Source organism: Pyxidicoccus sp. MSG2 (assembly GCF_026626705.1).
GTDB lineage: Bacteria > Myxococcota > Myxococcia > Myxococcales > Myxococcaceae > Myxococcus.
The window spans coordinates 7,951,824-8,065,423 of record NZ_JAPNKC010000001.1; the positions used below are offsets into that span (position 1 = coordinate 7,951,824).

97 protein-coding genes and 1 tRNA gene (2 of these 98 cut by a window edge) are annotated in these 113,600 nt (G+C 70.5%); 36 read left to right on the forward strand and 62 right to left on the reverse strand.

The window, feature by feature from the left end; all coding sequences use genetic code 11:
• Nucleotides 1-226 carry the 5' portion of a nucleotidyltransferase family protein gene (locus OV427_RS31190; protein WP_267859849.1) on the reverse strand. Its footprint begins 362 nt before the window's first position, so the window shows 226 of its 588 coding nt (coding positions 1-226); it begins with the start codon at nt 224-226; its stop codon lies beyond the left edge, outside the window.
• The gene (locus tag OV427_RS31195) at nt 223-1,335 is read right to left on the reverse strand and encodes an XdhC family protein (RefSeq protein ID WP_267859850.1); all 1,113 of its coding nucleotides are present in this window, start codon (nt 1,333-1,335) and stop codon (nt 223-225) included. Before OV427_RS31195 ends, OV427_RS31190 begins: the two co-directional genes overlap by 4 nt.
• A 279-nt stretch (nt 1,336-1,614) precedes the next feature.
• Between OV427_RS31195 and OV427_RS31200 the strand changes: the two genes are divergently transcribed.
• Nucleotides 1,615-2,850 carry a hypothetical protein gene (locus OV427_RS31200; protein ID WP_267859851.1) on the forward strand — a complete coding sequence of 412 codons (1,236 nt, stop codon included), beginning with the start codon at nt 1,615-1,617 and terminating at the stop codon, nt 2,848-2,850.
• A gap of 58 nt (nt 2,851-2,908) precedes the next feature.
• On the forward strand, nt 2,909-3,319 hold the full coding sequence (locus tag OV427_RS31205; protein WP_267859852.1) for a hypothetical protein: 411 nt from the start codon (nt 2,909-2,911) through the stop codon (nt 3,317-3,319).
• Between the two features lie 10 nt (nt 3,320-3,329).
• Here OV427_RS31205 and OV427_RS31210 read toward each other — a convergent pair whose 3' ends face one another.
• From OV427_RS31210 to OV427_RS31220, 3 genes are all read right to left on the reverse strand, one after another.
• A complete protein-coding gene (locus OV427_RS31210) occupies nt 3,330-4,508 on the reverse strand; it encodes a DNA glycosylase AlkZ-like family protein (RefSeq protein ID WP_267859853.1) in 1,179 nt (392 codons plus the stop codon).
• Nucleotides 4,509-4,565: 57 nt separating this feature from the next.
• A complete protein-coding gene (locus OV427_RS31215) occupies nt 4,566-4,883 on the reverse strand; it encodes a hypothetical protein (RefSeq protein ID WP_267859854.1) in 318 nt (105 codons plus the stop codon).
• A gap of 116 nt (nt 4,884-4,999) precedes the next feature.
• A complete protein-coding gene (locus tag OV427_RS31220; RefSeq protein ID WP_267859855.1) occupies nt 5,000-5,971 on the reverse strand; it encodes an NADPH:quinone oxidoreductase family protein in 972 nt (323 codons plus the stop codon).
• Nucleotides 5,972-6,210: 239 nt separating this feature from the next.
• On the opposite strand from OV427_RS31220, the gene OV427_RS31225 reads away from it, so the two are divergent.
• Nucleotides 6,211-6,373, forward strand: a tRNA-Met gene (locus OV427_RS31225).
• 420 nt (nt 6,374-6,793) lie between these two features.
• Nucleotides 6,794-9,025, forward strand: coding sequence for a M4 family metallopeptidase (locus OV427_RS31230; protein WP_267859856.1), 2,232 nt, complete (start codon nt 6,794-6,796; stop codon nt 9,023-9,025).
• A 104-nt stretch (nt 9,026-9,129) separates the two neighbouring features.
• Here OV427_RS31230 and OV427_RS31235 read toward each other — a convergent pair whose 3' ends face one another.
• Together OV427_RS31235 and OV427_RS31240 are read right to left on the reverse strand one after the other, a co-directional pair.
• Nucleotides 9,130-9,969, reverse strand: coding sequence for a metallophosphoesterase family protein (locus OV427_RS31235; RefSeq protein WP_164002723.1), 840 nt, complete (start codon nt 9,967-9,969; stop codon nt 9,130-9,132).
• Nucleotides 9,970-10,179: 210 nt separating this feature from the next.
• On the reverse strand, nt 10,180-10,542 hold the full coding sequence (locus tag OV427_RS31240; protein ID WP_267859857.1) for a response regulator: 363 nt from the start codon (nt 10,540-10,542) through the stop codon (nt 10,180-10,182).
• A 140-nt stretch (nt 10,543-10,682) separates the two neighbouring features.
• Here OV427_RS31240 and OV427_RS31245 point away from each other — a divergent pair, with 140 nt between their 5' ends.
• Nucleotides 10,683-11,051: a helix-turn-helix transcriptional regulator gene (locus tag OV427_RS31245; RefSeq protein WP_267859858.1), complete on the forward strand. Its 369-nt coding sequence runs from the start codon at nt 10,683-10,685 to the stop codon at nt 11,049-11,051.
• 5 nt (nt 11,052-11,056) lie between these two features.
• On the opposite strand, the gene OV427_RS31250 is transcribed toward OV427_RS31245, so the two are convergent.
• Nucleotides 11,057-12,271, reverse strand: coding sequence for a DUF790 family protein (locus OV427_RS31250; RefSeq protein ID WP_267859859.1), 1,215 nt, complete (start codon nt 12,269-12,271; stop codon nt 11,057-11,059).
• Between the two features lies 1 nt (nt 12,272).
• Nucleotides 12,273-13,652, reverse strand: a complete 1,380-nt coding sequence (locus OV427_RS31255) for a DEAD/DEAH box helicase (RefSeq protein WP_267859860.1) — start codon at nt 13,650-13,652, stop codon at nt 12,273-12,275.
• A gap of 149 nt (nt 13,653-13,801) precedes the next feature.
• Between OV427_RS31255 and OV427_RS31260 the strand changes: the two genes are divergently transcribed.
• The 3 genes from OV427_RS31260 to OV427_RS31270 all read left to right on the forward strand — a co-directional run bounded on the left by OV427_RS31260 (nt 13,802) and on the right by OV427_RS31270 (nt 15,588).
• On the forward strand, nt 13,802-14,260 hold the full coding sequence (locus OV427_RS31260; RefSeq protein ID WP_267859861.1) for a DMT family transporter: 459 nt from the start codon (nt 13,802-13,804) through the stop codon (nt 14,258-14,260).
• Nucleotides 14,261-14,272: 12 nt separating this feature from the next.
• Entirely contained in the window at nt 14,273-14,680 is a 408-nt protein-coding gene (locus OV427_RS31265; protein ID WP_267859862.1) for a response regulator, read from the forward strand.
• A 68-nt stretch (nt 14,681-14,748) separates the two neighbouring features.
• Complete coding sequence (locus OV427_RS31270) at nt 14,749-15,588, forward strand: hypothetical protein (RefSeq protein ID WP_267859863.1); 840 nt, start codon at nt 14,749-14,751, stop codon at nt 15,586-15,588.
• A 16-nt stretch (nt 15,589-15,604) separates the two neighbouring features.
• Here OV427_RS31270 and OV427_RS31275 read toward each other — a convergent pair whose 3' ends face one another.
• The gene (locus OV427_RS31275; RefSeq protein ID WP_267859864.1) at nt 15,605-16,240 is read right to left on the reverse strand and encodes a hypothetical protein; all 636 of its coding nucleotides are present in this window, start codon (nt 16,238-16,240) and stop codon (nt 15,605-15,607) included.
• Nucleotides 16,237-17,403: an IPT/TIG domain-containing protein gene (locus OV427_RS31280; RefSeq protein ID WP_267859865.1), complete on the reverse strand. Its 1,167-nt coding sequence runs from the start codon at nt 17,401-17,403 to the stop codon at nt 16,237-16,239. Before OV427_RS31280 ends, OV427_RS31275 begins: the two co-directional genes overlap by 4 nt.
• 733 nt (nt 17,404-18,136) lie before the next feature.
• Here OV427_RS31280 and OV427_RS31285 point away from each other — a divergent pair.
• Nucleotides 18,137-18,775 carry a hypothetical protein gene (locus OV427_RS31285; RefSeq protein ID WP_267859866.1) on the forward strand — a complete coding sequence of 213 codons (639 nt, stop codon included), beginning with the start codon at nt 18,137-18,139 and terminating at the stop codon, nt 18,773-18,775.
• Here the strand turns inward: OV427_RS31285 and OV427_RS31290 are convergent.
• From OV427_RS31290 to OV427_RS31310, 5 genes are all read right to left on the reverse strand, one after another.
• Nucleotides 18,772-19,743 (reverse strand): hydrolase, encoded by a 972-nt coding sequence (locus OV427_RS31290; RefSeq protein ID WP_267859867.1) that lies wholly within the window; start codon nt 19,741-19,743, stop codon nt 18,772-18,774. The two genes, OV427_RS31285 and OV427_RS31290, sit on opposite strands and share 4 nt — an antisense overlap.
• Before the next feature lie 56 nt (nt 19,744-19,799).
• Nucleotides 19,800-20,138, reverse strand: a complete 339-nt coding sequence (locus tag OV427_RS31295) for a YkgJ family cysteine cluster protein (RefSeq protein ID WP_267859868.1) — start codon at nt 20,136-20,138, stop codon at nt 19,800-19,802.
• 20 nt (nt 20,139-20,158) lie between these two features.
• Nucleotides 20,159-21,304: a hypothetical protein gene (locus tag OV427_RS31300; protein WP_267859869.1), complete on the reverse strand. Its 1,146-nt coding sequence runs from the start codon at nt 21,302-21,304 to the stop codon at nt 20,159-20,161.
• A 22-nt stretch (nt 21,305-21,326) separates the two neighbouring features.
• Entirely contained in the window at nt 21,327-22,283 is a 957-nt protein-coding gene (locus tag OV427_RS31305; RefSeq protein ID WP_267859870.1) for an N-acetyltransferase, read from the reverse strand.
• 75 nt (nt 22,284-22,358) lie between these two features.
• Nucleotides 22,359-22,976 (reverse strand): hypothetical protein, encoded by a 618-nt coding sequence (locus tag OV427_RS31310; protein WP_267863510.1) that lies wholly within the window; start codon nt 22,974-22,976, stop codon nt 22,359-22,361.
• Between the two features lie 151 nt (nt 22,977-23,127).
• Here OV427_RS31310 and OV427_RS31315 point away from each other — a divergent pair, with 151 nt between their 5' ends.
• Nucleotides 23,128-24,150, forward strand: a complete 1,023-nt coding sequence (locus OV427_RS31315) for a DUF481 domain-containing protein (RefSeq protein WP_267859871.1) — start codon at nt 23,128-23,130, stop codon at nt 24,148-24,150.
• 83 nt (nt 24,151-24,233) lie between these two features.
• Here OV427_RS31315 and OV427_RS31320 read toward each other — a convergent pair whose 3' ends face one another.
• From OV427_RS31320 to OV427_RS31400, 17 genes are all read right to left on the reverse strand, one after another.
• Complete coding sequence (locus tag OV427_RS31320) at nt 24,234-24,677, reverse strand: cytochrome C oxidase subunit IV family protein (RefSeq protein ID WP_164002892.1); 444 nt, start codon at nt 24,675-24,677, stop codon at nt 24,234-24,236.
• 14 nt (nt 24,678-24,691) lie between these two features.
• Entirely contained in the window at nt 24,692-25,360 is a 669-nt protein-coding gene (locus OV427_RS31325; protein ID WP_267859872.1) for a cytochrome c oxidase subunit 3 family protein, read from the reverse strand.
• Nucleotides 25,350-27,020, reverse strand: a complete 1,671-nt coding sequence (gene ctaD, locus OV427_RS31330) for a cytochrome c oxidase subunit I (protein WP_267859873.1) — start codon at nt 27,018-27,020, stop codon at nt 25,350-25,352. The genes OV427_RS31325 and ctaD overlap by 11 nt, the downstream gene beginning before the upstream one ends.
• Complete coding sequence (gene coxB, locus OV427_RS31335) at nt 27,004-28,050, reverse strand: cytochrome c oxidase subunit II (protein WP_267859874.1); 1,047 nt, start codon at nt 28,048-28,050, stop codon at nt 27,004-27,006. The genes ctaD and coxB overlap by 17 nt, the downstream gene beginning before the upstream one ends.
• Nucleotides 28,047-28,925 (reverse strand): SCO family protein, encoded by an 879-nt coding sequence (locus OV427_RS31340; RefSeq protein WP_267859875.1) that lies wholly within the window; start codon nt 28,923-28,925, stop codon nt 28,047-28,049. Before OV427_RS31340 ends, coxB begins: the two co-directional genes overlap by 4 nt.
• Nucleotides 28,926-28,961: 36 nt before the next feature.
• A complete protein-coding gene (locus tag OV427_RS31345) occupies nt 28,962-29,441 on the reverse strand; it encodes a hypothetical protein (protein ID WP_267859876.1) in 480 nt (159 codons plus the stop codon).
• Nucleotides 29,438-30,670 carry a hypothetical protein gene (locus tag OV427_RS31350; protein ID WP_267859877.1) on the reverse strand — a complete coding sequence of 411 codons (1,233 nt, stop codon included), beginning with the start codon at nt 30,668-30,670 and terminating at the stop codon, nt 29,438-29,440. The genes OV427_RS31345 and OV427_RS31350 overlap by 4 nt, the downstream gene beginning before the upstream one ends.
• Nucleotides 30,667-31,233 (reverse strand): c-type cytochrome, encoded by a 567-nt coding sequence (locus tag OV427_RS31355; RefSeq protein WP_267859878.1) that lies wholly within the window; start codon nt 31,231-31,233, stop codon nt 30,667-30,669. Before OV427_RS31355 ends, OV427_RS31350 begins: the two co-directional genes overlap by 4 nt.
• Complete coding sequence (locus OV427_RS31360; RefSeq protein WP_267859879.1) at nt 31,230-31,775, reverse strand: DUF3341 domain-containing protein; 546 nt, start codon at nt 31,773-31,775, stop codon at nt 31,230-31,232. Before OV427_RS31360 ends, OV427_RS31355 begins: the two co-directional genes overlap by 4 nt.
• Before the next feature lie 4 nt (nt 31,776-31,779).
• Nucleotides 31,780-33,192 carry an NrfD/PsrC family molybdoenzyme membrane anchor subunit gene (nrfD, locus tag OV427_RS31365; protein ID WP_267859880.1) on the reverse strand — a complete coding sequence of 471 codons (1,413 nt, stop codon included), beginning with the start codon at nt 33,190-33,192 and terminating at the stop codon, nt 31,780-31,782.
• Nucleotides 33,193-33,194: 2 nt separating this feature from the next.
• Complete coding sequence (locus OV427_RS31370) at nt 33,195-36,395, reverse strand: TAT-variant-translocated molybdopterin oxidoreductase (RefSeq protein WP_267863511.1); 3,201 nt, start codon at nt 36,393-36,395, stop codon at nt 33,195-33,197.
• The gene (locus OV427_RS31375) at nt 36,392-37,054 is read right to left on the reverse strand and encodes a cytochrome c3 family protein (RefSeq protein ID WP_267859881.1); all 663 of its coding nucleotides are present in this window, start codon (nt 37,052-37,054) and stop codon (nt 36,392-36,394) included. Before OV427_RS31375 ends, OV427_RS31370 begins: the two co-directional genes overlap by 4 nt.
• 523 nt (nt 37,055-37,577) lie before the next feature.
• Nucleotides 37,578-37,940 carry an HNH endonuclease gene (locus OV427_RS31380; protein ID WP_267859882.1) on the reverse strand — a complete coding sequence of 121 codons (363 nt, stop codon included), beginning with the start codon at nt 37,938-37,940 and terminating at the stop codon, nt 37,578-37,580.
• Nucleotide 37,941: 1 nt separating this feature from the next.
• Nucleotides 37,942-38,595 (reverse strand): ligase-associated DNA damage response endonuclease PdeM, encoded by a 654-nt coding sequence (gene pdeM / locus OV427_RS31385; RefSeq protein WP_267859883.1) that lies wholly within the window; start codon nt 38,593-38,595, stop codon nt 37,942-37,944.
• Nucleotides 38,565-40,988, reverse strand: coding sequence for a ligase-associated DNA damage response DEXH box helicase (locus tag OV427_RS31390; protein ID WP_420718373.1), 2,424 nt, complete (start codon nt 40,986-40,988; stop codon nt 38,565-38,567). Before OV427_RS31390 ends, pdeM begins: the two co-directional genes overlap by 31 nt.
• A gap of 178 nt (nt 40,989-41,166) precedes the next feature.
• Nucleotides 41,167-42,762 (reverse strand): ATP-dependent DNA ligase, encoded by a 1,596-nt coding sequence (locus tag OV427_RS31395; protein ID WP_267859885.1) that lies wholly within the window; start codon nt 42,760-42,762, stop codon nt 41,167-41,169.
• A gap of 3 nt (nt 42,763-42,765) precedes the next feature.
• Nucleotides 42,766-43,779, reverse strand: coding sequence for a ligase-associated DNA damage response exonuclease (locus OV427_RS31400; protein ID WP_267859886.1), 1,014 nt, complete (start codon nt 43,777-43,779; stop codon nt 42,766-42,768).
• Between the two features lie 204 nt (nt 43,780-43,983).
• On the opposite strand from OV427_RS31400, the gene OV427_RS31405 reads away from it, so the two are divergent.
• From OV427_RS31405 to OV427_RS31415, 3 genes are read left to right on the forward strand one after another with little or no spacing between them, the layout of a single operon-like run.
• Entirely contained in the window at nt 43,984-44,916 is a 933-nt protein-coding gene (locus OV427_RS31405) for an SH3 domain-containing protein (protein WP_267859887.1), read from the forward strand.
• Nucleotides 44,917-44,938: 22 nt separating this feature from the next.
• Nucleotides 44,939-46,432, forward strand: coding sequence for an anthranilate synthase component I family protein (locus tag OV427_RS31410; RefSeq protein WP_267863512.1), 1,494 nt, complete (start codon nt 44,939-44,941; stop codon nt 46,430-46,432).
• Nucleotides 46,429-46,992 (forward strand): anthranilate synthase component II, encoded by a 564-nt coding sequence (locus OV427_RS31415; RefSeq protein WP_267859888.1) that lies wholly within the window; start codon nt 46,429-46,431, stop codon nt 46,990-46,992. Before OV427_RS31410 ends, OV427_RS31415 begins: the two co-directional genes overlap by 4 nt.
• Before the next feature lie 3 nt (nt 46,993-46,995).
• Here the strand turns inward: OV427_RS31415 and OV427_RS31420 are convergent, their stop codons facing one another.
• Nucleotides 46,996-47,622 carry a histidine phosphatase family protein gene (locus OV427_RS31420; protein WP_267859889.1) on the reverse strand — a complete coding sequence of 209 codons (627 nt, stop codon included), beginning with the start codon at nt 47,620-47,622 and terminating at the stop codon, nt 46,996-46,998.
• Between the two features lie 189 nt (nt 47,623-47,811).
• Nucleotides 47,812-49,239: a serine/threonine protein kinase gene (locus OV427_RS31425; RefSeq protein WP_267859890.1), complete on the reverse strand. Its 1,428-nt coding sequence runs from the start codon at nt 49,237-49,239 to the stop codon at nt 47,812-47,814.
• Nucleotides 49,240-49,496: 257 nt separating this feature from the next.
• On the opposite strand from OV427_RS31425, the gene OV427_RS31430 reads away from it, so the two are divergent.
• From OV427_RS31430 to OV427_RS31440, 3 genes are all read left to right on the forward strand, one after another.
• Entirely contained in the window at nt 49,497-51,479 is a 1,983-nt protein-coding gene (locus OV427_RS31430) for an OPT family oligopeptide transporter (protein ID WP_267859891.1), read from the forward strand.
• 17 nt (nt 51,480-51,496) lie between these two features.
• Nucleotides 51,497-52,756 carry a hypothetical protein gene (locus tag OV427_RS31435; RefSeq protein WP_267859892.1) on the forward strand — a complete coding sequence of 420 codons (1,260 nt, stop codon included), beginning with the start codon at nt 51,497-51,499 and terminating at the stop codon, nt 52,754-52,756.
• A 345-nt stretch (nt 52,757-53,101) separates the two neighbouring features.
• The gene (locus OV427_RS31440) at nt 53,102-53,269 is read left to right on the forward strand and encodes a hypothetical protein (RefSeq protein ID WP_267859893.1); all 168 of its coding nucleotides are present in this window, start codon (nt 53,102-53,104) and stop codon (nt 53,267-53,269) included.
• Between the two features lie 367 nt (nt 53,270-53,636).
• Here OV427_RS31440 and OV427_RS31445 read toward each other — a convergent pair whose 3' ends face one another.
• The 7 genes from OV427_RS31445 to aroF form a co-directional block, all read right to left on the reverse strand.
• Nucleotides 53,637-54,158, reverse strand: coding sequence for a hypothetical protein (locus OV427_RS31445; protein ID WP_267859894.1), 522 nt, complete (start codon nt 54,156-54,158; stop codon nt 53,637-53,639).
• A gap of 586 nt (nt 54,159-54,744) precedes the next feature.
• Complete coding sequence (gene trpA, locus OV427_RS31450; protein WP_267859895.1) at nt 54,745-55,536, reverse strand: tryptophan synthase subunit alpha; 792 nt, start codon at nt 55,534-55,536, stop codon at nt 54,745-54,747.
• Nucleotides 55,533-56,738, reverse strand: coding sequence for a tryptophan synthase subunit beta (trpB, locus tag OV427_RS31455; protein ID WP_267859896.1), 1,206 nt, complete (start codon nt 56,736-56,738; stop codon nt 55,533-55,535). The genes trpA and trpB overlap by 4 nt, the downstream gene beginning before the upstream one ends.
• Nucleotides 56,739-56,741: 3 nt before the next feature.
• Complete coding sequence (locus OV427_RS31460) at nt 56,742-57,380, reverse strand: phosphoribosylanthranilate isomerase (RefSeq protein WP_267859897.1); 639 nt, start codon at nt 57,378-57,380, stop codon at nt 56,742-56,744.
• Complete coding sequence (locus OV427_RS31465; protein ID WP_267859898.1) at nt 57,377-58,132, reverse strand: indole-3-glycerol phosphate synthase TrpC; 756 nt, start codon at nt 58,130-58,132, stop codon at nt 57,377-57,379. Before OV427_RS31465 ends, OV427_RS31460 begins: the two co-directional genes overlap by 4 nt.
• Before the next feature lie 50 nt (nt 58,133-58,182).
• The gene (gene trpD / locus OV427_RS31470; RefSeq protein WP_267859899.1) at nt 58,183-59,199 is read right to left on the reverse strand and encodes an anthranilate phosphoribosyltransferase; all 1,017 of its coding nucleotides are present in this window, start codon (nt 59,197-59,199) and stop codon (nt 58,183-58,185) included.
• Nucleotides 59,200-59,202: 3 nt separating this feature from the next.
• Complete coding sequence (gene aroF / locus OV427_RS31475) at nt 59,203-60,228, reverse strand: 3-deoxy-7-phosphoheptulonate synthase (RefSeq protein WP_267859900.1); 1,026 nt, start codon at nt 60,226-60,228, stop codon at nt 59,203-59,205.
• 194 nt (nt 60,229-60,422) lie between these two features.
• Here aroF and OV427_RS31480 point away from each other — a divergent pair, with 194 nt between their 5' ends.
• The 3 genes from OV427_RS31480 to OV427_RS31490 all read left to right on the forward strand — a co-directional run bounded on the left by OV427_RS31480 (nt 60,423) and on the right by OV427_RS31490 (nt 64,620).
• Nucleotides 60,423-61,670, forward strand: coding sequence for an NAD(P)/FAD-dependent oxidoreductase (locus tag OV427_RS31480; RefSeq protein ID WP_267859901.1), 1,248 nt, complete (start codon nt 60,423-60,425; stop codon nt 61,668-61,670).
• Nucleotides 61,671-61,682: 12 nt separating this feature from the next.
• Nucleotides 61,683-62,282 (forward strand): macro domain-containing protein, encoded by a 600-nt coding sequence (locus OV427_RS31485; RefSeq protein ID WP_267859902.1) that lies wholly within the window; start codon nt 61,683-61,685, stop codon nt 62,280-62,282.
• 145 nt (nt 62,283-62,427) lie between these two features.
• Complete coding sequence (locus OV427_RS31490) at nt 62,428-64,620, forward strand: M4 family metallopeptidase (RefSeq protein WP_267859903.1); 2,193 nt, start codon at nt 62,428-62,430, stop codon at nt 64,618-64,620.
• A 56-nt stretch (nt 64,621-64,676) separates the two neighbouring features.
• Here OV427_RS31490 and OV427_RS31495 read toward each other — a convergent pair whose 3' ends face one another.
• Nucleotides 64,677-66,134 (reverse strand): hypothetical protein, encoded by a 1,458-nt coding sequence (locus OV427_RS31495; protein ID WP_267859904.1) that lies wholly within the window; start codon nt 66,132-66,134, stop codon nt 64,677-64,679.
• Nucleotides 66,135-66,427: 293 nt separating this feature from the next.
• Between OV427_RS31495 and OV427_RS31500 the strand changes: the two genes are divergently transcribed.
• Together OV427_RS31500 and OV427_RS31505 are read left to right on the forward strand one after the other, a co-directional pair.
• Nucleotides 66,428-67,054, forward strand: a complete 627-nt coding sequence (locus OV427_RS31500; protein ID WP_267859905.1) for an RNA polymerase sigma factor — start codon at nt 66,428-66,430, stop codon at nt 67,052-67,054.
• Between the two features lie 96 nt (nt 67,055-67,150).
• On the forward strand, nt 67,151-70,993 hold the full coding sequence (locus OV427_RS31505) for a serine/threonine-protein kinase PknK (RefSeq protein WP_267859906.1): 3,843 nt from the start codon (nt 67,151-67,153) through the stop codon (nt 70,991-70,993).
• A 7-nt stretch (nt 70,994-71,000) separates the two neighbouring features.
• Here OV427_RS31505 and OV427_RS31510 read toward each other — a convergent pair whose 3' ends face one another.
• From OV427_RS31510 to OV427_RS31540, 7 genes are all read right to left on the reverse strand, one after another.
• On the reverse strand, nt 71,001-73,682 hold the full coding sequence (locus OV427_RS31510; RefSeq protein WP_267859907.1) for an NAD(P)-binding protein: 2,682 nt from the start codon (nt 73,680-73,682) through the stop codon (nt 71,001-71,003).
• A gap of 71 nt (nt 73,683-73,753) precedes the next feature.
• The gene (locus tag OV427_RS31515) at nt 73,754-76,435 is read right to left on the reverse strand and encodes an NAD(P)-binding protein (RefSeq protein WP_267859908.1); all 2,682 of its coding nucleotides are present in this window, start codon (nt 76,433-76,435) and stop codon (nt 73,754-73,756) included.
• Nucleotides 76,419-76,892, reverse strand: coding sequence for a sterol-binding-like protein (locus OV427_RS31520; RefSeq protein ID WP_267859909.1), 474 nt, complete (start codon nt 76,890-76,892; stop codon nt 76,419-76,421). Before OV427_RS31520 ends, OV427_RS31515 begins: the two co-directional genes overlap by 17 nt.
• Entirely contained in the window at nt 76,873-77,940 is a 1,068-nt protein-coding gene (locus tag OV427_RS31525) for a hypothetical protein (protein ID WP_267859910.1), read from the reverse strand. The genes OV427_RS31520 and OV427_RS31525 overlap by 20 nt, the downstream gene beginning before the upstream one ends.
• A 2-nt stretch (nt 77,941-77,942) precedes the next feature.
• Complete coding sequence (locus tag OV427_RS31530; protein ID WP_267859911.1) at nt 77,943-78,272, reverse strand: hypothetical protein; 330 nt, start codon at nt 78,270-78,272, stop codon at nt 77,943-77,945.
• Nucleotides 78,256-78,798: a hypothetical protein gene (locus OV427_RS31535; protein WP_267859912.1), complete on the reverse strand. Its 543-nt coding sequence runs from the start codon at nt 78,796-78,798 to the stop codon at nt 78,256-78,258. The genes OV427_RS31530 and OV427_RS31535 overlap by 17 nt, the downstream gene beginning before the upstream one ends.
• Before the next feature lie 13 nt (nt 78,799-78,811).
• Nucleotides 78,812-79,987 carry a polyprenyl synthetase family protein gene (locus OV427_RS31540; RefSeq protein ID WP_267859913.1) on the reverse strand — a complete coding sequence of 392 codons (1,176 nt, stop codon included), beginning with the start codon at nt 79,985-79,987 and terminating at the stop codon, nt 78,812-78,814.
• 195 nt (nt 79,988-80,182) lie between these two features.
• On the opposite strand from OV427_RS31540, the gene OV427_RS31545 reads away from it, so the two are divergent.
• Nucleotides 80,183-81,352, forward strand: coding sequence for an acyltransferase family protein (locus OV427_RS31545; protein WP_267859914.1), 1,170 nt, complete (start codon nt 80,183-80,185; stop codon nt 81,350-81,352).
• Between the two features lie 126 nt (nt 81,353-81,478).
• Here the strand turns inward: OV427_RS31545 and htpG are convergent, their stop codons facing one another.
• The 4 genes from htpG to OV427_RS31565 all read right to left on the reverse strand — a co-directional run bounded on the left by htpG (nt 81,479) and on the right by OV427_RS31565 (nt 85,651).
• The gene (htpG, locus tag OV427_RS31550) at nt 81,479-83,479 is read right to left on the reverse strand and encodes a molecular chaperone HtpG (RefSeq protein ID WP_267859915.1); all 2,001 of its coding nucleotides are present in this window, start codon (nt 83,477-83,479) and stop codon (nt 81,479-81,481) included.
• Between the two features lie 141 nt (nt 83,480-83,620).
• Nucleotides 83,621-84,421 carry a carbohydrate-binding protein gene (locus OV427_RS31555; RefSeq protein WP_267859916.1) on the reverse strand — a complete coding sequence of 267 codons (801 nt, stop codon included), beginning with the start codon at nt 84,419-84,421 and terminating at the stop codon, nt 83,621-83,623.
• Nucleotides 84,422-84,530: 109 nt separating this feature from the next.
• The gene (locus tag OV427_RS31560) at nt 84,531-85,121 is read right to left on the reverse strand and encodes a hypothetical protein (protein ID WP_267859917.1); all 591 of its coding nucleotides are present in this window, start codon (nt 85,119-85,121) and stop codon (nt 84,531-84,533) included.
• The gene (locus tag OV427_RS31565; protein ID WP_267859918.1) at nt 85,118-85,651 is read right to left on the reverse strand and encodes a restriction endonuclease; all 534 of its coding nucleotides are present in this window, start codon (nt 85,649-85,651) and stop codon (nt 85,118-85,120) included. Before OV427_RS31565 ends, OV427_RS31560 begins: the two co-directional genes overlap by 4 nt.
• Nucleotides 85,652-85,819: 168 nt before the next feature.
• On the opposite strand from OV427_RS31565, the gene OV427_RS31570 reads away from it, so the two are divergent.
• The 4 genes from OV427_RS31570 (at nt 85,820) to OV427_RS31585 (ending at nt 90,083) form a co-directional block, all read left to right on the forward strand.
• Nucleotides 85,820-87,535, forward strand: coding sequence for a dipeptidyl-peptidase 3 family protein (locus OV427_RS31570; protein ID WP_267859919.1), 1,716 nt, complete (start codon nt 85,820-85,822; stop codon nt 87,533-87,535).
• Between the two features lie 77 nt (nt 87,536-87,612).
• Nucleotides 87,613-88,407: a fatty acid desaturase gene (locus tag OV427_RS31575; protein WP_267859920.1), complete on the forward strand. Its 795-nt coding sequence runs from the start codon at nt 87,613-87,615 to the stop codon at nt 88,405-88,407.
• Nucleotides 88,408-88,440: 33 nt separating this feature from the next.
• Entirely contained in the window at nt 88,441-89,433 is a 993-nt protein-coding gene (gene msrP, locus OV427_RS31580; protein WP_267859921.1) for a protein-methionine-sulfoxide reductase catalytic subunit MsrP, read from the forward strand.
• 20 nt (nt 89,434-89,453) lie between these two features.
• Nucleotides 89,454-90,083 carry a sulfite oxidase heme-binding subunit YedZ gene (locus OV427_RS31585; protein ID WP_267859922.1) on the forward strand — a complete coding sequence of 210 codons (630 nt, stop codon included), beginning with the start codon at nt 89,454-89,456 and terminating at the stop codon, nt 90,081-90,083.
• A 169-nt stretch (nt 90,084-90,252) separates the two neighbouring features.
• On the opposite strand, the gene OV427_RS31590 is transcribed toward OV427_RS31585, so the two are convergent.
• The 4 genes from OV427_RS31590 to OV427_RS31605 all read right to left on the reverse strand — a co-directional run bounded on the left by OV427_RS31590 (nt 90,253) and on the right by OV427_RS31605 (nt 96,170).
• Nucleotides 90,253-90,735 carry a response regulator gene (locus OV427_RS31590; protein WP_163997988.1) on the reverse strand — a complete coding sequence of 161 codons (483 nt, stop codon included), beginning with the start codon at nt 90,733-90,735 and terminating at the stop codon, nt 90,253-90,255.
• An 85-nt stretch (nt 90,736-90,820) separates the two neighbouring features.
• Nucleotides 90,821-92,068 carry a hypothetical protein gene (locus tag OV427_RS31595; RefSeq protein WP_267859923.1) on the reverse strand — a complete coding sequence of 416 codons (1,248 nt, stop codon included), beginning with the start codon at nt 92,066-92,068 and terminating at the stop codon, nt 90,821-90,823.
• Nucleotides 92,065-94,593: a TonB-dependent receptor domain-containing protein gene (locus OV427_RS31600; RefSeq protein ID WP_267859924.1), complete on the reverse strand. Its 2,529-nt coding sequence runs from the start codon at nt 94,591-94,593 to the stop codon at nt 92,065-92,067. The genes OV427_RS31595 and OV427_RS31600 overlap by 4 nt, the downstream gene beginning before the upstream one ends.
• Nucleotides 94,590-96,170 (reverse strand): serine/threonine protein kinase, encoded by a 1,581-nt coding sequence (locus tag OV427_RS31605; RefSeq protein WP_267859925.1) that lies wholly within the window; start codon nt 96,168-96,170, stop codon nt 94,590-94,592. The genes OV427_RS31600 and OV427_RS31605 overlap by 4 nt, the downstream gene beginning before the upstream one ends.
• A 264-nt stretch (nt 96,171-96,434) precedes the next feature.
• Between OV427_RS31605 and OV427_RS31610 the strand changes: the two genes are divergently transcribed.
• Entirely contained in the window at nt 96,435-97,301 is an 867-nt protein-coding gene (locus OV427_RS31610; RefSeq protein WP_267859926.1) for a cobalamin-binding protein, read from the forward strand.
• A gap of 55 nt (nt 97,302-97,356) precedes the next feature.
• Entirely contained in the window at nt 97,357-99,111 is a 1,755-nt protein-coding gene (locus OV427_RS31615) for a BamA/TamA family outer membrane protein (RefSeq protein WP_267859927.1), read from the forward strand.
• Nucleotides 99,112-99,118: 7 nt separating this feature from the next.
• On the opposite strand, the gene OV427_RS31620 is transcribed toward OV427_RS31615, so the two are convergent.
• Nucleotides 99,119-99,895: a hypothetical protein gene (locus OV427_RS31620; RefSeq protein WP_267859928.1), complete on the reverse strand. Its 777-nt coding sequence runs from the start codon at nt 99,893-99,895 to the stop codon at nt 99,119-99,121.
• A 118-nt stretch (nt 99,896-100,013) separates the two neighbouring features.
• Here OV427_RS31620 and OV427_RS31625 point away from each other — a divergent pair, with 118 nt between their 5' ends.
• Nucleotides 100,014-102,230: a S9 family peptidase gene (locus OV427_RS31625; protein WP_267859929.1), complete on the forward strand. Its 2,217-nt coding sequence runs from the start codon at nt 100,014-100,016 to the stop codon at nt 102,228-102,230.
• Nucleotides 102,231-102,370: 140 nt separating this feature from the next.
• Here the strand turns inward: OV427_RS31625 and OV427_RS31630 are convergent, their stop codons facing one another.
• The 3 genes from OV427_RS31630 to OV427_RS31640 all read right to left on the reverse strand — a co-directional run bounded on the left by OV427_RS31630 (nt 102,371) and on the right by OV427_RS31640 (nt 106,854).
• The gene (locus OV427_RS31630) at nt 102,371-102,577 is read right to left on the reverse strand and encodes a cold-shock protein (protein WP_120526528.1); all 207 of its coding nucleotides are present in this window, start codon (nt 102,575-102,577) and stop codon (nt 102,371-102,373) included.
• Between the two features lie 202 nt (nt 102,578-102,779).
• The gene (gene odhB, locus OV427_RS31635; RefSeq protein WP_267859930.1) at nt 102,780-103,976 is read right to left on the reverse strand and encodes a 2-oxoglutarate dehydrogenase complex dihydrolipoyllysine-residue succinyltransferase; all 1,197 of its coding nucleotides are present in this window, start codon (nt 103,974-103,976) and stop codon (nt 102,780-102,782) included.
• The gene (locus tag OV427_RS31640; protein WP_267859931.1) at nt 103,966-106,854 is read right to left on the reverse strand and encodes a 2-oxoglutarate dehydrogenase E1 component; all 2,889 of its coding nucleotides are present in this window, start codon (nt 106,852-106,854) and stop codon (nt 103,966-103,968) included. Before OV427_RS31640 ends, odhB begins: the two co-directional genes overlap by 11 nt.
• Nucleotides 106,855-107,180: 326 nt before the next feature.
• On the opposite strand from OV427_RS31640, the gene fabI reads away from it, so the two are divergent.
• The 7 genes from fabI to OV427_RS31675 all read left to right on the forward strand — a co-directional run.
• Nucleotides 107,181-108,014: an enoyl-ACP reductase FabI gene (gene fabI, locus OV427_RS31645; protein ID WP_267859932.1), complete on the forward strand. Its 834-nt coding sequence runs from the start codon at nt 107,181-107,183 to the stop codon at nt 108,012-108,014.
• A gap of 179 nt (nt 108,015-108,193) precedes the next feature.
• On the forward strand, nt 108,194-108,580 hold the full coding sequence (locus OV427_RS31650) for a response regulator (RefSeq protein WP_163998002.1): 387 nt from the start codon (nt 108,194-108,196) through the stop codon (nt 108,578-108,580).
• A gap of 4 nt (nt 108,581-108,584) precedes the next feature.
• Entirely contained in the window at nt 108,585-109,451 is an 867-nt protein-coding gene (locus OV427_RS31655) for a response regulator (RefSeq protein ID WP_267859933.1), read from the forward strand.
• Nucleotides 109,448-110,680: a CheR family methyltransferase gene (locus OV427_RS31660; protein WP_267859934.1), complete on the forward strand. Its 1,233-nt coding sequence runs from the start codon at nt 109,448-109,450 to the stop codon at nt 110,678-110,680. Before OV427_RS31655 ends, OV427_RS31660 begins: the two co-directional genes overlap by 4 nt.
• Nucleotides 110,677-111,222 (forward strand): chemotaxis protein CheW, encoded by a 546-nt coding sequence (locus OV427_RS31665; protein WP_267859935.1) that lies wholly within the window; start codon nt 110,677-110,679, stop codon nt 111,220-111,222. The genes OV427_RS31660 and OV427_RS31665 overlap by 4 nt, the downstream gene beginning before the upstream one ends.
• Nucleotides 111,212-113,386: a hybrid sensor histidine kinase/response regulator gene (locus tag OV427_RS31670; protein WP_267859936.1), complete on the forward strand. Its 2,175-nt coding sequence runs from the start codon at nt 111,212-111,214 to the stop codon at nt 113,384-113,386. The genes OV427_RS31665 and OV427_RS31670 overlap by 11 nt, the downstream gene beginning before the upstream one ends.
• Nucleotides 113,383-113,600, forward strand: the 5' portion of a protein-coding gene (locus OV427_RS31675) for a chemotaxis protein CheB (RefSeq protein ID WP_267859937.1). 835 nt of this gene lie beyond the right edge of the window; 218 of the gene's 1,053 nt are visible here — the first part of the coding sequence; the start codon lies at nt 113,383-113,385; its stop codon lies off the right edge, out of view. The genes OV427_RS31670 and OV427_RS31675 overlap by 4 nt, the downstream gene beginning before the upstream one ends.

The following is a 113,600-nucleotide window of genomic DNA, read 5'->3' on the forward strand; positions in this document are numbered from 1 at the left end:
CTGCCCATTCCGCATGCTCGACGACGTGTACCGGCAGCCCGAGCAGCTCCGCGGCCACGGCCTCATGGTGCGCGCCGAGCACCACCACCACGGGGCCACACTCCGCCGCGATGGCCGCTTCCGCGGCCCGGCGCACCAGCGTCTTTCCGTGATGGACGACGAGTTGCTTCGGACGCCCCAGTCGCGACGAGCCTCCGGCGGCCAGCAGCACGACGCCCACCGTCACGCCAGCTTCCGAGCCGGCGGCGTCGCCGCCGAATGGATGGGGGCCTGTCGCTCGCGCAGCTTGCCGCCGTCGCGGTCCGCCACCACCGACTGGAGCTCCGCGACGATGGACAGGGCAATCTCCTCCGCGCCTTCCGCGCCCAGGTCCAGTCCCACGGGCGCGTGCAGCTTCTCCAACTGCGCGGGCGTGGGCGCGGCGGACAGCTCCGTGAGCAACCGCTCCGTGCGCGAGCGGGGCCCCAGCACGCCCAGGTAGCGCAGCTCCCGGGGAAGCAGGCGCGGCAGCAGCTCGCGGTCCTGGGGCAGGCTGTGCGTCATCAGCACCGCGAGCGTGCGCGGCGACAGCGTCAGTGCGTCGACCGCGTCACGGGCCTTCGCGGACACCACCGCATGCGCCAGGGGGAACCGGCGCCGCAACGTCTCCGAGGGCCGGTCCGCGACGACGGTGACCTGCCAGCCCAGGCTCGCGGCCTGGGTCACCACGGGTGCTACGTCGAAGCCGCTGCCGAAGAGCACCAGCGGGTGCGGCGGGTCCACCACCTCCACGAGCACGTCCGCGCCACCGCACGGGCCGCTCCACGTCCTTCCCGCCTCCAGGGCCTCGCGAGCGGCCTCGCGCACGGCCTCGCGCAGCGCCCCGGACAGGTCTCCCGCTTCCATGCCGTCCGCGCGCACCAATAGCCGCGAGCCCACGGCATTCGCGGGGCCCCGGTACACCGTGGCCACCACCGCGCGGCGTTCCGCGCGCCGGGCCTCGGCGGCGAAGGCGAGCGCCTCCCCGGGGCCGGGCTCGAAGCGCTCCAGCAGCACGTCCACCACGCCGTTGCACCCGAGCGCGAAGGACAGGCTGCCCTCCTCCTCGGCGTTGTCGCCGGTGGAGTCGTAGCGCAGCAGGCGGGGGCCGGTGCTCGTCCAGAAGAAGGCCTTGCGGACGATGTCGGCCTCCAGGCAGCCGCCGCTCACGCCACCGGCCAGCCACCCGTCCTCGCCCATCAGCATGCGAGCACCGGGCTTGCGGTACGACGAGCCGGACACGGCGACGACGGTGGCCAGCACCAGCGGACCCCGGGCGCGCTGCCGGGCCCGGAGGATGGCGTCGAGGTCTTTCATGGCGGGAAGGAGGCGGTGCGCATGGAGCGGTTACGGGCCCTAGATTATCACCGCACCCCCTGGGGACGCCGCCCGCACGACGAGTTGTCGTCATGCGGACGATGCGTTCCGGCGGGCCTGCGTCCCAGCACCACCGCGAACCCGCACGCGGATTGTGGGCGTGCGACATGGCGCGCCTCCTCGCGTGCGAGTGTGGCGCAATCTGCTTTCCTCCGCGGAGGCCCGAGAGGATGCTTCGTGCGACAGGGCCCGTCGCAAGGGGGCCTCGGAGGGCAGAGGATGGGAGTCGAGTCCCGCCGAACCGTCGAGCTGACGTCCGGCGCGAAGCAGCACGAGGCTGAGTCGCATCGTCCCCCTCGAATCCGTCAGCAGTGGGCCGCGTTCCATCGCGCGCGCTCCACCCGGCTGCCGGTGCCCGGTCCGGAGCAATGGCGCCCCGAGCACGCGGAGGCCCTGCGCGAGCAGCGCCTGCGGCAGGCCGAGGCCGAAGCGCGGGAGGCACGGGGGACGGGTAGGAATGTCCTCACGTGCTGGCGCCAGATGCCGGACCTCCCGGAGGACGCCTCCGTGCTGGCCGGCGAGTGGGCCTTCGAGGGGCCCGTGCCCCGGGCGACGCACGAGGTCGATGACGAGGTGGCCTTCCGGAAGGCCGTGGACGCGCAGGTCGGGCGGGAGCGGCGCTGGGGGATGTGGAAGCGCATCCTCTTCGCCTTGCTGATGTTCCCCTGTGTGTTCGGCGGCGTCGGAACGTCACTCCAGGGCCCTCTCGGGGACGGGTCGGTGCCAGGCGCGCTGCTCGCGTATGCCGGCTTCACCGCGCTGTGTACGGTTCCCTGGAGCCGGGAGACCCGCCGCCTCGCGGCGCGGCGGTTCGCGGAGCAGTGGCCGGAGTACTGGCGCGAGGCCCTCGCCGCCCACACGGCGCACGCGACGTGGCCGGAGCGGGAGCGCGAGCGGGTGGCGTGGACCCGGAGGGTCCTGGCCGGCGAGCACGAGGCCGTCCTGGAGTCCGTGCAGCGCGAGCTGGAGGCCCTGGAGCTCCCCTTCGCGTCCCGGTGCGAGGTCCACCTCGACGGCGCAGCGCGCGCCTTCCTCGCGGTGGACCTTCCCGAAATCGACGACGTCGCCCCCGAGGTGAAGCAGCGCATGCGGTGGGACGGGACGATGGAGGAGACCGGACACAGGACGAAGGTGGAGCGCCACGAGGACTACCTCCGGCTGGTCGCCGGGCTGGGACTGCTGCTGGCCCGGACCACCTTCATGGCCGCGCCCACCATGCGCCATGTTTCGGTGGCGGGCTTCACGCCGCGGCGCCAGGGAGGCAGTGGCGCCCTCGCGCCCGAGTGCGTCTACGAGGCCACTTTCAGCCGTGAGGCCGCCGCCTCCTGGCACCCGGCGACGGTCGACTCCGTGCGAGTGCTCGACGCGCCCGCGAACCGCTTCCACCTGGGGCCCGACAAGAAGCTGTGGCGAATCGACCCGCCCGGCTGGTGGGCGGCGCCTCCGGACGTGTGACGTGCGGGGCGTGTGGGGCTGGATGAATCTCCGGACCTGAGGTGTAGTTCCCATCCGCATGCCCGTTTTGCGCTACGTCTTCACGCTGAATGCCGTGCGTGAGCTCGGCCGCCTGGCTCCGGACATCGCTCGTGCGAGAGCGGAGGCTTCCTGGGAAGAGTGTCTCCAGGGCATCCGCGAGGCGTGCACGCTGTCGCTCGGCATGGAGTTCGACACGCTGGTGTGCTTCGACGCGCGCTCCGTGGTCCGCCTGTTCGCGCACGCGGAGCAGGCGCGCATCCTCGCCCGGCTGGTGGACGAGCGGGCGCGGGCCTTCGCGGAGCGGGGCCAGTTCCAGCAGGCGCTGGAGGACACCGTCTACGCGGGGCAGTTGCTGGCCTGCTCGCGCCAGCGCTTCGGCGTGGCGCGCGACGCGCATGCCGCCCAGACGCTGGAGCGCGAGCTGCCCGCATTGACCGAGCAGGGCTGAGCCGCGCCCCTCACGCGGCGACGCGGGCCCGGGGACGGCGGACGCGCTCCACGCCGCACGCCACCGCATGGCGCGCGAGCGCCGCGTCGAGCGCCGCGTCGTCCAGCTTCACGCCCTTCTCGCGCCAGAGGTTGTCCACGTGCAGCGTGTCCTCGCGCACGCGCGCCTCCAGCCGGCCCACCAGCGCTCCCTTGTGCAGCAGCGGGCACACGTACCAGCCCCACTGCCGCTGCGCGGCGGGCTTGTACACCTCCCACACGTAGTCGAAGCCGAATGCCAGTCGCACCAGCCCGCGGTCCCACAGCACCGGGTCCAACGGCCCGAGGATGCGCATCCGCTCATCCGGCTCCGGGAAGTCGCGCGCGCGAAAGCCCCGGGGCGCCAGGTACCGCCGGGGCGAGCCCGGCACCATCACCTCCTCCAGCACGCCCTCCTTCACCAGCGTGTCCGGCAGGGGCGAGGTGCGCACGTCGGTCAGCGTGGACCAGTGCGGCCCGGTGACGCGGCTGAGCAGGCCCGCGGCCTCCACGCGCTCCACGAGGGCCCAGCGCCCGAAGGTCTCGTCCACCGGCGCGTCCGCGAGGCGGGGCAGGGCGCGGCGGGGCACGTCGTACACCTTGCCGCCCGGAGCGCGCCCGCACACCACCACCTGACAGCGCGTCCACAGCACCTCCAGGGCCATGGCGGTGGCGCGGCCGGTGCCCTTCCAGCCACTCCAGTCCAGCGGCACCACGGGCCCGTGGTCCGTCAGCGTCTTCGCGGAGGCCGGGCCCAGTTCCTCCACTTCCTTCAGCACCGCGTCGAGCACCGCCTCCGGCACGCGCTTGAGCCGCTCCTCCAACCGCCACCAGGGCGCCTGGGCAGCGCGCTCGCGGTAGTAGGGGAAGGCGCTGACGGGCAGCAGGCAGCGCTCCTTGGCGAAGTGCTCGAACGCATGGCCCGGCATCAGGTGGCGGTACACGTCGCCGCGGACGAGGCCGTCCACGCGCGCCAGCGCCACGAGGTCCGCGTTGGTGCCGATGACGTCGAGCGGGTCCAACTGGATGCAGCGCAGCGCCTTCAGCAGGGCGCGCACGCCGCGCGCGCCCGGGGGCAGCGCCGGCCGGGTCAGCCCGAGCTGACCCACGAGGTAGCGCCGCGCTTCGTCAGGGGGCAGCGTCGCGGCGGGAGGAAGGGAAGAACGAGGCACGGAGCGGAACGTTAACAGCGCCCCGCCTTGGTGCCTCGCCTTCCGAGCGACGGATGGCTACTCCCGCTGCGACACCGGCTCCTCGCCGCGCCTGCGGGCCTCTTCGTCCTCCTCGGGGCTGCGGGACTCGGGCTCCGGCTCCAGCCGGGCCTGGCGCTCGCTGGCCTCCCAGGACTCGTCTGCGTCACGGGCATGCACGCGGGCGGCGGCCTCGTCGTCCTGAGCGCCCGTCCACGTGGTGTGTCCGCCGGCATAACCCTCCAGCGGGCGGGGGCCCCGGTGGGACTCCACGTCCAGGTCCTTCCGCTCCTCCTCGCGCAGCCGCTCCCGCTCCTGCTCCCGCTGGTGCTGCTTGTCGCTGGGGTTGTCCGCCATGGTGCTGTCACCTCCAGCCCCAAGGTGCGGCCCGCCCTGGAGGACGGCAGCGGGGGAGCGGGCGCTCGTGCCTGGCAGCATGCCCGGCGGACACCCGGGCAGCTGCCGCGCGTGGCTCAGCGCATGCGCAGCACGACCTTGCCCGTCGCCCGCCGGGCCTCCAGCTCGCGCAGTGCCTGGGCCCCCTGCTCCAGCGGGAAGACGCTGCCCACCACCGGCTCCAGCACGCCCTGGTCCGCCATCGCCTCCAAATCCTTGGCGATGGTGGGCGTCAGCGACGGCTCGTGCAGGAGGAAGCCGCCCCAGGCCACGCCCACCAGGTCGATGTTGCGCAGCAGCAGCCGGTTCACCTGCACCTCGGGGATGCGGCCGCCCGCGAAGCCCACCACGAGCAGCCGGCCCTCGGGCGCCAGGCACTTCAGACTCTTGTCGAAGATGTCGCCGCCCACGGGGTCCAGCACCACGTTGGCCCCCAGGCCGCCCGTCTTCTCGCGCACCTGGGCCACCCAGTCCCCGGTGGACAGCAGCACCTCGTGCGCCCCGGCCTTCCTCGCGACTTCGGCCTTGCGCTCGTCGCTCACGACGGCGAGCACGCGCGCGCCCGCGCCCCGGGCCACCTGCACCGCCGCCGTCCCCACGCCGCCCGCCGCGCCGTGGACCACCACCGCGTCCCCCGACTTCACCCGGCCGCGCCGGTGCAGCGCGAAGTGGGCCGTGTGGTAGTTCATCACCACGCCCGCCGCCGCCTCGAAGCTCCAGCGCGCGGGGATGGGGAACACCATCTCCGGCGGTATCGCCGCGACTTCCGCGAAGCCGCCCAGCCCGAAGCTGAACGCCATCACCCGCTGCCCCGGCTTCAACGCCGAGCGCTCCGGCGCGCTGCGCACCACGCCCGCCACCTCCACGCCCGGCACGAAGGGCAGCGCGGGCTTCATCTGGTACTGCCCGCGCGTGAGCAGCAGGTCCGGGAAGCTCACGCCCGCCGCCGCCACGTCGATGAGCACCACGTCATTGGACTCGGGCTCTGGGATGTCCACGAGCTGGAGTCCGTCCGGTCCGTCCAGCCGCTGCAGTTGCAGTGCGCGCATTGCCTGTCTACCTCCAGGGTGGGCCCCTAGCGTAGCGGCCCCACCGGGACGCGGTGCGAGAGGATTCGCGGAAAATGAAGTCTCCGCGTCAGGGCCCGCGCGTCGCGCGCGTCCTTCTCCTCGCAGGCAAGGTCGACGGTGGTAACGCCCGATACCGAGCCACCTCTTTTGAAGCGCCCGGCTGGTGAGGCCCTACACGCACTCATTGTTGGTTCGAATCCAACTTCCGCCACCAATGGCGGAATAGCCAAATGGTAAAGGCACTCGATTCATATTCGAGCTTCACCCGATGGCTTCACTCCTCGGGCGCTTCAATACCTCTCACACGTTTCGACGTCCGGCCGGAGTGGCCCTACACGCCCTGGGTGCTTGTTGTCGCCGGTTCGAATCCGGCTCTCCCGACTGCTGCCGGGAGATAGCTCAGTGGTAGAGCGCGAGCCTGAAAACACACGGCTACTCCACTCGGACGTCATCTTCCTTCCCGACAGCTCCCGTCCCGGCCGCGCGATGCGGGTGCCAATGGCACCCCGTCGACGTGGCCCGGGCGCGTTTGCTGCCGTGGCTTCGCGCGCGGACCCCGCAAATGTTTTTCCGGCCACGGGTTTCTTCGAGAAAATGCGCCGATCTCGATCTGACCTGTCACGTTCTGCCTTGGTCCGCACGGACTCGGCCGGGTACTTCTAAGCCCATGGAACTTTTAAGTTTCCATGACAAAGCTTGATTTCTGAGAAGAGGTGACAACGTGAAATAATCGCGCAACCTTGAAATCCCCGTCACCTTCATGCGACCATGCTTCCTAATCTTTCCACTTAGGAGGATTACATGGTGCAGAGCAAGAGAGTGCGCGGAGCGCTCGGAATCGCGGCGATTTCCGTTGTTGTCGGCTGCAACGAGTCCACCCCTGCTCCCGAGGCCAACAAGCCCGCGGAGGCTGCCCACACGGCGGCGTTGGAGAATGGGCAGAACGTAGTATCCAAGGACGGGGCGGGAATCGCCACGTTCATCACGGGCAACCTGGCCCCGGCGCCGGAGATTCCGGCCGAGGGCGCTGCGTCCCTGCAGCGTGATGCGCTGGCCCCGGTGGTCGAGGCCCTGGCCCCGGCGTTCCACCTGGCCCCGGCCAACCTGGTCTTCACGAAGGGCTACACGGATCCGCAGGGCGACAGCCACTTCCGGTACGCCGTGCGTCACAACGACATCCCCGTGTTCGGCGGTGAGTTCCGCCTGCACGTGCGTGCCGGGCAGGTCATCGCGGCGAACACCAACGTTCGCAGCGACCTGAAGGCGGACGCCAAGCCCGCCATCGCCGCCGAGGAGGCGCTGTCCTCTGCCGCGTCGGACCGCGAGACGGTCGCGGGCGCCGTCACCAGCCCCGAGACGGAGCTGGTGTACTTCCGTGACGGCGATGAGCTGCGCCTGATGTACAAGCTCGTGCAGACGGGCGAGAAGGCGGACGGCACCCCCGTGCGCGACATCCTGCTGGTCGACGCGAAGAGCGGCGACGTGCAGCTGCGCATCCCGCAGATCAAGGAGGCGCTCAACCGCCGCCTGCACAACCTCAACCACGGCACCTCGCTGCCGGGCCCCGTGGCCCGCACCGAGGGTCAGGCCCCCGTGGCCGACGCGGTGGTCAACACCAACTACGACCACCTGGGCACCGTCTACAACTGCTACCAGACGCTGTTCGGCCGCGACTCGCTCAACAACGCGGGTGGCATGCTCATCAGCTCGGTGCACTACAGCAACAACTACGTGAACGCCTTCTGGGACGGTACCCAGATGGTGTACGGCGATGGCGACGGGGTGAATGCCTCGAACCTGGCCAACTCGCTGGACGTGACGGCGCACGAGCTGACGCACGCCGTGACGGAGTACGAGTCGGACCTCATCTACTCGGGTGAGTCCGGTGGTCTGAACGAGTCCATGTCGGACATCTTCGGCGCGGTCTGCGAGTGGTACGGCGACGGCTCCGGTCCTGTGTCTCCCCGCCACTGGCTGGTGGGCGACGACGTGTGGACGCCGAGCATCCCGAACGACGCGCTCCGCTACATGAACGACCCCGTGCTGGACGGGGACTCGCTGGACTACTACCCGAACTACGGCTCGGGCGTGGACGTGCACTACAGCTCCGGCATCTCCAACCTGGCGTTCTACCTGCTGTCGCAGGGTGGCACGCACCCGCGCGGCAAGACCACCCAGGTCGTCGCGGGCATCGGCATCGAGAAGGCCGGCCAGATCTTCTACAGGGCCAACCGGGACCTGCTCCTGCCCTCGTCCAACTTCGAGGCCGCGAAGACGGCCACGGAGCAGGCGGCGGCGCAGCTGGGCTACGACGCGGCGACCATCGCCTCGGTGAGCAACGCGTGGAAGGCCGTCGGCGTCGGCGTGCCGATTCCTCCTCCGCCGACGGACCCGCTCGAGAAGGACCTGCCGATCACGGGCATCTCCGGCTCCAGCGGTTCGCTGAAGTACTACAAGGTGACCATCCCCGAGGGTGCGTACGACCTGACCTTCACGCTGTCCGGTGGCACGGGTGACGCGGACCTGTACGTTCGCTACAACAACGCGCCGACGACCACCTCGTACGACTGCCGTCCGTACCGCTCGGGCAACGAAGAGACCTGCGCCTTCGCGGCTCCTTCGCACGGCACCTGGTACGTGATGCTGCGCGGCTTCAGCGCCTACGCCAACACCTCTCTGAAGGTGACCTGGAAGGGCGGCTACATCCCGGTGGTGAGCGGCGTGCCGTACAAGTACTTCAGCGGCGCGGCGGGCTCGTCCACGGTGTTCACCATCACCATGCCGGAGCGCAAGCCGGGCACGGGCAAGAACAGCCTGTACATCTCGACGGGCGAGGGCTACGGCAACCCCGACGTGTACGTGAAGCTCGGCTCTGCCCCGACGAAGTCCGACTACGACTGCCGCAGCGTGAAGGAGCACATGTCCGAGACGTGCAACCTCCTGAACGTGCCGGCGGGCAAGTACTACATCGAGGTCTTCGGCGCGAAGGGTGGCTACGAGGACATCGCCTTCATCGCCTCGTACCTCCAGTAGTCAGCCGTCTGAAGTGACGGCGCGGCGAAAGCCGCGCCGTTGAGGCCCCGGGTCGTCCGCTCAGGCGGGCACCCGGGGCTTCGGCTTTTCTGGGAAGGGGTGCTTCAGAGCGGCCGTACGGCCGGGCCGGGGAGGATTTCCCGCATGAAACGCTCCAGGCTGCCGCCGCCCCGGTGCTTCCACTGCATGGGGTAGCCGAGCGACACCTCCTCGAAGCGCACGCCGTCCCGCCACAGCGTGGCGGGCATGTGGAGGTGCCCGGAGACGACCACCTCCGCGCGGAAGCGCGTGTGCCAGTCCTCCGTGCGCTTGGTGCCGCACCAGATGGAGAAGCGGGGGATGCGCGGCAGCCGCACGTGCTCGTAGCGCAGCGGGTAGTGGTTGATGAGCACCGTGGAGCAGTCCGCGGGCAGCGCCTGCAGGCGCGCCAGGGTGGACTCCACGCGCGCGGCGCACCAGGCGGAACGGCTGAGGTAGGGCTCCGGGTGCAGGAGCACCTCGTCCGTGCACAGCAGGTCCTCCTCCCACGCCCACTCGAGCGCCTTTTCCGCGGGCACGTGGTCCGGGCGGAAGGAGTAGTCGTAGCCCAGGAACATGGGCACCAGGACCCGGGGAGGCCCCTCGCCGGGCCAGCGCGGGTAGGGGTCCTCCGGCGTGAGCGCGCCGTAGCTGCGGCACAGCGCCACCAGCCGCTGGTAGCGCGCCTCGCCGCGCAGGGGCGGCTGCTCTGACGGCATCGTCCACAGCTCGTGGTTGCCCGGCACCCAGAGCACCTGCCGGAAGCGCTCGGTGAGGGTGCGCAGCATCAGCTCCATCTCTGCCAGCGTCTCCCCCACGTCGCCCGCGACGATGAGCCAGTCCTCCGGATGTGCGGGGATGGACTGAAGGGCCTGCTTGTTGTCGGGGTGGCGCAGGTGCAAATCACTGATGGCGTAGAGCTTCATGGCGCGAGAGCGGGACCTTACCGCGTGCCCCGGGCGGCCGTCGTCCCCGGTGTGTCCGTCGGGTTGCCGCCAGAGCGGGTCATCCTCCCCGCGCACGGGAGGCCGCCTCGCGGGCCGGCCCCACCTGCCGCGTCCTCCGTGGGCAGGACTCCGTGGTCATCGGGGACGCGAGGGATGACGTGTGGGGTCCTCCGTGTTCCTGCTGACGCCTCACGCCGGACTGCCGACCACCCCCGCGCCCAGCGCGCGCAGCAGCGCATACAGCTCAGAGGGCGGCGCGGCGCGGTCCATCCAGGTGATGCCCCGCGCTCGCGGAGTCCGCGGCGGCAATGCCGTGTGGAGCGCGCAGGCGGTGCGCGGGTAGCGCGCGCGCACCTGCTCGAGCAGGCACAGCCCGTCACCATCCGGCAACAACTCACTGCTCACCACCACCGCGGGAGGCTCCTCCCGCACGAGGGCGAGCGCCTCCGCCACCCCGCGCGCGAAGCGCTTGCAGCCGGGCAGGTCCCTCACCAGACGCCGCAGTGCCGCGAGTGAGCGCGGGTCTTCGTCCACGAACAGGAAGGTCAACATGGTCTTCGCGTCCACTGCGCAGGACCCGTGAGGTGGGTGTGATGCACGGGGTCACCAGCCGACAAGACTACCCAGGAAGTTCTTGGATGCCAACCTCTCAAGTCATATCGACATAGGCGGACCCGGTAGGTTAACGACCCATGGAAAAGACCCTCGCATCCCGCCTTGGAGGAGCCGCGCGCCTCGCCAGGACCCGCCTCAACCTGACCCAGGCGGACGTCGCGGAGCGCATCGGCATCGCGAGCGAAGTCTATGGGCGACTGGAGCGCGGCCACATGCTGCCCAGCATCCAGACCTTCCGCCGGCTGTGCGTGGTGCTCTCCATCTCCGCGGACGAGGCGCTGGGCCTCAAGCCGTCGCAGGAAGTGAAGTGGGCCGCGGAGCCTCCGAGCGACTACGGCGAATCCGCCGAGCTGCGCCGCCTCATGCGTCGCGCCCGCCAGCTGGACCGCACCGCCATCCGCATCCTCAGCGTGCTCGCCGCGCAGTTCAAACCGAAGGGCAACTGACCCGCTCATCGCCCGGACGCCTCCGCTCCCAACTTCGAGAGTCGCTCGCGCAGCTTCTTCGCCGAGGGAAAACCGTTGAAGAGCACCACCTGCGGGTGGGCCTCCAGCGCCTCGCGCTCCACCGCCGCCTTCGCCAGCGCCCGGTCCACGCCCAGCAGCAGCCCGCCGTCCGGGCGCGAGCGCAGCTCCGCCAGCCTCCGCGCCAGCGGCCCCGCGTGCCAGGCGTGGAAGAGCTCCAGCGCCACCTCGCGCCGCGACTCGCGGTGGCGGAAGGTCAGGTCCGGCACGCACAGCCCCGAGGCGCCCATGTGCCGGGGCAGCGGCGTGAGGTCCAGCTCCCAGGCTTCGTCCTGGAAGCCCTCCGCCAGCGAGGCCACCTCCGCCGGCACGTGGCCCAGCGCGGCTGGTAGCGGCGACACCAGCGGGTCCTTGTCGCTGAGCGAAAGGGTGGCCTGCTTGCGCGCCGTCTCCACCGTGGCCGTGAGCTCCCAACGCCCCAACACCGGCACCACCGACAGGAAGGACGCCAGCTGCAGGCCGTACTTCTTCTGCAGGGCCAGCATCGCCCCCGGGCCCTCCACCTCAAGCGACCAGTCCTCGCCGACGTGCCGCACTTCGGCCACCAGCCGGCAGAACTTCAGCCACCGGAGCACCTTGCGCACGCGCAGCAACTCCGGCGCGAGCGCCCGCAGCGTGAGGCGCCGCGCCGTCAGCAGCGGGCCCTGCGCCAATGCGAGGTTGTAGCGGTCCACCAGGGCCTGCGGGGTGAGGGGCTCGCCGTCCCAGCCCACCAGCCGCCGGTGACCGGGCAGGTCCGAGTACAGCGCCTCGCGCACCTCGGACAGTGGCGCGGGCAGGACTTGCGAGAGCCGCGCTTCGTATGCCTCCACCGTCGTGTCCGGCGGCAGCGTGCGCAGCACTCCGGCGGCCCCCTTCAGTCGCTCCCAGCGCGCCTCGCTCACGCCCGGGGAGGCTTCGTCGAAGCACAGCCGGTCCATCGACAGCTTTACCAGCCCGCGCGCCACCTTCGGCCGCGTGAAGGCTCCGGCCTTCAGCCCGAAGGACTCCTCCACGTCGTCCAACATCACTCCGCGCGAGGCCTCCACCTCGGCCAGCAACTCCTGGGCGAAGGCCAGCAGCGCCTCGTCGTCGCGCTTCACGTAGGCGGGGCGCAGCACGCCCTGGCGGACGCGGTAGGTGAGCAGGTCGCGGGTCAGCACCTCACGCCTCTTCCTGGTACGCGTCGTGCTGACGCCGCCGCTCGCTGATGCCGCTCTCCGCCGTCTGCGCCGAGCACACCTCGTACAGCAGCGCCCGCTTTCCGGGGCGCTTGCGGAGGATGCGCCCCAGGCGCTGCACGTGCTCGCGCACGCTGCCACTCCCGCTGAGCACCACGCCCACGCGTGCGTCGGGCACGTCCACGCCTTCATTCAGCACGCGCGAGGTGAGCAGCACCGGCAACTCTCCGCTCGAGAACGCAGCCAGCAGCGCCTTGCGCTCCGGCACCGGCGTGTGGTGCGTGAGCGCGGGAAGCAGCAGCCGCCGCGCCAGCGTATAGACAGTCTCGTTGTCATCGGTGAAGACGATGACGCGGTCCTCGCGGTGCTCCAGGAGGATGCGCCACAGCACCTCCTGCTTGGCGCTGGAGGTCAGGGCGATGCGGCGCTGCTCGCGGTACGCCCGGTACGCGGCACGGCCCTCGTCGCTGCGCTGGCTCTGCGCCAGGAAGCGCGCCCACCCTTCCGGTGCGGAGAGCTGCACGCCCAGCCTGCGCACGAAGCCCACGTACAGCGCCCTCGCCGCGTCGTAGCGCGCCTTCTCGTCCGGCGGCAGCGGCACCTCCACCCGCTTCACCTCGTAGGGCGCAAGGTACTCGCCCTGCAGCTCGCGGATGTCCGTGCGGTGCACGCGCGGGCCCAGCAACTCCTCGCACACGCGCTCGCCGCCGTCCGTGCGCTCCAACGTCGCCGTCAGTCCCAGCCGGTACGGCGCCAGCGAGCCCTCCGCCACGAAGCGGTAGCTGGGCGCTGGCAGGTGGTGGCACTCGTCGCAGATGAGGAGGCCGAAGCGGTTGCCGTGGAACTCCGTCTGCAACGTGGCCGAGTCGTATGTCGTCACCGTCAGCGGCTGCCTGTCACTCACCCCGCCGCCCAGCAGCCCCACCGGCACGGAGAAGTGGCGGGCCAGCACGCCTTGCCACTGCGTCATCAAATCCAGCGTGGGCACCACCACCAGGGTGGGCCGCTTCACCTGCGCGATGGCCAGCACCGCCATCAGCGTCTTGCCCGCGCCCGTGGGCAGCTCCACCAGACCCCGGCCTCCCGCCTTCGTCCACGCGTCCAGCGCCGCGCGCTGGTGGGGGAAGGGGGTGATGGGCGTGGTGAGCTCCAACTCCAGCGGCTCGAAGCGCCTGGCCCGGTCCTCGTACGGCAGCCCCAGCTCGCGCAGCCGCAGCACCGCGTCGCGGTAGTGCCACGCGGGCGCGCGGTACACCCCCGTGCGGGAGTCCCTTTGAAACAGGGCAAGCAGGCGGGCGTCGTCCGGCAGCACCGGGGCCACCAGGGTGCCGCAGTCGAAGTGGAGCTCGGTGGGGGTGGCCATGCGCCTGACGGGAAGTAGCCCGTCAACCCGCGTTTCGCCACCATCAAGAAAGACCTGGAGAGTAGGACCACCGCCTGACCTCCTGGTTCCCCTCCGGCCGTCGTCCTGACTTGCGGAGGTGGGAGGGTTCACGGTACCCAGCGCGCGGCATGCGTCTCATCTCGCTCGTTCCCCTGCTGTGCGGCCTGGCCGTGGTGGCCCAGGCCGGTCTCAACCGTCGCTTCGCGGGCCAGTGGGGGCTGCTGAGCGCCGTCCTCATGAACATGGTGGTGGCAACGGTGGCCACCTTCGCCGTCTACGTGGTGGCGCGCTCGGTGCCGGGCTTCTGGCCCGAGGCCGCCGCTCCCGGTGGCTCCGGCCGCTTCTTCGACGGCTTCACCGTGTGGCACCTGCTGCCGGGCCTGTGTGGAGTGCTCATCGTCGTCGGCATGCCGTGGGCCATGGGCCGGCTGGGCGCGGTGCAGTCCGCGCTCCTGCTGATGGCCGCGCAGCTCCTCACCAGCCTCGTGTGGGATGCCATGGTGGAAGGGCGTCCGGCCACGCTCGCCCGGGTGGTGGGCTCGGCGCTCGCCTTCGCGGGGGCCGCCATCGCGGTGTGGAAGGGCTAGATTCAACGGGTGATGCGCCGCGTCCTCATCGTCAGTCCCCACACTCCCTCACGCGAGTTGCTGCGGCGCATGCTCGAGGAGCCGGGGCTGTCGGTGTCCGCGACGGGCGACACGGATGATGCGTTCGCCGCCATCTCCTCCACGCCGCCGGTGCTCGTGGTGGTGGACCTGCGCAGGCCGGACGAGGACCACCCGCTGTTCCTCGGACTGCTGCGCAAGCGTCACCCCGCGCTGCCCGTCATCGCGCTGGTGCCCGGACGGTTGCGCATCTTCGACGGCCGCCACGAGCGCGTGCGCGAGGCCCATGGAGAGACGACCGAGGCGCTCCAGCACCTGCTCGGCGCGCTGAGGCAGGCCATGCACGACGTGCTCGCGCAGGAATTGCTCCGCGTGCTGCGCACCCCGGTGGGACAGGCCTGACGCGCGGAGACATGCGGGCCCGGGAGGGGGCATGGGCGAGGAGCCCTGCTCGCGGCTACGCTGGGGACATGCGTGCTGTCCGCCTCGCGCCGCTCCTGCTGCTCCTCGTGCTCGCTCCCCGCGTTGGAAGGGCGCAGGCGGCGGAGACTCCCTCGGAAGACGGTTCGTGGAATGCGTTTCCGGAGGGCGCGGCTCCCACACCTGTCGTCGAAGAGCCGTTCGAGCCCATCGACTTCCCCGGCCAGACGGCCGCGCCCGACACGGCCATGGATGCGGCACCCGCCCGCGACATCGGCCCTGCTTCGGAGCCTCCCGCTCCAGAGGGAGACTTCTCACGGGAGGCTTCCTCACCGCTGAGCCTCATCCCCTCGCCGTCCGCTTCCGGCCCCTCGCCGCGCCTGACGCCGGAGCCGCTGGCGGTGCCACTGGTGCGCTCGCTCCTGGACCTGGCGGGGGCGAGCGCCCTGACGTTGAGCAGCGCCGTCGCGATGGATGCGCTCGTCGGCACGCGCTGCTTCCGCGACACCGAGCGCATGTGCATCCTCACGTCCTTCCTCGTCACGATGCTGAGCGTCTCGGCCACCGCGCCCGTGGGGGCGTGGGCCGTCGGCAGCCTCCTGGGCGGTGAGGGGAAGCTCTGGGCGGCCTACCTGGGCGCGGCGATGGGGATGGGCCTGGGCGTCATCGGCACCATGCCCACCATCGCCTTCGGGAGCGGCGTCATCCTCGCGGTCGCCGGCCCCATCGGCGCGGCGGTCGGCGCGGTCATCGGCTACGAGGTCTCCCACCGGAGCGTGGTGCGCGGCGCCTCGCGGTTCGCGCAGCGGCCCGCGGGCTTGAGGGTGTCCCCCCTGGTCGCCACCACCCAGGGCGGCAGCCTGCTGGGTGGGATGATGGGGACCTTCTGAGCGGAAGCGCCACGCTTCAGAGGCGCAGGCGGTAGCCCAGGCTCGCGAGGAGGCCGCCCACGTTGGCGTCCCCCGTGATGACGAGGTCCACCGGGGCGAAGTGGTAGTGCGCCTCCACGAAGAGCCCGCCCGGACCGAGCGGCAACTCCAGCCCGGCCAGCGCCTGCAGGCCCAGGCCGCCGTCGCTCTCCGAGGACACGGCGCCGAAGATGTCCGCTGTCGCGCGGTGCAGGTAGAGGCCGACGCCGCCGCCCACGTACGGCGTGAGCGTGCCGAGCGTGTGCTCGAAGCGGTACACGGCCGACAGCTGGAAGGCCACCTCGCGCACGGCGACCGAGTAGGTGCCATCCGGCGGAGGGGCGCCGAAGCCACCGAGCTGCGGGTCCGTCAGCGTGCCCGACAGCTTCGGCCGGTGGTAGTTCACCTCCACCACCACCGCGAGCCGCCGCTCCAGCAGCGGCGTGATGTAGCCCACCTCCGCGGCCAGGTAGAGGTCGCCGCTCAGCGGCGTGGTGGTCTTGAAGAAGCCCACCTTCGGGGCGAGCAGGACGCTGCCCTCGCGATGGGCGGTGTCCGTCTCGGCCGCGAGCGGCGTGGCGGGCTCGGCGGCGGCGAGCGTGGTGAGCGCGGCGAGCAGGGCAAGGGCGTTCATGGTGCAGGCGCTCCGCAGGGCTGGGAAGCCAGGGCACACTCCCCGAGGTCCGACATCAGGCCCACCGCCCCGTCCGCGGTGACGGTGAAGCCCTGGATGGCCGGCACCTCGCCGATGGCGCCCCCCGGGTCCGCGACCTCGAGAGCGTAGGGGCCGCCGGGCACGATGCCGCCCGGACACCGCGGGTCGGTGATGGGCGGCGCGTCGAGGCCGGAGCAGGTGGGCACCACCGCCCTCACGGTGCCGGGCGCGTCGTAGGTGACGTCGCGCAGCGGGATGCGCACCACCTCCGACGGATTCGTCTTCAGGGGCGCCACGAGGACGATGTCCGGCGGCCCCGAGAACGGGCGCTGATCTCCGGTGGGCGTGTTGGTGAGGGTGATGGCCTGGTCGCTCAGCTCGCTGCCGGTGCGCGGCGCCAGGGTGAGCGTGCCCAAGCGCTCGTAGGTGATGTCCAGCGCGCGGGACACCGTGGTGCCACAGCCCTCCGGGTTGGTGAGCACCAGGTCGTAGACGCCTTCGGACATCCCGGGGGGAATCTCCGACTCGATGCGCGTGGGCGAGATGACGTTGATGACGAACAGCGACTGGCGAGACCCGTCGGCGCTGACCAGGACGATGTACGGGAAGGTGTCGAGCCGGAAGCCCGTCCCCTCGATGACGATGGGGCTCGAGCCCGCGAACGTATAGCCATCCGGCGGCGGCTCCACCCGGGTGATGGTCGGCGGCGGCACGACGATGACCGCGTCCGCCAGCGAGGCGCTGCCGCCCACCGGGTTGCTCACCTCCAGCGTGTAGCTGCCCTCGGGCAGATCCACCGGCGGCGTCGAGTCCCGCGTGGGCACGTCCACCAGCAGCAGCTCCGGGCGGATGTAGAAGACGTGCTCCCGGGGCAGCGTGAGCGTCGTGGGCCCGCGCAGCGTCACCTCCGGCAGCGCCGCCACGGGCGTCTCTTCGAGCACGTCCCCGGGCACGGGGGCGAAGCCGTCACCGGCAATCTCGAGCCGCCAGCCGTGCTCCGCGCCCTGGGCATTGCAGATGCGCGGGGGCGTGACGTTGCGGGTGAGCGGGTTGATGGCTCCCTGGATGCGGGGCGTGGGGCCTTCCGTCGTCCGGGAGCAGGCGACAAGTGCGAGCAGGGCTGCGGCGACCGGCAGGCGCAAAGCGGTTCTCCTCCACCTCAACAGGCGCGCGGCACGTTAGGACGGCCACCCCCGAGGGCCGGAGTTTTTTCCGGTTTCCCGCTGGCACCATGCCCGCCCTGGCAGGAGAGGGTTCCGTAACGCATTGAAATCACCGGGCTTGTTGCCTTCGTCAGCGGCTGGCACGGCCGATGCTATTGCTCCAGGCAGCTGGGAACGGCGAGGTACGGCGGACGAGGGGGTCGGGGGGCGTGGGGGGACGCCGTACGCGCCAGGTGGTGGGGGGCAGGGGCGAAAGTCGAGGCAGTGCCTGGAGTGGGGAGGCAGGCCTCGCGGGGTGGGCCGGAGCAGCAGGCCGGCAAGGGTGGGTGGCGGCGGGCGCAGCGGCACTTCGGGGTTTGGAAGGACTGCGGGCACGGGGATGGGTGGGGCGGGGAAGGGGACGGACTCCGGCGAGGTGGGGGCCTCGTCGGAGTCCGGTTCACTTCGGATGGGCGGGCGGCGGGTCGGGGGGCGGTCGACGTTCGCGGGTGAGGAGACACCTCCTCCTGGCGAGCGGTCCTGTCGGAGTGGGTCGGTGGGGCGGGACGGTCGGGCACTGCGGGGACATGGGGTGGGCGGCTCCGGTGGGGAGGCAACTCCCGCCGGAGCCTGTCCGTCCGGTTCGAGCGGTGGAGGCGGAGGAGGGTGGACGCGAAGGCGCGAGCCACCAGGGTGCGGCAGGTCGGCGGCGGTGGGGAGTTGGAGGCGGTTCATGGGGGCGGTATCAGCGCTCACATTGCTGGGTTTGTTGCTGACGGCGCGGGTGGCGCTGGCGGCGGGGGCGGCGCCCTCGGCGCGGCTGACTCCTCCGGCGGAGGTGCAGGGCCGGGTCCAGGACCCGGAGCGACTCGCGCCTTTCGGGCTGATGCTGGACGCGGGCATCCCCGAGGGGGCGGGGCTCTCGGTGTCCTTCCGGCCCAGGCATGAGGTGCGGCTGCACCTGGGCGCCACGCACAACGGCATCCGCGCAGGCGCGCGGGCGGGGCTCACGCTGCTGCCCATGAGCGGATGGGTGACGCCGGCGCTGACGCTCGAGCTGGGCCATGCGCAACCCGCGTCCGAGCGCGGCCTGGAGCGGCGGCTGGCGGATAGGACGCTCTTGCCCAGCCCCTCGTTCGAGCGGGTGGGCTACACGTACGCGAGCGCGCTGCTGGGCCTCGAGGTGCAGGCGCCCGGAGGCCTGACGTTCTTCATCCGGGGTGGCTTCAGCGTCATGGAGCTGTACGGCCCCGGCATGGAGCACCTGGACGAACCCTTCCGCGGCGCACTGGCTCCCGAGGAGGCCCGGCCCTGGCGGGTGCGCAGCACGCGGCCCACGGCGAAGCTGGGAATCCTGCTGTCCTTCGGTTAGCGCAACCGCGCGGCGAAGAACTCCAGCACCTGGGCCTCGGCCCAGAAGTGCGGGCGGTGCGCGCGGCCCGCGACGAAGCCCACGTGTCCACCGCGCTCGGTGAGCACCACGCTCAGGAGCGGATTGTCGCTGGCGCTCGGGGGAATGACCGGTGCCTCCAGCATCGGGTCGTCCGCGGCGCTCAGGAGCAGCGTGGGCCGGCGGATGGCGTGCAGCCGGGGACCGGAGGACGCCTCGGCGTAGTAGTGCGTCGCGTCCCGGAAGCCGTGCAGCGGAGCGGTGACGGCATCGTCGAAGGCGCGGATGGAGCGCGCGGCCTCCATGGCCCGGCCGTCGAAGGCGCCGGGAAAGCGCCGCAGCTTCTCGCGCGCCTTCCCCTTCAGCGTGCGCAGGAAGCGCTCCCGGTACAGCCGGTGGAAGGCACCGGGGCCATCGAGCTTCCGGCAGCAGGCGTCCAAGTCGTACGGCGCGCTGATGGATGCGGCCGCGTCCACGGGCGCGCTTTCACCCTGCTCCTCCAGCAGCCGGCACAACACGTTGGCGCCCAGCGAGAAGCCCACGGCGAAGAGGGGCCCGGTGACGCGCGCACGCACCTCGTTGAGCACGAGCAGGGCGTCGTGGATGTCGCCCGAGTGGTATGAGCGCGCCAGGCGGTTGGGCTCGCCGCTGCACGAGCGGAAGTTGAGCGCGGTGGCGCCCCAGCCGCGCTCGGCCGCGCCGCGGAGGATGGCGGTGACGTAGCCCGCGCGGGACGAGCCCTCCAGGCCGTGAAGCGCCACCACGTGCGGTGCGCCGCGCGGGCCGTCGAAGGTGTCCACGTCGACGAAGTCCCCGTCGGGCAATTCGCGGCGCTCGCGGCGCGCCGTGGGCGCATGGGTGGGGCGCACGAGCGAGGCGTAGATGGTCTGCGCATGCTCGTTCGCCAATCCGGGCGCGGGGACGAAGGGCTGGGTGGGCTGGAATCGCACGGCCGGGGGATTAACGCCCAGGGGCCGTGCGGACAAGGGACAACCCCGCGGCGTGTCTATTCGTCGCGGCGTCCGGGAGGCAGCCCGGCGGAGGGGCGACCGGCGGCCAGGCGGCGGGCGCTGCGCATGGTGGGGCAGCCCTGCTCGCGCACCTCGCGGGCCTCTTCCGCGAGGCCGAAGAGGTCCAGGTACTTCTTCACGCGCTCGTCCAGCGTGGGTGCCTCGATGAGACGGCAGACCTCGTCCGCGGCGTAGTCGCGGCAGACGGCCGGCCGCTGCTCGTACACGCGGCAGAGGTTGTCCTCGCCGAGGTGCGGGCAGCGCAGGCCCAGCGGCTTGTCCAGCGCGGCGATGTCCGGCGCCACACAGCAGGCGCCACAACAGGTGCACTCCATGGACGGTTGACCTCGGTGACTCAACGCGGGACGACCTGCTCCACCTTCCCCAGGTTCGTCACCGTGAGGCGGGCGTCCTGGCCCTTCTTCCACGCCACGAACTCCTGCTCGCTCTTCGGCTCGAGCACGTGCTCCTTCGTCCCGTCGTCCTCGTACCGGAGGTGGACGGAGTAGTGCTCCTCGCGGCGCAGGCGGTCCACGCCGCTCACGGACAATTCGGGCCAGCGCGGCCGGTCATCCGTGCCAGACGTCTCGCGGCGGTCCACCTGCTTCCACTCGTAGGTGTCGTAGGTGCACTCCTGTGCGTAGACGGGCTCGGTGCGGTAGCGCGTCTCGTTCTGACAGTCCTCGTAGCTCTCGTTGCAGTACTTCGTCACGTCCTCGCACACCTCTTCGACGAAGCCGTTGCCCTTGTCGCGGCGGCGGCACTTCTCCTCGGTGCCGCAGGCCACGCGGCGCGACTTCGTCCGGCACACCCGCTCCGTGCCGTCCGCCACCCGGCGCGTGCCACGCTGGCGCGACACGCAGCCGCGGACGTTGGCCACGCCCGCCACCTCGCCCGCGCCGTTGACGGGCATGCGCGGGGAGGTGGTGCGCAGTTCGTCGCGCCAGCCCGTCTTCGCCACCGGGGTGAAGCGCTCCTGCACCACCGCGCGCTTCCACTCCGTCCCCGTCACCTCCCCGGGGTACTCGTGCGTGCGGCTGCCCCAGAAGCCGAACACGCCCGAGCCGAAGCAGCAGGAGAACAGCACGCCCAGCACGAGCCAGCCCGTCTTCCCCATGCGCTTCTTCGGCTGCGCTACGGGCTGGGGGGCGACCACGGGGGAGTCCAGGTCCTTGCTCGTGGCCGCCTTCGCGTCGTCGGTACGCTCCGCGCTGCACTGCTTGCAGCGGGGGGCGTCACCCCGGTTGGCGGCGCCGCAGTACGCGCAGAACCAGTCCTCCCCGGCGGCGGCCACTTCCAGCGTCTCGGAGTCCGTGACGCCCTCGCGCAGGGACTTGCCGCTCTTCGCGTCCACCCCGCCGAAGTCGAACTCCGACTCCTTGCCCGTCAGCTCGCGGGGGTTGTTGCAGGTGGGGCAGAGCTTGTGGCGCGCGGGGATGCCCTTCGTGTCACAGGACGTGCAGTTCCAGGTCCCTTCGATGATGCGGGTGCGCTTGGCCATGGGTTCCCATCCTATCCGGCGCTCACACCCAGAGCGCGCGAGGGAAGGGGATGGCCGCCGCCGGAGGCAGGCCCGGCCGCAGGGGGCGCACCATGGGCAGCGAGCCTTCCCTCGCCACGCGGGTGGCCCCGGGGACTCGCGCCAGCAGCTCGGCGGTGCCGGGCTCCTCCCACAGCACCACCTTCGCCAGCTTCGCCCGGTGTGCCACGGCGCTCGCCATCTCCAGCAGCGTGGCGGCGTCCTCCCCGGAGCGCGCGTCCAGCATCAGCACCACCAGCTCGCCGTAGCGGGCCATCATCGCCCACAGGGCGGTGGAGTCGCCCACCACCGCGCCACACGCCTCGGGCTGGGGCCGGCTCAGCAGCTCCGCGTAGATGCGCTCGCGCTCCAGGTGCCAGTCCACCTGCGCCGGGCTCGGCCAGAGGTAGAAGGGCGCTTCCGGCCGCCGCATCCGCTCCAGCGCGGCCGCCACGTCCCCGTCTCCGAGCAGTGCGTCCACGCGGCGCGGGGATGGCTCCTCACGGGCCGGCAGGTTCCAGTCCCAGGCGGGGACCTCCTCGTAGCCGGAGCGGCGGTAGAGGGGGGCGCCCACGTCGGAGAAGAGGACGGCGGCGTGGCCCCGCGGCGAGGCGCGCTCCAGCTCCGCGGCCACGAGGTCCATCATCCGCGTGGCGTGGCCGTGGCCGCGCAGGTGCTCCTCGGTGAAGACGCTGGCGATGGAGAAGCTGTCGCCATGCGCGAGCTGTCCGTCCGGGCCGCGCAGCCAGCTGTCGTTGTGGAACGTCTCGCACGAGACGAGCACCCGGCCGTCGTCCTCGCACAAAAGCCACGTGTTCATTCCCTCGGCGCACCAGGGGCGGGCGCGCAGCCGCAGCTCCCGCTGGTGGAACTGCTCCACCGTCAGCGGCGAGCCCCAGGCGGCGTGGGTGACGCGGTCTCTCTCGGCCTTCTGTGCTTCGGTGGCAAGGACCAGGTGCATGACGCCCAGGCTAGCCGTGCCCGTCTCCGCGCGCAGCAGGCGGCGCGTATGTCCGGCGCCCCTCCGCCCTCCAGCTCACAGCCGGGTGGTGTAAGGGAAGCGGAAGTGGAGCTGCAGGTAGGCCTGGCCGACGTGGAAGATGCCGTCGCGCAGGTGGTCCGGCAGCCCGAGCCCGCCCAGTTCCTGCGGCACGTAGAGGGCGGACTCCCAGCCCACGCTGACGAGGAAGCGCTTGGAGAACTGCAGCTCCAGGTCCACGCCCAGCTCCGCGCCGGGCCGCAGGAAGTGCGTGTCCGCCAGCGTGTCCGAGTACAGGTACGCGTACGTCAGCAGCAGCCCGGCCCCCACGGACAGGCGCACCGGGCTGCTGGACAGCGGCAGGCCCAGCGACAGCGGCTTCCACGTGGCGCCGTACATGCCGGTGTCGCGCACCTTCGGGGAGATGATGAGCGTGTCCGGGATGAGGATGGACGGGGAGATGCGAATCTCGTCCAGGCTCTGCGCCTGCTTGCGGTAGCGCTTGGGGATGAGGCGCTGGTTCTTCTTCAGCCACTCGCGGTCCAGCACCGCGTCCACCGAGATTTTCAACCCGGTGTGGATGGGCTGGTCGTCGAAGACGGGACCGAAGAAGAGGAACGCGGCGGGTCCCACGCCCACATCCACCGGGACGGTGACGCGCTGGGCGGCGGCCATCGCGGGCAACAGCAGGGTGGACAGCAGCAGGAGTCGGGCGGGGTTCAAAGGGCCTCCTCGGGGCTCCGAGAAGGCCAGAATTAATCACGGAGGCATTGAATCACGGCCCTCCTTTGGAGCAGGAAGGGTCGCCTCAGAACTGGAGACCCCGATGCTTTCCGCCGCGCTGTTGATTGCCACCTCCCTGCAGGCCCAGGTGCCTGCCCCCACCACTCCCGCACCCACCGCTCCCCGGGCCGCCCCGGTGTCCGAGCCCGCTCCCGCGCCAGCCAGCGCGGAGGAGCGCGCGGCCGCCGCCGCCGAGCGCGCCGCCGCCGCCGCCGAGCGCGCCGCCGAGGCCAGCGCCCGTGCCGCGGAGGCCGCCGAGCGCGCGGCCACCGCCGCCGCGGGCCAGCCGGCCGCCGCGCCTGTCGCCGCCGCACCTGCTCCCGAGGCCGCACCCGCGCCCGCCGCGAAGGCGGACGTGTGGGACGTCACCCTGGGCGCGGGGCTCATCTCCATCACGGGCAACGCCTCCACCTTCACCTTCAGCGGCCTGGCCAGCGCGCAGCGCAAGACGGAGCACTGGATCTACGCCGTCAAGGCGTACAGCTCCTACGGCCGCAGCCGCCCGCCCGAGCTGGAGGGTGAGGAGGCCGTCTCGCAGGTGGTGGCGCTCAACGCGGGCGCGGAGTTGCGCGGCGACCGGCGCTTCACCCAGGTGCTCAGTGGCTATGCGCTGATTGGCGCGGAGACGGACCACGTGAAGAGCGTGGAGTCGCGCACCTTCGGCGAGGGCGGTCTCGGCATCCTCTGGTGGGACGAGAAGTCGAAGGAGGGCAAGGAGTCCTACCTCCGCACCGACGCCGCCTTCCGGTACGCCTACGAGACGCGCTTCCAGTACTACCCCGAGCGCCTGGATTTGGAGGACGTGGACCTGGGCGGCCCCCGCTTCGGCGCGGCGTTCCGCTACAGCGTCAACGAGCATGTCCTCTTCAAGGAGGACGTGGAGGTGCTCATCAGCGTCATCGGCGACTCGCGCGTGCTGGCCAGCAGCCAGACGCAGCTGTCGGTGGGACTGACGGACGCGCTCTCTCTGGCTGCCGGCTTCCTCGTGAAGACGGACAGCGAGCCGCCCGCCGGCAAGGTGTCCACCGACACGGCGCTGTCCCTCAACCTCGAGGTGAAGCTGTAGCCCGCAAAAGCAACGCGGCGCCGGGGAAGTCCCTCGGCGCCGCGCGGGGTGGGGCGGTGAGCCCCGAAGTCCTCGGAGGCCGGTCAGTGGCCTTCGGACTGCTCGTGGGAGCCGTGGCTCCGCACGCCGCCGCCGAAGCGGCCTTCCTTCACGTTGGCGCCGATGTCCGGCGGCTGCAGGTCGCTGTACTGCGAGCCCGGGGGGTTGGAGCCCCGGAAGCGCGTGCCCAGGTCCAGCAGCGGCACTGCCAGCATCAGCAGCACGAAGAGGATGGACACGCTGAACACCAGGCGGTTGGCGCCCCGGTGGTCGATGAGGTGCATGAAGTACAGCGTCACCAGCGTGCCCTTCACCGTGGCGATGACGAGCGCCAGCACCAGGCCGAAGCTGGGCAGGTGCATGCGGCCGGTGATGACGGTGACGAGCGTCAGCACCAGGAGCACGCCCCAGATGAGCCAGTAGCGGCCCGCCCCGTGGTGCTCCTCCATGTTGTGCGCTTCCTGACGGGATTCGTTGGCGATGGCCATGGTCTATGAATCCTTCAGACGAGGTACAGCATCGGGAACAGGAAGATCCACACCAGGTCGACGAGGTGCCAGTACATGCTGCCCAGCTCGACCATGGTGTAGTTGTTGGGGCCGAAGTCGGCCCGCCGCATCGCGCGCACCATGGAGAACGTCAGCACCACCATGCCGATGATGACGTGGAGGCCGTGCAGCGCCGTCGCGCAGAAGTACACCGTGAAGTACATCGGCGCGCCCGGCAGCTGGATGCCCTCGTAGAAGTAGTACCGGCCCGGCAGCGTCCCGATGTGGAACTTGTGCGAGTACTCGAAGTACTTGATGACGAGGAAGCCCACGGCCATCAGCAGCGTGAGGAAGATCTGGATGGCCACCATCTTGTTCTTCCCCTCCTTCGCGTAGTGCACCGCGAGCGCCGCGGTGAGCGAGGAGGTGATGAGGACGATGGTGTTCACCGTGCCCATCGTCAGGTCCAGGCTCCGGCTGCTGGCCGCCCACGCTTCCGGGAAGAGGAAGCGGTAGCAGCCGTAGCAGATGAAGAGGCCTGCGAAGAGCAGGATTTCCGTCGCCAGGAACAGCCACATGCCCAGCCGGGCCGCGTGGTTCTGCACCTCGAGCGACGCGAAGTGCATGGCGAGCCGGGGGACGGGGGCCACCGTCCCGTCGGCGGTGGAAGCACTAGACTGCATCGGGCACCTCGGCCTTCTTCGGATCCACGTAGAAGTGGGGCTCCTCGGGGTAGGTCGGCTGCGGACCCACGAAGTTGTGGGTCGGCGGCGGGGACTCGGTCAGCCACTCGTAGCCCTTGCTGCGCCACGGGTTCTTTCCGGCCGCCCGCCCGTAGAACAGGGCGTACGTCAGGTAGCAGGCGATGATGACGAAGCCGAACGCCAGCAGGGACGCGCCCGCCGTGGAGGCCACGTTGAGCGCCTGGAAGCGCTCCGGGTACTCGTAGTAGCGGCGCGGCATGCCGTTGTTGCCCAGGAGGAACTGGGGGATGAACGTGGCGTTGAACCCGAGGATGATGAGCGCCGCGGACACCAGGCCCCAGCCCTCGTGGTACGTGCGCCCGAACATCTTCGGGAACCAGTAGTGGAGCGAGGCCAGGAAGGCCATGATGGTCGCTCCCACCATGATGAAGTGGAAGTGCGCCACCACGAAGTAGGTGTCGTGCCAGGGGACGTCCAGCGACACCGTGCCCAGGGCGATGCCCGTCATGCCACCGAACACGGTGAAGAACAGGAAGCCGCAGAAGTAGGCGAAGGGCGTCTTGAAGTCGACGGCGCCCTTGTAGACGGTGCCCACCCAGTTGAAGACCTTGATGGCGGTGAACACGCCCACCAACATGGTCAGCACGCCGAACAGACCACCGACGAAGGTGGACTGGCCGGACACGAACATGTGGTGGCCCCAGGCGAAGAAGCCGACGAAGGCGATGCCGAGGCTGGAGTACGCCACCGCGCGGTAGCCGAAGATGTTCTTCCGGCTGAAGGCGGCCACGATTTCACTCATCACGCCGAAGGCCGGCAGCACCATGATGTACACGGCCGGGTGGCTGTAGAACCAGAACAGGTGCTGGAAGAGCACCGGGTCGCCGCCGCGGGCCGGGTCGAACATGCCGAACCCGAACAGGTTCTCCACCGTCACCAGCACCAGCAGCAGGCCAATCACCGGCGTGGCCAGCACCTGGATGCAGCTGGTGGCGTAGATGGCCCACACGAACAGGGGCATCTTGAACCAGGTGATGCCCGGCGCCCGCATGGTGTGGACGGTGACGATGAAGTTGATGCCCGTGACGATGGAGCTGAACCCGATGATGAAGGCGCCGAAGAGCACGGGCGCCACCGTCGTCGTCGTGTGCGTGCTGTAGGGCGCGTAGAACGTCCACCCGGTGTCGAGGCCGCCGTTGAGCATGCCCCACAGCGCCAGCATGGCGCCGGCCAGGTAGATGTAGAGCGACAGCAGGTTCAGCCGGGGGAAGGCCACGTCCTTGGCGCCCAGCATCAGCGGCAGCATGAAGTTGCCGAAGACGGCCGGAATCGCCGGAATCATGAAGAGGAAGATCATGACCAGGCCGTGGAGCGTGAACGTACGGTTGTACGTCATCGCGTCCATGATGGTCGGACCGGGCGTGAGCAGCTCCACCCGGATGAGCAGCGCGAAGATGCCGCCCACCAGGAAGAAGAGCAGGACCCAGAACAGGAACATGAGCCCGATGCGCTTGTGGTCCACCGTCAGCAGCCACGACTTGATGGTGGTGCCGTCGACCAGGTAGTTCGGGTGGTGGTCGTGGTGCTCGTCGTGCGCGGGAGCCGCGCCCGGGGAGGCGATGCTACTGGATGGCGTCATAGGCGGGTCCCTCGGAAGCGCCCTCGCGAACGTTCGGAGTGCGCAGCGACTTGATGTACTCGACGATGGCGGCCGTCTCCGGGCCCTGCAGCTTGCCCTGGTAGGTCGGCATCACGTTCTGGTAGCCCGCCACCAGGTGGGCGCCCGGGTCCATCATCGACTGGGTGATGTAGGCCTCGTCCACGCGGATGTCCTGCCCGTCGTCGAGCTTCTCCACGCGGTCATACATGCCGAGGAAGGTGGGGCCGATGTGCTTCGAGCCGTCCACCGAGTGGCACTTGAGGCAGCCCTCGCTGCCCGCGAGCACCTGCCCCTGCTCCACCATGCGGGCCACCGGCGGCACCAGCGAGGTATCCGCAAGCGCGTCCTGACGGTCCTGCAGGCGGCCGCGGCGCTGGTCCTTGATCCACACGTCGTACTCCTCCTGGGGGAGGACCACGACCTCGGCCAGCATCTTCGAGTGCGACAGGCCGCAGTACTCGGTGCACAGCACCTGGTACGTGCCCGGCTTGGTCGCCTCGAACCAGATCTGCGTGTAGCGACCCGGCAGCGCGTCCTGCTTGATGCGGAACGACGGCACGTAGAAGGAGTGCAGCACGTCCCGGGACGTGATGAGCAGGCGCACCGGACGGTTGGCCGGGACGTGAAGGACATTCACGCCGTTGGGGCCCTCCGGGTACGCGAACTTCCACATCCACTGCTTGCCCATGACGTAGACGTCCATCGCGTCCTTGGGCGGCGTGGTGACCCAGGTGAAGTCCCGGAAGCCGATGCCGAACCAGGCCAGGAAGAACACCAGCGGCACGGAGACGAAGAGGAACTCCGTCTTCAGCGTGGGAACGACGTACTCCGTCGCCTGGGCCGGGAGGCGGCGACGGTACCGGAAGAACATGAACAGGGCCGCCAGGCCGACGCCCGCCGACATCACCATCGTCGTACCGACGACGAAGTGATGCAGCATGTCGACCCGTTCCGCGAACGTGGATGCGGCCTCCGGGAGGAACAGGATGTTGTTGAGAAGCTCGCTCATGCCGCCGCGCCTTTCTTCAGCTCGCGCCTCCAGAAATAGATCAGCATCGTCGCCAGGGCGCAGAACACCAGCGTGCCGCCCAGGCGGATGAACCCGAAGATGTAGAATCCGTACCGCTTGCTGGCGGTGTCATACTTGAAGCAGGACATGACGACGCGGTCGAAGCTGGTACCCACGCGGCCCCCGGCCGCCTCCAGCAACGCGAGCTTCATGTCCTTGGGAGGAAAGGTCACTCCGTAGAGGTACCGGGAGATGCTTCCCTCGGGGGTGATGACCTGCACCACCGCGGGGTGGCCGTACTGCTTGGTGCCTGTGTCGTACGTGTACTTGAAGCCCACCGCGTCCGCGAGCCGGTGGACTTCCGCGTCCGTCCCGATGAGGAAGTGCCAGGGCGCGCGCTCCGGCTTGCCCATGGACTGGAGGTGACGCCGGCGGCGGTTGAGGCTCTCCGCCGGGGTGTCCTCGGGGTCGATGCTGACCGTCACCGCCTCGTAGTCCTCGCCCAGCTCCAGCCCCAGTTCCTGCATGGCCTTCACCTGGCCATTGAGCACCAGGTTACAGAGCATGGGGCAGTTGTAATACACGAGCGTCAGCAGGGTGGGCTTCGTCTTGGACAGCACCTCACCCAGCTTCACCTCGCGCCCGTCTTCGTTCGTGAAGCGCGCGTCCAGGGGGAGCGGGTCCCCCAGGTGCTCCTCCACGTCCACCCCCTTCACCGGAGGCGGCAGGTCCCGCTGGGCCTCGATGATGGCGCGGGGCGTCTTGCCGGCACCGGGCATGGCGGACGCGGACAGCGCGGTGCCAAGCACCAGCGCCGCCGTGAGCAGTCCCAGTCTGGCGGCGCGTGGGTGGAAGTGGGAGAGAGCGGGCTTCATGGCAGGACGGCTCTTACGCCAGGGGGAAGGCGGATGCTACTGCCTCGGTGACGCAGGGGTCCCCGGGGCGGGGGGCGTCGTCGGGGGCGTCTGCGGGGCAGGCGACGGAGGGGTGGGAGGCGGGTTGCGCGCCTCGTGGATGACCCGGTCCATGGCCTCGTCGAGGGTGGGGTGGGCCTTCACGCCGGGCTGGTCACCCCAGCCGGCGCCGAGCGACTGGTGCTGGCCGCTCAGCTTGTCCACTGCGTGCCAGTCCTGTTCGAAGAGGCGCTGGTTGACGATGCCAACCTCGTACTGCCCCATGGCGGCGGGACGCGGCGGCGGGCCGTCCGGCTGGATTTCCTCCATCGTCCGGACCTGGATGCGCCAGGCCCAGAGGATGCCAACGAGGAAGATGATGAGAGAGCCCACGCCGATGCCGACCACCTTGCCCATGACGAGGTGGTCTTCCTCGGCCGACACACCGTGCGCGCCGACGATGACGCGCGACTCGAGCTCCGACTGGGTCTTCTTCATGGCTGCACGTACCTCAGGGACTCGGCGATGTAGGGGTCCTTCACCGGGAGCGTGAAGCGGTTGCGAGCCTGCATGAGCGCGAAGCCCACCGAAATGCCGCCCACCCCGAGGAACGCCGTCACCAGCGTCCAGTGGAAGGTGGGGCCGGCCGAGCCCGTCAGCGCGGGCCACACCAGCCAGTACAGGTCCACCGCGTGGATGGCCAGGATGTAGACGGCCACCACCGCCAGCTTGCGCGGCTGCAGCTTCAGGTTGCGCGACAGCAGGATGAAGAAGGGCAGCAGGAAGTGAAGGAAGAACAGGGCGATGGACAGCGGCCGCCACGGGCCGAAGATGCGCAGGCCGTACCAGGGCGCCTCTTCCGGGATGTTGGCAATCCACACCAGCAGGAACTGGGAGAAGGCGATGTAGGCCCAGAACGCGGTGAAGGCGAGCATCAGCTTGCCGAGGTTGTGGAAGTGGTCGAGCTTCACGACGCTGCCGTAGAGGTTGGCACCCTGGGCGTTGACGGTGACGACGGTCAGCACGCAGAAGGCCGCCAGGAAGCTGCCGGCGAAGTAATAGACGCCGAAGATGGTGGACTGCCAGAGCGGCGTGAGGCTCATCAACCAGTCGAAAGAAGCGAAGGTGATGGTGAGCGCAAGGAACGGCAGTGCACCCGGAGAGAACCGGCGCTGCTTCACCGTGAGGTCCAGCTCGCCCGTCTCGTCCTGCTTCAGGCTCCACGAGCGCAGGCGCCAGGACACGAAGGCCCACACGCCGAAGTAGATGACCTGGCGGAAGTAGAAGAAGGTCGGGTTGAGGTAGCCGTGCTGCTTGTGCGCCAGGTGCTCGACCTCGATGCCGTGGATTTCATTGGCCAGGTGCGAGCCCGGCCACCACGGGTACAGGTCCTTCATCATGGCCAGCAGCGGCAGGAACAGCACGATGAAGATGGGCACCGAGGCGGCGGCCGTCTCCATGGTGCGGCGCAGGACGATGAGCCACTTCGCCTTGGCCGTGTGGAAGATGGCCACCATGATGAGGAAGGCGACGCTGATGCCCAGCCAGTAGACGAAGGCGATGAGGTAGCTGTGCGAGGCCTCACCCTTGGCGTCGGTGGCGAAGTAGCCGGCGAGCGTGGCCAGCAGGCCCAGGGCGCCCAGGCCGAACGCGGGCACCATCAGCTTCGGGGTGGCGGTGTAGCGCGCGTAATCCGAGGCGCGCGCGGTGGTGACGGGGGGACTCATCGGTTCTCCTGCGGAACGGGCTGCTGCCCATCCGAGCGCGTGTTGCGGGCCGCCTGGAGGGCGCGCACGTAGGCGACCACGGCCCAGCGCTCGTGCACGTCGAGCTCACCCGAGAAGGACGGCATCACGCCGTAGCCCTCGTTGATGGCGGCGTAGAAGTGACCCGCCGGCTTGCCCTGCAGCTCCAGCAGGGACGGCGGCAGGCGCAGCGCCATGTTCTCCGCGACGATGCTGTTGCCGTCGCCGAGCACGCCGTGGCACTGCGAGCAGACGATGTTGTACTTCTTCTGACCGAGGGTCAGCAGCTTCTTGTCCACCTCGACGGGGATGTTGCTGACCATCGTCCCGTTGGTGCGGCCGGTGCTGAGGCCGGGGTTGCCCACCGGGCGCTCACGCGGCACGGTGCCCGCGGGGGGCGTGCGCATGGCGCGGCCGTCCGCCCAGAAGTCGGACGCCTCGTAGTACTCGTACTTCGCCTGCACCTCCATGCGCTGGAGGAACTCGGAGGGGACGTCGCAGCCCTGGAGCGCGACGAGTCCGGCGGCGGGGATGAGCCACCTCATTCCTTCTCTCCCGTGACGAGGGTCACCTGGGTGGCGCCCAGGGCCTTGAGCTGATCCATGACGGCGGTGGCGTCCTGTCCCGTCGCCTGCGGCACGCTCAGCCAGTAGCCGTGCGTGGACGCGCTGCGGAAGGCGTCGGACTCGAAGACGGGGTGGTAGGGCTGCGGCAGCCGGCTGAGCGCGAGCAGGCCGAAGAAGATGCCGAACGCGGCGAACAGCACGCTCAGCTCGAACGTAATCGGCACCCACGCGGGCAGCGACAGCAGGGGGCGGCCGCCGATGTTGAGCGGGTAGTCGTACGTGTTCATCCACGTCTGCATCGCGATAGCGGTGGTCAGGCCGGTGAGGCCGCCGCCCAGCGCGATGAAGGGCACGCGCGAGGGGGGCAGACCCAGGGCCTCCGAGCCGCCGTGCAGCGGATACGGGGAGTAGGTGTCCATCCCCTGGAAGCCCTTTTCCCGCATCTGACGGGTGGCATCCACGAGGGAGTCTGGCGTGGCGAACTCGGCCAGGACCCAGGATTCGAGGGCTGTGGCTTCCATGGCTCTAGTGCGCTCCGTGGGTGTCGTGAGCGTTGAGGTGGGCGGCGTGCTTGAGCTCCAACTGCAGCTCCTTCACCTCGCTCACCGCGACCGCGGGCACGAACTTCAGGAAGAGGAGGAACAGGGTCCCGAACAGGCCCAGGGTGCCGACGTAGATGCACCAGTCCACCCAGGTGGGGGTGTAGATGGCCCACGACGAGGGGAGGAAGTCCTGGCTGAGCGAGGTCACGATGATGATGAACCGCTCGCACCACATGCCGATGTTCACCATGATGGAGGCCACCCACATGATGGGGATGCTGGTGCGGCACTTCTTGAACCAGAAGATGTTCGGGGTGATGACGTTGCAGGCAATCATCAGCCAGTACACGCCGGCGTAGGGCCCGGTGGCGCGGTTCACGTAGAAGGTCCAGAGCTCGTACTGGTTCTGCGAGTACCAGGCGACGAAGTGCTCCATCATGTACCCGTAGGACACGAGGAGGCCCGTCGCCAGGATGACCTTGTTCATGTTCTCCAGGTGGCGCTCCGTAATCACGTCACGCAGGCCCAGGTACTTGCGGGCCGGAACCATGAGCGTGATGACCATCGCGAAGCCGCTGAACACGGCGCCGGCCACGAAGTAGGGCGGGAAGATGGTCGCGTGCCAGCCGGGAATCAGCGACACGGCGAAGTCGAAGGAAACGATGGTGTGCACCGAGACCACCAGCGGCGTGGAGAGGCCGGCCAGCAGCAGGTACCCAATCTTGTAGTTGTGCCAGTGCCGCCCGGAGCCGCGCCAGCCGAGGCTGAACATGCCGTAGACGACCCGCTGGATCTTCGTCTTGGACGAGTCACGCAGGGCGGCCAGGTCCGGGATGAGGCCCACGTACCAGAACAGCGCGGACACCGTGAGGTACGTGGAGATGGCGAACACGTCCCACACCAGCGGCGAGCGGAACTGCGGCCACGCGCCCAGGGTGCTGGGGTAGGGGAACAGCCAGAAGGCGAACCAGGGACGGCCGGTGTGCAGCAGCGGGAAGAGGCCCGCGCACATGACGGCGAACAGCGTCATGGCCTCCGCGAAGCGGTTGATGCTCGTGCGCCACTTCTGCTGGAAGAGCAGGAGGATGGCGGAGATGAGCGTACCGGCGTGACCGATACCGACCCACCAGACGAAGTTGATGATGTCGAAGGCCCAGCCGACGGGCTGGTTGTTGCCCCACACGCCGATGCCGCGGGCCAGCGTGTAGGTGACGCCGATGACGAGCAGGCCGAGGGCGCTGAGCGTCATGCCGAAGAGCATGAACCAGCCCTTGCCCGGCTTGGCCCAGACGTGGGCCAGGAGCGTCTCGTTGAGCGACGCATCGTCGTGGTGCGGCGCGACGAGGTGCCGCGGCTCGAGCGGGTCGAGCGGAGCGGTGATAGCAGTCTCTGCCATGACTAGTGGCTCCCTTCGGTGGCCGCCGGCGTCTTGGCGGGCTCGAGGGCGGGGTTGGGGTTACGGACGCGGATGAGGTGCGCGGTGCGCGGGCGGGTGCCCAGCTCGTGCAGCAGCTTGTAGGCGCGCTCGTCCTCGTGCAGCTGCGTGACGCGCTGCTGCTTGTCGTTGAGGGAGCCGAAGGTGATGGCCTGCGTGGGGCAGGTCTGCTGGCAGGCCGTCAGCAGCTCCTTCTCCTGGATGAGGCGCTTCTCCACCCGGGCGCTGATGCGCGTGCGCTCGATGCGCTGGACGCAGTACGTGCACTTCTCCATCACGCCGCGGTTGCGCACCGTGACGTCCGGGTTCATCAGCATCTTCTCGGTGGACGTCTTGCCCGACGTGTAGTGCAGGTAGTTGAAGCGGCGGACCTTGTACGGGCAGTTGTTGGAGCAGTACCGCGTGCCGACGCAGCGGTTGTACACCATGTCGTTGAGGCCCTCGTCCGAGTGCACGGTGGCGTTCACCGGGCACACGTACTCGCAGGGGGCCTTCTCGCAGTGAACGCACATGATGGGCTGCATGACCATCTTCGGGTCGTTCTCGGAGCCCTCGAAGTAGCGGTCGATGCGCAGCCACTGCATCTCACGGCTGCGGGCCACCTGCTCCTTGCCCACGACGGGGATGTTGTTCTCCGCCTGGCAGGCCACCACGCACGCGCTGCAGCCGGTGCAGCGGGACAGGTCGATGGCCATGCCCCACTTGTAGCCGTTGCCGTAGTCGAACCCGGGCAGGTTGTCCTGGATGCCCGGCTTCAGCTCGCCCTTGACGCGCTCGAGGATGTGCTCCGTCTCCTTCGAGGGGTGCGCCAGCTCGGTCACCGGCATGTCCAGCGCGATGGGGCGGCCTTCCATGCGCCAGTGCGTCTGGGTGAGGCTGAACTTGTAGCTGCCGCGTGCCTTGGTCAGCGTGGCGCCACCGTCGAACCAGGGCGCGGCGGCGCGGCGCAGGACGTTGGCGTTGAAGCCGACACCCTTGGCCACCACCTCATGCAGGCCGTTGCGGCCGTAGCCCAGCGCCACCGTCACGGTGCCGTCGGCGAGGCCCGGCGTGGTCCACACCGGCACGGACAGCTTCTGGCCGCCGTAGCTCAGCTCGGCCATGGCGCCGGGCTCGAGGCGCAGGTCCTTGGCCGTCTGCGGGCTGATGAGGGCGGCGTTGTCCCAGACCATCTTGGTGATGAGGTCGGGCAGTTCCTGCAGCCACGCGCTGTTGCCGAAGCGGCCGTCGAAGACCTTGTAGTCGTGGACGAAGTTCAGCTCGAGCTCGTTGGCCGCCGGGGCCGCGGGCGGGTTGTAGCCCGACACCAGGGACGTGGCGGCGCCGAAGTCCGGCGCGCCCGAGGCCGCGGGGGAGGCGGTGCCGGCGATGATGCCCTCGGACACCCACGTCTCCCAGCGGGACTCGAAGTCCGCCTGGCCCGTGGCCTGGCCCTGCCAGTACTCGCGCAGCATCTGGTACGCGGGGCGGTAGGGCTCGTTCAGGAACAGCGCCAGCAGCTCGGACTCCGGCACGCCGTTGAAGAGCGGCTGGATGAGCGGCTGCGCAATGGACACGGTGCCGTCCACCGCGCGGCCGTCGCTCCACGACTCCAGCGGGTGCGCCGCGGGGACGAACCAGTCCACGTACTGGCTGGTCTCGTCCTCGTAGAGGCCCGTGTAGAGCACGGACAGCTTCGCGCGGTCCGGGTTGGTGGCGGGGTTGAGCAGCTCCGCCAGGCCCGCGTCGGACGGCAGGGCGTAGAGCGGGTTCCACGAGGTGATGACCAGCGTGTCCACGCGGCCGGCCTTGATGTCCTCCACCAGGGCGCGCACCTGGGCGAGGCCGAAGGGCTCCGCCACGGGGGCCTGCACGTAGTGCACGGTGGTGCCGACGTTGCCGAGGGCCGCGTTGATGGCGTGCGCCAGGACGTGGACCGCGGCGGGCTGACGCTCGCCGGCGATGACCAGGGTGCGGCCGGACTTCGCCGCGCGCAGGTCGCCGACCACCGCCTGGATCCAGGCGGTGGCCTTCTGGACTTCCTCGGAGGCACCACGCAGCTGCGCCTTGCCAGCGGTGGCGGAGGCCAGCGAGGCGGCCGGGCCACCGACGGCCTGGGCCACGGCGGCGGCGACGGCGAGCACTTCCGCCGACTTCACGCGCAGGCGATGGTCCGCCATGCCGCCGGTGATGGTGAAGCGGGCCTCGGCCGCGTAGAGGCGGTTGAGGGGGCCGTTCTTCGGGTCGCGGCGGTCCGCGAACTGGCGGGCGTAGGTGAGGTTGGCGGGACGGCTCTCCAGGAAGTCCGCGTCCAGCGACAGGACGACGTCCGCCTGGGAGAAGTCGTAGCGGGCGGAGACGGGCTGGTTGCCGAAGAGGGCGCGGGTGGCCTCGGTCTCCGCGTCCTGCGTCATCGCCGTGTAGCTGTAGAAGCGCGCGTTGGGCAGCTTCTTCAGGATGCTGTTGCGCAGGCCGCCCATCATCGGCGAGTTGCCGGGCTCGGTGAGGAAGCGCAGGCGGGCGCCACCGTCGGCGGGGGCAGCCTTGTTCACCAGGTTGGCGACGTCCTCGGCCAGCACGCGCAGGGCGCGGGGGCTCTTGCCCTGCCGCAGCACGCGGGCGCGGTTCGGGTCATAGAGCGAGAGGAGGTACGCCTGCTCCCAGACGCCGGCGGCGCCCTGGTTGACGGGGTGCTGCGGGTTGCCCTCGATCTTGATGGGGCGACCCTCGCGGGCGGTGATGAGCAGACCGGAGGTGTGGCCGGCCAGCGTCATGCCGGACGCGTAGTGCAGCGGGTTGCCCGGGGCGACCTCGGGCGGCGTCTTGGTGTACGGCAGCAGGCGCTCGTCCTGGGGACGGGTGCTGCAGGCCGTGGCGCCGGCCAGGGCGAGCGACGCGCCCAGCAGCTGCATGAATTCGCGGCGCACGAAGCCGGTGGGGGCCAGGTCCGCGCCGACGGGGAACTCGGGGCGGGTCTCCTCGAGGTACTCGGAGGTGCCGAGCTTCTCCTCGAGGCTGCGCCAGTAGGTCCGGCCGTAGCCGGGCTCGGTGGCGGAGGCGTTGGCGGCGGCGTGCTCCAGGGCCTCACCGACGGCGTCAGCCGCGGGGGCGGGCCGGTCCGAGACGACCGGGAGCGCGAAGGAGGAAGTATCCTGCGACGGGACGCCGTCGCGCTTCGTGTTCATCGGTGGCATGTGGAGCAGCTCGTGCGCGAGTGGACGTCGTACTCTTCCTTCAGCTTCTGACCGAGCGCGGCGGCCTCGGCCTTGTCCGCGGGCGGCGCCCAGGTCATCGAGGTGATGAACTCGGCCGGGCGCAGGTTGGGCTCGGGGTTGCGGTGGCAGTCCAGACACCAGGCCATCGTCAGCGGCGCGTGCTGCTCGACGGCGCCCATCTGGTCGATGCGGCCGTGGCAGGTGGCGCAGCCCACGCCCTTGTTCACGTGGATGGCGTGGTTGAAGTAGACGAAGTCCGGCAGGTTGTGGACGCGGACCCAGGGGATGGGCTGGTCGGAGAAGAAGGCCTTGCGCACCTCGACGAGGTACGGGCTCTTGTTCCACACCTGGGCGTGGCAGGACATGCACACGGTGGTGGAGGGGATGCCCGCGGAGGGCGCCTTCTCCACCGTCCAGTGGCAGTACCGGCAGTCGATCTGCTCGTCACCCGCGTGATGGCGGTGGTCGAACTCGATGGGCTGCTCGACGGGCATCTGCTGGTTGGTGACGTACGGCGAGCGTACGTAGGCCATGAGGCCGCCGATGCCGATGGCGGGCACGGCGAGGAGCGCCGCGGCGGACAGCCGCGACACCGTGTTCGTCCAGCGTGGGAAGAGAGGGCCGCTCATACCAGGACCATGGGCAAGGGGGCTTCAGCGACAGCGGTGACAGGAGGGCTAAAGGAGGCGCGAGCGTGGCGGGGCGCTGAGGGCGGAGGGGCGATCCCGGCCCCGATGGGGCGGGCGGGCGGAGGCTCCTGGCGCACGGAATCCGAAGCAGTCACGTCCAACGAAACCTCTATGAGAATGCCGTGGGCGGGGCCCTCCTCCTTCTCCCAGCCCTGACGCGGCGCGGGACCATCGGGCATCGCTTCGGCAGTGTCAACCATTCTGATGTTGCGACTCTGATGTTGAGACAGCCGGATACCACTTCCGCTCGCGGAGGCGGAAAGTCGCGGGTCCGAGGCGATGAATCTCTCTTCTACGGGGCGGAAGCGGCGTTTGAGCGGCACGCGCGCGGGCGATCACTCCACCCGGTTTCTCCCTCGAAGCGGACCCGCTGGAGCCCGGGCGTACGCAGCGTGTGAAGCTGAACGGAGCGCTACAGGCCATGACAGAGGAGGTCATCCGCGCCATGAGCAGCGCGTCGCCCTCACTCCGCGTCTTCGCCGTCCGGCTCACGCCAGCGCTCGCGGCGGCGGGCCAGCAGCCGCTCCACCAATTCACGAGCGCGTGCGTCACGGTGGTACTTCACGTCGTGCCGGCTCTTGCCCTGGTTGCAGCGGGCGCAGGCCAGGCCCAGGTTGGACGGCGCGTCCGTGCCGCCGGCGGTCTGCGGGAGGATGTGCTCGATGGTGGCGCGGCTGATGGGCTCGCCATCCAGGCCCACCACGAGGTGGGCGTTGCAGTGGAGGCACTTGCCCAGCCAGGCCTCGCGGCCGCGGTGCTCGGTGCGCTCGAAGGTGCTGTCAGTGGCGATGATGCCGAGGATGCGACGGCGCTTGGCGGTGCTCATCCTACACCTCGACCACGGCGGGTTCGGCGATGGCGAAGACGCGCTCGCCGGGGCGGGGGGAGACATCGAGCCCGCCGGTGAAGGCGCTGAAGGCGGGCAGTACGCCCACGTCGCGGCCCACATGGAAGCAGGGCAGACGGAGCCTGTCTGCTCCGCCGGACAGGCGCACCATGGGATGGAGGTGGCCCGCCCACACGTAGCGGCCGGGCGCGGGCTCCGGGTGGTGGGCGAAGCGGAAGGGGCCCTCGTCGGCGTGGGACTCCAGGACTTCGAGGCGCCACTCCGGGGGGAGCGTCTTCACATGGCGGTCGTGGTTGCCGCGTACCAGCACCAGCTCCACGCTGGCGTGGGACTCGCGCCAGACGGCGAGCCGCTGGACGAGGGCGGGCGTGAGGCCCTGGCGGGAGTGGATGAGGTCGCCCAGGAGGAGCAGGCGGCGGGCACCGGTGGCGGACAGCGCGGCGGACAGGCGCGCGAGGTCATCCTCCAGCACGCCGCCGGGCAGGGGGATGCCGTGCTGCTGGAAGCTCTCCGTCTTGCCCCAGTGCAGGTCCGCGACGGCCAGGATGCCTGCCTCGGGCCAGTGCAGGGCGCGCTCGGGGAGCAGCTCCAGGAGGGTGCCGCCTACGCGGACTTGGCATCTTCTCGCGTCCATCGCTCCTTCAGGCGCTCCACGCGCTCCAGCAGGGACTCATTGGAGACGCTGGCGCTGATGCGCTCGACGACGAGCGGGAAGCCCAGCGGGGTGGGCCTGCGCACGTGGACGAACTCCACGGGACTCTTCTCCAGGCGCTCCAGCGTGCGGCCCAGGCGGCCCTGCTCGAATTGCTGCTCCAACACCTCGCGGCGGGCCTGGACGAGGAGCAGGTTGTCCGGGTCGTACTTGAGGAAGACGTCATAGAGGAGCGCCGCGCTGGCCTGCACCTGCCGCGTCGACCTGCTCGCCCCGGGCAGCCCCGGCAGCACCAGACCCGCCACGCGGGCGATGTCGCGGAACTGCCGCTTCGCGAGCTCGCTCACGTTGACGCTCTCCAGTACGTCCTCCACCAGACGTTCGCGGGTGAAGAGGGCGGGGCGCAGCGCCTCCTCGAAGGGAAAGGGCGCCGCCGTGAGCAACTCCAGGCCGTAGTCATTCACCGACAGGCTGAAGGTGGCCTTCTGGAGGCGCGTGAGGCGCAGGGCGAGCAGGGCCGCCAGCCCCTCGTGCACCAGCCGGCCCTCGAAGGGGTAGAGGAAGAGGTGATGGCCGTCGCGTGTCTCGCACGTCTCCGCGAGCAGCGAGCCCGCGGCGGGGATGCGCGACAGCCGCTCCTGGGCCTCCAGCACGGGCCAGGCGGCGGCCAGCTCGTCCGTGGTGACGTCCCCGTGGCGCGCGGAGTCCAGGGTGCGGCGCACGGCATGGGCCAGCGAGCTGGACAGGGGCAGGCGGCTGCCATTCCAGCGCGGCGTCTGCGTGGCCTTCGCCTTCGCGGGCTTCACATAGGCCGTCATGTCCTTGAATCGGCTGAACTCCAGCCGCTTGCCCGCGAAGAGGAAGGTGTCCCCGGGGCGCAGCCGGCTGATGTACGCCTCCTCGACGTTGCCCAGCTTCCCGCCGCTCCAGTAACGCAGTTGCACCACCGCGTTGGACGTAATCGTGCCGATGTTGAGGCGGTGCAGGCGGCCGATGCGTGCGTCCGCGATGACGAAGCGGCCCTCGTGCTCCACCACGCGGCGGAACTCCGGATAGGCGCGCAGGGTGGGGCCGCCCTCGCGCACCAGGGCGAGCGTCCACTCGAACTCCTCGTCGGTGAGGCCGGCGTAGGCGGCCGCGGTGCGCACCTCGTCGCGCAGCGCGTCGCGCGTGAAGCCGCCGCCCAGGGCACACGTCACCAGGTGCTGCGCGAGCACGTCCAGCGGCTTGCCCGGCGGCGTGCGCGGCTCCACCTCGCGGCGGAGGATGGCGTCCCTGGCGGCGGCCATCTCCACCAACTCCAGCGCGTGCGTGGGGACGAAGAGGATGCGACACGTGGCGCCGGGACGGTGGGCGCTGCGGCCGGCGCGCTGCATCGTCCGGCCGATGCCCTTGGGGCTGCCCACCTGCACCACGCGCTCCACGGGGCCGAAGTCCACGCCCAGGTCCAGCGACGACGTGCACACGACGATGCGCAGCCCGCCGTCCTTGAGGCCCGCCTCCACGCGCTCGCGCTCCTCGCGGTCGATGGAGCCGTGGTGCAGGGCGATGAGGTGCTCCCACTCCGGGCGGGCGAAGCGCAGGCCCTCGAACCAGCGCTCCGCCTGCGAGCGCGTGTTGGTGAAGACGAGCGTGGACTGCTCCGGGTCCAACCACGCGGCCACGCGCGCCAGCATGGTGAAGCCCAGGTGGCCGGACCAGGGGAAGCTGTCCACCGAGTCCGGCAGCAGCGTGTCCACCTCCACCGGGCGCTCCAGGTCCGCGCTCACCAGCGTCGGCACGCGGCCGGTGCCCACGACGTGGCGCGCGGCCTCGTCCAGGTTGGCCAGCGTGGCGGACAGCGCCCAGGTGCGCACCTCCGGGGCGAAGCGGCGCAGGCGGGCCAGGGCCAGCTCCAGTTGCGTGCCCCGCTTCGAGCCGAGCAGCTCGTGCCACTCGTCCACGATGACCGAGCGCAGCGATGCGAACAGCTCCGCGGCGCGCTCGTTGGACAGGAGGACGGAGAGGGACTCCGGCGTGGTGATGAGCACCTCGGGCAGGCGCTCTCGCTGGCGCTGGCGCACGGAGGACGACGTGTCACCGGTGCGGCTCTCCACGTCGAGGTCCGCGCCCAGCACGCGCAGCGGCTCCAGCAGGGCCTTCTCCACGTCACGCGACACCGCGCGCAGCGGCGTCACGTACAGGACCTGGAGTCCCTTCTGGCCGCGCTCCGCCACGTCCGCGAGCGGGCCGATATAGGCCGCGTAAGTCTTCCCAGCGCCCGTGGGCACGTGGATGAGGCCGCTGTCTCCGCGCGCGTACGCGGCCCAGGCCTCCTCCTGGAACGCGTAGGGCGTCCACCCCTTCGACGCGAACCAGCCGCGCAGCCGCTCCATGGGCGTGCCCGTCAGCGGCGCAGTGGTGGCCCCGGTGCCCTCGGCGGCCCTGCGGCGCCGCACCGTGCGCCGCTTCTTCTTCGCCGGCGGGCCCTGCATGGCGGGGGCGCCGCCGCCCTCGTTGCCGGAGCGCAGCGCCTTGCGGCGGGCGGCAATCTGCGCCCTCAACGTGCGCGACCTACCCGCGGGCATCGAGCAGCTCCTTCAGTGTGTCCAGCGTGTCCGCGTCCTGGGGCTTCTTGTCCGTGCGCCAGCGGGCGATGCGCGGGAAGCGCAGCGCCACGCCCGACTTGTGGCGCGGCGAGGCCTGGATGCCCTCGAAGTGCAGCTCGAAGACCTGCTCCGGCTCCACCGAGCGCACCGGTCCGTACTTCTCCTTCGTGTGCGCGCGAATCCACCTGTCGAGCCGGCCAATCTCCTCGTCCGTGAGGCCGGAGTACGCCTTCGTCACCGGCTGCAGCTCCGTGCCGTTCCACACCGCGAAGGTGTAGTCGGTGTACAGCGACGAGCGCCGGCCGTGGCCCGGGTGCGCATAGAGGAGCACCGCGTCCACGGTGAACGGGTCAATCTTCCATTTCCACCAGTCGCCCCGCTTGCGCCCGGTGAGGTACGCGGAGTCGAGGCGCTTGAGCATGAAGCCCTCGACGTTGCGCTCGCGGGCCTCGCCCCGCACCTTCGCCAATTCCTCCCATGACGCCGCCTGCACCGACGGGGAGAGGGGGAAGCGCGGCCGGTCCTTCAGCAGCGCCTCCAGCTTCGCGCGCCGCTCGCGCAGCGGCAGCTCGCGCACGTCCTTCCCGCCCAGCTCCAGCAGGTCATAGACGATGAAGGCCGCGGGAGCTTCCGCGAGCACCTTGGGCGTCAGCTTCTGCCGGCCGATGCGCCGCTGGAGCAGCGCGAAGGGCAGGGGTTTGCCGTCCTCGTAGGCCAGCACCTCGCCGTCCAGCACCGTGCCCTCGGGCAGCGCGGCGGCGGCGTCGCTGATTTCGGGGAAGCGGTCGGTGATGAGCTCCTCGCCACGGCTCCACAGGTACACGCCGCCCTGCCGGCGGATGAGCTGGCCGCGAATGCCGTCCCACTTCCACTCCACCTGCCAGTCCGCGAGGTCTCCAATCGACTCCGGTGGCTGCTCCAGCGGCGAGGCCAGGTAGAAGGGGTAGGGCCGCGAGCTGTGCCCGTCCGAGACATCCGGCGACACGAGCTGCTTGAAGAAGGCCGGCGTGGGCGTCCACGTCCCCATCAGCCGGTGCGCCACGCTCGGCGGCGGCAGCCCCGCAACCTGCGCCACCGCGCGAATCACCAGCGTCGCGGAGACGCCCACGCGCAGCTCGCCGGTGAGCATCTTGTTGAGCAGGAACAGCTCCCGCCGGGGCATGGCCTTCCACCACGACACCACGCGCTCGCGCTGCTCCGCGGCGTCCAGGTTCCGCAGCGGCAACAGGCGCTGCTCCAGCCACACGGAGAGGGGCAGTTCCTCGGGCTCGGGCGGGCGCTCGAGCGCGTCCAGCAGCAGGGCAATGACTTCCGCGAGGTCTCCCACGGAGGCGTAGACCTCCTCGAAGAGCCAGCCCGGGATGCCCGTCAACTCCTGCGTCCACCCCACCAACAGCTTCGTGGTGAGCAGCCGCTTCAGCTTCTGGCCCGTGAGGAAATACAGCGCCCACGCCGCGTCCTCGGGAGGGGCTTCCTGGAAGTAGCGCACCAGCGCGTCCACCTTCGCGTTGGTGGACGTCGTCTGGTCCAGCGCTTCGTAGAGGTCCGCCAGTCGCCTCACGCGTCAGTCCTCCGCCTCGCCCTCGAAGGGCGTGGCCAGGGGGGCCGCGTCCACGCCGGAGTCGCGCAGGTAGTGCGCCAGCGGGTCCGTGTAGCCGTGCGTCACCAGCACCCGCTCCGCCTGCGTGTCCGCCACCGTGCGCAAGAGGTCCGGCCAGTCCGCGTGGTCCGACAGCACGAAGCCCCGGTCGAACCCGCGCCTGCGCCGGTTGCCGCGCACCCGCATCCATCCGGACGCGAAGCCCGTCTCGTGCTCGCCGAAGCGGCGCATCCACGTGGAGCCCCCCGCGCTCGGCGGCGCCAGCACCAGCGCGCCCGCGAAGGACGTGCCCTTCTCCACCTCCGACACCAGTTGCGTCGGAATCATGTGCACGCCCGCCTCGCGGTACACCGCCACGAGGCTGTTGAGGGCTCCGTGCACATGGGCCGGCCGGTCCGTCAGCCGCGCCAGTTCCGCGAGGATTCGCTGCGCCTTGCCCAGCGCGTAGCAGAACAGCACCGCGGAGCGCCCCGCCGCGCGGTTGGAATCCCACCACTTCAGGATGTCCTCCGCGACCAGGCGCGTGTCGCCCCAGCGGTAGATGGGCAGGCCGAATGTCGCCTCGGTGATGAAGGTGTTGCAGCGCACCACTTCGAAGGGCGCGCACGTCGGGTCCGGCGCGCGCTTGTAGTCGCCGGAGACGACCCACACCTCGCCCTTGTGCTCGAGGCGAATCTGCGCGCTGCCCAGCACATGGCCCGCGGGGTGGAAGCTGACGGTGACGTCGTTGATGCTCAGGCGCTCGCCGTACTCCAGCGTGTCGATGACAGCGTCCGCGCCCAACCGACGGTGCAGCAGCCCCTCGCCTGCTCGGGCGCCCAGGTAGCGGTGGCTGCCGCCCCGTGCGTGGTCCCCGTGCGCATGCGTGATGAGCGCCCGCTCCACGGGACGCCAGGGGTCGATGTGGAAGCGCCCCGGGGCGCAGTAGAGCCCCTGTGGCGTCACCGTGATGAGCGGAGAGGGATGGGAGGCGCTCAAAGCTTCATTCAGATAGCGAGGCAGCCCGATGGTGGCCACCGGAGGTGTGTGTCCTCCCTACGGACCATTGCCCCCTGGCCTGCCCCTCTGGCACTCACCTGTCACGGGCGTCCCGTGGCCTTGCCTCGGGAATATCCCGTCCCCTTGGACGGCGTTGCCGGACAGGGGATAACACCGGCACCTTCCTCCCCGGATGCCCTCCGCATGACGCCTGCCCTCCTGCTGTCGCTGGCTCTCTCCCAGTCGCCCGAGCTCGAGCTCGAGCTGCACTACACCGCGACGTCGCTGGAGGAGGGGGAGGACGCGTCGAAGCGCACCCTGGACACCTACGACTTCACGCAGTTCGAGCCGTCCGCGAAGAAAGCGGACCTCTACGTGGGCGTGGACGAGGCCAACCTCCGCCAGTCGCCTGGCGCGGACGCGGCCGTCGTCACCACCCTGCCGCTGGGCGCTCCCGTGCGCGTGCTGGAGCGCGGCAAGGAGCGCCTCAAGGTGGGGGAGTACGTCAACCACTGGTACCAGGTGGAATACACGGACGGGAAGGGTGCTGCCTTCAAGGGCTGGCTCTTCGGCAACACGCTCACGCCGTTCCGCCTCGAGGGGGACTTCGACAACGACGGTGAGCAGGAGGTGGCCACCGTGGTGATGAGCTCGGACTTCAAGATTCGCGTCCGCGTCCTGGAGCCGAACGTGAAGCCGCCCCGTCGTGTCAGCAGCGTGGACATCACCCCCGCCGGACAGGGCTATATGAGCGTGGACGGCGGGTCTGCGAAGGTGACGCTCGTCGCGGGGAAGACGGCGGGACTCGCGCTGGTGCAGGTGGACTCCGTGCCCGAGGCGTGCAGCGACTACAGCACCACGTACGTGAGCTACACGGTTCCGGGCGGCAAGAAGGGCGTGCTCGGCAAGGCGAAGCTGGCGCTGGAGGTGGCCGGGCTGGCGGACCCGCCGAACCACTCCTCGTACAAGGTCTCCTTTCAGCCGAAGCAGCAGGGGCTGACGGTGGTGCGGACGAACGTCGAGGAGGACGAGTCCGGCAAGGAAGTGAAGACGACGGAGCGCACGAAGTACAAGCTCGCCGACGGTGTCTTCTCCGAGGTGAAGGCCTCGGGCGCCACGGCGGAAACGAAGCCCTAGAAGGGCAGAGCCAGTCATGAAGATGGATGCACAGGAGCGGAAGTCGGCCTATCGCCAGCTCGCGGAGAAGGGCGAGGCGGTGCCGGTGTCGGTGGAGCTGCCGGCGGACCTGGATACGCCTCTGTCGGCGTACCTGAAGCTGGGCGGAGGCTCGCGCGGCTTCATCCTCGAGTCCTGCTACGGCGGCGAGCGCTTCGGGCGCTACAGCCACGTGGGAGCCCATCCCGCCGGGCGCGTGCGCCTGGACGCCACCGGAGCCACGTTGTGGCGTGGCTCACGCGAGGAGCGCCGCGACGGCAAGCCCCTGGACGTCCTGCGCACGTTGTGGCGCGAGCTGGCCGTGGCCCGGCTCCCCGGCGAGGCCCCGTTCCTGGGCGGACTCGTCGGCTACATGGGCTACCACTGCTTCTCGTGGCTGGAGCCCACCGTGCCGGACCGGCACGCGCGCGATACCTCGTTCCCCGACTCGGAATGGCTGGTGTGCGAGGACTTCGTCACCCATGACTCGCGCACCGGGACGCTCAAGGCCACCGCCATTGCCCGGCCCTCGCTGCACGGCAGCGCGGTCGCGGCGTTGAAGGACGCCGAGGAGCGCGCGCAGGTGCTGGCGGACAAGCTGCTCAAGCCGCTGCCTCCGGAGGCGTACGCGCCCGGCCCGCGCATGCGCGGTGACGCGGCCCCTGTCGCCTGCTGGGACCGCGCCGGCTACGAGGCCGCGGTGGAGCGCGCCAAGGAATACATCCGCGCCGGAGACATCTTCCAGGTGGTGCTCGCGCGGCGCTTCGAGGCGCTCGGTGCGCCGCCGCCGCTGTCGCTCTACCGGGCGCTGCGGCGGGTGAACCCGTCGCCGTACCTCTTCCTGGTGGAGCTGGGCGAGGCGCGCGCGCTGGTGGGCGCTTCGCCGGAGCTGCTCGTGCAGGTGCGCGACGGCGACGTGGTGGTGCGGCCGCTGGCGGGCACCCGCCGTCGTGGCGCCACCGAGGCCGAGGACCTGGCGCTGGAGAAGGAGCTGCTCGCGGACGAGAAGGAGCTGGCCGAGCACGTCATGCTGGTGGACCTGGGCCGCAACGACGTGGGCCGCGTGGCCGCGCCGGGCTCGGTGCGCGTCGAGGACATGAAGGTCATCGAGCGCTACAGCCACGTGATGCACATCGTCTCGCAGGTGCGCGGGAAGCTGGACGCGAAGTACGACGCGCTGGACGCGCTGGCCAGCACGTTCCCCGCGGGCACCGTGTCGGGCGCTCCGAAGATTCGCGCGATGCAGATCATCGACGAGCTGGAGCCTCAGCGGCGCGGGCCGTACGCGGGCGCGGTGGGCTACCTGTCCTTCTGCGGCACGCTGGACGTGGCGATTGCCCTGCGGACCTTCTTCGTGGACGGAGACCGGACGATGTGGACCTCGGGCGCGGGCCTGGTGGCGGACTCGGTGCCGTCGAAGGAGGCGGACGAGACGGAGGCCAAGGCGGGTGCCATGGCCGCCGCGCTGCGGATGGCGCGCGAGGGAGGTGGCCGGTGATTCTCGTCATCGACAACTACGACTCGTTCACCTTCAACCTCGTCCAGTTGCTGTACACGCTGGGCGCCGAGGTGAAGGTGGTGCGCAATGACGACCTGGACGTCGCGGGCGTCGCGGCGACGGGGGCTTCGCACCTGGTGATTTCTCCGGGCCCGTGCACGCCGCATGAAGCGGGCGTCAGCGTGGCGGCCATTGCCCGCTCCCGCGTGCCGGTGCTGGGCGTGTGCCTGGGGCACCAGTCCATTGGCGCGGCGTTCGGCGGCAAGGTGATTCGCGCGCCAGCGCCGGTGCACGGGAAGGCGGCCCAGATTCAGCACGGGAACACGGGCGTGTTCACCGGGGTGAGCCAGGGCTTCACGGCGGCGCGCTACCACTCGCTCATCGTGGACGCGCCCTCGCTGCCCGCGGAACTGGAGGCCACCGCGTGGAGCCAGGACGGCCTCATCATGGCGCTGCGTCACCGCACGCGGCCCGTGGTGGGCTTCCAGTTCCATCCCGAGAGCGTCCTCACCCCCGAGGGGCCGAAGCTGGTGCGCAACTTCCTCGACGGGCGACTGTAGGCATCAGGCGCCGGGGGCTCCCTCGTGGGAGCCCCCGTTGCGCAGGTGCGTCATGTCGTTCCAGGTGACGATGACAGGTTGGGTGCCGTCACCGTCGAGGCTGAGGACGCTGATGGACGCGGTGCCCAGCATGAAGAGGCAGCCACGCTCCGGAGGCAGTCCCAGCCACCGCGCCGCGAGCACCCGCAGCAGGTGGCCGTGGGCGAAGATGAGCACGTCTCCGTTCACCGCGCAGGCGTCCGCGATGACGCCGTCCACGCGGGCGCCCACCTGTGCGGCCGTCTCTCCGTTCGGCACTCCGTCCTTCCACAGCGCCCAGCCCGGACGCTCCGCGCGGATTTCGTCGCCGGTGCGGCCCTCGTAGTCGCCGTAGTCCCACTCCATGAGGTCGGGTCGCCGCTTCGCCACGTCGCCGAAGCCGGCCAGTGCGCACGTCTCGGCCGCGCGGCTCAGGGGGCTCGTCCACACCTCGGCGAAGCGCCATTCCTCGAGCGGCGTCGCGAGCAGCCCGGCCATCTTCCGCCCGTCTTCGAGCAGCGGCACGTCCGTGCGGCCCGTGTGCTGGCCACTCCGGCTCCACACCGTCTCGCCGTGCCGGACGAGCACCACCTGGGGACCTCGGGTCTTCATGGCGCGCATCGTGCCAGACGGCGCCCGGGAGGACTCGCGTCTTCCCTCCAGGAGCGCCCGAGGCCGGACACTCTTGCCTTCGAGAAGGGCGCCTGGGGTGCGTTCCGGACGGAGCTCTGGCCGACCTACGACCACCGCCCCAACTGGGAGCAGTCCCGGCTTCGTCGGGACGTGCCGCCCCTATGTCGGCTATCCGCCGTCGGCGCCCTCGGTGGTGCCCGAGGTGGCAGGGCGTGGTGGAGGGAACACCGGGGTGTAGCAGGCTCGCTTGTACACGTAGGACTCCTCGTCGCAGTCCTTCATGTCGGAGACCTTCAACTCCCTCCAGCAGCCGCCGTTGATGACGACCTGTCCCCGGGTGAAACAGCGGCCGTTGGCATCGGGCCGGGCCTGCCCTGGCAGGGGCCTGGGTGGCATGTCCAGGGTGATGGCCGACCACGCCGATGGTGCCCGGACCGGAGCCACGGGCGCCGTCAGCACCGAGTCCCCGACCGCCACGGTGCCGCCGTCCTTCGCATGCTCCTGCTGCGTCAGTGGCTCCGGCGTGGGCTCCGCGACCTGGCTCGCGTTCCTATTCAGGCCGACGGCCAATGCCAGGGAGGCTCCCAGGCTGGCCGCCGCGAACCACGGCCACCGCGCCACACGCGGTGGCGGGGCCACGACGCGCCGGGGGGGGGCTGGGATGACGCTCCGGGCACGGGGCGCTCCTTCCGTGAAGAGCGGTATGTCCAGTTCGGGCCTTGCCTTCCGTGCGTCGCGCTCCAGCGCTTCGGCCAGCTCGCGTGCGCTCCCACGCGGGCCGGGGTGGGGCGTGAGCATCCGGGCCACCAGCGCATCCAGCTCCGGAGCGCAGCGGATGTTGTGCGCCCTCGGGGAACGGTTGTGGACGTCCTCCAGGTGCCCGGCCAGTGGCTCCTCGACGGAGAGGGGATAGCGGGCGGTGAGCATCCGATAGGCGGTGACGCCCAATGCGAAGACGTCATCCGCGGGCCCGGGCGCATAGGGCTCTGACGGTGCCGGGCTCCCGAGGCGCACGGTGCGCCAGGCCTCTGGCGAGCGATAGGCCAGTGTGCCCGGAGGGAAGAACTGCGAGGTCAGCGTCGCGGCGACCACGTGGTGTCCCGAGCCGAAATCCATCAAGAAGGCCTGTCCATCCGGGTGGCGGACCAGGACGTTGTCTCCCTTCACGTCACGATGGACTCCCCTCGCGGCGTGCGTGGCCTCCAGGGCTCGTGCCAGACGCGCGAGCAGGTGGAGCACCTGCCGGGACGTGGGGCGCCGCACCCGCGCCCAGTCGTAGAGCGGGAGACCCTCGACGAAATCCATGGCGACATATGGGTAGCAGCGGGTGCCTTCGGGGTTCTGCCATTGCCCGTGGTCCCAGAGGCGTGGGACGGCCGGGTGCTGGACGCGGGTGAGCAGCTCGGCCTCCCTCGCGAAGCGCTCATCCCACGGGTGCAGGGCGAGCTTGAGAGCCACGATGAGCTGCGCGTCCTCCTCGCTCTCGGCGCGGTAGACGGCGCCATAGCCGCCGCGGCCTCGCGGCTCCACCACGCGCCAGGGTCCGACTCGCGTTCCCGGCGGAAGATAGGCCGGATGGAGGGTGCCCGTATTCATGAGGTGCCTCGCGAGGAATGCTTCCGTGCTCCCGGAGACTACTCGCGAAGTAGGTATGCGTCAGCGCAATCTGGCAGGTGGAGGGAGACACCTCCCGGAGCCAGGTTGCCCGTCCCGAGCTTCTCGTGCTGCCCGGCTTCTTGACGCCGCTGCGCGGCAACCGCCGACAAATACGCTTCCGCACGGGACGCCTGTATCCTCTGCGCCATTTCTCTTCGAGCCGCCAACCCAGGCTTCCCCGTGAAGGAGCGCTCCACTTGAACACCGCCACGACTTCCCAGCCGAAGGAGATAACCCTGCGCGGGGTGACCCTCGGCGTCCTCATCACGCTGGTGTTCACCGCGGCGCAGGTCTACCTGGGCCTGAAGGTCGGCCTCACCTTCGCGACCTCCATCCCCGCGGCGGTCATCTCGATGGCGCTCCTGAGCGCCTTCAAGAACGCCACCATCCAGGAGAACAACATCGTCCAGACGCTGGCCTCGGCGGCGGGCACGCTCGCTTCCGTCATCTTCGTCCTGCCCGGACTGTTGATGACCGGCTGGTGGACGGATGTGCCGTTCTGGCCGACGTTCGGCGCGTGTGCCATCGGCGGCGTGCTCGGCGTGATGTACACCGTGCCGCTGCGCCGCGCGCTGGTCTCCGGCTCCGACCTTCCGTATCCCGAGGGCGTGGCGGCCGCCGAGGTGCTCAAGGTCGGCACCTCCTCGCGCTCTGGCGCGGCCGAAGGCAAGGCCGGACTCATGTCCGTCATCTGGGGCAGCATTGCCTCGGCCCTGTTCGCGGCGGCCGCCGCCGCCAAATTGATGGCAGGTGAGGTGGCCGGGTATTTCAGGGCGGGCAGCGGTGCCACCGGCATCGGTGCCGCCAGCTCGCTGGCGCTCATCGGCGCGGGACACCTGATGGGCATCACGGTCGGCATCGCGATGCTGGCCGGCCTGGTGATTGCGTGGGGCATCCTGGTTCCGGTCCTCACGTCCATGACCCCGATGCCGGGCGCCACGGCGGCGGAGCACGCGCTGCGCGTCTGGGGCACCCAGGTGCGCATGCTCGGCGCCGGCGCCATCGGCGCGGCGGCCATCGTGACGCTGGCGGGTCTGGCGAAGCCGGTCATCGGGGGCCTGCGGTCCGCGCTGGAGGCGGCGCGGCGTGCCGGGACGCAGGGCCAGGCGCTCGAGCGCACGGAGCAGGACCTGCCCATCCGCACGGTGGGGTTGGTGACGCTGGTCTCCCTGGTGCCGGCCGGCTGGCTCCTGGCGAACTTCCTCCAGGGCACCGTCCTGGAGAGCCTGAGCGTGCCGCTGGTCGCCGTGGGCATCGGCTATGTCCTGCTCGCGGGCATCTGTGCCGCCGCCGTCTGCGGCTACATGGCCGGCCTCATCGGCTCGTCGAACTCGCCTGTCTCGGGCATTGCCATCCTCACCATCCTCGGCGCCGCGCTCAGCGTCGGTGTCGTCGGGCGGCAGGTCACCGGGCCCGACGTGGCCCCCGCGCTGGTGGCGTTCGCGCTGTTCGTCACCACGGTGGTGCTGGCCGTGGCGGTCATCGGCAATGACAACCTTCAGGACCTGAAGACCGGCCAGCTGGTGGACGCGACGCCCTGGAAGCAGCAGGTGGCCCTGCTCATCGGCGTGGTCGCGGGCTCGGCCGTGGTCCCTCCCGTGCTGGCCTTGCTGAACCGGGCCTACGGCTTCGCGGGCGCGCCCAACGCCAATGCCATCTCCGCGCAGCCGCTGGCGGCGCCGCAGGCGACCCTGATTTCAACCCTGGCCAAGGGCGTGATTGGCGGCGACCTGCGGTGGGACCTCGTGCTGTGGGGCGCCGCGCTCGGACTGACGCTGGTCGTCATCAACTTCGTGGTGAAGAAGGTCAGCAAGGACCGCTACAGCCTGCCGCCGCTGGGCGTGGGCCTCGCCATCTACCTGCCCAGCGCCGTCACGGCGCCGGTGGTCGTGGGCGCGCTGGCGGGCTGGGCCTTCGAGCGCGCGGCGAGCAAGCAGCTCTGGGGCGAGCCCGCCAAGCGCCTGGGCGTGCTCATCATGTCCGGCTTCATCGTGGGCGAGAGCCTGTTCAACGTCGCGCTGGCCGGGTTGATCGTCTCGACGGGCAGGGGCGAGCCGCTGGCCATCCCGAACGAGATGGGTGAGGTGACGACCATGGTCATCGCCCTGGTGCTCGGCATCATCGCGGTGGGCGGGCTGTACCGCTGGGCGGCGCGGACGGCGCTCCGCATCTCGACCTGAGCGCGGGCCCTGGGCTCATGAGCGGGAGCGCGTGGGGCGAGCTGGAGCACGCGCTGGTGACGTCCTGGAACGTGGACACGCTCGCGGTCTACGCGGACCACCTCCAGCAACGCGGGGACCCCCGGGGCGCGCTGATTGCCCTCGACCTGAGCCCCGCGCCCGAAGACACGGCCTGGAGGACGGAGCGCCAGTCGCTCCTCGTGGCCTGGCTCGGTGAGGAGCTCGCGGCCCGCGCGGGACACCTCGTGCAGCATGGGTTCCTCCATTCGCTTCGCGAGGACCGGTTCCATCCCCCGGGCGTGCTCGAGGGTCCGCTGGGTGGGTTCGTCCGGAGCTGCACCCTCCGAGGAGGCGAGCGGGACGTGGCGCGCCTCGCGAGCCGCCCGCGGCCCTGGCTCACCTCGTTGACCCTGGTGAACCTGTCCGACGCACCCGTCAGCGCCCTGGTGCGGGACGCGCTCGTCACCGCGGCCCCACACCTTCAAGAGCTCCAGCTCCTGGGGCGCCCCGCGTTCGACGCGTTCATGCACCCCGCTGTCCGCCGCGTCTACCAGGAGCGGCAGAGGGGGGCCCGCCCGTATCCGACCCTCACCGCTCCCGACGGCGTCGACGTGCGTGACCTCTCTCCCTCCCATGATGTCCGCGGGCCCTACGTCACGCGGGAAGAGGTGGACCTCGCGCTGGACGCGGTGGATGCGACGCCCGACCGCGGCCAGCTCCAGGCGCTGTATGGCGGTCTGTTCACCGACGGGGACTCGCTGCCGGCGCTGTTGCTGCGCCTGCGCGCGGCGGGGCTCGTCACCCTGGACGGCCCCATCGCCCGGCTGACGCGGGCGGGGCGCGTCCTGCGCGACAAGGAGCCCCATCGCCCGCCTCGCGTGCGCGCGAGGGAGGTGGATTCCTCCAAGTGGGTCCTCTGGGCGGAGACAACCCCGGTGAGGCAGTCGTACATGGTGGGGCTCCTCCGCCACCATGCGCGGCACCTCGAGCAATGTCTCGCGCTCACTCCGCTCAACGCGGACGTCCAGGAGGTGTTGGTGGCCTGGCGCCACTTCCTGACCGAGCTGCAGGCTGCCGACGACTCGGAGCGTCTGCGGTTCAACGACGAGGCTTCCCTCGCCCGCGCCGTGGAGACGCTGCTGGAGCTGTGGGATTTGCTGGGCCGGGAGCTGCGCTGGGAGGACAGGGGCCTCGGTGAGCTCAGGGACCTGGAGGCGGCACTTGGACCATCCTCCGCCGCCAGGGCCGTCCTCTTCCGGCTCGTGTGGGGCATGTGAGCCGCGCGGGTTGCTCGGCGCGCGCGCCCCTCTCGGCTCGGGGTGGGGCGTGAGCATCCGGACCACCAGCGCATCCAGCTCCGGAGCGCAGCGGACGTTATGCACCCTCGGGGACCGGCGGTGGGCGTCCTCCAGGTGCCCAGCCAGTGGCTCCTCGACTGAGAGGGGGTACCAGGTGGTGAGCAGCCGATAGGCGGCGACGCCCAATGCGAAGACGTCGTCCGCGGGCCCGGGCGCGTAGGGCTCTGACGGTGCCTCGCTCCCGAAGCGCCAGGCCTCCAGCGAGCGATAGGCCGGTGTGCCCGGTGGAAATATCTGCCACGTCAGCGTCGCGGCGACCACGTGGTGTCCCGAGCCGAAATCCATCAAGAAGGGCTGGCCGTCCGGGTGGCGGATGCGGGCAAGCAGCTCGGCTTCCCGCGCGAAGCGCTCATCCCACGGGTGCAGGGCGAGCTTGAGGGCCACGGTGACGTTCGCGTCCTCGTCGCGCACGGCGCGGTAGACGGCGCATAGGTGCCGCGGCCTCGCGGCTCCCCCACGCGCCAGGGTCCGACTCGTGTTCCCGGCGGCAGAAAGGCCGGATGGAGGTTGCCAGTCTCCATGAGGTGCCTCGCGAGGAGCTGCGCGGACTGCTCCGTGCTCCCGGAGACTCCTCGCGAAGTAGGGATGCGTCAGCGCAATCTGGCAGGTGGAGGGGACTCCTCCCGGGACCAGGTCGCCCGTCCCGGGCTTCCCATGGCTTCCCCGGCAACCGTCCGCCACGCGCACACGGGCGGGGATGGACGATGAGCCGATGACGCGGGATACGACCCGCGCGAGGGATGCGAGCCGGCAGAGAGCGAATGCCGGCTCACACCTCAACAAGGCACGTTAGACCCGCTCAGGGCCGGTACTTGCACTTCGCTCCGTCGCCGAAGACGTTGCTCCAGGGATACGCGCCGCGCGGCCCGCAAACGTTGTATTCGTCCAGAGAGGCGATGTGACCGGTCGACTGGACCTCGGTGAATGAGCTGCCCGCGCTGATCTGGAAATTCGCGCGGAAGCAGGCGTCCTTGGAGCCGTAGCCATCGTAGTTGGTGGACGCCAGGCAACCGTTGTTGCTGTTGTATTGAGCGACCCACCACTCGAGTCCGTCGACATCCGCGCAGCGCTTGAGATCGGCCACGTACCAGCCGATCCACTTGCTCCGCACGGGGTCCGAGTGGGAGCACGCGAGGGAGAGTCCCGTGGCGGCCTGGGTGCTGACGACCTTTCCGTCGCAGGTGCCGCTCACCCACAGCCACGTGCCATTGCTGCAGCGGAGCTGGGCCGTGCCGGTGCGCTCACTTCCTGCCGCCACGACGGAGGCGTTGGAGCCATCACTGGTCGCGAAGACAGTCCCGCTGCAGGAATAGGTCCCCACGGTGTTCGCATTGGAGTTCCAGGCCGACCACTGCTGCTGGCTCCAACTCGCGGTGCCGCTCGGGCAGGACAGGCCCGCCGCGTGAACGCCTTGCTCCGGCGATTGCCCGGAGTCTCCCGGTGCGTCAGCGGATGGCGAGAAGCCTTCGAACACGGCCTCGGATTCCGATGGCTCCGAAGCCTCACGGTTGGCGTCAGTCGCGCCCCCGCACCCTGCCAGGATCGTCCCGACCAGGGCCGCACTCCACACGCTACGACACACCCATGCACGAACTCGCATCATTCCCCTCCTGTGATTGTGAATGCCCGACGGGCCGTACTCGACGGAACCGGGCCCAGCCGCGCGCATCGGTTGCGCGGCGGGGCCCTGACCATCGGAAGGGATGAGCCGGCGAGGACGAAAGTGATGCACGGAATTCGCGAGGCGCTCGTCAGGCCTGATTCTTTATCGAGGTAAATCAGGCACTTCGAACGTCACGGTGCAGTGACTCCCGCAGCTGGGCCCGGGCGGGAAATTCGAGGCGGAGTCAGCGCGAATCGAAAAGAACAGGAGGGAGGGCAGGGGAGCCCTACCCTCCGTCCACGACTCAGCGCTTGAGGCCGCGCTTGATGTCCGCGCACAGCGCCTTCGCCGCGCCCGGCCCATCCGAGTGCGCCGCGCGCACCAGCGCGCTGCCCACCACCACGCCGTCCGAGTGTGCCGACAGCGTGCGCGCCTGCTCCGACGTGGAGATGCCGAAGCCCGCCACCACCGGCACTGGCGACGCCTTGCGCACCACGTCCAACCGCTGTGACAAGTCCGGCGGCAGCTCCGCCCGCATGCCCGTCACGCCCGACACGGACACGCAGTAGACGAAGCCCCGCGCGTCACGGGCAATCGCCTCGGCCCGGGCCTTCGGCGTGGTGGGCGCGCACAGCGGAATCAGGTCCACGCCCGCCGCGTCGAACGTGGCCCGCAGGCCCGCGCTCTCCTCGGGCGGCAGGTCGGGGAGAATCGCGCCCGACACGCCGCGCTCCCGCGCCAGCTTCGCGAAGCGCTCCTCGCCCATGGCCATGATGACGTTGACGTACGTCATGATGACCAGCGGCGTCTGCGGGCAGCGCTTGCGAACCTCGGGAACGACCTCCTCCAGCACGCGCTTCAGCGTGGAGCCCGCCTTCAGCGCCCGCTCGGACGCGGCCTGGATGACGGGACCGTCGGCAATCGGGTCGCTGAACGCCACCCCGATTTCCACGATGTCCGCGCCACCCTCCACCAGCGCGGCGAACACGTCCACCGAGCGCGCCAGGTCCGGGTCTCCCGCCATGGCGTACGCCACCAGGACGCCCTCACCCCGCGCCTTCGCCTTCGCGAAGGCCTGTGCAATCTCTCCGCTCACGACTTCACCCCCACCGGCGGCGGCACGCCCCGCGCGGAAATGGTCGCCACGTCCTTGTCCCCTCGGCCCGAGCAGTTGATGACCAGGTACCTGCCCTTGCCCAGGTCGCGCGCCAGCTCCCGGCCTCGCGCGAAGGCGTGCGAGGTCTCCAGCGCGGGGAGGATGCCCTCCGTGCGCGCCACCTCGTAGAAGGCCGCCAGGGCCTCGTCGTCCGTGGCGGTGCGCACCTCCATCCGCCCCGTCTTCGCCAGGTACGCCAGCTCCGGCCCCACGCCCGGGTAGTCCAGGCCGGCGGAGATGCTGTGCGCCTCCTGAATCTGTCCGTGCTCGTCCTGGAGCACCAGCGAGCGCGAGCCGTGCAGCACACCCTCCGTGCCCAGCGTCAGCGACGCGCCGTGCTGCCCGGACTCCAGTCCGTGCCCCGCCGCCTCCACGCCCACCAGCCGCACGTCCTTGTCACCGATGAACGGGTGCAGCACGCCAATCGCATTCGAGCCGCCGCCCACGCACGCGATGATGGCGTCCGGCAGCTTCCCGAAGGCCGCCTGCGCCTGCGTGCGCAGCTCCTTGCCGATGACCGACTGGAAGTCGCGCACCACCGTGGGGTAGGGGTGCGGCCCCGCCGCGCTGCCGATGACGTAGTGCGTGTCCGCCACCTGTGACACCCACGTACGCATGGCCTCGTTCATCGCGTCCTTCAGCGTGCGCGAGCCCGACTCCACCGGCTTTACCACCGCGCCCAGCGCGCGCATGCGGAAGACGTTGAGCGACTGGCGCTCCACGTCCAGCGCGCCCATGTACACCTCGCAGGGCAGGCCGAAGAGGGCGCACGCGGTGGCCGTGGCCACGCCGTGCTGGCCCGCGCCCGTCTCCGCGATGATGCGCTTCTTCCCCATGCGCTTGGCCAGCAGCACCTGGCCCACGGTGTTGTTGATTTTGTGCGCGCCCGTGTGCGCCAGGTCCTCGCGCTTGAGCCACACGTGCGCGCCGCCCCACGCCTCGGTGAGCCGCCGCGCGGGCGTCAGCACCGTGGGCCGGCCGACGAACTCCTTCAGCACCCGCGCGACTTCCTCACCAAAAGACGGGTCCGCGCTGGCCTTGGCGTAGGCCTCTTCCAGCTCCAGCAGCGCCGGCACCAGCGTCTCCGGCACGTAGCGCCCGCCGTAGCGCCCGAAGCGTCCGACGGTAGTCTCCGTGGTCATCTCTCACTCCCAGAGGTTGATGGACTTCGCGAGCCGCACGAAGGCGCGCACCGCGTCCAGGTCCTTGATGCCAGGGGCCGACTCCACCCCACTGGCCACATCCACTCCGTACGGCCGCGTCGCCCGCACTGCCTCGGCCACGTTGGACGGCTTCAGGCCTCCCGCCACCAGCACGGGCACGCCACTGCCCGACAATGAGGCCACCAGCGACCAGTCGAAGCCGACGCCCCCGCCGCCATACCCCGGAGCCGCCCCGTCCAGCAGCAGCCCCGCCACGTCACCCACGCCCACGTACTCCCGAGCCCGCGCCACGTCTTCCGGGCCGCGCACGCGCAGCGCCTTGATGACGGGCACGCCGTAGCCCAGGCAGGCCGCCGGTGGTTCGTCGCCGTGGAGCTGCACCGCCGTGAGGCCGCACTCGCGCACCTTCGCGCGGATTTCGTCGGCGGGCGCGTTGACGAACACGCCCACCACCGCGCCCAGCGGAGGCCGCGTGGCCGCCAGCAGCGTCGCCGTGGCGGTGTCCACGCAGCGGGGCGACTTCGCGTAGAAGTTGAGGCCGAGCGCGTCCACGCCCGCCTCCCACGCGGCCCGCGCGTCCTCCAGACGCGTGACGCCGCAGACCTTCACGCGGACGCTCATGCGGAGCCCTCCGTGCCGAGCAGCCGCCGCAGCGCCCTTCCAGGGTCCGCCTCGCGCAGCAGCGACTCGCCCACCAGCACCGAGTCCGCGCCCGCCTCGCGCGTCGCCAGCAGGTCCGCCAGCGACTTGAGCCCGCTCTCCGCCACCAGCGCCCGGGAACGGGAGCGCAGCCGCGGCATCACCCGCAGCGCCGTGCCCGTGTCCGTCTTCAGCGTGGCGAGGTTGCGGTTGTTGATGCCCACCAGCTCCGCGCCCGCGGCCAGTGCACGCTCGGCGTGCGCCTCCGTGTGCGCTTCCACCAGCGCGGCCACCCGTACCTCGCGCGCCGCGGCCAGCATCTCCCGCAGCTCGCCGTCCTCCAGCGCGTCCGCGATGAGCAGCACCGCGTCCGCGCCCCACAGCGCGCTCTCCTCCACCTCGCGCGCGGCCACCAGGAAGTCCTTGCGCAGCACCGGGACGGACACCGCCGCCCGCACCGCCACCAGGTCCTCCAGGCTCCCGCCGAAGTCCGGCCCGTCCGTCAGCACGCTGATGGCGCTGGCGCCCGCCGCCTCGTAGGCCCGGGCCACCGCCACCACGTCCGCGTGCGGAAACGCGCCGCCCGAGGGGCTCTTGCGCTTCACCTCCGCGATGACGCTCACCGGCCGCCCCGGCACCTTCGCCACCAGGGCCCCGGCGAAGTCGCGCGGCGCCGGACGCGGGCGCGGCGCCATCGGTGGACGCACGGCCAGCTCCCGACGCTTGCGCGCCATGATGAGGTCCAGCGTCCCGGAGGACGTCGGACCTTCCCGCTGTGCACCGCTCACGACGCGGCCCCGTGGATGAGCGCGTTCAGCTTGCGCATCGCCGCACCCGAGTCGATGGCGTGCTCCGCCTTCCGCACGCCCTCGAGCAGGTCCGTCACCAGGCCCACCACCACCAGCGCCGCCGCCGCGTTGAGCAGCACCGCCGTGCGCAGCCCGGAGCGCTCACCGTCCAGCAGCGAGCGCAGCCGCTGCGCATTCTCCTCCGCGTCGCCGCCGGCGATGGCCTCGCGGGGCACCACCTCCAACCCCGCGTCTTCGGGCCTCACGGTGAACGTCACCACGGTGCCGTCCTCGCGCAGTTCCGCCACCTGCGTGGGCGAACAGGGCGAGATTTCGTCCAGCCCGTCGTCGCCGTGCACCACCCACGCGCGGCGGCTGCCCAGGCGCCCCAGCACGCGCGCCGTCTGCTCCACGCGCCTGCCGTCGAAGGTGCCCAGGAGCTGATAGCGCGCGCCGGCCGGGTTGGTCAGCGGGCCCAGCAGGTTGAACACGCTGTGGAAGCCCAGGTCGCGCCGCGCCTGCGCCACGTGCTTGAGGGCACTGTGGTGCGAGGGCGCGAAGAGGAAGCCCACCCCGTGCTCGTCGATGTCCCTCGCCACGCGCTCGTGCGGGCGCTCCATGGAGACGCCCAGCGCCGCCAGCACGTCCGCGCTGCCGCAGCGGCTGGAGACGGCGCGGTTGCCGTGCTTGGCCACCGTCACCCCCGCCCCGGCGGCCACGAAGGCCACCGCGGTGGAGATGTTGAAGGTGTGCGCCCCATCACCCCCGGTACCGCAGGTGTCGAGCACCACCTCCGCTCTCGGAGCGAGCTTCGCCGCGCAGGCCCGCATGGCCTCCGCCGCGCCGAGGATTTCGTCCTCCGTCTCGCCCTTCATCTTGAGCGCCGTCGCGAGCGCGCCCACCTGGGCAGGCGACGCCTCTCCCGCGAGCATCAGGCCCATGACGCGGGCCATCTCCTCGCGGGTGAGGTCGCGCCGGCCTACCACCTTGCCCAGCGCATCCTTGAGCGTCATGGCCTATCCCAGTCTCACGACTTCGCGGCCCATCGCCTGGGCGATGGCGCGGACCTCGTTCATGGACTTCTCGAACTCGGAGAAGTCCAGCGACTGGGCGCCGTCCGACTTGGCGCGCGGCGGATCCGGGTGGACCTCGACGATGATGCCGTCCGCGCCCACCGCCGTCGCCGCGCGCATCATCGCCGGCACCGCCTTGCGCACGCCGATGCCGTGCGAGGGGTCCACGAAGACGGGCAGGTGCGAGAGCGCCTTGAGCATCGGCACCGCGTTGAGGTCCAGCGTGTTGCGCGTCATCGTCTCGAAGGTGCGGATGCCGCGCTCGCAGAGGATGACCTGGGTGTTGCCGCGGGCGACGATGTACTCGGCCGCCATCAGCAGTTCCTTGATGGTGGCGCTCATGCCACGCTTGAGCAGCACCGGCTTGCGGCGCTCGCCCACCGCCTCCAGGAGGCTGAAGTTCTGCATGTTGCGCGCGCCAATCTGGAGGATGTCCGTGTGCTCGGCGACCGCGTCCAGCGTGGCGGTGTCCTTCACCTCGGTGGTGACGAGCAGGCCCGTCTCCTTGCGCGCCTCGGCGAGCAGCGCGAGGCCGTCACCCTTGAGGCCCTGGAACTCGTAGGGGCTGGTGCGGGGCTTGAACGCGCCGCCGCGCAGCATGGTGGCGCCCGCCTTCTTCACCGCGTGGGCGGTGGAGAGAATCTGCTCGCGCGACTCCACGGAGCAGGGGCCGGCGATGACGTGGAACGCCGCGCCGCCGATGGTGAGCCCGCCGATGTCCAGCTGCGTGTTGTCCGGCTTCACCTCGCGGCTGACGAGCTTGAACGGCTGGGAGATGGCCACGGCATCCGCGACGCCAGGGAGGACGCGGAAGGGCTCCGGCTCGACGGCGCCCGGGTTGCCGGTGATGCCGATGGCAGTGCGGGTGCCCCCTGGAATCGCATGCGGTTGCCAGCCACGACGGCGGATCTCGTCGTTCACACGCTCGATGTCCTGGGCCGTCGCGTCGGGTCGCATCACGATCAACATGGGGGTTCCTGCTCTCTCTCCGAGTGAAGGTGCCGGTCGGAAACCGGCACCGGCTGTCCAGGCTAACGGGCAGCGGGACCATGTGAAGCCACAAGTGTCCGTTGCCCGCAACCGCCCGGGAGTCTCACTTGTGCCCGCGCTGGTTATCAAGCCAGGGTGAAGGGTTTGTGGCGTGGATGTGGGAGGGCTCGCGCGTGTCGAACCCGGACGTCATCGTGGTGGGAGCGGGACTGGCCGGGCTGGCATGCACCCGGGCGCTCGTCTCCGCCCGGCTGAAGGTGTTGCTGCTGGATGGTGGTGACGCACCGGGGGGCAGGGTCCGCACGGATGCCCTCGAGGGCTTCCTGATGGACAGAGGTTTCCAGGTGTACCTCACCGCCTACCCGGAGGGGCGGCAGGCGCTGGAGCACCGGACGCTCGCGCTGCGACGCTTCATCCCAGGTGCAAAGGTGTGGCGCGGCGGCAGGCTGCACACCGTGACGGACCCGTTGCGGAGGCCGGTGGAGGCGCTGTCTCACCTGTTCAGCGGGCCCGGCACCTTCGGGGACAAGCTGCGCGTGTTGGAACTGCGGCAGGCGGTGGTGTCCGGCGAGCTGCAGGACTTGTGGCAGCGGCCCCAGCGCTCTTCGCTGAAGTACCTGGAGGAGCTGGGCTTCACGGACGACATGCGCGAGGGCTTCCTCCGGCCGTTCTTCGCCGGCATCTTCCTGGAGCGCGAGCTGGCCACATCGAGCCGCTTCCTGGAGTTCGTCTTCCGCATGTTCTCCACCGGCGACACGGTGGTGCCGGAGCGGGGGATGGGCGCCATTCCCGAGCAGCTCGCCGCGCGGCTGCCCGCGGGCGTGCTGAGGCTGCGCGCGCCGGTGGCGGACGCGTGGGGCCACCGTGTGCGGCTGGTGGATGGTGAGACGATTCCCGCGAAGGCAGTGGTGGTGGCGGCGGACGCCGCGGGCGCGCTGTCGCTGCTGCCCGGCCTGCCTCCACACCCGACGAACCGCGTGACGTGTCTGTATTTCGCCGCGCCGGAGCCGCCGGTGCGGGGGCCGTGGCTGCTGCTCAACGGCGAGGGGCGCGGCGTGGTGAACAACGTGGCGGTGATGAGCGAGGTGTCACCGGCCTATGCGCCACCGGGACAGGCGCTCGTGTCCGTGTCGGTGCTCGACGGGAAGCTGGACGCGGAGGCCTTGCAGGTGCGCGTGCGGGAGGAGCTGACGGGCTGGTTCGGAAGTGCCGTGTCCGCGTGGCGGCACCTGCGCACGTATGTCATTCCCAATGCGCTGCCCTCGCAGCCTCCGGCCGCGCTGGAGCCGCCGCGTCGCACGGTGCGGCTGTCGCCGGGCCTCTATGTCTGCGGGGACCACCGGGACAACAGCTCCATCGACGGCGCGCTGGGCTCCGGCCGGCGCGCGGCGGAGGCGGTACTGGCGGACCTGGGGCGCTGATATGTCTGGCCCATGTCCCAGCTCATCCTCAAGCTTCGTGACTTGAACAGCGCCATGGTGATGGCGTGGCGCCGGGCGTTTCTCGGCTGTGAAGGCGTGGAGGTCTCCGGCGGCGACATCTTCGGCGAGCGCGCGGATGCCATTGTCAGCCCGGCGAACAGCTTCGGCTACATGGATGGCGGCATCGACCTGGTCTACAGCCGGTTCTTCGGCTGGGACCTCCAGACGCGGCTCCAGGAGCGGCTGCGCAACGAGTACCACGGTGAGCTGCCCGTGGGCTCGGCGCTCATCATCGAGACGCGCCACGCGGAGCTTCCGTGGCTGGTGAGTGCGCCCACGATGCGCATCCCCATGGCCGTGGCCGACACGGTGAACGCCTGGCTCGCCTTCCGGGCCACGCTGCGGGCGGTGCGGGCGCACAACGCGGCGCACCCTTCCAAGCCCATCCGCAGCCTGCTGTGCCCCGGCCTGTGCACCGCCGTGGGACGCATGCCGCCCGAGCGCGCCGCGCGGCAGATGCGGCTCGCGTGGGACGTCGTCATGCTGGGACAGCCCTGGCCGCCGCCCACGCCGGGGGCCACGCTCCAGGCGCACTTCGACCTCATTGACTGACGCGCCCTTTCGTCGCGTCGTGTCAATCCATGTCGGTTGATATGTAGATTGAAACCAGCATGTCGTTGCAATCCAGATGTCCTTGCAATCCAGAGTTCACTGGCGCCAGCATCGGCTCCCTTCACGCCTGTTCGCAGGGGGACGCATGGTTGAGAAGCGATTGCGCGGTGTCCTGGGCATTTCGTTGTTGTCTTTGATGACGGGGGCCTGCACGGAGGCCACGCCCTCGGAGAAACCCCGGGACGCGGTGGGGAAGACGTCCTCCACCGCCCGACTGGACGGACTCCAGGTGGTGGCGGCCGAGCCGGATGGCGTTCCCACCTTCATCAACGGCCCGCTGGGCGCCGTGCCCACCGAGACGGGCGCGGTCCACTCCATCCAGGCAGCGCAGTTGCGGCCGGTGCTGGAGGGCGCGGCCCCCTTGTTCCGGCTGAAGCCGGATGACCTGTATTTGAAGAAGGCCTACGTCGGCTTCGACGGGGATGCGCACTTCCGCTACGGCGTGCGGCGCAACGGCATCGACGTGCTGGGCGGCGAGCTGCGCCTGCACGCGCGAAACGGCGCGGTCTTCGCGGCGAACACCAACGCGCGCGGGGACCTGCTCGCGCCGGAGCGGGCCACCGTCGCTCCCGAGGCGGCCGTCACCGCGGCGAAGCTGGACCGGTCCTCTCCGCCGGGCGCCACCGCCACGGGCGAGCCCCGGCTCGTCTACTGGCGCGATGGCGACCAGCTCGTCCTGGCGTACGAGGTGCGCGTCCAGGGCACGGGGGCGGATGGCGCACCCCTGGACGACTCGGTCCTCGTCAACGCACGGAACGGCGACGTCTTCGAGCGCCTCCCGCACATCCACTCCGCGCTGTACCGCAGGGTCTACGACGGGGATGGCGGCCCGGGGCGCATCGAGGGCGATCCGCCCGTCGCCAACCCCCTGGTCAACATCGCCTATGACCACCTGGGCACTGTCTACCGTTGCTACAACGAGCTCTTCGGCCGCGACTCGTATGACAACGCGGGCGCGCACCTCATCAGCACCGTCTACCATCGCAACCACTACGTGAATATCTACTGGGACGGCACCCAGCTGGTGCTCGGCGATGGCGGCGGCGTGACTCCCGCCCACCTGGCCGGCGCCGTGGACGTGATGGCGCACGAGGTGACCCACGGCGTGACGGAGACCGAGTCGGACCTCCTCTACTCCGGAGAGTCCGGAGGCCTGAACGAGTCCATCTCCGACATCTTCGGCGCCGTCTGCGAGTGGCACAGCAAGGGCAAGGTCGTGGACGCCAACACCTGGCTCTTCGGCGAGGACGTCTGGACGCCCGACATCCCCGGGGACGCCATCCGTTACATGCACAACCCCAAGCTGGATGGGAACTCGCTGGATAACTACTTCGAATACCTCGCGGGCGCGGACGTGCACTTCAGCTCGGGCATCCCCAACCTGGCCTTCTACCTGCTGTCGCAGGGCGGCCTCCATCCGCGCATCCCCAACCAGTCACCCGTGACGGGCATCGGCATCGAGAAGGCCGCGCGCATCTTCTACAAGGCGAACGTGGACCTCCTGCTGCCATCCTCCAACTTCCAGGATGCGAAGAACGCCACGGAGCAGGCCGCGTTCCAGCTCGGCTACGACTCGGAGACCCTCACCTCGGTCACCCGGGCCTGGTGGGCCGTGAAGGTGGGCGTCCCCCACGTCCCACCGGACAGTGAGCTGGAGAAGGACGTCCCCGTCCAGCTCTCCGGTGCGCAGGGAAGGAAGTTCTGGTTCTTCACGGCAGTCCCCGAGGGCGTGAGGGACTTGAAGTACACCCTCACCGGCGGCACGGGTGACGCGGACCTGTACGTGCGGTTCAACACCGCCCCGACGACCACCCTCTATGACTGCCGCCCCTACAAGAGCGGCAACGAGGAGGAGTGCCTCTTCCCGGCGCCAGCCCAGGGCTCCTGGTGGGTGATGGTCAACGGCTTCAGCGCGTACGCCGACGTGACGCTGAAGGTGACGTGGAAGGGCGGCTACGTGCCACTCCAGCCCGGTGTGGAAGTCACGGGCCTGTCCGGCGCCGCGGGTTCGTCGCGGGTCTTCACCGTCCAGATTCCGGAGCGCGAGGACGGCGGCACCCGCAACATCCACGCCCGACTCCGGGGCTCGGGCAACGCGGACCTCTACGTGCAGCGCGCCGCCGCGCCGACTCCGAGCGCCTACGACTGCCGCGGCATCAAGGAGCACAGCACGGAGAACTGCGACCTGAACGGCGCCGAGCCGGGCAGGTACTACGTCGAGGTCTTCGGCGCGAAGGGCGGCTACTCGGACGGCTCACTCATCGTCACGTACGACTGAGCGGCCGCGCCGCGGGCCCGCCCCTGCCGTGAAGCGGGGCGGGCTCACGGCGTGCTTCAGGGAATCGGGGTGGCGACATGCCCCGGCGGGGGCGGCGCGCCGGGAGGCGGCATGGGCTCCACGCGCGCCATGCCCTGCATCCAGCCCGGCGCCCGGCCGTCGCCGTTGGCCGTCGCCAGCTTCAGCGCGAGCACCGAGCGGCCCTTCAGTGAGAGGTTGCGCTGCGCCACCAGCTCGCGCACCGGCACGTCCACCGTGCCCACCATCTCGTTGCCGCGCGGGTCGTCCATGTACACCTGGAAGGTGATGGGCGTCTCGTCGAAGGCGTTGCCCAGGATGACGAACTCGGAGTCGTAGCCCATGTAGATGCCGTTCTTCGGAGGCGTCGTCAGGCGCGTGCCGTCCGGCAGCAGCGCCTCGATGCGCAGGCGGGGCTGGTTCTCCTGGGGGATGGTCATCGCCAGCTCCATCACCACGTCCGACATGCCCCGGCGCTCGGCCAGCTGGGTCAGCTTCTGGGCGACGCGCGCGAAGAGCGGGCTGGCCATGCCCACCCAGGCATTGCCGTCCGGACGGGCGGGCACCACCAGCAGCGAGCGCAGCGCGACGCGGTAGGGCCGCGGCTCCGTCAGCTCCAGCTGACGCGAGGCATAGCCATCATCCTGGCCGGTGCGCACGGCGACGCGGTACGCGTCCGCGGCCCGGTTCCAGTCGCGGTTGCCGAGCTGCCGCTCGGCCTCGCCGAGGTTGCGCACGTACTCCTCCAGCGGAGCGGCCCGTCCACCCGGCCGCAGGCTCAGCGCCGCGTGGTAGCGCTCCTGCGCCATCGCCCAGTCATGGTTCACCCGCGCGTCGTCACCCTCGCGCGCCAGCCGCTCGTACTCCACGGTGACCCACTGCTCGTACTCGGCGGCGATGCCCTGCGCCCAGCCGGCCAGCGAGCCGTCCAGCCCGGCGACGAGCTGCGCCAGCTCGTTCGCCGCGATGAGGTTGCGCTCCTGGCGGTAGCCCTCCGCCCGGGCGCGACCGCCGGTGACGATGAGGCGCCGCACCTCTTCAGAGCGCGCCTTCACCTCCGGGGTCTGCGACAGCTGCGTGGCCCGCTGCATGTCGTTGGCGGCCTCCGGGAAGTGGCCGCTGCGCGCGTGCTCGGCCGCCCCGTCCAGCATTCCCATGGCCACGCGGTTCGCCGCGCGCATGCGGAAGGCGGCGATGTCCGCATTGCCGCCGTCGATGGAGAGCGCGAAGTCGGACTCGGCCAGGGCGCAGTTCCAGTCGTCCACCTGCGCGCACGTCTGCGCGCGCTTCTGGGTGTCCTGGAGCGCCTGCTCACGCGCCTGGTCATACTTCGCCTTCAGCTCCGCATTGTCCGGCTCATTCGCCAGTGCCTGGCGGTACGCCGTGTACGCGTTCTTCCAGTCACCCACGGCGGCCGCGCGGTCTCCCGCCTTCTCGGCACTCGCGCACGCGGCCAGCATGATGGCCGCCACCACTCCAAGCACTGCTCGCTTCATGTCAGGGAACCCCTCGTCCAGGTGGCCCCGAGGATAGCCGAAGGCCGCGTACATGGGCGCATAGGAGCCCGAGTCTGTGAATACCCAGGAGGGCCGGAGTGGGGCGGCATCGGCTCCGGGGACGGTCGGGGCCCCGCCTGCCTGCCCGGCGTGCACTCCGCCGTCCGAGCACGATGAGGCCCGCATTCCCCCGCCGCCCGCCTGCTCCCGCGGCCTTCCTTCCTACCGGGGACCGACGCAGACGGCCTCGCCAGCCGCTGACGGAGTCGCCAGATTCGAAGCGGAGGGGCGCCATGCAGGCCGACGCACGCGACGCACTGGAGCAGCGAATCCACCAGTACTGCGAGGAGGGCGACGTGGGGCGTGCCGTGGAGGAGGCCCTGTCCGGCTACGGGGCGGAGTTCATGCGGCTGCTGGTCTCCCTGCTCAACGACAAGGAGCGGGCGCGTGAGGCCTACGCCATCTTCAGCGAGGCGCTGTTGATGGACCTGCCGTCCTTCCGCTGGGAGAGCTCCTTCCGGACGTGGGCCCACCGCGTCGCCCGCAATGTCGCCTACCGGCTGGCCGCCGCACCCGCCGGCCGCGAGCTGCCCGTGAGCCACGGCGCGTTCGACCACCACGTCCACCATGAGTGGTCGCGCACACGCCCGTGGCTCCGCACCGACATCAAGGAGCGCATCCGCGCCCTGCGCTCCCAGTTGGAGCCCTTCGAGCAGACGCTGCTGGAGCTGCGCATCGACCAGCGGATGTCCTGGACGGACGTGGCGAAGCGGCTGGCGGACCCGGACGAGCCGATGACACCCGAGGTGCTCGCCCGCCGTGCCGCCGTGCTGCGCCAGCAGTTCCAGCGCATCAAGGCCCGGCTCCGGACCCTCGCGCGCGAGGCCGAGCTGCTCTCCCGCGAGTCCACTCCCGCCTGAGAACGCGTTCACATCCGAACCGACCTGACTCTCTCTTCCGTAGTGTGAATGACACGCGGAGATGGAATGGCTGGAGACTCGGGCTCGAGAACGGGATTGCCACCCAGTCTGCGCCCCTTCGCCCGGAGCACGCGCTTCCGGCTGCTGGGGCGCATGGGCGAGGGCGGCATGGGCACCGTCTACCGGGTGCATGACCGCGAGCTGCGGCGCGACGTGGCCCTCAAGGTGATGCGCCAGTCGGGGCCGTCGGCGCTCCTCGCCCTGAAGCGCGAGTTCCGCTCCCGCGCCGGGCTCAGCCATCCCCACCTCGTCCAGTTCCATGACCTCCTCGTCGGTGACGACTACTGCTGCTTCAGCATGGAGCTGGTCGAAGGCCGGGACTTCCTCGGCTGGGTCCGGCCCGAGCTGTCCCGTGCGCAGCGGCTGCCTCCCGTGTCACACGAGGCCGGCGTCGTGCTGTCGGAGGTCTCCCCCCTGCGGCCCGAGGCCGCGCCGCGCCTGCGCGAAGCGCTCGTGCAGCTCGTCCGTGGCCTGCAGGCGCTCCATGCGTCCGGGCTCGTCCACCGCGACATCAAGCCGGCCAACGTGCTCGTCTCGCCCGAGGGCCGCGTCGTCATCGTCGACTTCGGCCTGGCCATGGAGCTGCTGGCGGGGCCGCTGGCGCGAGTCGGCTCCTCCGCCGCGGGAACGCTGCCGTACATGGCCCCCGAGCAGCTCCAGGGTGGGCCGCTCACCCCGGCCTCGGACCTGTATGCCGTGGGGCTCGTGCTGTACGAGGCGCTCACCGGCGTCCGCCCCTTCCGCAACGAGACGGCCTACTTCCTGACGGGAGACACGAGGCTGCTCCTCGAGCGCAGGCGCGCCGAGCCGCCGCCCGACCCCCGCCATCTCGCCCCCGGCATCCCGGACGACCTGGCGGAGCTGGCGATGGCGCTGCTGTCCCTCTCGCCCGGCGCGCGGCCGGACGCGGGTGCGCTCCTGGCCCGGCTGTCGAGGGAGCTGCTCCCCGGGGACGCGCGGCCCTGGGACGGAGACGCCCTCTTCGGACCTCCGAAGGCGTCCTTCGTGGGCAGGGCCGCCGAGCTGGCCGTCCTGGACGACGCGCTCCGGGCCGTCACGCGCCGGGGCCAGCAGCTCACCGTGCACGTGCGCGGCCCCTCCGGCATCGGCAAGTCCACGCTGGTGCGGGAGTTCCTCCGGCGCCAGGGCACGCCGCTCGTCCTCAAGGGGCGCTGCCATCCGCGCGAGGTCGTCGCCTACCTGTCGCTGGACCCCATCATCGACGCGCTGGCGTCGCACCTCTCCACGCTCCAGGGCGAGGCCGTGGAGGCACTCGTCCCGGAGCACGCACACGCCCTGGTGCGCCTGTTTCCCGTGCTGGGACGGGTGCCCGCGCTGCGCAGTGCCCCGGTGCCCGACTCGCTCCCCGCGGACTTCGAGCTGAGCCGCCTGGGCGCCGAGGCGCTGAGGGAGCTGCTCACCCGCCTGGCACGCACCGTTCCGCTGGTGGTGTGGATTGATGACGCGCACTGGGGAGACGCCGACTCGGCGCGGCTGCTGGAGCAGTTGCTGCGAGAGCCCGCGCCGCCCCCGTTCCTCCTCGTGCTCACCCACCGCGATGGGGCCGACGGTGTCCCGACCGCGTCGGTCGGCGCGAGCCTGCCGGCGTCCCGCGTCCGCGACGTGCCCCTGGGACCGCTGACGACGGGTGAGGCGAAGGTGCTCGCGCGGCAGTTGCTGCATGGCACGCACGTGAACGCGGAGACCCTCTGTTCCCTGGCGGGGCAGGCCGGAGGCAGCCCGTTCGTCGTGGGCGAGGTGGCCCGGTATCTCACGACCGCCGTCAGCCGGGGCGCGGCGCTCGACGTCACCGCGCCGCTCGACATCCAGCGCGTGCTGGCCGAGCGGCTCCGCGCGCTTCCGCCCCCGCAGCGGGCCCTGGTGGAGGTGGCCTCCGTGGCCTGCGTGCCCGTGCCGCGTGACGTGCTGCTGTCCGGAGCGGGGATGGACGCGGGGGGCCGCCCGCTGCTCTCCGCGCTCTGTGATGCGTCGCTGCTGCGGCTGGGCGGCGGTGAGCACGCGGCGACCGTGACGACGTACCACGACCGCACCCGCGAGGCGGCGCTCGCCCTCCTGGGCGCCGCGGCGCGCGCGCGGCGTCACCTGGGGTTGGCCGAGGCGCTGGAGCAGTCCGGCTCCGACGACTGGGAATTGCTGATGTCCCAGTGGGAGGGCGCGGGCGAGCAGAAACGCGCGGGCGACTGCGCGGTGCGTGCCGCCGACCGTGCCGCCCATGCCCTGGCCTTCGAGCATGCCGCGCGGTTCTACGCGCGGGCCCTCACGCTGCTGGGCGCGGAGGCGGACCGGCCGACCCTCCTGGAGCGACAGGCAGACGCGCTCGCCAACCTGGGACGGAGGGCGGACGCGGCGGCGCGCTACCTGGAGGCCGCGGTCGCGCTCGGGGGGGCGGACGCCGAGCGGGTGCGCACCCTGAAGCGCCACGCGGCCGAGCAGTCCATCCAGTGCGGCCGCGTGGATGAGGGCTGGCGGCTGCTGCTCAACGTCCTCGCGGAGCTGGGGGGGCCCGTGCCCCACGGCCGGAAGCACGCGCTGCTGTCGGCCACGTGGCAGCGGCTCCGCTTCCTCCAGACGCACCGGGAGCCGGAGGCCCGCGCCGTCGACCAGGTGCCCGCCGGGGAGCGGCCCGTGCTGGACGCCCTGTGGACGGCGGCGTGCAGCTTCGCGCAGGTGGACCACGTGCTCGCGGATGCGTTCCGCATGCGGTACCTGCGGCGCGTCCTGGAGGTGGGGGACGCCTCCGCCGTGTGCCGGGCGCTGGCCTGCGAAGCCGCCATGGAGGCGCACCTCAAGGGAGGGTGGATGGACCGCCACTGCCGCAAGCTCATGGCCCAGGCGGAGCGGCTGGCGCGCTGGACGGGGCGCGCCTGCGACGAGGGCTGGACGTTGCTGGCCCGTGCCGTCCACGCCTTCACCCAGGGCCGGTGGCTGGACGCGGTGTCCACGTGCGAGCGGGGAGAGACGCTCCTGCGCGAGCGGTGCACCGGCGTCACGTGGGAGCTGGACATGTTCGCGGCCTACCACCACGGCGCATTGGCCATGCGCGGCGAGCTGGCGCTGCTCGCCGCGCGGCTGGAGTGGTGGCTGTCGGAGTCCACGCGGCGCGGCGACATCTTCGGCATCATCGAGAGCTGCCTGGGCGACTGCGTCCTGCCGTGGCTCGCGCGGGGCGAGGGCGGGCGGGCCTGGGCGCTCGCGCGGGAGGCGCTGGACTGCCTGGAGAGGGGCTTCGCGCCCACGACGGCCGAGGCAGGCGCGTACCGCGTGGGGCACTCCCACCGCGTGAGCTACTGCCTCCTGTTGGCCCACGTCCATACCGCGCTGTACGCGGGTGAGCCCTGGGCGGCGTGGCGGGAGGTGCAGTCGCGCTGGGACGGCCTGTTCCGCGCCACGCCGCCGCTGCGCTTCTACGACTCGCACGTGCGGCACACGCGGGCCCGCGCCGCGCTCGCGGCGGCCGAGCAGCTGGACGCGCGGCAGGCTCCTCCGACGGAAGTGGAGGCTCGCTGGACGCGGCGCGCGTTGCTGGCGGACGCAAGCGACCAGGCCCGCCGCATCGGCGGGGACTCGCTGGCGATGGGGAAGCCCCTGGCCGCGCTGGTGCGCGCGGGCGTGGCCCGGCTCGAAGGCGACGCGGACGCGGCGCGGACGCTGCTGGTCCAGGCCCTGGAGGGCTTCAGTGCGGCGGACATGGCGCTCCACCGGGAGGCCGCGCGGTATGCCCTGGGCGCGCTCCAGGGCGGGCCGGAGGGCGCGCTCTACCAGCAGCAGGCGGAGGCGTGGATGCGCGAGCAGGGCGCGGTGGACCCGCGCGCGCTGGCCGCCACGCTGGTGCCCGGCCTGGGGCTCCGGCCCCTCTGAGCGGGGCTCAAGGCGGGGGCGGCGTGGGGGGATTCGACAGCGTGCCCAGGGCCTCGCGCACCCGCTCCAGGAAGGTCTTCAGGGCCTCCATGCCGCCACCCGGAGGCTGGAAGGACGACAGGAGCGGCAGGGCCAGGGGCTCCAGGCGCAGCACGTCCCAGACGTGTGGCAGGCCGGCGGCGAAGAGCTTCGCATCCAGCTCGCGCAGCGGCTCCAACTCCGGCAGCTCGTACTTCTCCGGGTCCCAGATGCGGCAGTACTCGCCCACCGGCGTCACCCGGAACTCGGGCGAGCCGGTCAGGGTGCCCTGGCCGCCGTACTCGGGCACGGTGGGGACCGACGCGGGTCCGGCCAGGTCCCGGGCCCGCGCCTCCGCCTCCACGGAGTGCGTGAAGGTCAGGTAGTGGTCGAGGATGGCATTGACGGCGTGGCGCGCGGACTCGTTCGCCGACTCCATGGTGGTCATCCGGGTGAACGTCTTGAGGTACGTCCCGGCGAAGACGAGCTTGTCCCAGTGGACTTGATAGCCACCGTGCGGCGGCTGCCACAGTCCCTGGGGGAGGCGCAGCTCCAGCACTGTCTCGGGCTGGAGTGGGTCCCAGGGCTCGGTGCCGGGCCGGCGCTCCCAGTCGCCCATGATGGGGATGAGGTAGGGCGCCTGGTTGTCCACGGGGCGCTCCTTCCCCGTGGCCTCGTCAATCCCGAAGCGGATGTATCGGTCCAGGTGGTACCAGGACGGCTCCGGCAGCATGAACCCGAACTGACGGACCTGGGGCAGCGGCGCCTGGTGCTGCTCGGTGGCCTGGCGAATCTGCCGCCAGACCTCCTGGGCAATCTCGTAGCGCGAGCAGTCCGAGGGACTCTTCATCCCCGGCTCGGTCACGTACCAGTTGCCGATGTCCACGCTGAGCACCGCGGCGAAGCCGTCCTGTTCGAGCGCCGGAGGCGTGGACCAGTACTGCTGGCTGCTGATGGCGGACAGGCCCCACGGTGCATCCAGGAAGTAGAGGTAGCCCTCGGCGAGCCGGACGTTGGAGGGGAAGAAGAACTGGATGCCGGTGAGCGTCTGGAAGCGGTCCCAGGGGACGCTCCCGGGGAGGACACCGGGAGTGCGCGGCTGCTCGGGCTCGGAGCCGCGCGGGTTGGGCGGAATCAGCGACGTGAAGCCGCGCAGTCCTTCGACGACGCCGAGCGGCGGCAGTCCCCGCGTCACCTGCTCCGCGGCCACCGCGTCGGTGGCCACGACGTAGTAGTCCACCGGCTCGTCGACGCCGAACCTGCCGGGCCCGAAGGAGTCCTCCTCCTCCTCCGGGCGGTTTCCTTGACGCGTCCAGGCCACGAGGCGGTCGTCTTCACGGAGCTCGAGCCGCGACAGCCTTGCTTCGCGGAACTCGACTCCGAGGGACTCCTCCAGGTAGCGGCGCCAGGGACGGAACCAGGCGGACGTGGTGGGCCCGTTGAGGGTGCCGTCCGTCTTGGGCAGCGGCAGCACGTTGTTGAGGTAGAGCTGCGCGAGCGTGTTGCCATTGGTGCGCGCATCGCCCCACGTGCCATCGAACGCGGCGAGCACGCGCGGGGCGAACTGCATGTCGTGCTTGAAGGCGGCGCTATACGTGTAGCGGCGCACGCCCGTCTCCGGCTCGAACCCCTCCAGGTACTCCCACCAGGAGACCTTCTCGTAGTCGGCCTTCCTGCGCTCGGAGCAGGTGCTCATGTACCGCCAGATGCGCAGGGTGAACTGGACCATGTCCGAGAGGGGGTAGCCGGAGGACACGAGGTCCTTGAGGTCCTGGAGCATCTCCACGGGGCGGGTGGACGGCGCGCGGCGCAGGAAGCGGATGCGGCGGCCCTTGGCGGCGATGCCGTAGAAGCTGGAGGGAATGAGGTTGTCGAAGACGCGGCGGCCGGTGGGCCGGTTGTCCTCGTCGAGGATGGGGGTCTCCACCATGGTGGAGAAGAGGTGGCGGTAATACGAGGGGAAGAAGCGGAAGCCGTGCTCGCCGGGCAGGTAGTGCACCACCTCCAGCAGCAGCTCGTCCTTGTCCTGCAGCGGCGGGAGGGGCGCTCCCAGCTCCCGCGCGAGCAGCTCCTCCTCCTCGCCCATGATGACGACGCGCTCCCGCGAGAGGTGGGGCGAGGGCCGCTCATCCGAGGTGGTGGCATTGTGGAGGAACTCCTGCACCGCGAGCGCCCTGTTGATGCGCTCGGCATAGCGCCGCCAGTCCGGCGAGCCGAAGTCCCCGTAGCCCGGCGTCATCGGGACGCGGATCTGGAGGGTGCCGGGCGAAGGGCCGTTGAAGAAGCCGCGCCACACGACGAACTCCTTCACACTGAGCGGGTTCTCGATTTCCCCCTCGTCGGGTGTGGTGCCCGGGGTGAAGGCATAGCGGAGCTGGTACCGGGGATTGAAGGTGAAGGCCCCCTCGCGGGGGAAGTTCCCCAGGGCGCCCTTGGTCGCGCGCACGAGCTGGGAGCGGGCCAGGCCTCCCACCGCTGGTCCGCTCGCGCGCCGCCCCCGCTCGTCGTACTCGCGCGCGGGCTCGTAGACGCGGACGCGGAAGCCCCGGCGGGCGAGCTCATGCGCGGCAGTCAACCCGGCGATGCCCGCGCCGTAGATGTGGACGCGCCCGGGGCTCTCGAGTCCGACGGGCGAGGCAACGGGGTCCTGGTCCTCTGTCTCCTCGGCCATGCGGCGCTCCTTCCCCGTCAGACGATGTTCACCCTCACCTCCAGGGGCATCACGTCCCAGACGTGCGGCGGCTACCTCATCCCCGGCGCGCGGGCCTTGAGCAGGGCCTCCAGCCCCTCGCGCACCTTGCGCAGCAGCTCCAGCAGGGCCGCCGCGCCGCCCGGGGTGCCGAGCGACGGGGCGAAGGGCATCGCGAGCGGCTCCAGGTTGAGCACATCCCAGACATGGGGCCTGCCCTCTGCGAAGAGCTTCGCGTCCAGCTCGCGCAGTGGCGCCAGTTCGGGCAACTCGTGCTGCTCGGGGTCCCAGATGCGGCAGTACTCGCCAATGGGCGTCATCCGGAACTCGGGCAGGCCGGCGAGCGGGCCCAGTTCGTCGCTCATTCCATCCGGGGCCGGGGGGCTCCCGTTCCGGCTGTGCACCTCATTGTGCGCGAGGTAGTGGTCGATGATGGCGTTGACGGCGTGGCGCGCGGACTCATTGGCCGACTCCATGGTGGTCATCCGCGTGAAGGTCTTCAGATACGTGCCGGCGAAGACGAGCTTGTTCCAGTGCACCGGGTAGCCCCCGTGCTCCGCCAGCCAGAGCCCCTCCACCTGGATGAGCTTCGGCGGCGGTGGTGAGCGCAGTGGATCCCACGGCTCGGTGCCGGGCCGGCGGTCCCAGTCCCCGACGATGGGGATGAGGTAGGGCGCCAGGTTCGCCACGGGGCGCGCCTTGCCGGTGGCCTGGTCGCGCTTGAAGCGGATGTTCCGGTCCACGTGGTACCAGCGTGGCGAGGGCAGGGAGAAGTCGAACTGGGCCGAGTCGGGCAGCGGCACCTTGTGCAGCTCGGTGGCCTGCTTGATTTGACTCCACACCTCGTCGGCAATCTCGTGGTGTGAGCTGCGAGACGGACTCTTCTTCCCCTCTTCGCGCACGAACCAGTTGCCGATGTCCACGCTGAGCACCGCGCCGAAGCCGTCCCGGTCGAACGTGGGCGGTGTGGCCCAGTACTGCTGGCTGTTGATGGCGGACAGGCCCCACGGCGCGTCGAGGAAGTAGAGGTAGCCCTCGGCGAGCCGGACGGAGGAGGGGAAGAAGAACTGGATGCCGGTGAGCGTCTGGAAGCGGTCCCAGGGCACATTCCCGGGGAACACGTTGGCCGGGCGTGGTTGCTCGGGCTCGGGCCCGCGCGGGTTGGGGGGAATCGTGGTGGTGAAGCCGCGCAGCCCCTGGATGACACCGATGGGCGGCAGGTTCCGCGTCACCGCCTCCGCGGTCGCCGCGTCGGTGGCGATGATGTGGTAGTCCACCTTTTCGATGACAGCCGGGTAGCCGCCGCGCCTCAGGGGCGGGTTCGTCACCCGCGTGTCCTCCTCCTCCTGGGACTCTCCCTTGCGCTTCCAGAAGGGCGTGAGGCGGCCCGTCTCCGCTTCGAGCTCGAGGCGCGTCAGCGCGCCCGCGTGGAACTCCACCTTGAGGTAGTCCCGCAGGTAGCGGCGCCAGGGCCGCAGCCAGGCCAGGGTGGTGGGCCCGTTGAGGGTGCCGTCCGTCTTGGGCAGCGGCAGCACGTTGTTGAGGTAGAGCTGGACGAAGGTGTTCCCGTTGGTGCGCGCGTCGCCCCAGGCGCCGTCGAAGGCGGCGAGCACGCGCGGGGCGAACTGCATGTCGCGCTTGAAGGCGTCGCTGTACGTGTAGCGGCGCGTGTTCGCCTTCGGGTCGAAGCCCTCCAGGTACTCCCACCACGAAATCTTTTCGTAGTCGGCCTTCCGGCGCCCGGAGCAGGTGCTCATGTACCGCCAGATGCGCAGGGTGAACTGGAGGGTGTCGGTGGCGGGGTAGCCGGAGGACGCGAGGTCCTTCAACTCCTGGAGCATCTCCACGGGGCGGGTGGACGGAGCGCGGCGCAGGAAGCGGATGCGGCGGCCCTGGGCGGCGATGCCGTAGAAGCTGGAGGGGACGAGGTTGTCGAAGACGCGGCGGCCGGTGAGCTGGTTGTCGTTGTCGAGGATGGGGGTCTCGCACATCGTGGAGAAGAGGTGGCGGTAGTACGAGGGGAAGAAGCGGAAGCCGTGCTCGCCGGGCAGGAAGTGCACCAGCTCCAGCTGGAGTCCCTCCCTGTCCTCCAGCGGCATTGGTGGCGTGACGAGGCACTGCCCGAGCTCCTGGACCTCGGGCTCCTCTAGGATGACGACCCGCGCAGGCTCGAGCTTCGTGTCCCAGCCGTTGGTGGCGGTCAGGAACCGGTGCAGCGCGTCCGCGTTGCGCCGGCGCCGCTTCCGGATTGCGTCGTTCCTGCCCGGGGGGACGCGGAGGTGGAGCACGCCCTGTGTCTCCCCGCGCGTGAAGAAGCCGCACCGGTTCAGGAAGTGGTGGAGGTCGTCCACGGCCTCTTCGGGGACCTCGCCCATCCGCCCGCCCGGCTCGAAGTTCTCCGGGTACTTGAGGAAGAAGCGGCCCTCGGGGCTCCGCGTGTCCTCGTCGGTCCCCAGGAAGTTCCCCGCCGCGCCCCGCTCCGCGCGCATGAACTGCGTCCGCGCCAGGCCGCCCACGGCCATCCTGCGATTCAGGGGATGGGGCGCCCCTTCGAGCCGCCCCGCCTCGTCGCACTCCTGGGCGGGCTCGATGACGCGCACCCGGAAGCCGCGGATGGCCAGCTCGTGTGCCGCCGTCAGCCCGGCGATGCCGGCGCCATAGATGTGGACGCGGGCCAGGCTCTTGCTGATGGGCTGGTCGGGTGCACGCTCGTGCTCATCAATCTCTGGAGCCATGTGAGTCACCTCGCGGTGGGGGACCTGAAGGAGCGCCCTCGCGGCACACCGCGCGCAGCCGCGCGAGCAGCGAGGGGAACGAGGGGCAGCGCGCCGCCCCGTGGACATAGGTGACGAGCCCCTCGTGGAGCGCCATCAACGAGGCGAGCGGGCCCACCACCTCCAGGGCGTCGGTGAGCACGGCCCGGGTGAGCGACAGCCGCGCGTCCAGCACGTCCGCGAGCACGCCCCGGCCCGTCACCAGCAGGGCCTGCGCCGTCGGTCCGGTGGCCTCCACCCGCGCGCTGCCCGGCGCGAAGCCGAGGAAGAATCGCTCCGCCCCCACGCACACCTCCACCGTGTGCCCCTGGAGCTGCTCGCACATGAGGGCGTGCTGTGCCGGCTGCTCGCGCGCGAGCGCCAGGAAGGACTCGGTCAGCAGCCTCCCCACCGGTCCCTCAGTCCCGGATGAGCTCATGGACACCGGTCGCCTCCAGCTCGAAGGGTTCTCCGCCAATGCACCCGCGCGACACGACGCGGCCGCTGAGCTCGTTGAGCACGGACACCGTGCGGGGCTCGTGCTCGCCCGGGGTGATGACCTGGGCCAGCTCCTCCGCGGCGAACTGGAGGTGGAAGGTGTCGCCGCCGGAGGCCACCGACAGCTCCGTGCCCGCGGGCAGGTCGCACGCAAGGCCGGGGGAGAGCAGCGCCATCTCCGGGGGCACCATGAGGCGCCGCGCCGGCTGGAAGTGGCCGTGGTGGAGGACGCGGATGTCCCTGTCCCGGAAGGTGCGCACCGCGCCGCCGCTCCTCCAGAGGAAGAGGGACTGGTAGCGCACGCTCGTCCTGCGCCGGTCCGTCATCCGGGCGAAGACGGCGCTCCACGGGTGGGCGGCGTCGGCCGGCAGCGCATGCGCCCACTCCCAGGAGAAGTCCCCACCCCAGCGGAAGTGGCCCCAGTTGTGGTCGTGGTACGCGGGCGCTCCGTCCAGATGGTGCGTCCGGTCTCCGAGGGTGACGGTGCCCCGCGCCTCCAGCCGGGGGACGACGACCCACGAGAGGTGCTCCCCCGGGGCGAGCGGGTGGTTGGTGAAGAGGAGCGGCCGCATGGTGGGGACCAGCTCCAGCTCGGCGGACAGGGCGTGCTCGCGCAGGCAGACGGCGAGCAGGTAGCGGCCCTGCTCGAAGCGAAGGGTGCTGGCGCCGAAGCGCGCGTCGATGCGGCCGGGGAGGACGTGCACTTCGGACTCGGGGAAGCGCTCCATGCCGCCCTCCCACGCGTCGCCCCGGACGAGCACGGTGAGGCGTGCCACCTCCGCGCGCCGCGGGTCCGCGGCCCACGGGTCGTCCTGGAGACTGAAGTTGACGAGCAGGTGCGCCGCACCGGCATTCACCAGGAAGTACTGCCACTCCTTGTGCCCGCCGCGCCCGCCGAGCCGCGCGGGCGAGCGCCGGAAGTAGTCGAGCCGGGGCAGCAGCTCCGCGAGCCCTGTCAGCAGCCCGCCATGTGGGTCCTGGCGCTGCATGGTCAGCGCAGCAGCTCCCGGAGCCTGGGCACCGGAGCGGCCGGCACCTCCGCGCGCACGGCGCCGGTGGACGCGGCCCGGGGCCCCGCATCGCAGATGGGCGTGAGCGCGGAGCGCAGGTGTCCGCGGAACGCGATGAGCCCGAGCACGAGGTACAGGAAGCGCTCCTCGTGGACGTCCCGTCCCACCTCGGGCTCCGGGCGTTCGGGGGGCGCGCCCGGTGGGGGCAGCAGGGGGTCCAACCGCCGCAGGGCGGAGACGAGCCCCAGCAGCAGGAGCACGGGCAGGTTCTCGTCGCAGTAGTCGTCACGGACTTCATCGAGGCTCGCCATCCCGGGGCTCACCTCCAGGGGGAATGGGGGACTCGGGCCGTGCCGCGGCGAGGTTGGGGGACTCCGCGCTCCGCAGCAGCGCGTCCAGCCAGGCCGAGGGCAGGACGGTGTTCGGGTCCTCCTCCAGCATGTCCAGCCCGAGCGCCCCCCACAGCTCGCTGGCATGGCGGATGAGCGGAGACGCGGCGAGCGCGGTGGCCTGGCCGCGTCCCTCCGGCGTGGCCGCGAAGCGCCGTCCCTCGGCCACCAGCGCGGAGAAGGCCGCTTGTGCCGCGACGGGGTGCTGGAGCAGCAGCAGCCGCGCCCGGTGCAGGAGCGCGACGACCTCGCCCGCGTGCGGAGGCGCCCCGGCGTCATTGGCCGGCGGCGGCATGGGCTCCGTCTCCGCCCCCGGGGCGAGCGCACCCTGGAGGACCAGTCGGTGGATGCGATGCAGCTCCTCCCAGATGAAGGAGCGCATCCGGAGCGGGTCCAGCGCGTTGGGCGGCGTCGGTGTGCCCAGCAGCAATCGCAGCAGCTCGTCCATGCGTCCCCCCACGTCACCGGATGCGCGCCAGCACGTAGGCCACCAGTGAGTCGAGCAACCGGCGGTGCACGGAGTCGGGCAGCCACTCGCGACAGGCCGCCAGTCTCCGCTCCGCGTCCTCCGCCCATTGGCGGGCCACACCCTGGGCATGCTCCAGGCTGCCCTGGCGCTCGATGAGGGACAGCAGCAGGCGCACGTCGGCCTCCGTCTTCACCGGGCCCCGGGCGTCATGGGCGCGCAGGGCCTCGCGCAGCCGGGCCTCGCCGTGGGGCGTCACCGCCCCTTCCTCCACCAGCCGCGAGAGCATCACTGCGAGCGCGGCGCCCGGGCCTTCCGCTGAAGCATCCCCCGGCTCGTCCGGGCGGGGCAGGCGGAGGATGCGCGCCACCTCCTGACGCTCCGTCTCGGAGGCGCCGCGCAGCATGTGCAGCAGCATCAGCGTGCGCTTGCCCTCCCAGAGGTCCCCGGCGATTTCCTTGCCGTAGTCAGACTCCTGGCCGCGCAGGTTGAGGACGTCGTCCTGAATCTGGAAGGCGATGCCGAGCGAGCGCGCGAAGGCCGCGAGCGCGTCGATGTGCTCTTGCGGCGCCCGGGCGGTGATGGCGCCCACGGTGACGGGGGTGATGAAGCTGTACCAGGCCGTCTTCTGCTCCACCATCCGGACGTAGTCGTCATCCGTGACGTCGAGCACGCCGTGGCGAATCCACTCCAGCTCCAGCGCCTGTCCCTCCACCGACTCGCGCGTCATCCGCGCCACCGCCTGGAGGATGCGCAGGGCCGGCCCCAGCCCGAGCACCGCCACGTTGTCGAGCAGCGGCTGCAGCGCGAGGGCCAGCATGGCGTCCCCCACGTTGACGGCGATGGGCAGCCCATGCGTGCGGTGGAGGGTGGGGCCGCCGCGACGCATGAGCGAGCCATCCTCGATGTCGTCGTGGATGAGGAAGGCGTTGTGGAACAACTCCAGCACCGCCGCCGAGCGCACCACCGCGTCCAGCTTCCCGCCCAGGGCGCGGCAGGAGGCGATGCACAGCGCCGGCCTCAGCCCCTTGGCCTCACGCAGCGGGTAGTCGAGCATCAGCGCGTAGAGCGGAGACGCCTCGCGCTGCTCGGCGGGGATGATGCGCTGGATTTCCTGGAGGGCGAGGACGCGGCAGTCCTCGAGGTAGCCCAGCAGTTCCGCCGAACCCATGAGCCCATCTCCCTGCTCGTTTCGAGGGAGGCGGAGGGTGACACCTTGTCTCGCGGCGCGGAGCAGTCCCCCGGTATGGAGGGCTGTCTGGAATTGCGCAGGACGTAAGGGGTTGAGATGGGTCGGGGGGACTATGGGGCAGGGGGCAGTCCCGGCTAGGCTCTGCCGCGCCTCCTTCCGGACCCTTCTTCATCCATGAGCGCCTCCCCGCACCCCTCCTCGCAGTACCGTCCCGACCTGGACTGGATTCGTTTCATCGCCATCATCCTGGTCCACGTCCACCATGTGGGGCTCATCTTCGGCCCCTTCAAGTGGATTGTGAAAAGCCCCATCCCGCTTCCGGAGCTGCGGGGCGCCATCCTCGCGGGAGGGACGGTGCGGCTGCCGCTGCTGCTGCTCATCTCCGGCGTGGCCACCGCCTACGCGTTCCGCCAGCGCTCCGTGAAGGGACTGCTGGGAGACCGCGCGAAGCGGCTTCTGATTCCGCTGCTGTTCGGCATCTTCTTCATCACCCCGCCGCAGATCTACATCGAGCGGCTCATCCAGGGCCGCTTCAGCGGCAGCTACCTGGAGTTCTGGCCGAGCGTCCTCAACTTCGTCCCGTGGCCCAGGGGCAGCCTGAGCTGGCACCACCTGTGGCTGCTCTGCTACCTGTTCCTCTACAACGTCCTGATGCTGCCGCTGTACGCGTGGCTGCGCACCCCGAGCGCCGAGCGCTTCTGCACCCGGTTCGAGGCGTGGGTGACGCGCGGGGTGAATGTGTGGCTGCTGTTCCTGCCGGTCGCCGCCATCCGCGTCATCTTCGACGGCTACCCGGCGAACATGGCGCTCATCAATGACTACTGGCTGTTCAGCTACCTGCTGTACTTCTTCATCCTCGGCAACTTCCTGGGGCGCAGCCCGCGCTTCTGGGAGCACGTGGTGGAGAAGCGCAAGCCGATGGCGGTGGTGTCGGCCGTCACCTTCGGCGCCTACTGGGCGCTCCCCCGGTTCTCGCTCGTGCCGGACGCGCTGCTGCTCTCCCTGGCCGGGTGGAGCTTCATGCTGGCGGCGCTCGGGTGGGCGCGCGCGCTCGTCACCACGACGACGCCGTGGCTGAAGTACGCCCGCGACAGGGCCTTCCCGTTCTACATCCTCCACGAGATGGTGCTGGTGGTGATGGCCTACCCGCTGCTGAAGCTGCCGCTGGGCGGGTGGTCGCTCTTCATCCTGCTGACAGTCACGTCGATTCTGGGGACGTGGGTGCTGACGGAGGTCTTCTTCCAGGTGCCCTTCCTGCGGCCCCTGGTCGGCCTGAAGTTCCGCCGCACGCCGCCCCAGGTGGTCGTGGAGCCCCAGGCCACCGCGAGCCCGCCCGCCGTCTGACGGCCGTCCACCGGAGGGAGCCGCCAGTCCGTGCGGCTCACCTCCGCTGCTGCGCGCCTTGCCCGAGAGGGTGGGGCGTACGTCGGGAGGAGCCGCCAGTCCTGGCGGCCCCTCCTCACCCGTGCTTCAGCTCGCGGCCGGCGGAGTCGAGGCCGGCTGCGAGGACTCCTGCACCGCGGCCTGGGCCACGGCCGCATTGGTGGGCGTCTGCGCGGCCTGGGCGGCCACCTGCGTCAGCAGGCCCGTCATCCGCCGCGCGAAGCGGTTCGGGTCGGAGATGGTGCTGCCCTCGGTGAGCAGCGCCTGGTCGTGGAGCAGTTCAATCCACTCCGTCACCTGCGCCGCATCCGGCTGCCGCTCATGCACGGCCTTGAGGTGCGCAATCACGGGGTGGTTCGGATTCACCTCCATGATGCGCTTCACGCGCGGCATGCCCATGCCCTTGCCCCGCTGCTGGAGCAGTCGGTCCAGGTACGCTGGCGAGCCGCCCTCCGGCACCACCAGGCACACCGGCGAGTCCGTCAGGCGGTCCGACACGCGCACCTCGCGCACCGAGTCCTTGAGGACGTCCTTCATCTTCGAGGTGAGCGTCTTCAGCCCCTCCGCGTGCTGCTCCTGCTCCTTCTTCTGCTCGTCGGTGGCCTGCAGCTTCAGGTCGGACGTGAGCGCGGACACCAGCGGCTTGCCCTGGAACTCGCGCAGGCCCTGCGCGGCCCACTCGTCCACCGGGTCCGTCATGTAGAGGACCTCGTAGCCGCGCTGCTTCAGCGCTTCCAGATGGGGGCTGTCCGCCACCGCCTGCCGGGACTCGCCGTAGATGTAATAGATGGCCTCCTGGCCCTCCTTCATCCGCGACACGTAGTCCGCCAGTGAGGTGAGCCCCTCCTCGCGCGAGCTCTCGTAGCGCAGGAGGCCGCCCAGCTTGTCCTTGTGCTCGGCCTCGGTGGCCAGGCCCTCCTTCACCACCGTGCCGAAGGCCTTCCAGAACTCGCGGTAGTCGTCCGGCTTGTCCTTGGCCAGCTTCTCAAGCAGGTCCACCGACTTCTTCACCACGTGCTTGCGGATGGCGCGCACCACCTGCGAGTCCTGCAACAGCTCGCGCGACACGTTGAGCGGCAGGTCATCCGAGTCGATGACGCCGCGCACGAAGCGCAGCCACTGCGGCACCAGCTCCTCGCAGCGGTCCATGATGAAGACACGCTTGACGAACAGCCGCACCCCGCGCTGCTGCTGCGCGTTGAGGTCGAACGGCGGGTGCTTGGGCACGAAGAGCAGGCCCGTGAATTGCTGGTTGCCGTCCGCGCGGAAGTGCGTCCACGCCAGCGGCGCCTCCCAGTCGTGCGTCAGGTGCTTGTAGAACTCCTGGTACTGCTCGTCGGTGATTTCGGACTTGGAGCGCTGCCACAGGGCGCTGGCCTTGTTGACGATCTCCAGTGAGGTCTCCGTCTTGGCGTCGTCCCCCGTCCCGGTGGTCTTCTTCACCTGGAGCTTGATGGGGTGGCCCACGTAGTCCGAGTACTGCGTAATCAGCGTGCGGAGGCGGTACTCCTCCAGGAACTCCTTCTGGTCCGCCTTGAGGTGGAGGGTGATGGCGGTGCCGCGCGTGGCGCGCTCGGCCTTCTCCACGGTGAAGGAGCCCTTGGCATCCGACGCCCACTTCCACGCGGGCATGTCCTTGCCAGGGGCGCGGCTGACCACCTCCACGTGGTCCGCCACGAGGTACGCGCTGTAGAAGCCCACGCCGAACTGGCCGATGAGCTGCATGTCCTTCTGTCCGCGCTGGGCCAGGCCCTCCAGGAACTCGCGCGAGCCGGAGTGGGCGATGGTGCCCAGGTTCTTCACCAGCTCGTCATGCGTCATGCCGATGCCGGTGTCCTCGATGGTGAGGGTGCCCTTGTCGGCGTCGGGGATGACGCGCAGCTCCAGGGCCGGCTCGTCCGCGAGCAGCTCGGGCTCCGTAATCGAGCGGAAGCGCAGCTTGTCGAGCGCGTCGGACGCGTTCGACACCAGCTCACGGAGGAAGATCTCCTTGTGGCTGTAGAGCGAGTTGATGACCAGGCTGAGGAGCTGGTTGATTTCCGCCTGGAAGGCGTGGGTTTCCCTCTGGGGGGAGTTCTCGACAGTCATGTAGAAAGGCCTCCAGCGCCCTCAAGGAGCGCGAGCGTCGCTTCCCCATAACCATGGAACCGGGCGTGTCGAGGGCGGAAGCCCGGAGGCAGGCCGGCCAGCCGGGCCAGCGGACGCCTCCGGGTCTCCTCCCACCCGTGGCTACGGGGTGGCGTGGATGTGCTGGTAGTTGTAACCGAAGTTGCTGTCCCAGTACGTCTGCCCGTTGACCTCGTAGCGGACGTAGAAGAGCAGCACGTTGCCGGAGATGGCCGGGATGTGGGCCTGCCAGCGCTCGACGCCCTGGGCGTTGGGGCTCTGGATGTAGGAGTAGCCGTAGGTATAGCCGCTGACGTACGAGGCGGCGGCCTCGTGCGAGGTGGCCCAGCCGTCGGTGGTGTACACCACCGTCACGTTCTTCGTGTAGGCGAGGTTCTTCACGTCGACGCTGACGTCCAGGTCGCCGTTGTCCCGCCAGAAGCTGGAGTCCACGAGGACGTTGGTGCGCAAGAGCGGCCCGTCATTCCGGCCGAGGAAGTAGTTGGCGCCGCCGTTGTTGTCCCAGTAGGAGGTGCCGCCCACCACGAAGCGCGCGACGAACTCCAGGTCGCGGCTGGGCTGCGGATCGGTGCCCCAACTGGCGTACTGCTTCGTCACCTTCCACACCTCGAAGCCCGTGCCCGCGGGGCCGACGTAATAGGCGGGGAGGTCCACCCAGGAGCCGTCCGGCTGCTTCTGGTGGACGTAGACGAACTTCTCGTACGCCAGGTTCTTCACCACCAGCGTGTAGCTGACGTCCTGCCAGCTCTGCCCGTAGCGGCTGCCCACGGTGCTGATGGCCTTGAGCAGGCGGACCTCGTCCGCGGCGAGGGCGGGAGTGGAGGTGAAGCCCAGGGCCAGCGCGGCCACGAGGGCCAGCAGGGCACGCCAGCGGGGCGCGGAAGCGGGGGGAGTCGTTGTCATGGTGGGGTTCCTCGCGAGCCCGGCCTTGGCACCGGGCACTGGGGGCCTGGGTCATCCAGGGCCCGCGCATGTTGGCAGCCCGCTCCGACCTCCGTCGCGCCGCGTTTGGTCATCGAGGTTCACTCGCGGAAACCACCTCTCGCGCTGGCTGCCGCTCGGACCGTTGTATTTGCGCGTGGATGAATTTTCGCAGTCTCCGCATGGGGGGCCGCGAAGCGAGCGGCGTCAGGTCCAGTCCCTCCATCCTGGGACGCAGTGTCCTGGCGAGCGAGGCTGGCTTCACGCCCAGCAGGGCTGACAGCGCCCTGCGCGGAGCCGTGCGAGCCCATTCCAGATGCTCCGGGGTGGGCTCACGGCCTGCGAGCTGATGGAGGAGAGCGGGCTCCTGGAAGAGGAGCCCCTCCGGAGCCGAGCGCAGGAGAATCACCCGCATGGGCAGGCCCGTTCTCTCGCCATCCGGGTTCATGAGCGAGTAGGCGTAGGCCTTGTCCCATTCGCGCGCGTCGGGGCCTCGCTTCCCGCGTGGGCCCAGCACCAGGGCCACGATGGATCCTCCGTAGGAAATAGCGCGAGCGCGGCTCACGGCATGGCGCCAGTTGCGCCCGGCAATCAACTCGACACTTCGTTCGAACTCGGGTCCCAGCAACCGGCCGAGGACCACGGCGGCGGTATCGCTCGAGGTGATGACGAAGGGTTTCATCGGAAGTCCTCCTTGTGGAGGGGTTGGTCCAGGGCTCCGGACTCGATGGCGGCCCTCCACTTGCGACGGAGTGCTGAGCGCACGCCGTGATTCAGGGCCAGGGAGATGTCCATGTCATTCCAGAGCAGGACGTTGCGAATCGGGTGTGTCGTCACGGACTTCAATGCGGGCCCGGTGAAGCCGCTGGTGCTGAACAGCATGCCCACCGCAGGTGGTGGGCGGCGCTGCATGCGCAAGGCGAGCCTGGCGATGGCATCGAACCCGATGGGCTCGACGTGGTCCTTCGCCTCCACGAGACAGGCCAGTCCATCCACGTAGATGCCGCCATCAATCTGCTCGAGAGCGCTCAGATAGGGCCACACCACCCTTGCGCCTTCGAGCTGGAAGGCCCGGAGCATCAGGAACTCAAAAGCCCTTCCGGGTGCCCAGCCCTCGATTCGCTCGCGCTGCTTCACTCGCCCCCAGAATGCGAGCAATTCGACCTGCCCCATCCCCTGCACCCTCCTCGCGTACTCCTCCTCGACGCCCACGCCACCACCTCCTGTATACAACCTGTGAGGTAGCGGAGTCTATGGTCTACCTCTGACATTCCATGAGCCAGCGGGGCACCCGTTCAAAAGCAATCCCCCTGCCACCCACCCACCACTCGCCGCACGGCGTACTGGGAGGGGACGCCGCGTTGGAGTAGGGAAGGGGACATGAACCGTACCCTCCTGTCCCTCGTCGGCGCGGTGCTGCTGTCGGGCGCCGCCTCTGCCGCGGAGAAGACTCCCGCGCGCGTCCCGGATGCCACCGAGCTGCAGCGCCAGACGGCGCGCTTCGCCCCCGTGGAGCTCAAGGTCGACCTCAAGGCGCTGCCCGACGCCGAGAAGCGCGCCCTGGGCAAGCTCGTCCAGGCCTCGAAGCTGCTCGACGTCCTCTTCCTGCGCCAGCGCTGGGCCGGCAACGAGACGCTCCTGCTCGACCTGCTGCACGACGACTCGCCCCTGGGCCGCGCGCGCCTGCACGCGTTCCTCCTCGACAAGGGCCCGTGGAGCAGTCTCGACGAGGCGCGCCCCTTCATCCCCGGCGCGCCGCCCAAGCCGGACTCCGCCAACTTCTATCCGGCCGGCGCCACCAAGGCCGAGGTGGAGGCGTGGATCAAGTCGCTCCCCGAGGCGAAGCAGCACGAGGCCACCGGCTTCTACACCACCATCCGCCGCGGCCCGGACGGCAAGTTCATCACCGTCCCCTACAGCGTCGAGTACCAGGGCGAGCTGGCCCAGGCCGCCACGCTGCTGCGCGAGGCCGCCGCCCTCACGAAGCAGCCCACGCTCAAGGCCTTCCTCACCGCCCGCGCGGACGCCTTCCTGTCCAACGACTACTACGCCAGCGAGGTGGCCTGGATGCAGCTCGACGCCACCATCGAGCCCACCATCGGGCCCTACGAGGTCTACGAGGACAACTGGTTCAACTACAAGGCCGCCTTCGAGTCCTTCCTCGGACTGCGCGACGAGGCGGAGTCGCAGAAGCTGGCGAAGTTCAGCGGCCAGCTCCAGGGCCTGGAGAATGCGCTGCCCATCGACGCGAAGCTGCGCAACCCGAAGCTCGGCGCGCTGGCGCCCATCCGCGTCGTCAACAGCCTCTTCTCCTCCGGTGACGCCAACCGCGGCGTCCAGACGGCCGCCTACAACCTCCCCAACGACGAGCGCGTGACGGAGAAGATGGGCTCCAAGCGCGTCATGTTGAAGAACGTCCAGGAGGCCAAGTTCGAGCGCGTGCTGCTGCCCATCGCCAAGGTGGCGCTCACCGCGAAGGACCAGCAGGACGTGTCCTTCGACGCCTTCTTCACGCACATCCTCATGCACGAGCTGATGCACGGCCTGGGGCCGCACAACATCACCGTGGACGGCAAGCAGACCACGGTGCGCCAGGCGCTCCAGGTGGCCTCCAGCGCGCTCGAGGAGGCCAAGGCGGACATCTCCGGCCTGTGGGCGCTGCAGCAGCTGGTGGACAAGGGCGTCATCGACAAGTCGATGGAGCGCACCATGTACACGACGTTCCTCGCCTCCGCGTTCCGCTCCATCCGCTTCGGCGTGGACGAGGCGCACGGCAAGGGGATTGCGCTCCAGCTCAACCACTTCCTCGACACCGGCGCGGTGAAGGTGAACGCGGACGGCACCTTCGCGGTGGTGCCGGAGAAGATTCGCGAGTCCGTCACCTCGCTGACGAAGCAGCTCATGGAGGTGCAGGGGCGGGGCGACCGCAAGGCGGCCGAGCTGCTGCTGGCGAAGATGGGCGTGGTTCGCCCCTCCGTGCAGAAGGTGCTGGAGCGGCTCAAGGACGTGCCGGTGGACATCGAGCCGCGCTACGTCACCGCCGAAGAGCTGGCGCGCGAGGCGACCTCCTCGGCCGATACCGCCGTGCGGAAGTAGCCACCGGCCGCCGTCCCGGCCGCCGCGCGCTGCATTTCCATGCGCGGCGGGCGGGGCATGGCCAGTTAGCAGGAGAGATGCAGACTCCGGCCCGCCACTCCCGTCCGGCACCGCCCGACCCCTGGGGCGTCGTCCTCGCGCTGTGCATCCTCGGCGCGTGGGCGGGGCACCTCGTCTGGCTGTTCCTGGCGCCCGGGCTGCCCTGGGACGCCCCACTCACCTGGCTGCACATCGCCCTGCAGGCCTGGCTGTGCACCGGCCTCTTCATCACCGGGCATGACGCCATGCACGGCACCGTGTCCCGCCATCGCTGGGTGAACGAGACCGTGGGCACGGTCGCCTGCTTCCTCTTCGCGGGGTTGTCGTACCGCCGGCTCGTCGTCAATCACCGCGCGCACCATGCGCAGCCGACGGGCCATGACGACCCGGACTTCTCCACCCGCACCCAGTCCTTCCTGCCGTGGCTGGGCACCTTCATGGTCCGCTACACCACGCTGCCGCAGCTGGGCGTCATGGCGGCCAAGTTCAACGTGTTCGTCTTCCTGGGCGTGTCGCAGCCGCGCATCTTCGGCTTCTGGGTGGTGCCCGCGCTCCTGGGCACGCTGCAGCTCTTCTACTTCGGCACGTACCTGCCGCACCGGCGCCCGGACACGCCGGACATGACGCCCCACCATGCGCGCACCCAGCCGCGCAACCACCTGTGGGCCATGCTGTCCTGCTACTTCTTCGGCTACCACTGGGAGCACCACGAGTCGCCCGGCACGCCCTGGTGGCGGCTGTGGCGGCTGAAGGACGCCCGGGCCCGTGAGGCCGCGCTCGAGGCGGAGCGGGTGGCCGGGCTGCTCCGGGAACAGGAAGGCGTGTCCCGGTAACCGCCGGGTGGCCTCAGCCGTTATACAGGGGCCATGAGCGACAAGCCGCCCGCCGAGCCCCCCAGCTCCGAAGTCACGCCCGAGGCGCTCTACCTGCGCCGCCGCGAGCTCCTGAAGAACGCCGGCCTCTTCGCGGGGACGGCCGCCGCCGTGGCAGGGGGCCTGTACCTCCTGGGCCGCAAGCAGACGCGGCCCATGGACGCCTTCGTCCCAGACGCGGGCCTGGTGGAGCTGCCGGTGGCGAAGGCGAAGGGCCCGTACGACACCGACGAGCCGCGCACGTCGTACGAGGACGTCACCACGTACAACAACTTCTACGAGTTCGGTCTCGACAAGAACGACCCGGCCCGCTTCGCGCACACGCTCAAGCCCCGGCCCTGGACGGTCGTCATCGACGGAGAGGTCCACAAGCCGCAGACGGTGGACGTGGACCAGCTCACCTCCTGGTTCCCGCTGGAGGAGCGCGTCTACCGGATGCGCTGCGTGGAGGCCTGGTCCATGGTGATTCCGTGGCTGGGCTTCCCGCTGGGGGAGTTGCTCAAGCGCGTGGAGCCGACGAGCCAGGCGAAGTACGTGGCCTTCACCACGCTGCAGGACCCGGAGCAGATGCCCGGCCAGAAGCGCGGCACGCTGGACTGGCCCTACGTGGAGGGCCTGCGCCTGGACGAAGCCCAGCACCCGCTGACGCTGATGGCGGTGGGGCTCTACGGGCGGCAGTTGCCCAACCAGAACGGCGCCCCGCTGCGGCTGGTGGTGCCCTGGAAGTACGGCTTCAAGGGCATCAAATCCATCGTCCGCATCTCCCTCACCCGCGAGGAGCCGCCCACCACCTGGAACCTCGCCGCGCCGGAGGAGTACGGCTTCTACGCCAACGTGAATCCCGCCGTGTCCCACCCGCGCTGGAGCCAGGCCTCGGAGCGCCGCATCGGCGGGGACCTCGAGCGCCGGCCCACGCTGCCCTTCAACGGCTACGCGGAGCAGGTGGCGCACCTCTACGCGGGCATGGACCTGCGGAAGAACTTCTGAGCCGTTTCCGAGCCCCACCCATGGCCTCACCTCCGCACCCCTGGCTCAACCCCGCCCTCACCGTGGGTGGCCTCGCTCCGCTGATGATGCTGGCCGTGCAGGGGCCTCGCGGCGATCTGGGCCCCAACGCAGTGGAGGCCGCGCTCAACCAGACGGGGCTCCTCGCGCTGGTGCTGCTGCTGGCGTCGCTGGCCTGCACGCCGCTGCGGCTGGTCTTCAAGTGGACGTGGCCCGCGCGCATCCGCCGCACGCTGGGCCTGCTGGCCTTCACCTACGCGTCGTCGCACTTCCTCGTGTACGCGGTGCTGGATCAGGGGCTGAAGCTCGGCGCGATTCTGGAGGACATCGGCAAGCGCCCCTTCATCACCGTGGGCTTCACCGCCCTGATGCTGCTGGTGCCGCTGGCCGTGACGTCCACGAACAGGTGGGTGCGCCGGCTGGGCTTCCCCCGCTGGCAGCGCCTGCACCGGTTGGCCTACGTGGCCGCGGTGCTGGGCGTGATTCACTTCGTGTGGCGCGTGAAGAAGGACCTCACGGAGCCGCTGCTGTACGCCGCCGTGCTGGCGCTCCTCTTCGCCATCCGCGGCGCCGAGGCGCTGCGCAAGCGCCGGGCCCGTGCCTCGGTGGTGGCCCGGAGCGCGGCGTCGTAGGCGCTGGCGCGGAGGCAATGCGCAAGCGCCGGGCTCGTGCCGCTGTCTGTCGCGGCCCGAAGCCTGGCGTCCTGGCCTGCTGGCGTGGATGCGGAAAAGAGAACGCCGGGCCCGTGTGCCGCGTCGGCGGCCCGGAGCCCGGCGTCTGGAGCCGCTGTCGCGGCGGGGACTACTTGCGCGGCAGCGGGAGGATGGTGTCCACCAACGTCATGAGCTGTGCGCAGCTCACCGGCTTGCGGACGAAGGCGCTGATGCCGGCCTTCTGACCGAGGGCGCGGACCTCCGCCACGTTCGGGTCGCCCGTCATCATCAGGATGGGGACCTTGGACAGCTTCGCGTTGGTGCTCGCGCGAATCTGCGCCGCGAAGTCCGCGCCGTTCATCCCGTCCATGTGGAAGTCGGTGAGGATGAGGTCCACCGGGCCCGACTCGGCCACCTTCAGTCCCTCTTCGGCGGACTCCGCCTCCAGGAACTCGAAGTTGCGGGCCATCAGGTAGATCTTCAGCAGCGTCCGGATGGAGCGGCTGTCGTCCACCAGGAGGACGCGCTGGGGCGCGGCGCCCGCGGCCGGGCGAGTCCCCAGAGGGCGGGTCGTCTCCGTCGTGGAGCGGTTGGGTACGGGCTCTGGAGAGGGGAGGGTTCCGGCCTTCATCGGATCATCAACCTCAGGTGGGGCTGTCCCCCTGGAAACTTTGTCATGTTGACGGAAGGAGGGGCCGAAGTCAAAGCCGGGACGCTCACGGGACTTCCAGGACGAAGGCCTGACTCGCCTCTGCGGGAAGTCGTGGGTCAACGCCGATGGCGGGGTCCAGCTCATTGGGCACCCGCCACGTCTGGCCGGTGGATTGGATCAGCACCAGGGTATAGCGCCCCTTGGGCAGCTCCTTGAGGGGGGCGGGCGCCGCGGCATTGCTGGCGTCCAGCGCCAGCGGCCGCACCACCACCTGCAATTCCGAAATCGGGACGGGCGTCATGCGCGGGTTGCCCTGCTCATCCGTGAGGGCGGCAAGGGGTCCATCCGGGATCAGTCCGGCGGCGAGCACCACCAGGTCCGGCTTGCCGTCCGGGGGGCTGTCCACGTGGGCGTAGTCCCATTTGCCGTCGGCGCTCAACTCCAACACGCCGTTGCGGTCCAGGTCGTTCTCCTCCAGGAGGCCGGGCCCGGCGCCATCCAGCTTGCGCACCACCACGCGCGGCCAGAGGTCCGGGATGCCATCCTTGTTGGCGTCGTCCGGCACGCCGTCGCGGTTGGCGTCCACGTAGCTGACCATGAAGGCGGGCGGGCGCTGGTCCACCACGCTGCCCTGGAAGCTCATCGGCTGCAGCCGCAGCACCTTGTTGCCGGAGCCCATCGTCCGGTCGCCCTGCACCACCTGGAAGGCGGGCCTGTCCATCGGCACCCGGGCCGAGTCAGCGAAGCTCACCGAGACGCCCGTGAGAGGCTGGGGCAGGCCGTCCGCGTCCGCCGTGACTTCCAGCGGGAGGGGCGCGCCCGTGCTGGGGTCCACCGCGGCGCCGCCCACGTCGCCCATGTTGGGCTCGCTGGTGACGCCGTACCAGGGGTTGAAGTCCGGGCGGTGGCACGGCTGTGTCGCGGCGTCGCCGCAGGTGTCCGCGTCGATGAAGCCGCGCAGCGTGTATTTTCCCGCCTGCACCAGGCTGAAGGTGAAGGGCGCGGTGAAGGGCCCGGGCTGGTTGCCACCCAGCGCAGGGCCGAAGAGCTGCTCCGCGGGGATGACGGTGAAGGCGATGGGGCGGCCCGTGCCCTGCGGCGGGGGCGGCCGGTCCGCGTGGTAGAGGAACACGATGGCGTTGCCTCGCGCGCGGGACTGCACCACGAGGTTGCCCTCGATGCGGGCGGTGTGGGTGTTCTGCCGGCCGTCCGCGGTGGGGACGATGGGCGGCGCCTCGCAGCCCAAGCCGATGACGGAGGTGAGGGCGAGGCCGCCGAGGGCCTTCGTCCAGGACAGGGTGGAGCGGCTCATGGAGTCACCGTCAGCGTCGCATAGACGCGCCGCTCGATGCGATTGCCGAAGGGGTGCTGCGAGTGCGCGCCAGCCAGGTGACTGCCCACCAGCGCCACGTCCACGGTGTCCTTCACGGCCTGGTAGCCCACTCGCGCGTTGACCACGGTGTAGGCCGTCAGGGGGTTGGACAGCAGCTCGATGCTCGTGGGGTCCGCCGCGGCCGGCTCGCGCTCAATCCAGGTGGTGGACGAGGTGAAGGCCGCGTCCACGCCGAACTCCAGGTCCGCCTTGGTGCGGTAGGTGACGCCCGCATACAGCTTGAGCTGCGGGGCCTGGCTGCACGGGCCGCACTGGGCCTTCTCCTCGCGGTCCGACGTCACGTTCTGGAAGGCGGCGCTCGCCTTGAGGCCGAGGCCGTCCACCGGGGCCATGTTGGCGCCCACCTCCACGCCGCGCGCGGTGTAGACGGCGTCCTCGTTCTGGAAGAACGAGCGGCCGAGCAGATACGAGCCGGTGCCCGCGTCGTAGGACTCACCCGCGGGCAGCCGTTGCACGGCGGACAGGCCGATGAGGTCCCTCACCGTGTTCTGGTAGAGGGCTACGTCCCAGTCCACGCCCAGCGTCGGGGCCTCGCCACGCCAGCCCAGCTCGAAGGCGGTGAGGCGCTCGGCGCGCAGGTTGGTGTTGCCGGTGGTGAGCGCGCTGGCGCCATTGACGCCCGGCACGGGCACGGGGATTCGGGTGTAGGACTCCAGGAACGTCGGCTCGCGGAAGGCGGACGCCGCGCTAGCGCGGAAGGCCTGGCCCTCGAAGGGGATGAACAGCGCGGAGATGCGCGGCGAGTGCGCCAGTCCCGGGGTGCCGTTGTCCAGCAGCGGGTGCCGGTCCACGCGGTAGCTGGCCACGAGCCGCAGGGGCTCCACCAGCCGCCACTCGTCCTGCACGAAGGCGGCGGCATGGACCTCCTTGCGCAGCGGGCCCAGGTAGTTCCAGGCCACGCGCTTGAGGCGGCCCTCCACGCCCACGTTGAGCTGGTGCTCGCCGCCCAGGTGGAAGGCGCGCGCGAAGAGCAGCTCCGCGTTGAAGAGGTTGGAGCTGATGGTCGTGCCCAGCGAGCGCTGCCCGATGGCCTCGTACTGCGGCCCCGCGTCACCGGAGATGTGGTTCCAGAACGTCTTCAGCTTGAGCGGCCCCAGCTCCACGTCGCCCTTGGCGTACGCGTTGAGGCCGTCCATGAAGTAGTTGCGGAGCAGGCCCAGCGGATAGATTTCCGTGGTGTAGCGGTGCACGCCGCCGGACAGGCCCACCTTGCGGTCGTCCGCGAAGGTGTAGATGGCGGACAGCGTGCCGCGCGCGCCGCGCATGCCGATGTCCGGGTCCGGGTCCTTCAGCTCCATGTCCGGCCGGCCGCTGGCGAAGTCGCGGCTCCACTTGTCCGCCTGCGAGTACGCCACCGCCGCGCGGTAGCTCAGCGCACCCGACTTGCCGTGGCTGAGGAACGAGCCCGCCGCGGTGTTGCCGGTGCCGCCGGTGACCGAGAAGCGCGCGCGCGGGCCGGAGCCGGGGGCCTGGGTGATGATGTTGATGACGCCCAGCATGGCGTTGGCGCCGTACAGCGCGCTGCCCGGGCCGCGGATGACCTCGATGCGCTCGATTTCCTCCAGGCCGATGGGGATGGAGGACCACAGCGTCAGGCCGAGGAAGTCCTGGTACTCGGTGCGGCCGTCCACCAGCACCAGCACCTTGTTGGCGATGCGCTGGTTGAAGCCGCGCAGGGACACGTTGGCGCTGCCCACGCCCAGCGACATGACGTCCGCGCCCGGCACGCGCCGCAGCAGGTCCGGCAGGTTGGTGGCGCCGGACAGGCGGATGTCCTCGGCGGTGATGACGGTGGTGGCGTTGGGCGCCTCCAGCGAGGACTGGGCACGGCGGCTCGCCGTCACCACGCGCTCCTCGTACGGCACCGCGCCCTCGTCCGCGGCAGCCGCGACGTCGACACCGCCCACCGGGCCCGAGGCCACGGCGATGGGGGCGGGGGCCGCGGCCGGGGCGCCGCCGGTGGGCATGGACTCGGCGCGCTCAATCGCCTTCTCCAGCCGCTCCAGGAGCACGCCCAGTTGCTGCTGCGTCTGGATGCTGGCGGGCGGCGGCGGCATGGGCAGCGCGGACTTGTCGTCCGGCGTGGTGGACGCGGTGGCGTCGCCGGTCTTCAGCTTCTGCTCGAGGACGGCGATGGTGGTGGTCACCGTCGCCGCGTCCGGCGGGTTGCTGGCGAGGTAGCGCTGGTACGCGTCCAGCGCCTCCGTCAGCCGGCCGGCGTCGTGGTACGCGCGGGCGATGTTGTAGAGGACGTTGGGGTGCGGCTTGATGGCGTAGGCGGCTTCCAGCTCGGAGATGCCCTCGTCGAACTGCTTCTGGGCAATCAGGCTCATTCCGTTGCGGAAGTGACGGCGCGCCTCCAGGCGGGCGTCCGCCAGGGCCTCTCCCGCGCAGAGACACAACGCGAGGAGGCCCGCACGTTTCAGGGCTGAGGGGGTTTTCACTGGTACGGGTCGTCCTTGTAGGGCGACGAGCCGGAACCCTTGCCGGGCTTCGTGCTCGCCTTCTTCTTGGGCTGGAGCTTCTGGAGGATGCGCGCCTCGGGGCCTTCACCCTCGGCGGTGACCTTGATGGGCTGGTAGCCCGCGAGGTTGAAGGTCAGCTCCGCGCTGGCCTTGCCGCCGTCGCCGCGGGGCACCTCGAGGTTCAGGGGCGTCTCGCCCACGTCCTTCCCACGGTACGTCACGCGCGCGCCGCTCGGCTCGCTGGCGATCAGGAACCTCACCGGCTTGACGGGGTTGAGCTCCGCCAGGGCCAGTTCCTCGTCGTCGGCGCCGAGCGTGGAGGGCACCGCTGCCGCGGCGGCCGCCGAGGGATGCGCGGCGGCGGGGGCTTCCGACGGGGGCTCCGCGAGGGCGGAGGGCGGGAGCGGCTGCGGGGTGGTGGGGCGCATCGCGATGAAGGCGGCCCCGCCAGCGCCCAGCAGCAGCGAGCCCACGAACAGGCCGATGGCCAGCGGGCGCCGGCTCGGCCTGGGCTCCTCCTCCACGGAGATGTCCAGCGCCATGGTGCTGGGGCCGGAGCCCGTGGAGCTGATGGGGCCGCTGATGGGGCCGCTGCCGGTGCCCGTCAGGCGCGAGCCGCTGAACACGCCGCTGACGCCAATGGACGAGGCCACGCGGCGCATGGCGTCCATCACCTCGTCCATGGACTGGTAGCGCTCCGCCGGCACCTTGGCGAGGCACTTCATCACCAGCGCCTCCACCTCGGCGGGCACGCCGTGGCTGGGCCAGATGGAGCCGAAGGCGGGAGGCGGCTCGTTGATGTGCTTGACGATGACGTCGATGCTCTGCGACGCGAGGAAGGGCGGGCGGCCCATCAGCATCTGATAGAGCACCACGCCCATGCTGTACACGTCGCTGCGCGGGTCGGCGACGTTGCGCGCCTGCTCCGGCGCCATGTACTGCGGCGAGCCGAGGATGATGCCGGCCTGGGTGAGCGAGGTGTCCTGTTGAAGGGCCGCGTCGCCGATGAAGGACTTCACGAGGCCGAAGTCCAGCACCTTCACCACGTCATGGTCCGTCTCCTGGTTGAGGACCATGACGTTGGCGGGCTTGAGGTCGCGGTGGATGAGGCCGACCTTGTGGGCCTCGCGCAGCGAGCGCGCCACCTGCTGGGTGATGTTGAGCGCGCGCGCCCATGGCAGCGGGCCCACCTGGGTGAGGAGCTGGCTGAGCGTCAGCCCCTCCAGGTACTCCATGGCGATGTAGTAGATGCCGTCGTCCGTCTTGCCGTAGTCGATGACGGTGACGGTGTTCGGGTGGCGCAGCTTCGCGGTGACGCTGGCTTCCAGGAAGAAGCGCTTCTGGAACCCGGGGTCCTTGCCCTCGCCATACTGCGGGTTGAGGACCTTGAGGGCGACCAGCCGGTCCAGCGGCGCCTGGATGGCCTTGTACACGCGGCCCATGCCACCGGCACCGAGAGTCTCCAGGATGCGGAAGCGCTCGTTGAGGACCCTGCCCAGCAGTGGATCTTCCAGCTCGGGCGGGGCGCCATCCGTCGGGGCGTTGCTTTCGATCATGGTTGCCCCCGCCGACCGGGAAGGCACGCGACGCTCCGGTCGAACATGCCCGGCGATGCTAGCACTGCAATCCTCCACTCCCCAAGCGACCTGCCGGGTTGGCGCAGTGCGGCAAAGGCCGAGATTCCGGCCCGGGAGGCGCAAAGTCGGGCAGCGGACACCTCGTGGGTGACGTGCACGCGGCGACGTGGCCCGGGACTGGAGCCTGCCTGCCTGTCTGCCTGCTTACGGACGCACCGGAACGGGCGCGTTAGGGTGCCCTCCATGAATGCGCGACTGTCCGAGCTGCTCTCCTCCGCGCCGCCATATCCCCGACGGGTGGTGTGCATGACGGAGGAAACGACGGAGGTGCTCTACCGTATTGGCGCGGGGGACCTGGTGGTGGGCGTGTCCGGCTTCACGGTGCGGCCGCCGGAGGCGCGCAAGAAGCCGCGGGTGTCCTCGTTCCTGGACGCGAACTTCGAGCGCATCCTCGATTTGAAGCCGGATCTGGTGCTCGGGTTCTCGGACCTGCAGGCGGACATCGGTCGCGAGCTGTGCAAGCGCGGCGTGCCCGTGTACCTGTTCAATCAGCGCTCCATCGCGGAGATATTGCAGTCGGTGCGGCTGACGGGCGCGCTGGTGGGCCGGGCGGAGGACGCGGCGCGGTTGGCGGAGGAGCTGACGGCGAACCTGGAGCGCCATGCGGAGGCCGCGGACCGGCTGCCGCGCCGGCCGCGCATCTTCTTCGAGGAGTGGCACGAGCCGCTCATCTCCAGCATCCGCTGGGTTTCCGAGCTGGTGGAGGTGGTGGGCGGCGAGGACGTGTGCCGCGAGTCGCGCGCGTCGCACGGCGCGAAGGGGCGCATCTTCGAGCCGGAGGAGGTGGCGAAGCGCAACCCGGACGCCGTCATCGCGAGCTGGTGCGGGCGCAAGGCGAAGCGGGAGAAGATTGTCTCCCGCCCGGGGTGGGCGGAGGTGACGGCGGTGGTGGAGGATCAGCTCTACGAGGTGAAGAGCAGCGTCATCCTCCAGCCGGGCCCGGCGGCGTTGTCGGACGGCGTGGCGCAGCTCGCGCGAATCGTGGCGGCGGTGGCGCGCGGCGAGAAGCTGCCGGAGCTGCGCAGGGGAGACCTGCGCGCCGCGGCGTAGCGGACGGCCCGAGGTTGTCGCTGGCGGCAGGCGTGGCACGTGCCAGGATGGGCCCGTGCCCCTCCCGTTGCTCGCCCTCCTCGCCGTGGTCTCTTCCCAGACGCCAGCGGCACCCGCGTCCTCCGACGTCGCGGCCCAGCAGGAGAACTACGAGGAGTCCCTCGTCGCCTGGGCCCTGAAGGAGCAGGACCGCGTCGCGGAGCCCGAGCCCGAGGGGAAGGTGCTGGAGGAGGTCCTCGTCTCCACCGAGGAAGTCGTCGCGGAGAGCGACCCGTACCCGGACTTCCTCAACATCTTCCACGTGCGCACCCGCGAGGAGGTGGTCCGCCGCGAGGTGCTGCTCCAGGCCGGCCAGCCGTACTCCACCGCGCTCGCGGATGAGACGGCGCGCAACCTGCGCTCGCTGCGCCTGTTCTCCGTGGTGCGGCTCGTCCCGGTGAAGGGCCGCGCGCCCGGCACGGTGGCGCTGCTCGTCGTCACCAAGGACCTCTGGTCGCTGCGGCTCAACAGCGACTTCGCCGCGGTGGGCTCGCTGCTCCAGTACCTGCGCCTGCAAGGCACGGAGCAGAACTTCCTCGGCCGGGGCAAGAAGCTGGCGGTGGACTTCACGCTGCGGCTGGACACGGTCAGCCTCGGGCAGAGCTACACGGACCCGCGCGTGCTCGGCAGCCGCTGGTCCCTCTCCGAGTCCGCGGCCCTCATCATCGGCCGCGAGAGTGGCCAGGCCGAGGGCTCTCGCGGCAGCCTCTCCGTCAGCCGGCCCCTGTACTCGTTGTCCACGCCGTGGAGCACCAGTACGTCCGTGGCGTGGAACGTGGAGACCAACCGCGTCTACCGCGGCGCGGACATCTGGCAGTTGCCGTTCCCCGACGGGCCCGCGGTGCCGTACGTCTACGAGACGGAGGAGGTGGCTGGCGGCGTCTCGTACACGCGCTCGTACGGCCTGCGCTACAAGTGGAACGTGGGCGGCACGCTCGGCGCGTACCACTACGCCTATGACCCTCCGGCCGCGTCCATGTTGAGCGACGCGCAGCTGGACTGGTTCCGCCGCAACTACCTGCCGCGCGCCGAGGACGCGGGCTATGCCTCGCTGTCCCTGCGCGCCTTCGAGGCCCGTTACGAGGTGATGCGCGACGTGGACTCGTACGCGCTCTCCGAGGACTTCCAGATAGGGCACTCGGTGTCCGCGACGGTGCGCTATGCGCCCCCCATCTTCGGCTCGGCGTCGCACTTCGCGGAGCTCGGGGTGGCCGCGCGCTACCGCCTGCGCCTGGGAGATTCCCTCACCACCGCCTCCGCCGCGGCCGCCATCCGACGGCAGTTGGGCGAGGGCGCGGAGTGGAACAACCGGCGCTGGGCCACGGAACTGGCGCAGGTGTCTCCCAAGGTGCTCGGTGGACGCTTCGTGGCGCGCGGGCTCCTGGACGTGAATATCGACGACCTGTTCGACAGGATTACGCTGCTCGGCGGTGGCAACGGGCTGCGCGGCGCGCGCGTGGACGCGTACTCCGGCAAGCGGCTGCTGCTGTTCAACGTGGAGTACCGCACCGCGCCGCTCGTCGTGCGGACGGTGCACCTGGGCGGAGTGCTCTTCTTCGACTCGGGCAGCGCCTTCGACGACAGGCCGGACATGGTGCACACGGTGGGCGTGGGCGTGCGGCTGCTGTTCCCCCAGTTCAACGTGCTGCCGTTCCGCCTGGACTTCGGCTACGTGCTCAACGACGCGCGTCCCCCCGTGGGCAGCCGCTTCTCCATCGCGGGAGGACAGCTCACCGACTTGCGGCCCGGCTTCCTGGACTCGCCGCTGTAGCCCCGGCTCACGGCGGCTCGGTGCGCAGCAACTCGCGGAACAGCACCTCCGCCACGTCGCGGAACAGCTCCCCCGAGGCCAATAGCCCGCCACAGTGGTGCGGCTCGCGCGCCAGCGTGAGCGCCACCGTCTTCTCCAGCACCGCGGTCCAGAAGGCCTCCGAGCCCTCCGGCAGGAGGAACTCGCGGATGATGGCCCTGGGCCACGGCAGCACCGTCGTCGGGTCCGCGTCGCTCAGCGACGTGAAGCAGTCCAGGTCCACGTCCAGCAATACCTGTCCCGCGCCCTCCAGCACGTCCCGCACCGCGTCACCCGGGGCCGGGTGGTTCCACGCCTCCGCCGCGCGGTCCACCGTGGGCACCACCACCAGCCGGTGCGCGCGCCCCCGCGTGTCCACGTACGTCTCCCCGGCGAATGCGCCGCGAGGCCGGGCCCGCGCAATCAACAGCGCATCCCCCACCAGCCCCGCCTCCATCGCCGCGAGCAGGTGGTCGTAGTTGCGCACGTCCAGGGCGTACCGCGCGTGTTCGTCCAGCGCCCGCGTCCCCGCGGAGCGGTCCGGCACCGCCTCCGGGTGCTTCGGCACCACCGTGTCCAGGTGCCGGTCCAACGACACCAGCAGCGCGGGCGGCCCGGACTCCCCCAGCGCGAAGGACCAGGAGGGCAGGGCGAGCCGGTGCGGGTCGAAGACGTACGCGTCCGTCGGCCCCCGCCCGCCGCCCAGCCCCAGCCGGATGACCCCGGCCAGCCGCAGGTGCCGCAGGGCGTCGTCTTCTGTCTCCATGACCTCGGGAATCCTCTCGCCCGGCAGGCGTTTGTGCGGGCCGCGTGGCCGCCAAGTGTAGGCTTCCCCGCACCTTTCCGTGAAAGGAGACCCGCCCCCCGCGGGTATTCGACCAAGCATGCGCCAGGCCCTCACCGCAGCGCTCTTCCTCGCGAGCCTCCCCGTCGTCGCCCAGGAGCAGAAGCCCCTACCCGTCATGTCCCAGCCCCAGCGCAAGTCAGACCCGTTCCTGCGCCAGTACTCGGAGACGCGCCGCTTCATGAGCGGCCGCCCCGTGGGTGTGAAGATTGCCCCCGACGAGAAGTCGGTCCTCTTCCTGCGCACCTCGCCCACGTCCAACGTGCAGATGCTCTACGCGTTCGACGTGGAGTCCGGGCAGGCGAAGGAATTGCTCACCCCCGAGGCCATCCTCAAGGGCGCCGAGGAGACGCTCACCCCCGAGGAGAAGGCCCGCCGCGAGCGCATGCGCGTCAGCGCCCGGGGCTTCACCGGCTATCAAATCTCCGAGGACGGCACCCGCCTGCTGGTGCCCCTGTCCGGCCGCCTCTACGTGGTGGAGCGCGCCAGCGGCAAGGTGACGGAGCTCAAGACGGGCGCCGGCACGTTGGACCCGAAGTTCTCTCCGGACGGCAAGCAGGTGGGCTACGTGCGCGAGCACGACGTCTACCGCATCGACATCGCCGCCAATAAGGAGCAGCGCGTCACCACCGGCGGCACCGAAGCGAAGACGCACGGCCTGGCCGAGTTCGTCGCCCAGGAGGAGATGAGCCGCTTCTCCGGATACTGGTGGAGCCCGGACGCGAAGTCGCTCGCCTACACCGAGTCCGATACCTCCGAGGTGGAGAAGCTCACCATCGTCGACGTCATGCACCCCGAGCGCGGCGGCGAGGACTTCGCGTACCCGCGTCCCGGCAAGGCCAACGCCAAGGTGCGCCTGGGCGTCGTCCCCGTCACGGGTGGGAAGACGACGTGGGTGAGCTGGGATGCGACGAAGTACCCGTACCTCGCCACCGTCACCTGGCCCAAGGGCGGACAGCTCACCATCCTGGTGCAGAACCGCAACCAGACGGAGGAGCAGCTGCTCGCGGTGGACCCGCGCACCGGCAAGACGACCGAGCTGCTGGTGGAGAAGGACAACGCCTGGGTGAACCTGGAGCAGGACTTCCCGCTGTGGCTGGAGGATGGCAGCGGCTTCCTCTGGTACACCGAGCGCAACGGCGGTCCCGAGGTGGAGCTGCGCAAGGCGGACGGCTCGCCGGACAAGAGCCTGGTGAAGCCGGACGCGGGCTTCCGCTCCCTGGCGCGCTTCGTCCAGAAGGACCGCACGCTCTACTTCAACGGCGGCGCCAACCCCACCGAGAGCTACCTGTGGCGCGTGAAGGACGGCGGCACTCCGGAGAAGGTGTCCAGCGGCGCCACCGGCCCGGGCACCGAGGGCGGCACCGTCTCCAAGAACGGCGGGCTGCTGATGCTCAACGCCTCGGGCCCGAAGTCGATGCCGAAGACGCTGGTGCTGCGCGCGGACGGCACCCGCGTGGGCGAGCTGCCCGAAATCGGCCAGGAGCCGCCCTTCACGCCGAACATCGAGGTGCGCCAGGTGGGCCCGAAGAAGTTCTGGGCCTCCATCGTCCGCCCGCGTGACTTCAAGAAGGGCCAGAAGCTGCCCGTCATCGTCGAGGTGTACGGCGGCCCCACCACCACCGTCGTCCACCAGAACATGGGCGCCCACCTGATGGCGCAGTGGATGGCGGACCAGGGCTTCCTCGTCGTGAAGTTCGACGGGCGCGGCACCCCGCTGCGCGGCGCCGCCTGGGAGCGCGAGGTGAAGTACGACTTCGCCACCGTCACCATCGAAGACCAGGCCGCCGCGATTCAGGAGCTGGCGAAGGAGGTGCCGGAAATCGATATCAACCGCGTGGGCATCGAAGGCTGGAGCTTCGGCGGCTACATGTCCGCGCTCGCCGTCCTCAAGCGCCCGGACGTCTTCAAGGCCGCGGTGGCCGGCGCCCCGGTGGTGGACTGGCTCGACTACGACACGCACTACACCGAGCGCTACCTCGGCGTGCCCCAGGAGCACCCCGAGGCATACGAGAAGAGCTCGCTGCTCACCTACGCGAAGCAGGACAAGCCCATTGGCAAGCTGCTGCTCATCCACGGGACCGCGGATGACAACGTGTACTTCTTCCACACGCTGAAGCTGTCGGACGCGCTCTTCCGCGCCGGCAAGCAGCACGACCTGCTGCCCCTGAGCGGCCTGACGCACATGGTGCCCGACCCCGTCGTCACCGAGCGCCAGTGGGAGCGCGTCATGGACCACTTCAAGCGCAACCTGTAGCCCGCGCTGCCCGGCTCGGTCCGCGCTGCCCGCGCGGCCCGCCCGAGGGCCCATGCCGCAAAGCAAGAGGCCCGGTCCCTGGAAAGGGGGCCGGGCCTCTGTTTCATCTGCCAGTCCGGAAGGAGTGGCTGACGGACGCGTTACCCCGCGGCGCGGACGTTCTGCGCCTGCAGGCCCTTGGGGCCGCGGGTGACCTCGAACTCCACCTTCTGGCCCTCGGCCAGGGTGCGGAAGCCATCCATGTTGATGGCCGAGTGGTGGCAGAACACATCCTCACCCCCGCCGTCCTGGGTGATGAAGCCGAAGCCCTTCGCGTCGTTGAACCACTTCACGGTACCGGTTGCCATTGCACTTCCTCAGTCTTGCGGGGCGGTGTGGGGAGAGCCGCCCGTTCTTCCCGCCCCCCGACTACCGGGAGACACTCCGAGTTGTAGTGAAACGGCCGGCTGGAAGTCCAGCCGGCCGCCCGGAATGCCCGAGTTGCCAAGAACCCGGGGCTCATATTCAGCATGTCTCGCGCAGGTTTGGGCGCGGTGAAGCCGCGTCGCGTCAGACGTCGAGCAGCAGCCGCTCGGGGTCCTCGATGCACTCCTTCACGCGCACGAGGAACTGCACGGCCTCGCGGCCGTCGACCAGGCGGTGGTCGTACGTGAGGGCCACGAACATGATGGGGCGGATGACAATCTGGCCGTCGCGCACCACGGGGCGGTCGACGATGTTGTGCATGCCCAGGATGCCCGTCTGCGGCGGGTTGAGGATGGGCGTGGACAGCATGGAGCCGAAGATGCCGCCGTTGGTAATCGTGAAGGTGCCGCCCTGCAGGTCCGCCAGACCCAGCTTGTCGTTGCGGGCGCGGGTGCCGAGCTCGCCGACAGTCTTCTCCAGGTCCGCCAGGCCCAGCTTGTCCGCGTTGCGCACCACCGGCACCACGAGGCCGCGGCTGCCGCTCACCGCCACGCCGATGTCGTAGTAGTGCTTGAAGATGACGTCCTCGCCGTCGATCTCCGCGTTGATTTGCGGGAAGGCCTTGAGGGCCTCGACGGACGCGCGGATGAAGAAGCTCATGAAGCCGAGCTTCACGCCGTGCTTCGCCTGGAACTTGTCGTTGTACTTCTTGCGCAGGGCCATCACCTCGCCCATGTCCACCTCGTTGAAGGTGGTGAGCATGGCGGCGGTGGACTGCGCCTGGATGAGGCGCTCGGCCACGCGCTTGCGCAGCGGCGTCATGCGCACGCGCTCCTCGCGCGCGGCGTTGGGGCGGGGGCCGGAGGGCACGGCGGGCGCCTGCACGGGGGCGGGGGCGGCCGGACGGCTGATTTGACCGAGCACGTCCTCCTTGGTGATGCGGCCACCGGCGCCGCTGCCCTTCACCTGGGTGAGGTCGACCTGGTTCTCCTCGGCCACCTTGCGCGCGGTGGGCGTCATGCGCGCGTCCACCGACGCCCCGGCGGGAGCGGGCGCCGGGGCGGGCGCGGCGGCGGCCGCGGGCTTCGCGGCCGAGGCGCCGGCACCGGCCTCGATGAGGCCCAGCACCTCGCCCACGCGGACCTTGTCGCCCTCCTTGAAGGAGATGCTGGACAGGGCGCCGGCGGTGGGAGCGGGCACGTCGATGGTGACCTTGTCCGTCTCCAGCACGACGAGAGGCTCGTCGGCGGAGACCGCGTCACCCATCTTCTTGTTCCACTTTCCGACGACGGCCTCGGTGATGGACTCGCCCAGCGGGGGCACTTTCAGTTCAACGGCCATTCTTGGTCCCTCGGAAGATGGCTTCTTCGATGATGAGCTGTTGCTCGTATTCGTGAGTCTTGGGGAAGCCGGTGGCGGGGCTGGCGGCCTCCGCACGCCCGATGTAGCCGATCTTCACCGGCTGCTGCGAGCGCGCGGACGCCAGGTCGTGCAGACGGGGGAACATGAAGTGCCAGCCGCCCGCGTTGCGCGGCTCCTCCTGCACCCACAGGAGCTCCGCGAGCTTCGGCATCTTCGCGACGAGGCCTGCCAGCTCGTCGTAGGGGAACGGGTAGAGCTGCTCCAGCCGGACGATGGCGATGCTGTCGTCCTTGCGCTCGTCCCGGGCCTTCACCAGGTCGTAGTACACCTTGCCGCTGCACAGGAGCAGCCGCGTCACGCCCGCGGGCGCCACCTTGTCCAGGATGACTTCCTGGAAGGTGCCCGTGGCCAGCTCTTCAATCTTGCTGGTGGCCTCGGGGCGGCGCAGCAGGCTCTTGGGCGACATGATGACCAGCGGCTTGCGCACGGGGCGCACCACCTGGCGGCGCAGCAGGTGGAAGATCTGCGCGGGCGTGGTGGGGTAGCAGACCTGGATGTTGTCCTCGGCGCACAGGTCCAGGAAGCGCTCCAGGCGCGCGCTGGAGTGCTCCGGGCCCTGGCCCTCGTAGCCGTGTGGCAGGAGCAACGTGATTCCGCTGAGCCGGCGCCACTTGCTCTCCGCCGCGGCGATGAACTGGTCGATGATGATCTGCGTGCCGTTGGCGAAGTCGCCGAACTGGGCCTCCCACGCCGTCAGGCCGTCCGGCACGTCCAGGCTGTAGCCGTACTCGAAGCCCAACACGCCCATCTCCGACAGCGGGCTGTTGTGGATGTGGAAGGCGCCCTTGCCGGTGACGAACTGGCGCAGCGGCGTGTACTTCTCGCCCGTCTGCACGTCGTGGAGCACCGCGTGGCGGTGGCTGAAGGTGCCGCGCTCGGCGTCCTGGCCGGTGATGCGGATGCTGTAGCCCTGCGCGAGCAGGGTGGCGTAGGCCAGCGACTCGCCCTCGCTCCACTGCAAATCTCCGCTGTCCAGCATGCCCAGGCGCTTCTTGATGACGGTGCGCTCCACGTCGCGGTGGACGTTGAAGCCCTCCGGCAGCGTGGAGAGCTTCTTCAGCGCATCACACAGCGTCTGCTTGTCCACCGCCGTGGACACCTGCGGGGCGCTCTTCAGCGCGCCACCCTGGTACGGCTTCCACAGGCCCTCGAGCGCGTTGGGCTCCTTGAACTGGCTCTCCTGGCGCGCGCGGGTGAGCGCCGCGTCGAACTCCTGCTGGCAGCGCTGCTTGATGGCCTCGGACTCCTCCGCGGAGATGCGGCCCTTCTCCGCCAGCGCGGCGGCGTAGAGCGTGCGCACCGTCGGGTGCTTGCGGATGATGTCGTACATCGCCGGCTGGGTGAACGAGGGCTCGTCGCCCTCGTTGTGGCCGTAGCGGCGGTAGCAGATGAGGTCGATGACGATGTCGCTCTTGAAGGTCTGCCGGTACTCGGCCATCAGCCGCGCCACGTGGACGCAGGCCTCCGGGTCGTCCCCATTCACGTGGAAGATGGGGATGTCCAGCATCTGCGCAATCGCCGTCGCGTAGATGGAAGAGCGCGAGTCGTGCGGGTCGGTGGTGAAGCCGACCTGGTTGTTGATGACGATGTGGACCGTGCCGCCGGTGGTGTAGCCCTTGAGGCCGGACAGGTTGAGCGTCTCCGGCACCACGCCCTGGCCCATGAAGGCGGCGTCGCCGTGGATGAGCAGGGGCATGACGCCGGTGCGCTCGGTGTCACCGCCGCGGTCCTGCTTGGCGCGCACGCGGCCCTCCACCACCGGGTCCACCGCCTCCAGGTGGCTGGGGTTGAAGGCCAGCGACAGGTGCACCGGGCGGCCCTGGCGCGTCGTGCGGTCCGAGGAGAAGCCCATGTGGTACTTCACGTCGCCGCGGCCGAGGTAGGCCTTGGGGTCCTTCGGGCCGTCGAACTCGCTGAAGATCTGATCCGGCTTCTTGCCCAGGATGTTCGTCAGCACGTTGAGGCGGCCGCGGTGGGCCATGCCGATGACGACCTCCTTGAGGCCCATCGCCGTGCCCACCTCGGTGATGGCGTCCAGCATGGGGATGAGCGACTCACCGCCGTCGAGGCTGAAGCGCTTGGCGCCCACGTACTTGGTGTGGAGGAAGTGCTCGAAGCCTTCCGCGTAGGCGAGCTGGGTGAGGATGTGGCGCTGGTCCTCCACCGAGAAGTCCGTGCGGTTCTCGCTGTGCTCCATGCGCTGCATCAGCCAGCGGCGCCGGCCGCTGTCGAGCATCTGCATGAACTCCACGCCGATGCCGCCGGTGTACGTGCGGTGCAGCCGTCCGAGCAGGTCGCCCAGGCGCACGCGCTGCTCGGGGAAGACGTTGTTGCACTCGACGAGCTGCTCGCGCTCGCGGGCGGAGAAGTGGCCGTCGTCCACCATGCCCACGTCGGCCACGTGCTCCAGCGGCGGGCGGGGGCGGTCCAGCGGGTCCAGCTTCGCGCGCAGGTGGCCGCGCAGGCGGAAGGCCGTAATCGTCTGGTCCACCTTCGCCTGCAGCCCGAGGATGTCCTGGGTGGGGGCGGGCGCGGCGGCGACGGGCGCCTGCGCCACGGCCTGCGTCAGTGCGGCGGTGGCCTTGCCATTCGCCTTGCCAGGGGCGGGGGCCACGGGGGCCGCGGCCGCCTCCAGCAGCTTCGTGCTGAAGATGGGTCTGCCGGCGCCATCATTGCGCTCGAACACCTCGCGCCAGCTGGCATCCACGCTGGCGGGGTCTTCGAGGTAGCGGGCGTAGAGCCCTTCGATGAAGTCGATGTTGGCGCCGGAAAGGAACGTGTCCTGGAAATTCGCCATGGCGGTGTCGTCTTTTACTGGAAGGGCGCCCCGTTGGGGGTTTTTCGCGGCATCTTTGTTGAGCCTCCGAGGCTGCCCGGACGCTGGTCCGCTCAGTGGGAAGCAGGTGGATTCATGCGCCACGTGAGCGCAGCTTCAACTTGGCGGGCCCCGTCCCTCGGGAGCAGCGTCCGTTACCTGCGCATCCGTTCCGTCCCCGGGCAGGGTCGTCCGCCCCGCCCCGCCCACCGGCGGGGATGGGGTGGTTCCCGGGTTTCGTCCCGCTCCACCCGTCAGGAGTGGTAGGAAGCGCGTTTCCTCCCTTCCTACCGACGAGGCCGCCTTTCATGCTGCTCCAAGGCAAGAAGCTGCTCATCACCGGGGTGCTGACGCCCCAGTCCCTCGCCTACGGCATCGCCGAGCATGCGCTCGCGCAGGGTGCGGACATCCTCCTCACCGGCTTCGGCCGCGCGAAGTCGCTCACCGACCGCAGCGCGAAGCGCCTCAAGCCCGGCCTCGAGGTGCTGGAGCTGGACGTCACCAACCCCGCCCACTTCACCGCGCTCACCGAGTCGCTGCGCCAGCGGTGGGACCGGGTGGACGGCGTGCTCCACTCCATCGCCTACGCTCCCGAGGACGCGCTCGGCGGCAACTTCCTCAACACCCCCTGGGAGAGCGTGCAGACGGCCTTCCGCATCTCCGCCTTCTCCCTGAAGGAGCTGGCGGTGGCCTGCCTGCCCCTGATGACGAAGGGCGGCTCCATCGTCACGCTCGACTTCGACAACCGCATGGCCTGGCCCATCTACGACTGGATGGGCGTGTGCAAGGCGGCGCTGGAGTCCACGGTGCGCTACCTCGCGCGCGATCTGGGCCCCAAGGGCATCCGCGTCAACGCGCTGGCGGCCGGGCCCCTGGCCACCATCGCCGCGAAGGGCATCCCCGGCTTCAAGGCCCTGGAGCAGGGCTGGGGCAAGCAGGCGCCGCTGGGCTGGAGCGCCAAGGACAGCCACGACATGGTGGCCCGCACCGCCTGCGCCCTCCTTTCCGACTGGCTGCCTTCCACTACGGGCGAAATGGTGCATGTGGACGGTGGCTACCACGCGGTAGGCGCGCCGCCGGTGGAGCTGGAGGATGCGGCCGCCGAGTTCCCGACGAACGCCTCCAAGCCGGCGGCCGAGTAGCGGTTTTCCCTCGCATGCGAGGACCCCGGGAATTGTCCCGGGGTCATCTGGCACCTGCCCGCTCGGTACCATGGCGGGCCCGGGGTGCCGCTTTCTCCCGTGAGAGCGCTCACGGTAGAGTCCTGAACAGACGCAGGGGCTTCCCGCAAAGCGCGGGCCTGCGGAGGAGCCGCATCACAGTGACCACCCACAGCACCAACGTCTTGCTGGTGGACGACAGCCCGACGGTCCGCAACATCGTCAAGATCTACCTGATGAACCTCAAGGTCTCGACCGTGGAGGCCGACGATGCGACCCGCGCGCTGCAGATTCTCCGGCTCGTCCCGGTGAGCCTGGTCATCGCGGACATCAACATGCCCGGCATGGACGGCATCACCTTCGTGAAGGAGGTGCGCGCCAGCCAGATGCCCCAGGTCCGCTCGGTTCCCATCCTGCTGCTGACGGCGGAGAAGAACGCGGACCTGCGCCAGAAGGGCACCGAGGCCGGCGCCAACGCCTTCATCCAGAAGCCGGTGTCCCACCACGAATTGACGGAGACCGTCCGTCAGTTCCTCTCGAAGGCCTGATGCCGTGAGCCTGCCGTCCCTGCTGCTCGTCGACGACAGCGACGCGATTCTCGCGCTGGAGCGCGCCATCCTCTCCGGCCACTACACCATCCACACGGCCAGCAATGGCCGTGAGGCGCTGGAGAAGGTGGGCCGGCTGCATCCGGAGGCGGTGCTGCTGGACCTGTCCATGCCGGAGATGGACGGCGACGAGGTGCTCCAGCGGATGAAGGCGGACCCGTCCACCTCGGACATCCCCGTCATCATCATCTCCTCGGAGAAGTCGCGCGCGGAGGCGTGTCTGGGACTGGGCGCGGAGGCCTTCCTCGCCAAGCCTTTCCGCGCGGACGAGCTGCTGCACACCGTGGGCGAGTCGATGGCCAGCGCGCGGCGCCGGGCCCGCACGGGCTCGGTGCTGGTGCTGCGCGTGACGGTGGGTGATCTGGAGTTCGCCGTTCCCCTGGAGTCCGTGCGCGAGGTGCTGCTGCACCCGGCGACGCGGCCGCTGCCCACGGGCCCGGCCTACCTGCGCGAGTACGTCGAGGTGCGGGGCCACGCGCTCTGCGTGCTGGACGTGGCGCGCCGCCTGGGCGTGGAGCACAAGCTGGCGCGCGTGGAGCGCATGCTGGTGGTCATCGAGGTGGACGGCGTGGCGCTGGCGCTGGCGGTGGACACGGTGAAGGACCCCGAGGAGTACTCCGCCGCGGACGTGGAGCGGCGCGAGCGCGTGGGCGGGGCCGACCATGGCCCGCTGCGCGAGGGGCTCATCGGCATGCTGCGCTCCGCCGGGCGCGCGCTGCCCATCCTGGACCCGAAGGTCTTCATCGCCCGCGGTCTCTTGCGCGATCTGCCCACGATGTTGGAGGCCGCGGAGGCCAGGCGGAGCGCATGAGCGGCGAGCTCGACCCGCGGCTGCTCACCCGCGCGCGGGAGGTGGTGGCCGCCATCACCGGCTTCCGCGACGACGCCATCGCCACCGAGGCGATGGAGCGCGTCATGCGGGCGGAGCTCACGCGTGGGCGCTCTGCTGGAGATCTGCTCGGAGAATTGCTGCACCCGGTGTCCTCGCTGTCCAGCACGCTGGCGCGCGCGGTGCTGGTGGGCGAGACGTACTTCTTCCGCCAGCCGGAGCACTTCCGCTTCATCGCCCAGGAGGGCGTGCCCGGGGCGCTGCGCCGGGGCGCGCTGGCCCTGCGCGCCTGGAGCGCGGGCTGCGCCACCGGCGAGGAGGCCTACTCGCTGGCCGCGTGCCTGCAGGCGTCGCTGCCACACGGCTTCCCGGTGGAGGTGCTGGGCACGGACCTGCAGGAGTCCAGCCTGGAGACGGCCCGCCGCGCCACCTACGGTTCCTGGTCCCGCCGCGAGTCCGCGCCGCGCCTCTTCCCCCTCTACGTGGAGACGGGGGAGCGCGAGGTCACCATCCTTCCCGTCGTCCGCCGCGTCACCACCTTCGCCCAGGCCAACCTGCTGGCACCCCTGCCAGAGCGGCTCGGCCGCTTCGACTTCATCCTCTGCCGCAACGTGCTCACCTACTTCACACCGGCCGCGCGTGACGCGGCGATTACCCTCCTGTCGCGCACGCTCAACCCGGGCGGGCTGCTCTTCCTGGGCGCCGTCGAGGCGGACCGCGTCCCCAAGGGCATGATGCGCGAGGGCCCGCCGGAGCTGCAGGCCTTCCGCCTCCTCGCCCCCGGCGAGCCCTCCTCGCCGTCCTCGCGCACGCGCGTCGCCGAGAGCGCGCGGGCGCCCGTGCAGGCCCGGCGTCCGGAGTCGGCTCCGGCCGCCGCGCCCGCCCGCGCCGCCGCCGTGCCGCCGCCCGCGCCCTCGCGGCTCCACCTGAATGCGCTGGAGCGCATCGAGGAGGGAGACGAGGTGGGGGCCACCGCCGTGCTGGAGGCGCTGGTCCGCCAGGCGCCGGACTACCTGCCGGGGCTGCTGGAGCTGGCCCTGCTTCGCGAGCGCTCCGGGGCGCGCGAAGCGGCCGTGCCGCTGATGCGGACCCTGCGCACCCGCGCCGAGCGCCTCCCGCCCGACCAATTGGTGGACGGGCCCGAGGCCCTGCCGGCGCGCTTCTACCAGGCGTCCGCTGACGCCTACCTCAATCAGGGGACGCTGGAATGAAGGTCACCCCGCGGACGATGGAAGAGGCCCAGGAGACGGAGGCGCGCGAGCTGCTCGAGCGGCGCGCATCCCGCCTCCGCGAGCAGGGCGAGACGGCCGTCGAGGAGGCCGTCCACTGGATTGCCGAGTTCCCCCTGGGCGAGGAGCGCTACGCGCTTTCCCTGGAGACGCTGCGCGCCGCGCTGCCCTTGAAGATGGTGACGCCGGTGCCGCTGTCGGCCCCGCACGTCGTCGGCGTGCTGCGCTTCCAGGGGCAGGTGCTGGCCGCGCTCAGCCTGGCGTCGCTCCTGGGCGGCCACGGCTGGCGGCAGGACCCCGCCGTGCTGCTGGTGGTGGACCGTGGAGACGGCGAGCTGTGCGCGCTGGACTGCGAGGCCATTCCGCGCCCCACCACGCTGCCCATGAGCGCGGTGGAGGCCGCGCGCGTGCGCGCCGAAGGGGCGGTGATGGAGGTCTTCACCCAGGACCGCCAGCTCATCCACCTGATTGACCTGAAGCGCCTGTTCGCCACGCGCGGGACGGGAGGACGTCATGCCCGTTGATCCGCTGCTGCAAGGACTCGTCGCCGGCTTCGCCGTGGAGGCCCAGGAGGTCGTCCAGAAGGTCACCATGGACCTGCTGGAGCTGGAGCGCGACGGTCTGGAGACGGACGCGCTCTCCAAGCTCTACGTGCGGCTGGGCCGCCACCTGCACACGCTGAAGGGCAGCGCCTCGTCGCTGGGCATGCAGGACCTGGGCGACATCGCCCACAAGCTGGAGGACGCGCTCGCCCCGCTGAAGGCCAACCCGCAGAAGATGCCCCGGCCGGTGGTGGACATCCTCCTGCACGGCCTGGACCTCTTCATGCTGCGCGCCCAGGCCCACGCGGACGGGCGCGGGGACGCGCTGCCGGACCCGGCGGCGGCCCTGGCCCAGCTCGTGGCGGAAGCGCCGCCTCCGGAAGCAGCGGCGGCCATGGGGGCGCCCGGCTCCCTGAAGATGTCCGTGTCCGCCGCGCAGGTGGAGGTGGAGTCACCCGCCCCGGGCGCGGCGGCCGAGTCCGCCCCGGTGATGCCAGAGCTGGTGCCCGAGTCGGCGGACGCGGGCTGGCGCGTGTCGGCGCGGCAGGTGACGGCGCTGATGCGCGAGGTGGAGCGCCTGCGCGAGGTGCGGCTGCGCTTCGAGGAGCGCGGCCGCGAGCTGGACCGCGTGGTGACGCTGCTGGCGAAGCAGGGCCTGCTGGCGGAGACGGCGGAGGCGCGCTCGCAGCTGTCGGGCACGTCGCGCTCGCTGCGCACCGACGGCGAGGAGACGGGCGACATCGTCGAGGCGCTGGAAGAGGGCCTCAAGGCCATCACCACCCGCCCGGTGCGCACCATCCTGGACCCGCTGCAGCGCATGGTGCGCGACCTGTCGCGCCAGCTGGGCAAGGAGGCGCGGCTGTCGGTGGTGGGCTCGGAGCTGTCGCTGGACCGGCGCCTCCTGGAGAAGCTGCAAGGGGCGTTGGTGCACCTGCTGCGCAACGCGGTGGACCACGGCCTGGAGCTGCCGGCCCAGCGCGAGCGCGCGGGCAAGCACCACGAGGGCGCCCTGACGATGCGCATCGAGCAGCAGGGCAACCTGCTCTACCTCGAGTGCGCGGACGACGGCGCGGGCATCGACGTGGAGCGCGTGAAGAAGGTGGCGGAGTCTCGCGGCGTCGTCACCGCCGATGAGACGGCGCGGCTCAATGAGAATCAGGTGCGAGACCTCATCTTCCGCCCCGGCTTCAGCACGCGCACGGACGTGACGGACACCTCCGGACGCGGCGTGGGGCTGGACGCGGTGCGCGCCTCGGTGGAGGGCCTGCAGGGGCGGATTGAAGTGGCCAGCACGCCGGGCCAGGGCACGCGCTTCATGCTCACCCTGCCGGTGGACCTGGGCAGCTCCCCGGTGCTGGTGGTGCGCGCCACGGAGACGCTGGTGGGCCTGCCCATGCTCGCGGTGGAGGCCACGCAGCTGGCCCGCGCGGATTCGCTCCGCCTGGGCAAGCGCCGCGCCCACATGGAATATCAGGGGCAGCTGTTGCCGGTGGTGGACCTGGGGGCGCGGCTGGGACTGCGCGCCCTGGCGCCGCCCACGGAAGGACAGCCGCTGCTCATCGTCCAGAGCGGTGGCAAGCGCGTGGCGCTCGCGGTGGACGCGGTGGTGGGAGACAGGGACCTGGTCATCCGCCCGCTGCCCTCCGAGGTGCGGGACGTGCCCGCCTGGCAGGGCGCGGCCACGCTCAGCCGCGGCGAGCTCCTGCTCATCTGCCGCCCGGACTGGCTGGTGACGGACACCTCGCAGGCGCAGGTGGTGGCGCAGCGGCGGGCGCTGGTGGTGGATGACTCGCTCACCGCGCGCGCGCTGCACCGGGCCATGCTGGAGGCCGGCGGCTTCACGGTGCACCTGGCCGCCAGCGGCGCCCGGGCGCTGGACCGGCTGGCGACGGACACGTACGACGTCGTCATCTGCGACCTGGACATGGAGGAGATGGACGGCGTGCAGCTCATCGCGAAACTGCGCGAGCGCAAGGAGACGGCGACGCTGCCCGTCATCCTTGTCTCCGCGCATGACAGCGCCGCGGCCCGCGAGCGCGGCCTGGCGGCGGGTGCGGACGGCTACCTCAGCAAGCGCGAGTGCGCCGCGGGCCGCCTGCTGGCGGAAGTCCTCGACGTGATGAGCCGCAGGGGGAACCGGGCGTGACGGCCAAGCGGTCCATCCGCGTCCTGGTGGTGGATGACTCCCCCACCATGGCCAACACGCTGACCGCGCTCCTCACCGAGGAGCCGCGGATTGAGGTCGTGGGCCGTGCCGGTGACGGCAATCGCGCCGTGCAGCTCGCGAAGCTGCTGCGTCCCGACGTCATCACCATGGACCTGCTGCTGCCGGGGCTGGATGGCCCGGCGGCCATCGCCGC

Excerpts from the sequence above, each read along its gene's own strand:
- trpB (WP_267859896.1), bottom strand. The coding sequence starts at position 56,738 with ATGACCACGGAGACTACCGTCGGACGCTTCGGGCGCTACGGCGGGCGC.
- OV427_RS31535 (WP_267859912.1), bottom strand. The coding sequence starts at position 78,798 with ATGGACGAGCTGCTGCGATTGCTGCTGGGCACACCGACGCCGCCCAAC.
- OV427_RS31380 (WP_267859882.1), bottom strand. The coding sequence starts at position 37,940 with ATGAGCACCGCCAAGCGCCGTCGCATCCTCGGCATCATCGCCACTGAC.
- OV427_RS31320 (WP_164002892.1), bottom strand. The coding sequence starts at position 24,677 with ATGGCCATCGCCAACGAATCCCGTCAGGAAGCGCACAACATGGAGGAG.
- OV427_RS31265 (WP_267859862.1), top strand. The coding sequence starts at position 14,273 with ATGCGCCGCGTCCTCATCGTCAGTCCCCACACTCCCTCACGCGAGTTG.
- OV427_RS31640 (WP_267859931.1), bottom strand. The coding sequence starts at position 106,854 with ATGGCGAATTTCCAGGACACGTTCCTTTCCGGCGCCAACATCGACTTC.
- OV427_RS31515 (WP_267859908.1), bottom strand. The coding sequence starts at position 76,435 with ATGGCTCCAGAGATTGATGAGCACGAGCGTGCACCCGACCAGCCCATC.
- OV427_RS31520 (WP_267859909.1), bottom strand. The coding sequence starts at position 76,892 with ATGAGCTCATCCGGGACTGAGGGACCGGTGGGGAGGCTGCTGACCGAG.
- OV427_RS31340 (WP_267859875.1), bottom strand. The coding sequence starts at position 28,925 with ATGAAGCCCGCTCTCTCCCACTTCCACCCACGCGCCGCCAGACTGGGA.
- OV427_RS31410 (WP_267863512.1), top strand. The coding sequence starts at position 44,939 with ATGGATGCACAGGAGCGGAAGTCGGCCTATCGCCAGCTCGCGGAGAAG.
- msrP (WP_267859921.1), top strand. The coding sequence starts at position 88,441 with ATGAGCGACAAGCCGCCCGCCGAGCCCCCCAGCTCCGAAGTCACGCCC.
- OV427_RS31420 (WP_267859889.1), bottom strand. The coding sequence starts at position 47,622 with ATGAAGACCCGAGGTCCCCAGGTGGTGCTCGTCCGGCACGGCGAGACG.
- OV427_RS31485 (WP_267859902.1), top strand. The coding sequence starts at position 61,683 with ATGTCCCAGCTCATCCTCAAGCTTCGTGACTTGAACAGCGCCATGGTG.
- OV427_RS31630 (WP_120526528.1), bottom strand. The coding sequence starts at position 102,577 with ATGGCAACCGGTACCGTGAAGTGGTTCAACGACGCGAAGGGCTTCGGC.
- OV427_RS31195 (WP_267859850.1), bottom strand. The coding sequence starts at position 1,335 with ATGAAAGACCTCGACGCCATCCTCCGGGCCCGGCAGCGCGCCCGGGGT.
- OV427_RS31240 (WP_267859857.1), bottom strand. The coding sequence starts at position 10,542 with ATGTTGACCTTCCTGTTCGTGGACGAAGACCCGCGCTCACTCGCGGCA.
- OV427_RS31660 (WP_267859934.1), top strand. The coding sequence starts at position 109,448 with ATGAGCGGCGAGCTCGACCCGCGGCTGCTCACCCGCGCGCGGGAGGTG.
- OV427_RS31585 (WP_267859922.1), top strand. The coding sequence starts at position 89,454 with ATGGCCTCACCTCCGCACCCCTGGCTCAACCCCGCCCTCACCGTGGGT.
- OV427_RS31555 (WP_267859916.1), bottom strand. The coding sequence starts at position 84,421 with ATGACAACGACTCCCCCCGCTTCCGCGCCCCGCTGGCGTGCCCTGCTG.
- OV427_RS31590 (WP_163997988.1), bottom strand. The coding sequence starts at position 90,735 with ATGAAGGCCGGAACCCTCCCCTCTCCAGAGCCCGTACCCAACCGCTCC.
- OV427_RS31360 (WP_267859879.1), bottom strand. The coding sequence starts at position 31,775 with ATGGAAGCCACAGCCCTCGAATCCTGGGTCCTGGCCGAGTTCGCCACG.
- OV427_RS31275 (WP_267859864.1), bottom strand. The coding sequence starts at position 16,240 with ATGAACGCCCTTGCCCTGCTCGCCGCGCTCACCACGCTCGCCGCCGCC.
- OV427_RS31525 (WP_267859910.1), bottom strand. The coding sequence starts at position 77,940 with ATGCAGCGCCAGGACCCACATGGCGGGCTGCTGACAGGGCTCGCGGAG.
- OV427_RS31530 (WP_267859911.1), bottom strand. The coding sequence starts at position 78,272 with ATGGCGAGCCTCGATGAAGTCCGTGACGACTACTGCGACGAGAACCTG.
- OV427_RS31560 (WP_267859917.1), bottom strand. The coding sequence starts at position 85,121 with ATGAAACCCTTCGTCATCACCTCGAGCGATACCGCCGCCGTGGTCCTC.
- OV427_RS31670 (WP_267859936.1), top strand. The coding sequence starts at position 111,212 with ATGCCCGTTGATCCGCTGCTGCAAGGACTCGTCGCCGGCTTCGCCGTG.
- OV427_RS31510 (WP_267859907.1), bottom strand. The coding sequence starts at position 73,682 with ATGGCCGAGGAGACAGAGGACCAGGACCCCGTTGCCTCGCCCGTCGGA.
- OV427_RS31220 (WP_267859855.1), bottom strand. The coding sequence starts at position 5,971 with ATGCGCGCACTGCAACTGCAGCGGCTGGACGGACCGGACGGACTCCAG.
- OV427_RS31285 (WP_267859866.1), top strand. The coding sequence starts at position 18,137 with ATGGGGGCGGTATCAGCGCTCACATTGCTGGGTTTGTTGCTGACGGCG.
- trpD (WP_267859899.1), bottom strand. The coding sequence starts at position 59,199 with ATGACGCTCAAGGATGCGCTGGGCAAGGTGGTAGGCCGGCGCGACCTC.
- OV427_RS31625 (WP_267859929.1), top strand. The coding sequence starts at position 100,014 with ATGCGCCAGGCCCTCACCGCAGCGCTCTTCCTCGCGAGCCTCCCCGTC.
- OV427_RS31345 (WP_267859876.1), bottom strand. The coding sequence starts at position 29,441 with ATGAAGAAGACCCAGTCGGAGCTCGAGTCGCGCGTCATCGTCGGCGCG.
- OV427_RS31205 (WP_267859852.1), top strand. The coding sequence starts at position 2,909 with ATGCCCGTTTTGCGCTACGTCTTCACGCTGAATGCCGTGCGTGAGCTC.
- OV427_RS31350 (WP_267859877.1), bottom strand. The coding sequence starts at position 30,670 with ATGAGTCCCCCCGTCACCACCGCGCGCGCCTCGGATTACGCGCGCTAC.
- odhB (WP_267859930.1), bottom strand. The coding sequence starts at position 103,976 with ATGGCCGTTGAACTGAAAGTGCCCCCGCTGGGCGAGTCCATCACCGAG.
- OV427_RS31605 (WP_267859925.1), bottom strand. The coding sequence starts at position 96,170 with ATGATCGAAAGCAACGCCCCGACGGATGGCGCCCCGCCCGAGCTGGAA.
- OV427_RS31230 (WP_267859856.1), top strand. The coding sequence starts at position 6,794 with ATGGTGCAGAGCAAGAGAGTGCGCGGAGCGCTCGGAATCGCGGCGATT.
- OV427_RS31620 (WP_267859928.1), bottom strand. The coding sequence starts at position 99,895 with ATGGAGACAGAAGACGACGCCCTGCGGCACCTGCGGCTGGCCGGGGTC.
- OV427_RS31390 (WP_420718373.1), bottom strand. The coding sequence starts at position 40,988 with ATGGAGCGGCTGCGCGGCTGGTTCGCGTCGAAGGGGTGGACGCCCTAC.
- OV427_RS31305 (WP_267859870.1), bottom strand. The coding sequence starts at position 22,283 with ATGCACCTGGTCCTTGCCACCGAAGCACAGAAGGCCGAGAGAGACCGC.
- OV427_RS31375 (WP_267859881.1), bottom strand. The coding sequence starts at position 37,054 with ATGAGCGGCCCTCTCTTCCCACGCTGGACGAACACGGTGTCGCGGCTG.
- coxB (WP_267859874.1), bottom strand. The coding sequence starts at position 28,050 with ATGAGCGAGCTTCTCAACAACATCCTGTTCCTCCCGGAGGCCGCATCC.
- OV427_RS31575 (WP_267859920.1), top strand. The coding sequence starts at position 87,613 with ATGCAGACTCCGGCCCGCCACTCCCGTCCGGCACCGCCCGACCCCTGG.
- OV427_RS31300 (WP_267859869.1), bottom strand. The coding sequence starts at position 21,304 with ATGGCCAAGCGCACCCGCATCATCGAAGGGACCTGGAACTGCACGTCC.
- OV427_RS31200 (WP_267859851.1), top strand. The coding sequence starts at position 1,615 with ATGGGAGTCGAGTCCCGCCGAACCGTCGAGCTGACGTCCGGCGCGAAG.
- OV427_RS31315 (WP_267859871.1), top strand. The coding sequence starts at position 23,128 with ATGCTTTCCGCCGCGCTGTTGATTGCCACCTCCCTGCAGGCCCAGGTG.
- OV427_RS31570 (WP_267859919.1), top strand. The coding sequence starts at position 85,820 with ATGAACCGTACCCTCCTGTCCCTCGTCGGCGCGGTGCTGCTGTCGGGC.
- OV427_RS31235 (WP_164002723.1), bottom strand. The coding sequence starts at position 9,969 with ATGAAGCTCTACGCCATCAGTGATTTGCACCTGCGCCACCCCGACAAC.
- OV427_RS31465 (WP_267859898.1), bottom strand. The coding sequence starts at position 58,132 with ATGGCGCGCAAGCGTCGGGAGCTGGCCGTGCGTCCACCGATGGCGCCG.
- OV427_RS31665 (WP_267859935.1), top strand. The coding sequence starts at position 110,677 with ATGAAGGTCACCCCGCGGACGATGGAAGAGGCCCAGGAGACGGAGGCG.
- OV427_RS31370 (WP_267863511.1), bottom strand. The coding sequence starts at position 36,395 with ATGAACACGAAGCGCGACGGCGTCCCGTCGCAGGATACTTCCTCCTTC.
- htpG (WP_267859915.1), bottom strand. The coding sequence starts at position 83,479 with ATGACTGTCGAGAACTCCCCCCAGAGGGAAACCCACGCCTTCCAGGCG.
- OV427_RS31405 (WP_267859887.1), top strand. The coding sequence starts at position 43,984 with ATGACGCCTGCCCTCCTGCTGTCGCTGGCTCTCTCCCAGTCGCCCGAG.
- OV427_RS31435 (WP_267859892.1), top strand. The coding sequence starts at position 51,497 with ATGAGCGGGAGCGCGTGGGGCGAGCTGGAGCACGCGCTGGTGACGTCC.
- OV427_RS31295 (WP_267859868.1), bottom strand. The coding sequence starts at position 20,138 with ATGGAGTGCACCTGTTGTGGCGCCTGCTGTGTGGCGCCGGACATCGCC.
- OV427_RS31595 (WP_267859923.1), bottom strand. The coding sequence starts at position 92,068 with ATGAGCCGCTCCACCCTGTCCTGGACGAAGGCCCTCGGCGGCCTCGCC.
- ctaD (WP_267859873.1), bottom strand. The coding sequence starts at position 27,020 with ATGACGCCATCCAGTAGCATCGCCTCCCCGGGCGCGGCTCCCGCGCAC.
- OV427_RS31500 (WP_267859905.1), top strand. The coding sequence starts at position 66,428 with ATGCAGGCCGACGCACGCGACGCACTGGAGCAGCGAATCCACCAGTAC.
- OV427_RS31460 (WP_267859897.1), bottom strand. The coding sequence starts at position 57,380 with ATGAGCGTCCGCGTGAAGGTCTGCGGCGTCACGCGTCTGGAGGACGCG.
- OV427_RS31270 (WP_267859863.1), top strand. The coding sequence starts at position 14,749 with ATGCGTGCTGTCCGCCTCGCGCCGCTCCTGCTGCTCCTCGTGCTCGCT.
- OV427_RS31260 (WP_267859861.1), top strand. The coding sequence starts at position 13,802 with ATGCGTCTCATCTCGCTCGTTCCCCTGCTGTGCGGCCTGGCCGTGGTG.
- OV427_RS31310 (WP_267863510.1), bottom strand. The coding sequence starts at position 22,976 with ATGGCCGCCGCCCAGCGCGTCACCGTCCCGGTGGATGTGGGCGTGGGA.
- OV427_RS31490 (WP_267859903.1), top strand. The coding sequence starts at position 62,428 with ATGGTTGAGAAGCGATTGCGCGGTGTCCTGGGCATTTCGTTGTTGTCT.
- OV427_RS31325 (WP_267859872.1), bottom strand. The coding sequence starts at position 25,360 with ATGCAGTCTAGTGCTTCCACCGCCGACGGGACGGTGGCCCCCGTCCCC.
- OV427_RS31545 (WP_267859914.1), top strand. The coding sequence starts at position 80,183 with ATGAGCGCCTCCCCGCACCCCTCCTCGCAGTACCGTCCCGACCTGGAC.
- OV427_RS31245 (WP_267859858.1), top strand. The coding sequence starts at position 10,683 with ATGGAAAAGACCCTCGCATCCCGCCTTGGAGGAGCCGCGCGCCTCGCC.
- OV427_RS31540 (WP_267859913.1), bottom strand. The coding sequence starts at position 79,987 with ATGGGTTCGGCGGAACTGCTGGGCTACCTCGAGGACTGCCGCGTCCTC.
- OV427_RS31610 (WP_267859926.1), top strand. The coding sequence starts at position 96,435 with ATGAATGCGCGACTGTCCGAGCTGCTCTCCTCCGCGCCGCCATATCCC.
- fabI (WP_267859932.1), top strand. The coding sequence starts at position 107,181 with ATGCTGCTCCAAGGCAAGAAGCTGCTCATCACCGGGGTGCTGACGCCC.
- OV427_RS31495 (WP_267859904.1), bottom strand. The coding sequence starts at position 66,134 with ATGAAGCGAGCAGTGCTTGGAGTGGTGGCGGCCATCATGCTGGCCGCG.
- OV427_RS31355 (WP_267859878.1), bottom strand. The coding sequence starts at position 31,233 with ATGAGGTGGCTCATCCCCGCCGCCGGACTCGTCGCGCTCCAGGGCTGC.
- OV427_RS31255 (WP_267859860.1), bottom strand. The coding sequence starts at position 13,652 with ATGGCCACCCCCACCGAGCTCCACTTCGACTGCGGCACCCTGGTGGCC.
- OV427_RS31425 (WP_267859890.1), bottom strand. The coding sequence starts at position 49,239 with ATGAATACGGGCACCCTCCATCCGGCCTATCTTCCGCCGGGAACGCGA.
- aroF (WP_267859900.1), bottom strand. The coding sequence starts at position 60,228 with ATGTTGATCGTGATGCGACCCGACGCGACGGCCCAGGACATCGAGCGT.
- nrfD (WP_267859880.1), bottom strand. The coding sequence starts at position 33,192 with ATGGCAGAGACTGCTATCACCGCTCCGCTCGACCCGCTCGAGCCGCGG.
- pdeM (WP_267859883.1), bottom strand. The coding sequence starts at position 38,595 with ATGGACGCGAGAAGATGCCAAGTCCGCGTAGGCGGCACCCTCCTGGAG.
- OV427_RS31215 (WP_267859854.1), bottom strand. The coding sequence starts at position 4,883 with ATGGCGGACAACCCCAGCGACAAGCAGCACCAGCGGGAGCAGGAGCGG.